Genomic DNA, 86,515 nt, shown 5'->3' with positions numbered 1-86,515 from the left:
TTGGACTCGTCAATATGTCCCGTTGGAAGTACTCCGCTCGTATGGGAAATAGTGTGTGTACAACATGCTCAAAACAAAAAAGAACAGCTGGAATCCCTTATTTTCAAGGGTTCCAGCTGTTTCTCAATTTTTGAAGTGTCAAAGTCGGGATTATACTATATCCCGGGACCTTTGCGGAAAGGGAGGACAAAGAGGGGACATGGGGAATTTTATGCTCAGGTTCAGTCAATATTAAGAAGTTTTTAGTATGCTAGAGAAAGATTGCACATCTCCGGGATTTCTTTGGGCTGAATTTTCGCCAAGGGGAAATTCATGTATAATATGGAGAGAAGAATGGCGTGAAAAAGGATGAAACTCATGAATAAAAAGAAAAAAGGCTTCAACCGGTACACCGGATTGCTGTTGGTGATGATCCTCATCTTCAGTCTCCTCATCAACCAAATGGTCAATCTCCAGGTGATCCACGGAGAAGAGTATGCCCTCCGGGCCAATACGGAATTCATCGTGAACATTGACAATCCAGCTCCCCGAGGAGAGATTCTGGACACCAAGGGCCTGGTTTTGGCCACCTCCGTCCAGAGCTATGATCTGATCTATGTGGATACCACGGAGTCCCGGAAGGTGATTTACTCCACCATTGACAAGGTAAAGCAGCTTCTGACGGAATCCGGTCAGGAGATTACCTTCGAATTCAGTCTCCAGACGGAGCCTTTCCGCTTTGAGTTTGGCTCCGATGACCCCGAATTTATCCGCAAAAGTGAACTGCGGTGGAAGAAAGACCGGGGAATCAATGATTTCCTTTTCCGCAAGATTATGCAGAAAGAAACGGGAAAAGACAAGATCAGCGAGCTCAACGAAGCGGAGACTGACCGCCTGGATGAGCTGATTCTGGCCTTCACCCCGGAAGAAACCTACATGTATCTTATGGATTTCTATGATCTCTATGATGCATTCATGCCCACAAAAGAAGAAAAAGCTGTTTATGCGAAGATGAGCGGGGAAGAAATTTACCAGGAACTTCTGAAAAAGTTCACCCCAGACCAGATTCATTCTTATCTGGTTATCCGGGACAGCATCAAGATGGAGAGCTACTCCGGATCCAAAGCGGTGACTTTGGTCACCAACATGAGCGAGAAAGCAGCCTTCACCTTCTTGCAGCAGCTGAGTTTTCTCCCAGGCATCGACGTGAAGACGAATCCCATCCGCCTGTACCCCTATCAGACGCTGGCTTCCCATGTCATCGGGTATCTCAATCCCATTCCGGCGGGATCCCAGACCTACTATGAGGAACGGGGCTATGATCTGTCCACGGACTTTATTGGGGTATCGGGCATTGAAGCAGCCTATGAGGACACGCTAAAGGGACGAAAGGGCAGTCAGACCGTCCGCGTGGACAAGAATGGCCGTGTGGTCAGTGAGCTTTTCGAACTGGATTCCTATCCGGGCAATACCGTGAAGCTGACCTTGGATGCGGGGATTCAGAATGCTGCGGAGCAGGCCCTGAAGGATATCATCATCGATCTTTCCACCGTCAACACCAAGCACCGGGTGGCCGGTTACAATCAGGATTCTTCCAATGCCACCCGCGGAGCCGTGGTGGTGCAGAATGTAAATACCGGAGAAATTCTGGGCATGGCCAGCTATCCCAACTATGACCCCAACATTTTCGCCGTCCCTGGGCGCCTGAGCACAGAGATGTACAATGCCTATTTCAATCCCGATTATCGGGCCTATGCCGAAGAGCTCATCAAGAAAACCGGCATCAGCGCCACCCCGGAGGATCTCTTCCGGTTCAATGCCGATGGAACGGTGACGGATTTCAACGATATCTATGCCAAACCCTTCTTTAACTATGCCACCCAGGGTCTTACCCCACCGGGATCCACCTTTAAACCGGTGACAGCGGTGGCTGCTCTGGAAATGGGCGTGGTGACCAAGGATACGGTGATCCGGGACACGGGGGCTTACAGCAATCCCAATACGGGAACCCCGGTGACCAATGAAGGACAGGCCGTATACGGAAACACCAATCTGGCCAAGGCCATCGCCAAATCCTCCAACGTCTATTTCGCCGATATGGGCTACCGGATCTACAGCGCCGGCGGGCTGAACAGCCTGGCGGAGTGGTCCTGGAAGCTGGGCATGGGTTACGATCCTTCGGAATCCGCCCACAGCACTACAGGAATCGAAATTGGCGAGAATATTTTCGGCAATGTGTATAATCATGGAACAAAGGTTGCCCTCACCCAACGACTCTTTCTCTTTGACCTGGTGGATTTCCTGCAAAAAGGAAAGTCCCGATCGGGGTCTTCCTTCCATCCCCTCAACATCGGAAAGGACAATGCCGATGAAGAGGCTGTGGCCCTGGCCAAGGAAGCCATCAAGGAGGAAGTGCGAAAAGGATTTGCCCTGAGTCTGGAGGATGCCAATGTCATGATCCGAAAGGATTTTTACACGGTAAAGTCCAATCTCACGAAGCTTTTCCAGGATTATCTCAATCTCCTGCCTGCGGAAGAAAAGGCTGCGGCAGCACCGGCTTCCTTTTATGCGGATCAGGTGTCGGCCAAGATCGTTTATGACCAGACCAGTGAACTCATCAGCCCCAGAAACGTCATCAACGCTGCCCTGGGACAGGGCGACAACCAGGTGACCCTGCTCCAGATGGCCAATGCCCTGGCCACCATCGCCAATGGGGGAACCCGTTATAAGACGACGCTCATTAAAGAGATTCTGGATCAGGAAGGCCAGGTTGTCTTTAAGAACGAGCCCCAGGTGATGGAGGAGACCGGAATCAAGCCCGGCACGGTCAGTGCCATTCTGGAAGGACTCCATGACATTACGAAGCCCGGCGGAACCGCCTACAGCATTTTCAAGGATTTCCCCATTTCCAATGGCGGTAAAACCGGAACGGCCACCTTCCGGGAAGACCAGGAAACCGTGGGCAGAGCGGCCTTTGGTATTTATACCGCCGTGGCGCCCATTGAAAATCCGGAAATTTCCGTGGCGGTGATCGTCTACGATGCCACCCGTGGATCCTTTGTGGCTCCTGTGGCCCTGGCGGTCTTTGAGGAGTATTTCAAAGACCGGCTGGCTGCGGAGTATCCGACCTATCAGCGCAAGTACAATTATGCACTGCCCCAGGCCATTTCGGCCTACGGCAGCGAACCGGAAACTCCGGCAGAAAGCGCGCCTAATACGATCATTGGGCAGGTCAGCACGCCTTAGAACGAAAAAATGCGGAGTCTCCCGGGAGGGAGCTCCGCATTTTGATTAGGGCTGAGGAAGAAGCACTGGCCGCAAATCTCCTTTTTGGGAGGCCTCCAGGGCAAGACGGGCAAAAGTTTTAAAATCTTCCGAAGAAGTGGTGGCGCCGGTGATGAGATCCACCTGGTCAACGTCCTGGGATTTCAGGAGATCCGCTTCCAGCAGGGCCAGATACTCCTCGGGTTTTGTTCCGGTCACTGCAGCCATGGCTTCATTATAGGCCGGATTTTCCGATTTTACCGTGCCCTGGGCTTCTCCGCTTCCCCAGTAGTCAAAGTTCACCTTGGCGATCTTCCCGTCTTTTACGGTCAGCTCCAGAAAGGCTGTCCATCCTGTGGCATCCGGTTCTTCATAGGCAACGGAAAACGTCCCGTCGGATAGAGGAGCAGCAGTTTTTGGGGCACATCCGGCGAAAAGCAGGGCAGGGATGAAGAGAACGGGAATCCAGCGGTGCATGTTCAAGATCAATTCCTCCAGTGTTGTTTCAGGATCAGTCATAAAATCATCATAGCGCATAAATGTATTTTATGCAATTTAATATTTTCTTTCCGCTGGAAGGCCGAGAGAAGGGGAAGGAAACCGAGAATCCTGCAGTGGGAAACTTTAAAAGTTATGGAATTCACAAACTTAGGCCCGCTGCATTCAAATGCCTGGAGGAATCTGGTATAATGAATATTCGAGATGGTTATTCATCCAATGTCCTAGGGAAGGGAACAGATTATGAAGATTAAGAAATGGGATATTATCATCATCAGCCTATTTGTGCTGATTTCCTTTATTCCTGCTGCGGTTTTTGCGTTTCAGGAACAGCGGCAAACCAGCGGACTCTATGCGGAGATTAAAGTCCAGGGCGAGGTTTTCCAGACGGTGAAGCTCACGGGGCACACCGGCCGTGAGGAGATCCGCATCGAGACGAAACTGGGCGTCAATATTGTGGAAGTGGTGGATGAGAAGATCGGCATGTACGAAGCGGACTGCCCGGATCAGATCTGCTACAGTCCTGAATTTGTGAGCAAACCCGGCGAAACCATTGTTTGTCTTCCTCATCGGGTAGTGGTGGAGGTCAAGGGGGAAGCCCCGGACAAAGACGGCACGGATATCATTGCCTATGGAGGAGAAATCCATGACCACGAGTAAGACAACAAAAATGATTTTCATTGCCCTCATCGTGGTCATCCTCCGGGTCGCGCTGGCCACCATGTTCGGAGGAACCTTGTCTTCCTTCATGTTCAGCCTCAGCGGAGGCATTCTCAGCCTGGTCATGATGTTTCTGGTGAAAACCCTTCTGAAGGACAAAGTCAGCATCATCGGGATCAGTGGAGCAGGGGCCGTAAGTCATAACATCGGTCAGCTCCTGGTGGCTTCTTATATTGTGCGGAATTTTTCGGTGATGCTCTATCTTCCTGTGATGACGTTCATCGGCATCGGCACCGGAATCTTCATCGGCATTGCGGCCAACTACATTATTGGGCACATGTCGAAGATCAAAACGGTGCAGAAAATCAGCCTGCTGAAGGATGAAAAAACCTTCCGGTAAAAAAGTGGAAGAAATTAAATATAAATTTTTTGTGAATGATTGACAGCTATACGCTGTGGTGATATTATAAAAAGTTATGCGTTTGACACGTTCTGAAAATTCCTGTATAATGGGAAATGGAAGAAGGTGTTTAGATGGAATACAAAAACATTACCGACATCCGGAATGAAATCCAGCAGAATGTTGGACGGGATGTCAACCTGAAAGCCAACATGGGGAGACGGAAAATGTACGAAAGCTCCGGCACCATTGAAAAAGTCTATCCCAGTATTTTTGTGGTTCGGCTGGACAACGATACCAAGGGCTGCGTATCCTTCAGCTACTCGGATGTGCTGACTAAAACTGTCATGATCTCATACAAGAATTAGTATGTACAGTACCGGTTTTCCGGTACTTTATTTTTTTGTGGTCATTCCCGCCGGTTTTTGTCATAATGAGAAGATAAAGAAGAAAAGTAGGTGACGATATGCGGCTGGAAGCCCATGCGAAAATTAATCTGTCTCTGGATATTGTGGGCAAGCGGGAGGACGGCTACCATCTCCTGTCCATGGTCATGCAGTCTGTGGAGCTCCACGACATCATCGAGCTCCTTCCGCTGCCGGAAGGGATTGTGCTGGAATGTGACAAGGAGTATGTCCCCCTGGATGAACGAAATATTGCCTATAAGGCGGCGAGACTGATTCAGGAGACCTGCGGGGTGAAGGAAGGGGTAAAAATCCGCATCACCAAGAGAATCCCTGTGGCGGCGGGGCTGGCAGGGGGAAGTGCCGATGCCGCAGCGGTGCTGAAGGGGATGAACACCCTCTTTTCCCTGGGGCGCTCGGAAGAGGAGCTCATGGCCCTGGGGCTGAAGATCGGGGCGGATGTGCCCTTTTGCCTTCGAGGAGGCACCTGTCTTTGCGAAGGCATAGGGGAAAAGGTAACGAGCCTGAAGCCCTTTAACGACTATATCGTGCTCTTGGTGAAACCGCCCTTTGGGGTCTCCACCAAGGATGCCTATGGAAGCTTTGATCTCAGTCTCATCAAAAAGCATGTGGAAACCGACAAGCTCATGGCGGCCATGGAAAGCGGAGATCTGAAGAACATGGGCTATGCCATGCGAAACCTCTTGGAGAACGTGGTGCTCCGGAAGCATCCCATGCTGAAGAATTTGAAGCAGACCCTCCTTCGCTATGGGGCAGAGGTATCCCTCATGAGCGGCAGTGGACCCACGGTGTATGGAATCTTCACGGATCTCCAAGCCGCGCAGAACGCCGCCAAGGCCTTGGATAAAAACGGAAATGAAGTGATCCTCACCCGTACTATGGCATAAGAAAATGACCAGGAAACCCATGGGTATCCTGGTCATTGTTATAATTGCGATTATGAAATGGAAGAGATTTTCGCCAGTTCTCCCAGATGCCCCGTGTCTTTCTCGTCGATGAGCTGACGGCAGAGGAGGTAGATATCCTGCGAGGCCTTGGGCTTGCCGTTTTGCAGCGAGCGCTCCCGAAGGTTCTGAAGGTCTTCTTCGCTGGAAAGCAGGGCTTCGATTTTTTCTGCGCAGTTTTCCCCGGTGCCCAAATCCAGGGCAAGGCCATGGCGTAAGAGGTAATCCGCATTCTGCAGCTCGTGGCCAGGAATGGCGGAATAGATGGCTAAAGGAGTCCCCATGATGAAACTTTCTGTGAGGGTCAGCCCACCGGGTTTGGTGATGAGGAGATCTGTTATTTTGAGAATATCATTCATCCGGTCCGAATAATGGAGGGGAACAATGTTTTTTTCCTCATCGAAGGAGAGTTCCAGGATTTTATCATAAAGCTTCCGGTTGCTTCCCGTGAGTACCAGCACCTGGAAGTCCAGGGGGATGGAAACCACTTCGTGGAGAATGTCGACAATATTTCCGAGACCTAAGCTGCCGCCCATGATGGTGATGGTCTTCTTCGCTTCCAGCCCCAGATCCGTATAGATCTGCTCCTTGGGCCTTGTCTTAAGAAAACTCTGGGATATGGGAATTCCATAGGGAAATACCGTCTCGGCACTGCGGCCCCGAAGCACCAGCTCCCGGATCATATCCGAGTTGGACACCACATAGGCATCCACATTCCGGTGAACCCAGAAGGCGTGGGAGGCATAATCCGTCATGACCACCAGGGAGGACTTCTGCCAGCCAAACTTCTTCCGAAGAATGGACAGGATTTGTGCGGTGAAAGCGTGGGTGGCGATGAGGATATCCGGATCGAACTCCAAAATCTTAGGATACAGCTGTTTGGTCAGATAATCATTGACCATGGCGCTGGATTTGGCGAACTTGCCCTCGTCATCGGAATGTTTGTAGATGTACTGGAAGAAGGAGGGGTAGTACCGAATGCTCTTCAAATAAGTCCCCACCACCAGTTTGTCCAGGAAGGGATTGATGTACTTTATGGTATCGATGATCTGAACATCCGAATCCGGTTCATTCACCAGAATGGACTCTTTGATGGCTTCTGCAGCCCGCTTGTGGCCGCCGCCTGTGGAAACGGACAGAATTAAAGCTTTCATATTACACCTCAATCAGGATCTCAGATAATTATACCATGTCCTCCCGGATATCCCAAAGAATAACCCTCATTGGCATCCGGGGGATCCCCTGGATTGCTGGGGTGAGGATTGGACCACGTATGAAATTAGTTTATAATGAAATTATTAAGATGCTGTTAAAAAAGGCCTGCTGATTCTTAAGATATGTTGATATTGAGACGGCGCATGAAGGAGGAGCACGATGCATAAAGTGAAAATCGAGATTTCCAGCAATCGAATCGATGAACCGCCCATCGAGGTGGTGTATTTCGGATCCATGGAAGAAAAAGAAGAAAATGCCCTCATCCGGTACAGTGAGAGTGAACTCACCGGGATGGAAGGGGTTTTCACGGAGCTCCTCATCCGCGGGGATCATCTGGAAATTGTCCGCACGGGAAAAGTGGAGGCGCGGATGGTGTTCAAAGAAAAGGTTCAGGACCGATTTCTCTATGCCATGGAAATGGGAACCCTCAACATGGTGCTGAAGACCGACAAGCTCCATATTCACCGCACGGGCGGGGGTTATGCCATTGAGATCCGCTACCAGCTGGAGATCGGCGGAAATCCTCCGGAAGGCAATGACATGAAAATTCGGATCACCCGAAACTAAAAAAACTCCAAAAAAGAAAAAAATAATAGTAGCACACCACGCTGAAATGTGCTATTATTACTCGTATATTATTTTATTCAATAGTTACCCTATTTTATTTTATGGGGGTAATTCTCATTATAACAAATGAGCGGGCATTGTCAACACTTTTTTTGGAGGTTCAGCGATGAAAAATACAAAATACATTTTTGTTACCGGTGGCGTCGTCTCTTCTCTCGGTAAAGGCATTACAGCAGCCTCCCTGGGCAGGCTTTTGAAAAATCGGGGACTTCAGGTTTCCATTCAGAAGTTTGATCCTTATCTTAATGTGGATCCCGGTACCATGAGTCCCTATCAGCACGGGGAAGTCTTCGTCACCGATGACGGCACGGAGACGGATCTGGATCTGGGTCACTACGAGCGCTTCATTGACGAGAATCTGTCGGAAAGCAGCAATGTTACCACGGGAAAGATCTACTGGAGCGTCATCAGCAAAGAGCGAAAAGGCGAGTATCTGGGCGGCACGGTTCAGGTTATTCCTCATATCACCAATGAGATCAAGGATCGGATTTCCCGGGTTTCCCGCGAGAAGGACGTGGATGTGGTCATAACCGAAATCGGCGGCACCGTGGGTGATATTGAGTCGCTGCCTTTTCTAGAGGCGATCCGCCAGATCAAGTATGATGTGGGGACAGAGAATGTGCTCTTCATCCATGTCACTTTAGTGCCCTATCTGGGGAAAGCCGGGGAGCTGAAGACCAAACCCACCCAGCACTCCGTCAAGGAGCTGCGCAGCATCGGTATTCAGCCGGATCTCATCGTCTGCCGCTCCGAGAAGGAACTCTCCCAGGATTTGAAGAACAAGATTGGGCTTTTCTGCAACGTGGAAGGTCGGGCCGTATTCCAGAATCTGGATGCGGAAACCCTATATGAGGTTCCGCTGATGCTCCATGAGGAGGGTCTGGATACCTATGTCTGCGAGAAGCTGAAGCTGGACTGCAAGGACGTGGACAACCGCGAATGGACGACTATGGTACACCGGATGAAGAATCTGACGAAGAGTGTCACCATCGCGTTGGTGGGAAAATACACGGAGCTTCATGATGCTTATCTTTCTGTGGTGGAAGCTCTGGGCCACGGCGGCCTGGCTCACGATGCCCAGGTGTCGATCAAATGGGTCAATGCCATGGAAGTGACGGATGACAATGTGGAAGAAGCCCTGTCCGATGTGGATGGAATCCTTGTCCCCGGCGGTTTCGGCACCCGGGGTATCGAAGGAAAGATTGCGGCTATTGGCTATGCCCGAACCCACGATGTGCCCTTCCTGGGCATCTGCCTGGGGATGCAGACGGCGGTCATTGAGTTTGCCCGACATGTTCTGGGCATGGCGGAGGCCAACAGTTCCGAGTTTGCACCAGAGTCTCCCTTCCCCGTCATTGATCTCATGGCGGAGCAGAAGGATGTGGAGGATCTGGGCGGAACCATGCGGCTGGGACTCTACCCGGCGGAGCTGAAGGAAGGAACCTGGGCCAGAGAAGCCTACGGCACTGCCCGCATCGAAGAGCGTCACCGTCATCGCTATGAGTTCAACAATCGGTTCATGAAGGATTTTGAAGCCCACGGCATGGTCTTCTCCGGAATCAATCCGGACAAGCATCTGGTGGAAATCATTGAAATCCCGGGAAAGCGCTGGTTTGTGGCCACCCAGTTCCATCCGGAGCTGAAGAGCCGTCCCAATCGGCCTCATCCTTTATTCGCCGGACTCATTGGTGCAGCCTTGAAGAAATAACCTAGAAATTTGAAATGAAGAAGAAGCCTTTCGGGGCTTCTTTCCTTTTCGGTTACTTTTGAATACGTCACGGAAAGTTCCAAAACATCAGCAACTAAAAACCGCTATTTGCTTTTCCGAAGAAAAGCAAATAGCGGTTTTTTAAGCCGGTAGATAGAGAACCGGAGTTTTCTGCTCCAAAGATGAAGGCACCTGGAGGATGCGCTGATTGGTGGAACCTCGCCAGAGCAGGTCCAGGGTTCGCTTTTCCTGGATGAAGCGACCGTCCACCAGAAGGTCCAGTTCCAGGAGAAGATCCAGAGCGGAGGGGACTCTGGTGAGGAGTTCCTCAAAGGTATAGCCGGTGTAGGCCATGAGGGAGAAGTCCGGCCGGGAACCGAACTCCTTCCGGATTCTGTTGGCTAATAGGGCCAGTTCTTTAGCCTGGAGAAAGGGTTCTCCACCGCTGAAGGTTACGCCGTCCAGGAGAGGGTTCTCCCGGATGAGGGAGAGGAGAGCTTCCTCATCCAGCCAGGTTCCGCCCTGAAGGTCATGGGTTTCGGGGTTGTGGCAGCCAGGACAGGCATGGGGACAGCCTTGGGTGAAGAGCACCAGCCGGAGCCCTTCTCCGTCGACGATGGAATCCTCTGTGATTCCGGCGATGCGGATCCCCATGGCTAGTTCCTTTCGCCGTGGACCACCCGGTCCCGGACCTCGCTGAGCTTGGCGTTGTTGAACCGGTCCAGGTTACCCACCAGGTACCCGGTGATGCGCCGGATTCGGACAAAGGGATGCTCTTCTTCCGTGCGTCCGCACTGGGGGCAGGTGTCACCGATGATGCCCACATAGGAGCACAGGGGATCCTGATCCACGGGATGATTGACGGAGCCGTAGCCGATGCCCGATTCCTTCATGTGTCGGATGATCTTCATGAAGGCCTTGGGGTTCTTGGAGGTATCGCCATCCAGTTCCACGTAGGTAATGTGGCCGGCATTGGTCAGTTCATGGTATGGAGCTTCCAGACCAATCTTCTTGAAGGCGCTGAGGGAGTAGCCCACGGGGACATGGAAGCTGTTGGTGTAGTATTCCTTGTCTGTGATGCCGGGAAGAGTGCCGAACTGCTTTCGGTCCAGGCGGACAAATCGCCCAGCCAGGCCTTCCGCCGGGGTGGCGATGAGGGAGAAGTTCAGCTGATGTTTGGCAGTTTCTTCCTCCATCCGCTGACGCATGCGGCGGATGATGGCAAGGCCCAGTTCCTGGGCTTTGGGGTCTTCGCCGTGATGGACACCCAGGAGCGCAGTGAGGGTTTCTGCCAGACCGATGAAGCCCATGGAGAGGGTGCCATGCTTCAGCACCTCTTCCAGCGTATCCTCCGGAGACAAGGTTTGGCTTCCCGTCCAGACGCCCTGGCCCATGAGGAAGGGGAAGTTCTTCACTTTCTTCGCCTTCTGGATCTGGAATCGGTCCAGGAGCTGACGCACCACAAGATCCATGGTTTCTTCCAGGGAGGACCAGAACCGGTCCAGGTTTCCTTCAGCCTGGATCGCCAGCCGGGGAAGGTTGACAGAGGTGAAGGAGAGGTTTCCGCGGCCGTAGGGGCTTTCGTTTCCGGGGTTCAGCACATCGGAGATGACACGGGTGCGGCAGCCCATATAGGAAATTTCCGTCTCCGGATGCCCGGGTTTGTAGTACTTGAGGTTAAAGGGGGCATCCTGGAAGGAGAAGTTGGGGAAAAGCCGTTTGGCACTGACGGCGCAGGCTTGTTCGAAGAGATCGAAGTTCGGCTCTCCGGGATTGTAGTTGATGCCTTCTTTGATGCGGAAGATATGGATGGGGAAAATGGGGGTTTCGTGGTTTCCCAGTCCTTTTTCCAGGGCCAAAAGCAGGTTCTTCACCACTAGGCGACCTTCGGCCGACGTGTCGGTACCGTAGTTCAGGGAGGAGAAGGGGACCTGGGCGCCCGCCCGGGAGTTCATGGTGTTTAGATTATGGATGAGGGCCTCCATGGCCTGGAAGGTGTTCCGGTCGGTTTCCCGCAGGGCTTCCTTCTGGGCAAAGGCCAAGGCCTGCTGGGCCACAGAGGCCGTTACGCCCAGGGTCAGCAGCTGGCTTTCGAGAGCTTCCTCATACTTCTTCTCCCCGGCCATGGAAAGGACGTGGCCCTTCTTTGTTAGGTCCTGGTGTAGGGTCTTCAGATCAGGGAGGTTCACTTCCGGTGCCGTGAGTGCCAGGGCCTTTTCCAGGTTGGTCAGAAAGAGCCGTACATAGGTTTTTGCCACTCCCTGGGCCATGGCGTAATCGAAGTTAGGGATGCTCTGACCGCCGTGCTGGTCATTCTGGTTGGACTGAATGGCGATGCAGGCCAGGGCGCTGTAGCTCATGATATCCTGAGGTTCCCGGAGGTAGCCGTGGCCCGTGGAAAATCCTCCCTTGAAGAGCTGGATGAGATCGATCTGGGTGCAGGTGGTGGTGAAGTTGTAGAAGTCCAGATCATGGATATGGATGAGTCCATCTCGGTGAGCCCGGGACTGGTCTTTCGGAAGAACAAAGAGCTCGGTGAAGGCCTTGGAGCCCTCGGAGCCGTATTTCAGCATGGTGCCCATGGCTGTATTTCCGTCCACGTTGGCGTTTTCTCGCTTCAGATCCGCATTCTTGGCGTCCTCGAAGGTGATTTTCTCATAGATCTTCATGAGGGAAGAGTCCATGACCCGGCGCTCGCTGCGGTGGTTGCGGTAGAGGATGTAGGCTTTGGCCACTTTATAGTCCCCGTTTTCCTGCAGGATCAGTTCCACCTGATCCTGGATTTCCTCCACGCCGGGCACGTCTTCATTTTTTGCGGCGAGGGCCCCATAGACCTCATCGGCCATGCGGCTAAGTCGCTCGGGGTCCACAGCGGTGCCCGTGCCTAAGAAGGCTTTGCCCATGGCAGAAACGATCTTCTCGTGGTTATAGGACACGATGCGTCCATCTCTTTTGCGAACTTTTCGGATTTCCCCAATTCTTGCTTCCATACGATTACCTCCAAAATAATAGTGGGAACCCACGTCATGACGGGCCCCACCTTGGGTGCCAGCCCCATGCGACGTGAGGCGGTGCGATGATCCGGACCAACGACCTGGCTCGAGCTTTCGCTCCTACAGTGGCGGCACCGCACAGGATTTTGACCTGTTTCCATGGTTCCCGGATTTCTATATCTTGTGTTATTTCTTTCTCATCATACTACATGTTGTGTTGCGTGTAAATCATCAGGGGTGTTTTTTTAGAGAATAAATTCTTCGGGCAGGAGAATCTCCACCTGCTGTCCCCGAAGTTCTAGAAGTCCGTCCCGTTCCATATTTGTCAGTTCCCGGGAAACCGAAGGACGGGCCACTTTGATGATTTCTGCAATCTCGGTTTTTTTATGCCGCAGGGTAAAGCGGGGGCTTTCGGCCAGATCCATCTCCCGGGACAGATAGATCATGAGGCGGGAGCGGACATCATTGTGGGAGAGAATCTTGATCTTGTTCTTCAGCACCAGAATATGTCGGGATAAAAATGCCAGATAGTTGTGGTTGAAGGTGGGATTCTCTCGCAGCATCCGAGTGAGCTGCTCAAAAGGAATGAAGAGCACCGTGGAAGGGGTCAGGGTGAGGAGGGTGAAAGGGTACAGGGGATGGGGAGTGAAGAGGAGGGGGGCGCCGAAACAGTCTCCATGACGGAACACATTGATGGTCAGGGCATCACCGCTTCGATCGTACTGTTGGATATGGAGCTTTCCCTCCAGTACAACGCCCAGGGTGCTGCAGGGATCATTTTCCTGAACCACCAGGGTGTCCTTTTCGTAGACTTCCAGGGTGCAGGAGGAGAGATCCACCAGCTCCCTGATTTCCTCTTCGGTCATCTGCTGGAAAAGCGCATTTTTTCGTAACTGGCTCATTGGAATGTTCATGGTTACCTCAAATTAAACAGAAGGGGGAAGACACTGCATTTCTGTTTCATTATACTCAAGATTACTCCCCGGGGAAATGGGTTTTTCCAAGAACAGGTCAAAGACCCGGGGAGGGATAATCCTGGTGAGCTTAGGCCTATCCTGGCTTTTATCACGGGGGAGTATTTATTGTCTGTGTTTTTTTCTCGCAGGATTTTTAGAAAGTGTAACAGAGGTTACAGTTTTTTGTGGGGCAGGACTGCTATACTGACAGAGTCATTAATTCAGAGAAGAAAGGTAGGATATAAATATGTCTAAGACCATGGAACCGGCAATGTTTTGCTATCAGTGTCAGGAAGCCAGCCGAGGAACCGGATGCGAGATCATCGGCGTCTGCGGAAAGAATCCGGAAGTGGCCAAGCTCCAGGATCTCCTCATCTATACCCTGAAGGGCATCGCCCAGGCTGTGGTAAGAGGAGCTGTGGAGGTCAAGGCTCGCCAGGAGATGAACCATGAGGTGATCAACGCCCTCTTCATGACCATCACCAACGCAAACTTCGACGATGGCGCTTTGGAGGCGCAGATTCGGAAGATGCTGAGCTTCCGAGATGGTCTCACCGCGGAGCTTGCCGGCGTGAAGCTTTCCGATGCCGCCACCTTCACCGTGACGGACAAAGAGTCCATGCTGAAAAAAGCTGCCTCCGTGGGGGTTCTCGCCACGGCCAATGAAGATATCCGCTCCCTTCGAGAGCTGATTCTCTACGGACTGAAGGGAATGGCAGCCTATGCCCACCATGCGCTGAATATCGGACTGGAGGAAGAGTCCCTCTATGTCCACACCTATGAGGCACTGGCTGCCATGCTGGACAACACCCTGGGGGCAGACGAGCTGGTGGCCCTTACCCTGAAGACCGGAGAAGTGGGCGTCACCGCCATGGCCATGCTGGACAAGGCCAACACCTCCAGATTTGGAAATCCGGAAATCACCGAAGTGAACATCGGTGTGCGAAATAATCCCGCCATTTTGATCTCCGGGCATGATCTGACGGATCTCATGCAGCTTCTGGAGCAGACCGAAGGCACCGGCGTGGATGTCTACACCCACAGCGAAATGCTTCCGGCCCACTACTACCCGGCTTTCAAAAAGTTTACACACTTTGTGGGCAACTACGGCAATGCCTGGTGGAAACAGGTGGAAGAGTTTGAAAGCTTCCGTGGACCCGTTCTCTTCACCACCAACTGTCTGGTTCCCCCCAGAAATGAAGCGCTGAAGAGCCGCATCTTTACCACCGGAGCCTCAGGGTTCCCCGGATGCACCCACATCGAAGGGGATGAAAACGGCAAGAAGGATTTCTCGGCCATCATCGCCCTGGCCAAGACCTTGGAAGCTCCCCAGGAAATCGAAACGGGAAAGATCGTGGGCGGCTTTGCCCATGCCCAGGTCCTAGCCCTGGCCGATCAGGTGGTGGAAGCCGTGAAGACCGGCGCCATTAAGAAGTTTGTCGTCATGGCCGGCTGCGATGGCCGCATGAACAGCCGAAGCTACTACACGGAGTTTGCCCAGAATATGCCCCAGGATTCGGTGATTCTCACGGCCGGCTGCGCCAAGTACCGTTACAATAAGCTGAATCTCGGCGACATTGGCGGCATTCCCCGCGTTCTGGATGCAGGACAGTGCAATGACTCCTACTCCCTGGTGGTCATCGCTCTGAAGCTGAAGGAAGTCTTTGGCCTTGCGGATGTCAATGATCTCCCCATTGCCTACAATATTGCCTGGTACGAGCAAAAAGCCGTCATCGTGCTTCTGGCCCTCCTCTACCTGGGCGTCAAGAATATCCACCTGGGACCCACACTGCCGGCATTCCTTTCCCCCAACGTGGCCAACGTTCTGGTGGAAAAATTCGGCATCGGGACCATCGGAGAAGTGGACGAGGACATCAAGCTCTTCATGGCCTAAACGATTCACGATAAAGCAGATACCCCAGTTTTTGGGGTATCTTTTTTCATCACTGCCCAAAGTGGACCTTTTGTTGTATGATGGGGGAAGAGAAAAATGAGGTGTGAATACAGTGATCATATTAACCGCAGAAAATCTCGCCAAGAGCTTTGGCGAAAAGAAACTTTTTGAGGATGTGACCCTCACCATCGGCGATGGGGACAAAATTGGGATTATCGGCATCAACGGTACGGGGAAATCTACCCTGCTGAAAGTGCTGGCGGGGGTGGAACCTCCCGATGAGGGCCGGGTGCAGATTCCCAGCGGCATCCGGGTGGAAGTCCTGGCTCAGGAGCCGAAGTTCAATCCCGACCATACGGTGCTCATGCAGGTGTTCAGCGGCGACAATCCCTTGCTGAGAACCCTTCGGGCCTATGAAGAAGCCCTGAAGGAGACGGCGCAGCACCCGGAGGATCCAACGGTTCAGAAAAATCTTCTTCGCCTTTCCCAGGAGATGGATACGCTTCAGGCCTGGAACCTGGAAGCCGATGCCCGGCGGATCCTGACGAAACTGGGGATTACCGATTTTTCCAAAACCATGGGGGAACTTTCCGGGGGACAGCAAAAACGCGTGGCCATGGCCACGGCCCTCATCACCCCCAGTGACCTGCTTATTCTGGATGAGCCCACTAACCATATCGACAATGATACCGTGGCCTGGCTGGAAAAAGAGCTGGCCCAGCGCCGGGGTGCCCTTCTCATGGTGACCCATGACCGTTACTTCCTGGAGCGCGTGACTAACCGGATGCTGGAGATTCAGCGGGGACAGGTATATAGCTATGCGGTGAACTATTCCAAGTTTCTGGAGCTGAAGGCCCAGCGGGAGGAACTCCTGGAGCTGGCGGACAAAAAGCGAAAAAAGATCCTGGAGAAGGAGCTGGCCTGGATCCGCAAGGGGGCGAAAGCCCGCTCCACAAAGCAAAAGGCCCGCATTGACCGCTACGAGCGGCTGAAGGAGGAAGAGGGGCTCCAGGAAAAGAGTGAGCTGGAGATCAAAGCCCTGTCTTCCCGGCTGGGAAAGAAGGTCATGGATCTCGAACATCTGGAGAAGTCGTTCCCTGGGGAAGTGATTCTTAAAGACTTTAGCTATCAGGTGCAGAAGGATGACCGTATCGGCATCGTCGGCAGCAATGGCATGGGAAAGTCCACATTTCTGAAGATCCTGGCGGGGCTTTTGCCCCCAGACGGCGGGGTCCTCTCCGTGGGCGAAACGGTCCGCATCGGCTATCTCTCCCAGGAGTATGTCATTCCAGACGAAGGCATGCGGGTCATCGAGTTCATCCGGGAGGCAGCGGAAATCATCGAGACGGGAGAAGGGAAAGTTACGGCTTCGCAGATGCTGGAAACCTTCCTCTTTCCGCCCAGCGAGCAGTGGACCCCCATCCGGTCTTTGTCCGGCGGGGAGAAGCGGCGCCTCATGGTCCTTCGGATCCTCATGGAGAAACCCAATGTGCTGCTTCTGGATGAGCCCACCAATGATTTGGATATTGACACCTTGTCCATCCTGGAAGACTATCTGGAGGATTTCCCCGGGGCAGTGATCACCGTCTCCCATGACCGGTATTTCCTGGACCGGGTAGCGGAAAAGATTTTTGCCTTTGAAGGCGAGGGCAAGATTTCCATTTCCTTCGGGAACTATTCCGACTACGAGGAGCGAAAGAATCTCGAAGCGGAGCAGGAGGAAAGCGCCGGTAAAAAGACGGAAAAAAGTGAAGTTCCACCTCCCCGGGAAAAGGAAAAGAAACGGAAATTTTCCTTCAAAGAACAGCGGGAGTTTGATGGCATCGATGACCGCATTGCAGATCTGGAACGCCGAATCCAAGAGGTGGATGAAGCCCTCCAAACCCATGCCACGGATTTTCTCAAGCTGGAACAGCTGATGACGGAGAAAACGCTGCTGGAGAAGGAGCTGGAAGAAGCCATGGACCGCTGGACCTATCTGAATGAACTGGCCGAAGAGCTGGGCTTATTGTAGAGAGAAGGAAAACCTTCTCTTTTTTTATTCAGATTTTGGAGAAGAAAGGTTTAATTTTCGAAGAAAGGGACCTTGACAGCTATATCGGGAGGCGTTATAGTAAGTGTATCGGAAGCCGTTATAACGGAACTGGATGTATCGGAGGTGGAAATATGGCAAATACAGAAAATGTGGCGCTGACCGAGGGGGTCTATTATATTCTCTTGTCACTCCTGGAACCGCTCCATGGGTACGGGATCATGCAGAAGGTGGAGGGACTCAGCCAGGGAAGAGTGGTTCTGGCGGCAGGTACCCTCTATGGGGCCTTGAGCTCGCTGACGGAAAAAGGGTGGATTCAAGCGCTGGAGGAAAACTCCGGGCGAAAGAAGGAATACTGCATCACGGATGAGGGAAAAGAGAAAGTCCGGCGGGAGATTCAGCGCCTGGAGGAACTGCTGCATAACGGAAAAATGATGATGGGAGGGGACAATCATGACGCATAAAAAATATCGGGCATTTTTTGCCTGGGAACATGAGCGGGAGGAAAAGTGGCTGGATACCCAGTCGGATAAAGGGCTGCAGCTGATCCGGGGAGGGGGTATCTCCTATGTGTTTGAGGAAGGCACACCGGGAGAGTACGCTTACAAAATTCTCCTTCTCGATGAACTTCCCACCCACAGCAAAAGCCGGGATTTTCTCCGTTTCTTGGAGGAAACTGGGGTAGAAGTGGTGGGCTCCTATATGCGGTGGGTCTATCTTCGCCGCAGACGAGCCGAGGGACCTTTTGAAATCTACAGCGATGTGGACTCTAAAATCCTTCATCTGAAGAAGATCCGAACCCTGCTTTTGGGTCTCCTTCCCCTAGAAGCGGCGGCATTCCTCGGCAATGCCGGCATCGGACTCCATGGATCCCCGGGCAACTTCCTGCTGTCTCTTCTTTTAGGCTTCATCCTGGTCATGATCATCACCCATTCCCTGCAGATCACCGGAAAACTGAAAGACCTGGCTCAGGAACGGGTTATTCATGAATAGCGCACGAACAAACGAATAAAAGAACGCAAAAAAAAATGAGGATCGCGATGATCCTCATTTTTCAATGAAAAGTCCTACTCTTCAGTTTTGGTCGTCAGGTTGAACTTCTTGTTGAAGCGATCTACTCTACCACCAACATCAACAATCTTCTGCTTACCAGTGAAGAATGGATGGCACTGGGAGCATATTTCCACTTTCAGTTCGGGCTTGACGGATCCGGTTACGAATGTGTTTCCACATGCACACTTTACAACGGCATCGTCGTTGTACTTTGGATGTATGCCTTCTTTCATTTATTTCACCTCAATTTCATGGTTTTTTAACTACTCAATTCTATCATTACAAACCGCCACCGTCAAGAATAATATGGAATACCCGGGGGTGAGATGCTATAATTAGTAGGGATTATTGAAGTATAGGAGTAGGAACATGAGCAAATTATATTTTCGATACGGGGCAATGAATTCCGGAAAGTCCACCAACCTCATGCAGGTGGCATACAACTATGAGGAACGGGGCATGAAGGTGAAGATTTTCAAACCCCAGGTGGATGCCAAGGGCGGAACCAAGCTGGTTTCCCGGCTGGGGGTTGTCCGGGAAGCGGACTATGCTGTTCGGGAAGAGGATGATCTCTATGCCATTACGGAAAAATGGATTCAGCAGGAAGGGACCATTCACTGCATTCTTGTGGATGAGGTGCAGTTTCTCAAAGCCAAACATATCGATGAGCTCCTGAAAGTCGCCGTGACGCTGAAAGTGCCGGTGATCTGCTACGGTCTGCGGACGGACTTTCTCATGAACGGCTTTGAGGGCAGTGCAAGGCTTTTGCTCCTGGCCCACAGCATTGAAGAGCTCAAGACCATCTGCACCTGCGGACGAAAAGCCCTGCTCAACGGACGGAAGATCAATGGAGAATTTGTCTTCGAGGGAGCTCAGGTGGCCATTGATCTCGTGGATCAGGTGGAATATCAGTCCCTTTGCGCTGACTGCTACTTTAAGTATAAGAAAAAAGATGAAGAACGAAAACGAATGAATAAGGATTTGGTGAAGGCATGAAAGAAACGACCGTAGGCGGGCAGGCCGTCATTGAAGGGGTCATGATGCGGGGGAAAAAAGGAATTTCCACCGCCGTGCGAAACCCCTTGGGAGACATTGTGGTTCATCACGATGTCCTGACGCCCTTGTCCCAGCGGCATAAAGCGTATCGGCTTCCCCTGATCCGCGGGGCTGTGGCCCTGGTGGATTCGATGCGGATCGGGATCCGAAGCCTCAACTGGTCGGCTTCGGTCTTTGGTGCCGATGAGGAACCGACAAAACTGGAGAAGATGCTCCGGGATAAATTTGGCGAAAAAGGCGAAAAAATGGTGGAAACTCTGACCCTCCTGTTCAGTTTGGGACTCAGCATCCTCATTTTCTTTGTGCTGCCCACCCTGATTACCGGAGTGCTGAAAAATTACGGGCTGCCGCCTTTAGCCCTGAATACGGTGGAAGCCCTTCTTCGGCTGACGATTTTCATTGGATACCTCTATGGGATCAGCCAGCTGAAAGACATTTACCGGGTGTTCCAGTACCATGGCGCAGAGCATAAGGCCATCGTATGCTATGAAATGGACATGCCCCTCACGGTGGAAAATGTCAAGACCTGCTCCCGCTTCCATGAGCGCTGTGGAACCAACTTCATGTTCCTCGTCATGGCGGTGAGCATTCTGGTCTTTTCCTTCACCGGATGGTCTCACCCGCTTCTTCGGGTGGTGCTGAGGATTCTCCTTCTTCCGGTGATCTCGGGAATTACCTATGAGATTCTCCGCTGGCTGGGAAGGACCAAAGGGCCCATCCAGCGCGTGGTGGCCTATCCGGGGATGATGCTCCAAAGGCTCACCACCAAGGAGCCCCTGCCGGAGATGCTGGAGGTGTCCATCCGGGCACTGAAGGAAGCGGAAGGACTGATGGACGATGAAAATTAAAGCTGCCCTGGATGAAGCCAGTCTTCAGCTTCAGAAGGTTTCCGACACGGCCCGGCTGGATGCCCGGGTACTCATGAAAAATGTTCTGGGTCTGTCGGATTTGGAACTTCTCACCCGGTGGGAGGAAGAACTCTCCAAGGACGAGGAGCACCGTTTCCGGAACCTTTGGAAAGAGCGTCAGTCTGGGAAGCCCGTGGCCTATATTCTAGGCTTTAAAGAGTTCATGGGGATGACCTTTAGGGTCACAGAAAACACCCTGATTCCCCGGCCGGATTCCGAAATCGTCGTGGAGGAAGCCTTGAGGCTCATCCGGGAAAAGCACTACGAGACGGTGCTGGATCTTTGTTGCGGGTCTGGAGCCCTGGGGCTTTCCATCGCCCGAATCTTGGAATTTACAAATGTGACACTTTCTGATATAAATAAAGAAGCTCTAAAGGTCACGGGGGAAAATGCCCGGAACCTGGGGGTGGAAAGCCGGGTCCAGTGTGTGGAGTCTGATCTCTTTCTGCACCTTCCCCAGCGCTTTGACCTCATTATCAGCAATCCGCCGTACATCAGTGCCGCGGACATGGAAGAGCTGCCCCGTTCGGTGAAGGCCTTTGAGCCGGAACTGGCTCTTTACGGCGGCACGTCCGGGCTGGATTTTTACCAGAGCATCACCGCCAGCGCCCGGGAGCATCTCCAGGAGGGCGGAGCGGTGGTTTTCGAAATCGGATATGATCAACGCCACGAGGTGGAGAAAATGCTGACAAACCACGGATTTGGAGAAATAAAAACCATCAAAGACCTGTCCGGAAAGGACCGGGCAGTGAGTGCTGTCCTGCTTCCTGAAACTTAGCGTTCTGGTGGGATTTTTCAGGATCAAAAAAGCAAGGAGAGAAAAGAAATGCTGGAACGATTAGGATTTATCGAAGGAAAATATGAAGAACTCACCATGAGAATCAGTGACCCTGCGGTCATTGCCAATCAGGAAATGTGGCAGAAGCTGGTGAAGGAACATTCTGAGCTTCAGGTCATTGTGGGGAAATACCTGGAATACAAGAAGCTGAAGGAAGACCTTCAGGCCAATATGGATATGCTTCAGCTGGAAGACGATACCGAAATGCGCGAGATGATCAATGAGGATGTGCGCAGTATCAAGGCCCAAATGGAAAACATCGAGGCGGAGCTGCAGATCATGCTGCTGCCCAAGGATCCCAATGACGAAAAGAACGTATTTGTGGAAATCCGCGGCGGTGCCGGCGGCGATGAAGCAGCGCTCTTTGCCTATAATCTTTTCCGCATGTATTCCAAGTATGCGGAATCCCAGCGATGGAAAGTGGAAATCATGAGTCTCAATGAGACAGATATCGGCGGATTCAAGGAAGTGGTCTTCATGGTCAAGGGCCAGGGAGTTTATTCCAAGATGAAGTATGAGTCAGGGGTACACCGGGTGCAGCGCGTTCCGGATACGGAAAGCTCAGGACGGATCCATACCTCCACCGCCACGGTGGCTGTACTGCCCGAAGTGGATGAGGTGGATGTGGAAATCAACCCCAATGATTTGAGGATTGACGTGTACCGTTCCTCCGGAAACGGCGGACAGTCCGTCAATACTACGGACTCGGCGGTCCGGGTCACGCACTTGCCCAGCGGGCTGGTTGTGGCCGTGCAGGATGAGAAATCCCAGCTGAAAAACAAGGAAAAGGCCATCAAGATTCTCCGTTCCCGGCTGTATGAAATTGCAGAGCAGGAACGAAGCCAGAATATTGCCGATGAGCGAAAAAGCCAGGTGGGCACCGGGGACCGTTCGGAGCGAATCCGAACCTATAACTATCCCCAGGGCCGCGTGACGGACCATCGGATCAACCTCACCCTGTACAAGCTGGAATCCTTCCTCAATGGTGATCTGGACGAGATGTTCGATTCCCTCATCCGCTATGACCAGGCGGAAAAACTCAAAGCCATGGGTAACCGAAATAACTAGGGATTGGGGGGACAGTTTGTTAACTGTCCCCATTTTTGGAGAGAAAAATGGAGACGATCAAGGTACAGTTTACGGGTAGAATTGAAGAAGAAGCCATCCTACTGGCGGCAAAGTGTCTAAGGCAGGGAGGCCTCGTGGCCTTTCCCACGGAGACGGTCTATGGCCTGGGGGCGGATGCCCTGAACAAAGAGGCCGTGGCGGGAATATTCCGGGCGAAGGGAAGACCCCAGGATAATCCCCTGATCATCCATGTGGCGGATTGGAACCTGGAGCCCTATGTGACCCATGTGCCGGAAAAGGCCAAGGCCCTCATGGAGCGATTCTGGCCGGGACCCCTGACGGTGATCTTGCCCAAGACGTCCCTCGTCCCCGAGGAAACCAGCGCAGGGCTCTCCAGTGTGGGGGTCCGTATGCCTGCCAATGAAACGGCCCGCCGAATCATTGCAGCGCTGGGTCATCCCGTGGCGGCTCCATCGGCCAATCTTTCGGGAAAACCCAGTCCCACGAATTTTGACCGCTGTGTGGAGGATTTGGACGGGAAGGTGGATATGATTTTGGGCGATGGGCAAAGCATTGTGGGGCTGGAGTCCACCATCGTGGATTACAGCATCGATCCCCCCAGGCTCCTTCGGCCAGGTTTTGTCACCTATGAGGAGCTCCTGGAGGTGGATGGGCGAATCCTCTATGAGGAAGCCCTGACCCGGGTGGGGGAAAAAGAAGCACCCCGGGCACCGGGGATGAAGTACCGGCATTATGCACCCAAAGCGCCCTTAACGGTCATTGTGGGCAGTCCTGAAAAACGGGAAGAGGAAATGGAGCGCAGAATCACCGAGGCTGTGGAGCAGGGAAAACGCGTGGGCGTACTGGCCGCGCGGGAGCAGGAAGCAGCCTATGCCCTTAAAGGGGTAGAGTTTCAGTCCTACGGCAGCGCAAAGAATCCGGCGGAGATTGCCCGGAATCTCTTTGAAGCGCTGCGCCGTTTTGATGATTTAGAGGTGGAGCTGATCTATGCCGAAGGCATCGACGAATCCGGTGTGGGCCGGGCGGTGATGAACCGCCTGAAAAAGGCTGCAGGATACCGACTCATTGAGGTGTGAAATGAAAATTCTTTTTGTATGCACAGGAAATACTTGCCGAAGTCCCATGGCTGAGGTAATCTTTAATGAGACTTTTCACCAGGCCAAGGCAGAATCCCGAGGACTCTATATTCAGCGGGGAAGCCGCATCGCCAAAGAGGCTCAGCGGGTCTTAGCCCGGGAGTACGGGTATGTGGTGGACCGGGAAGCGGAAGAGCTCCTGGAGGTGGATGTGGCCGACGCCGACTACATCATCACCATGACAGAGGCCCAGAAGCGGGAACTGGTCCGGCGCTATGGCCATGAACGGATCCATACGCTGAAGGAAATTGCGGGGGAAAAGGGCGATGTGCCGGATCCCTACGGCATGGACGAGGATGAGTATGTGAAAACTTTCAGCGAGCTTCGGCGTCTCATCCAGAAAATCGAAGAATTTGAACAGTACAGGAGGTAGGACATGAAAATTGCACTGGGTTGTGATCACGGCGGATTGAACCTGAAGGAACTGATCCGGGAACACTTGGAGAAAAAGGGGATCGAGGTGAAAGACTTCGGTACCTACACCACCGCATCCTGCGATTATCCGGATATTTCGGAGAAGGTGGGCGTAGAGGTCCGGGATGGGCATTTCGATTTTGGAATCCTCATTTGCGGCACAGGCATCGGCATCGGCATTGCCGCCAACAAAATCCCAGGGGTGCGGGCAGCCCTGTGCCATGACACCTTCAGTGCCCACGCCACCCGTCAGCACAATAACGCCAACATCCTGACCATGGGAGAGCGCGTTGTGGGACCGTCTCTGGCCCTGGACATCGTGGATACGTTCCTCGGCGCTTCCTTTGAAGGGGGAAGACACCAGACACGCATTGACAAGATTACACAGTTGGAAGAAAAATATCAGCGATAATCCCTAAGGAGGAGAACAAATGAGCAGAGTAACAGAAATCAACCACCCATTAGTACTGCACAAGCTGGCCATTATCCGGGACAAGAACACCGGATCCAAAGAATTCCGTGAGGTCGTGGAAGAAATTTCTACCCTCATCGCCTATGAGGTCACCCGGGATCTGGCCATGGAAGATGTGGAGATTGAAACTCCCGTGGGCATTGCCAAGTGCAAAACCATCACCGGCAAGAAACTGGCCATCGTTCCCATCCTCCGCGCCGGCATCGGCATGGTGGACGGCATGCTGAAACTGGTTCCTGCTGCCAAGGTGGGCCATATCGGTCTCTATCGTGATGAGAGCACACTGCAGCCCGTGGAGTACTTCTGTAAGCTGCCGAAGGATATTGAGGAGCGCGATGTCATCGTGGTGGATCCTATGCTGGCCACCGGCGGATCGGCCATCGACGCCATCTCCATGCTGAAGAAGCAGGGAGCCAAGTCCATCAAGTTTGTGGGACTGGTGGCTGCACCGGAAGGCATTAAGGCCCTCACGACGAAACACCCCGATGTGGATATCTTCATCGCGGCCATCGATGAGAAGCTCAATGAGCACGGCTATATCGTTCCCGGTCTGGGCGATGCCGGCGACCGTTTGTTCGGAACCAAGTAAAGAAATTACGCCGCAGCTTCTGCTGCGGCGTTTCTTTGTTTAAAAAGTGGCAAAAAATGGCTGATGAAACGGGGGAAGTCCGGGGAGAACGGGTTCTTGGACCAGGGTTATCGATAAGAATATCACAAAAGGAGCGGTTTTCACCGCTCCTTTTCTTCGATCAGGGCACCTCTCAGAATAAGGAGAAAATGCTTTCGGGCCAGTTCCCGGATATTAAAGCGACCTTCATGGAGACACCAATGGAAGATGACCCCTCGGGCCGTCATGAAAAGCTGGTCCACCAGGTCATCGGAGCTTTCCATGAACTCGGGAGAAACCTTGACTTGACGCCGGCGAAGGATGGTTTTCAACACCTCCTGCATGGGGCGGTGGGGCATGACAAAGTATCGGTTGGATGTGGTATAAAGATGCTTGATAAAATTCAGATCCTGGGCGCTGACAAAGCTGATGTAGTAGTCCATATAGTCCAGGATGAGGGGAAGGGTCTCCTGGCCTTCCTGGTCCACCTGCTCGAAGCGGGTGAAGTCCATATCTGCCCGGCGGAAGTTCTCATAGATGATGGCTTCTTTGCTGTCAAAGTAGTTATAGAAGGAGCCCACGGAGACGCCGGCTTCCTTGCAGATGGAAGCAATGGTCACTTCGTCCAGGGATTTTTCGGTGAATTTGCGCAGGGCCACTTCATAGATCCGGTTTTTCGTCTCCAGGGACTGGAGCTGTCTTGAATTCAGTTTGTCACTCACGTTTTCCATGCCTCCTGTGTCTGTTCCTAGTCTCATTATACTCGAAGATTTCAAAGGATCAAAAACGATAAAAATTTCACAAAATATATTGATAATCTTCTAACAATATGGCATAATAAGTTCATTGGGTGAACGTATTCATTGAACGTGTTTACTAAAATTTAATCTTAGGGGGAAAATATGAAGAAGAGAGGAAAATTTCTGGCGGCAGCCTTAGCGGTGCTCCTCACCGTATCCTTGGCCGCATGTCAGAAGAAAGCAAACACCACACCAGAAACACCAGCCGAAAGCAGTATCTTCACACCCGGAACCTATGAGGGGAAAGCCAATGGATTCCATGGGGAGATCAAGCTCACCGTCACCGTGGATGCCACAAAAATTGTGGACATCAAGGCAGTACATACGGAAACCCAGGGCCTCGGCGACATGGCTGTGGAAGACCTCATTGCGCAAGCGAAGGAAAAAAGCTCACTGGCACTGGATCTCATGAGCGGAGCCACTTACTCGTCCAACGGTTTTATGGCCGCACTGGAAGATGCCCTGAAAAAAGCCGGTGCTGACATCGAGAAGCTGAAGGTCAAGGGCGAGGACGAGCAGTCCGCACAAAAGGACATCGTTTTGGATACCGAAGTGGCCATCATCGGAGCCGGTGGAGCCGGACTTGCCGCAGCCGTATCCGCCCATCAGAATGGCGCCAAAGTCGTCGTGGTGGAAAAGATGCCCAATGTGGGCGGCAATACCATCATCTCGGGTTCCGCCTACAATGCCGTGGATGAGAAACGTCAGTCCGCCATGGGCATTGAAGACTCCATTGAGAAGCACTACACTCAAACCTACGAGGGCGGAGACAAGCAGGGAGATCCCGCGCTGATCCGTGTCCTGGTGGAAAATGCCTATCCCACCATCGAGTGGCTGGAATCCCTGGGTATGAAGTTCAAGGATACCGTATTTACCGTTCTTGGCGGTCTCTGGCCGAGAGCCCATAAGCCCGTGGAACCCCTGGGCACCGGTTACATCAATACCTACATGAACTACATCAATCAGCATCAGGATGAAATCAAGATTCTGACGGAAACCGAAGCCAAAACCCTGATTCAGAACACCGAAGGTCGCGTCGTGGGCTTTGAGGCCCAGGGCAAGAATGGAAAAGTCACCGTCAATGCCTCTAAGGGTGTCATCATCGCCAGCGGCGGATTCGGGGCAAACATTGCCATGCGCGACAAGTACAACACTCTTTGGCCGACGCTGACCAACATCAAGACCACCAACCACAAGGGAGCCACGGGAGATGGTATCGTCATGGCGGAAGCCATCAATGCCGACATCATCCAGATGGAGAACATCCAGCTTCTTCCCATGGGTGATCCCATCACCGGAAGCCTCAGCGGAAACATTGAGCAGGGCGTGGAAAACCGTATATTCGTCAATGCCGCTGGTAACCGTTTTGTGGATGAAGGCGCTAGGCGAGATGTTATGACCAAGGCTCTCATGGCCCAGACCGACGCCATGATGTGGGTCATCGTGGATCAGCATTCCTATCCCACGGGAGATACTGTGAACAACTTCAACGAGTCCATCGATTCTCTGGTGGAGCAGGGCAGAGCCTATAAAGCAGATACCCTGGAAGACCTGGCCAAGCAGATCGGCGTGGATCCCCAGAACCTGGTGAAGGCTGTGGAAGCCTTCAATGCCTCTGTGGACAGCAAAGTGGATGAGTTCGGACGAACCCTCTTCAAAGATAAGCTGGATACCGCACCGTTCTATGCCGGTAAGCGTGTCCCCACGGTTCATCACACCATGGGCGGCATTAAGATCACCACGGAAACCCGTGTTGTGGACAAAAATGGCGTGGTCATCCCCGGACTCTTCGCCGCAGGCGAAGTCACCGGCGGAATTCACGGCACCAATCGTCTGGGCGGAAACGCACTGGCGGATGTAAATACCTTCGGACGTATTGCGGGAGCAACAGCAGCCAAAGGAAACTAGTATCCTTCCCTCATTTGTTTTACGGAAGCTTCCTGTGGAGGTGGTGAAAACCCCTCCCCAGGAAGCTTTTCCGATATGGAGAAACCTCGTTGTTGTCATCCAAAGAAAGCCTGATAAATATCGGGAATCAAAAAAAGTGCCTGGAATTGTCATCATTCCAGGCACATTTCATCGCATTAATAAATTATTTCAGGACATCCCCATAGGAAGGGTTTTTCTTGAATTCTGCAGCGGCGAAAGGGCACAGAGGAAGAATCTTTACGCCTTCTTTCCGGGCTTCTTCGACGAGCTTTTGAACCATCTGATTGCCGATTCTTTGTCCTTTATAAGAAGGGTCCACTTCCGTATGATCAGCGATCCACAGCGTGGGGGATGGGGAAAATGTGACTTCACCGATGACCTTTTGGTGATCATAGGCGACGACTCTTTTGTTCTCGAGCTCCATGACAAATTGAATCATACTAGCCTCCATGAGTTTATTTCAGTTTATACTTCAGGGCGCCTGAAGGGCAGGTATCAATGACCTCCTGAATATTGGCATGCTCTCCGGTTCCCAACATGATCCAGGGGCGTCGATTTACATTAAAAACTTCGCTGTTTCCTTTGACGCAGTTCCCGGCATGCTCACAGATCGAAGCATTCCAATAGACGGTAATATCAGCGTTCTCGTAAGCCTTGTAGCCTTTTTGGGTTAAGTTTTCTGTCGTTTGATTCATCTTTAGCCCTCCCTCGTTGCTTCATTCTTAGTATTAATTTACTATAGCACTAATTCGTACAATTGCAATGAGGTTAGAGGAAAGAGGATTTTCTACGACTATGTTTTAAGATAGTGTTGAAATTTGGGGATTTTAGAAAGGATCCATCAAATCCAATGATTTATCAATGCTGATGAAAAAAATCAAGCTTTCTGGATAATATATCTTACAATTTTGCTGATTTCTAACCATTTTTCATAGTCCGAATCTATCTCCATATCAGATTTGCAAAGGACTGCACTTCGATTAAAATCCTCATGCAGTCTAAGAATTTTTAACGCGTTTTTCAGTTTGTCATCCATGATATTTCGATGATGTTCAAAAATGCATGTAAGAACTTCCGACAATTTATCAAAATATTTTTGTTCTATCCATCGTGAATTATCATCACGATCCATGAACAAGGTAGAATCTTCTTCTGATGGACATAATCCAAAAGCAGCAGAGGTGTTTTTATTAATTCTGAAACTCAATAAACTTTAGAAATAGAATCATATAAATGCGATTGATAACTTTATGATATTAATTTTTCCATAAATGCGATAGTGCTAAGCAGGATGAAACCTCCGCAAACAAATGAGTTTAGAACTTTCCTCTTTCCTGTTACGGAGAATTAATGGTCAATTAGTCTAATAGCTGTAAACGATTTATATATTATCTATTGTATGATATAATGTGAAAGAGTATTATTTTTTTGGAGGTATATGCATGAAAATTAGACTGTGTATTTTATTGTTGTTTGTTTTGGGGATGTTTTATCAAGGAATTGAGGTAAAAGCTGATGATAAACTTCAGAATGATGGATATGAAAAATACAATGTCTCACCAAATGCATTGGAATTTTTACAAAACAAAGAGAAGGCTACTTTAATTATTGATTTATTTATATCAACAGAAGCTTATCAACCAAATTTGATTGGTATACACGATGAAGTTTAATAATAAACACAATGCAAACAAAGCATTGATAATAATATTAATACTAGTTTCGCTGCTTTCTTCAGTATCGTTATTTACCGTGCGGGCAAAGGTGAGGTGGATTGAGAAAGATTTGTACAGAGTTTATGTAGCAAGTTTGACTACAATGTTGGAGTCTAAAGATCCTGAACAGTCCATATCCTATGCCATTAGCTCATTAGATCTTTATTACTCTTCTAAATCATATTTCAAACTAACGACGGAAGAGATAAGCACTAGAGATTTTATGAGAAATTTATTGTTCGGGATTCAAACAATAAAAAGAAGGGATCTTGATGATACTTTCTTAAATGAAGATTGGAGTATAATATACAATGCTTTATACGAAAAAATAGAAGAAAAGGGTGTCTTTGATTATCGTGATCTCGCAAGTGTTTACGATGAACTGCGAAATGAGAATTTAAGGTTTTTATTTTCAAATTCGTTTTTTGGCCTTTAATATTCAAAGTCATTGCACTAGCCTATGGAGGGCTATCCTACGCAAAGTATCTGGAAGCAAGTAAGTTCAAATGGGATGTTTTTTGTGGAGGATTTTGTGGTATTCTAAAGGTGAAATAAACTTTCTTCAGCGCAAACAGAACAAGCTCATTTCTCTTGTCAAAGAAATGCAACTTGTTCGGGGGCTCGTATTCCGTTTTTGGGATGGCAGCTGTGCATCGTTAGTTTATTATAGGACACTTGGCCGCAAGGTCACATTTTCTGGATGGATGCGCACCAAACCCAGCTTTCGAACGATACCCGACAAAGTAACGGAGAGCTGATTAAAGGGCGCATCTTCTTTTTCATTTTCTATTCCACAACGCTTACTACTGTATCGAATTTTCTTCTTCAATTTAGATTGTGTGGATTCTTGATGCAATTTTAAAGAAAAAGCTTGAAATATAGCAGCCAAGACGATATACTAGATTTTGTCAGTTCAAATGCTGATGCTTGAAAGAAGAATCCGGAGGAGTACCCAAGTGGCCAAAGGGGGCAGACTGTAAATCTGTTGCAAGTTGCTTCAGTGGTTCGAATCCACTCTCCTCCACCATTTTTTCTTCAGAGCATCACCAAGATATTGACAAACAAAGTCGGCTGTTGTACTATGATATGGCAGTTGTACACAATAGGGAGGAGTACCCAAGTGGCCAAAGGGGGCAGACTGTAAATCTGTTGCAAGTTGCTTCAGTGGTTCGAATCCACTCTCCTCCACCATTTTTTCTTCAGAGCATCACCAAGATATTGACAAACAAAGTCGGCTGTTGTACTATGATATGGCAGTTGTACACAATAGGGAGGAGTACCCAAGTGGCCAAAGGGGGCAGACTGTAAATCTGTTGCAAGTTGCTTCAGTGGTTCGAATCCACTCTCCTCCACCAATAAAGACACAATTGTAATGATTGAGTCTTTTTTTATGGAAAAACTGAAAACTGAATACTCTTATCAAGAGAGGTGGAGGGAAAGGGCCCGATGAAACCCGGCAACCTGTAGCAATACGTGGTGCCAATTCCTGCGGCGGGAGCTGCAAGATAAGAGAGATGTGATTATTTGACACCTCTTCTTATCGTGAAGAGGTTTTTATTTTGCGTGTAATCAAGGAGGAAAGAAATGAGAAGACTTTTTACTTCAGAGTCGGTCACTGAGGGACATCCCGATAAGATTTGTGATCAGATCTCCGATGCCATACTGGACAGCATTCTGGCGGAGGACCCCATGGCCCGCGTGGCCTGTGAAACTGCAGTGACCACGGGTATGGTCATGGTGATGGGAGAGATTACCACCAGCTGCTATGTGGATATTCCCAAGGTGGTTCGCAAGACTGTCACAGAGATTGGTTATGTCCGAGCCAAGTACGGTTTCGATGCCCAGACCTGCGCAGTACTGACATCCATCGATGAGCAGTCTCCGGATATTGCCCAGGGTGTCAATGCTTCCCTGGAAACCCGTGAAGGGGACCATGATGCGCTGCTGCAGACTGGCGCTGGCGATCAGGGCATGATGTTTGGTTTTGCCACCAACGAGACGGAAGAATATATGCCCATGCCCATCAATCTGGCCCAGAAGCTGGCCCGAAGACTGGCAGAAGTGCGCAAGCAGCAGATTCTCACCTACCTGAGACCCGACGGCAAGACCCAGGTCACCGTGGAATACGACGAGAACGACCAGCCTTTGCGTGTGGATACCATTGTTGTCTCCACCCAGCACAGCTCCGAGGTCACCCAGGCGGAAATTCACCGCGACATCACGGAGCACGTGATTCAGGCCGTGATTCCGGAAGAGCTTATGGATGAAGCCACCAAAATCTACATCAACCCCACGGGCAAGTTCGAAGTGGGCGGACCCCAGGGAGACTCCGGTCTCACGGGCCGTAAGATCATCGTCGACACCTACGGCGGCTATGGCCGTCACGGCGGCGGCGCATTCTCCGGTAAGGATCCAACCAAGGTGGACCGTTCTGCGGCTTATGCTGCAAGATGGGTCGCCAAGAACCTGGTGGCTGCAGGAGCCGCAGACAAGCTGGAAATCCAGCTAAGCTATGCCATTGGCGTGGCAAAGCCCATCTCCATCGAAGTCTTCACCTTCGGCACCGAGAAGGTCTCCCATGACAAGATCATCGATATCGTGAAGAAGGTCTTCGATCTTCGTCCCGGAGCCATCATCCGGGATCTGGATCTGCGAAGACCCATCTATCGGCAGATTGCCGCCTATGGCCACTTCGGCCGAAATGATCTGGACCTTCCCTGGGAGCGTCTGGACAAGGTGGACATCATCAAGGAACTCTTGGGTTAAGCAAGAAATAAGGACGCGAAGGGGAAGTAAAATCCTCTTCGCGTCTTCTGATTTTCGAACATAAGTTGTTGATCAAAAGATGATATAATGAAGAAAAATCTGGGAGGGATCATCATGTATCAGCTGAAAGAAAACGCCCTAGTGGCGGTTGTGGATATGATTGAAGGGTTTATTAACTTTGGAGCGCTAGCTTCCCCGGATATTCAGGCCATTGTCTCCCCCATGGCGAAGTTTCTGGAAGAAGTAGAGGCGAGGACCGTCTTTCTGGTGGATTCCCATGACCCGGATTCCACGGAGTTCCAGGATTTTCCGCCCCACTGCATCACCGGCAGCGGGGAAGATCAGGTTATTGCGGAGCTTCAGCCCTTTGCCCAGCGGCAGTTTCGGAAAAACTCCGTCAATGCGTTTCAAGCCGAAGGGTTTCGCCGCTATCTGGAAGAAGAGGTCCCGGAGGTTTTGAACTACTACATCATCGGATGCTGCACGGATATCTGTGTGCTGAACCTGGCCCTTTCGTTAAAGACCCATCTCCATGAGCGGAATGCGAAAAAGGAAGTCTATGTCATCGAGGATCTGGTGGAAACCTTTGATCTGCCGGGGCATGACAAGAACGTGGAAGCCCAAGGGGCGCTCCGGATCCTCAAAACCAATGGCGTCAAAGTGATCTCCCTGGACAGCTTAAAGAAATAGGGGAGCAAAAAAAAGGACCTGTGCATGATGCGCAGGTCCTTCGTGATGTGGATGACTTTGTTAAGGCAGATCCACCAGCAGGATGAGATCGATGCTCTCATACCGGGGCGTATCAGTCTGGATGGTGGCGGAAAGATCCCGGACAATTACCTTGGCCTTGATGCCTTTATCCTCCACGAGGAAGGAGAGATCATCATAGCTTAAGACTTTCTTGCCGTCATTTTCGCCATAAGTGTCCAGGAAAGCCTGAAGCTCCTTGGCGATGGAGACTTCGAAGATGACCTGATCCTGATCCTTCAGCCGGATAATCTGGTCAGCGCTGCTTAAGGAAGCTTCGATTCCCGGTTTTTCTGAAGCAGCGGCCTGATAGGTGGCTAACGGGAAGTACAGATCATACCCGGCGATGTCGATGCCCTTATTGTTGGGCTCGGCATGGAGGTAGAGATAGCGCTGTCCCGGGAAGTAGTTGTCAGCGAAGGGGTCAAAGCCGAAGACTTTGTTAAAGTCCTGGAACTGGAAATCCTCCGGGAGATAACTCAGCTTTTCGAAGCCCCGCTCGGAGAAGTAGAGGACAATGCTGGAGATATCCCGCTTGTCGTCGGTGGAAACCTCTTTTCCGGGAACCACTTCTCCGGAAACCAGCATACTGTTCTTCTCCAAGAGCGCCGTGAGACGGGCGTTCTGGCTGTTGGCCGAGACATTGAAGGCGGAAAGGGGACCATACATGGAGAGCAACACAAAGACAGCCAGACTCATGGGGACGAAGGTATTCTTCAGCTGACGTCGTGCCACATAGTACCCCATGATGAGTGCTACCCAGATGCCCAGAAGCACTACAAAGTAGCGGGGCTCCGTGAAACCGTACTGGCGGATGCGGATGCCGATGGAGACAAACATCATGGCCAGAATGGGGAAGCTGATTCGCGGGAACCAGGTGCGGAAGAGCATCGCCACTTTATTCTCTTCCAGAATCGGGGTGATGAAGAAGATCACTGCGGCGGATAGGACGGAATACCAGAGAACAAGGTTGGATACCAGTCCCCGGGGCCAAACCTGAGTGAAGAGAATCTTGGCAAAATAGACATAAAGGATACCGGTATAAATGGTGATGAGGGGAATGACAATATAGAGCACCAGGACTTTCAGGCCTTTGGAGTATACGGAACCTTCAAAGGTTTCTTCCTCCTTGGGCAGTTTGGAGAGCAGCATAAGCATGCCGAAGACAAAGGCGGTAAAGAAGAAGACATACAGGTAGTACTTGGAGTCAATCTCCGCATCGAAAAGGGAATTGATGGTGAAGATGATGGCCGCGACACCCAGATAGAGAACCCCGGCATAGAGTACAGTGAGGAAGAAGCCAGAGAAGATGCGCATGACATACACTTCGTATTTTTCATTCCTGCGGATCTTCAGGGTGAAGAACACCGTCACCAGCAGGAAGAAAAGGGTGCCGGCATACCGCATGTAGTCCGTGGCATTCATGTCCTTCGTGAAGAAGAAGTAGTATGCGCCGAGAAGAACGGCATTGACGGGGATGAGAAGCAGTAAACCGCTGCCTCGCTTGGTGAAGCGCTCCACCAGATGTTTCAGGGAGACACTCAAGGGAAGACCTAACGCGAAGGTCATGCTGATCCGGGTGAGGGTTTCGTTCTCATAGTAGCCCCGGATATTCCGTTCGGAAAGGGTGATTAAAATGATCATGAGGGCGAAGGATAACAGCGCGGTAATGGGGTAACGGGCTGCACTTTCCCCGAGACCTGCGAATTGATCTTTGATTTTTCTGGTCAGTTTCATACGATGGGAGACGCCTTTTCGGCGTTCATCCCTTCACCTCCTCTATTGTGAATCGGTCGGGTCGGGGGGGAATGGAATATATCTTCTTTCTTCCATCATATTCTGAATTTCAAGAACAGGATATCTTTTCGGTAAAAATTCAGAATTCCTTAATAATGGGGAATTTCTGGGCTTGGATGGGCCTTGCCCATAAAAAAACGCCGGAGAACCTCCGGCGTCATGGGGGAGAAATTAGAGTTTTGGCTGACCTTTTACAAAGACCTGCTCCACCAGAAGATCGGAGGAGAGAATCACCAGATCCGCGTCATAATCCATGGCCAGCTTCCCGGTGGTCTTCTCGATGCCGATGAACTTGGCGCCATTCCAGGAGGCCATTTTCACCACATCCTGCAGGGGAAGGTCGGTGTTGTTGAAGACATTCTTCACCGCCTTGTCCATGGTGAGGATGGATCCGGCGAGGGCGCCGGATTCCAGACGGGCGGCGCCGTCTTTGGAGATGACCTTCTGTCCGCCCAGGGTATAATCGCCATCGGGCATACCGCAGGCCATCATGGCATCGGTGACCAGAAGCACCTTGTCGGCGGTTTTTTGCTTATAGGCAACGCGAAGAGAAGGATAGCTCACATGGATCCCGTCGGAGATGGTTTCCGTGGTGATGTCGGTGTCAAAGATTGCCCCCACCACACCGGGTTCCCGATGGGTGAAGGGAGTCATGGCGTTGAAGAGGTGAGTGGAGTGGTTGCAGCCGGCTTTGATCCCGGCCAGGGCCTCCGCATAGGTGGCCTTGGTGTGGCCGATGCTCACGTTGATGTTGTGGCGGCGAAGGTGGGGAATAAACGCTAAAGCACCCTCCACTTCAGGGGCCATGGTGATGTTTTTAATGAAATCCTGATGTTCGCCCACCATTTCCAGGAAGGCTTCCATTTCGGGCTTCCGGACATAGGCCGGGTTTTGTGCCCCAATGGCGCCGCTGCTGATGAAGGGACCTTCCAGGTGAACACCGGCGATGGAAGCGCCGGTGACTTTGCCCACGGCATCCTTGGCGGTTTCCACCGCATGGCGGATGTCCTTCAGGTCCAGGGTCATGGTGGTGGGGAGGAAGGTGGTGGTGCCGTGGCGGACGATGGTCCGGGAGATGGTCTCCAGGGCTTCAAAGGTACCTTCCATGGTATCCTTATTGCCGGCTCCATGGATGTGAATGTCGATGAATCCCGGGGAGAGATAACGGCCATGCCCTTCCACGATGTCATCGCCGGAATTAAAGTCAGGAGTAAAACTCACGATCTTCCCGTCCTTCACTTGAAGGGAGCCCTCCTCGATCCGGTCGGTGAAAATCAGTTTAAAATTACGAAATATCATCCTTGCACCTCATTTAATTACTCTGTGCTCAAAGCACCTTATACCTTATTATAACGCAAATTGCATCAAATTTTTTGAATCCCTTGTGAATATTCAGCAGAAGGGAGGCCATAATGGGATTATCCTGAAGTGTGGAAACCCCGGGCCTTTTCGATTATCATATAACTATGAGTAAACCGCTAGAGACGACCAAGGGAGTAGTTATGGAAATTATAGAAGGTGTGGTACGGGACATCATATTTCAGAATGAGGAGAATGCATTTTGCATCATGCGCATCGAGGATGACGAGGATGTGCATATTGCCCTCGGGACCTTTCCGTTCATTGCTGTGGGGCAAACCCTGCGGCTTCATGGGGACTGGACGACCCATGCCAGCTTTGGAAAGCAGTTTAAGTGCGTGAATTATGAGGAAGTGATGCCGGATTCCCTGAAGGGCATTGAAAAGTATTTAGCATCAGGCTCCATTTCAGGAATCGGTCCCATCACCGCCAAGAAGCTGGTGGATAAGTTCGGCCACGACATTTTTGACATCATCGAGAATCAGACGGAGCGGCTCATGGAGCTGGAAGGCATCGGGGAGAAAAAGGTGCGCCTCATTTACGATTCCTACATCAAGGGTCGGGAAGTGAAGAACATCATGGTGTTTCTCCAGAGCTACGGAGTTACGCCCAAGCAGGCGCTGAAGATCTACCGGGTATTTGGCAGCGATTCGGTCCGAAGGGTTCGGGAAAATCCCTATGTGCTTTCGGAGGAAGTGCCCAGCATCGGGTTCAAAACCGCGGACAGCATTGCCCGAAACCTGGGGATTGAAGCAGATTCACCCTTTCGCATCCAGAGCGGGATTAAGCATCTGATCCAGGAGTTCTGCACCCAGGGAAGCACCTATATGCCCAAGGATCTTTTGGTGGAGCGGGCAGGGATGACGCTGGAGGTGCCGGAGGAACTCATCATCGCCAATCTCACCCACTCCGTCATGGCCGGCAAGCTGGCCCTGGAGAAGGTGGGAGACCGGGAAGGCGTGTTCAGCCTGCCCTATCTCTATGCGGAAGTGGCTGTGACAAAGATGATCCTTTCGCTGGCCCTGGATGAGCTGGAACCCCTGAAGGTGGATGTGGAATCGGATATCCGGGAGTTCGAGGAGAAAAATCAGATTCAGTTCCATGAGAAGCAGATCGAAGCCATCAAAGGCGCCGTGAACCACGGCATTGAAATTATCACGGGCGGTCCGGGAACGGGGAAAACCACCATAATCAAATGCATTCTCCATATTTTCGAAAAATCAGGCATGAAGGTGCTCATGGGAGCGCCCACCGGACGGGCGGCCAAACGGATGTCCGAAGCCACCTTGCGGGAGGCGAAGACCATCCACCGTCTGCTGGATCTGGGGGTATCCTCCGAGGATGAAGAGGTGCTCTTCGATGAAGACAACACCTTAAGCTGTGACGCGGTCATCATCGATGAAGCCTCCATGATTGACATCATGCTCATGAACAATCTGCTCAAGGGGATCAAACCCAAGACCCGGCTGATTCTGGTGGGGGATGCAGATCAGCTTCCTTCGGTGGGGGCCGGCAGGGTTCTGGAAGATCTCATCGACTGCACCGCATTCAAGGTGGTGAAACTTGATTACATCTACCGTCAGGGAAAAGAATCCAACATCACCCTCAATGCTCATCGGATCAACACCGGGCAGATGCCCACCCTCAATGCCAAGGACAGTGATTTCTTCTTCATCACCGGGATGGACAATCAGGACACCTTGGAAAAGACTGTGGATCTGATCACAAACCGGCTCCCGAAGTTCCATGAGAAATGGGACCGGATCAAGGACTTTCAGGTTCTTTCACCCATGCGAAAGGGCGACCTGGGGGTGAACAATCTCAATGAAGTTCTCCAAAAAGCCCTGAATCCCAAAAGGAAAAAATACGGCTTCACGGATTTTCAGGTGGGCGATAAGGTCATGCAGACCAAAAACAACTATATGATCAAGTGGAAGAAAATCCAGCGGATCCATGGGGAGCCACCGGAAGGGCAGGGAATCTACAATGGCGACATCGGCTATGTGACGGCCATCAATGAAGAGGAACAGCAGGTTTCTGTACTCTTTGACGAAGATAAGATCGTGGATTTTGAATCCCAGGATCTGGATGATCTGGAGCTGGCTTACGCCGTCACCATCCATAAAAGTCAGGGCAGTGAGTTTAAAGTCGTCCTCATTCCACTCTTCATGGGGCCACCGCTCCTCATGAGCCGAAACCTCATCTACACCGGGGTGACCCGGGCCAAGGAGCTTCTGGTTCTGGTGGGGTCAAAAAAGGCCCTGGCCTACATGATTCAAAACACCCGGACCTATGAGCGATACACGTCCTTAAAATACCGGATCATGAACATTTTGGACAATCTCATCACATAGGGGGATAAACGATTGCTAAAAGAAAAGTTTGAACAGCTTGAGACCTGGTACGATCATTCCGTGGAAAAGACTATAAATATTAAGACTGTGCCTTACCGGGGTGTGGCCCCCTTTTTGGAACTGGTGGACAAGGTGCTGCGAGCCGGAGGAAAAGTGCTCTACATCACGGGGGAAGATAAAGAGAAGGTACTTCTGGTGGAAGAGCTTCGCGCCCGGGGGTGGGACTCCTTTTCCCTGCATCAGGAGTTTGAGATCCAGGAGGATGCAGCCCTGGTGGTGGTGGATTATCACCAGGCCACCCGCGTACGGGGAGCCTATGACCTGGCCATCTATGATGATGTGAATTCCTTCCCCATCCACAAGAAACCGGAGATGCAAACGCTCATTGGGCTCATCTACGGCCACTGCAAAAAAGTGCTGGCCTACTCCTTCGAAACAGTGTTCATGGGAGTGGAAGTGGTGGAGGTCCCCTTGGCAGAGCGCAGCGGGTTTGTGTCAGAGCCCCGGGTCATTGAAACCCGGCTCAATCTGGAGGAGTTTGTGCCCACTTCGGTCTACGAGTATCTGCTCTGGTTTGTCTATGAGAAGAAGAAGGTTCTCTTTCTCACGGAAAACAAGAAGGTCAAACGAAAGGTGGCCCGGTTTTTGAGCAAAATCGATGAAACCTTCAGTGCCTGCATCTATGATGTGGATGAAATCGGAACCCGGAAGATGGTTGAACTTTCTCAGGATGAAAGCAAACCCCATATCTTCATCACAGACGATTTGGACGATTATCTCGATGTGCCGGCCAATCTTGAAATCATCATCCATGGGGCCGATGCCCCCCGGTACAGTTATCGGGAACTGCTCTTCTTCTGCCTGCGCAGCGGATACTATGATGAACTCAATGGGGAGGTCATCATGCTTTGCCAGACCATTACCCGGGATATAGAACGGACCCGGGAGATGACGCGCTACTTTAACAAGGTGCTGTGGGAGCAGGGGTTTGAACAGTCTCCAACATAAAATCCTGGAGTTCTTCTTTCCCGAGCTCAGCTGCCCCTTGTGTCGTCGGTTCAGTGAGGGAATCTGCGGGGAGTGCCGGGGGAAACTTCCCTCTGCCCAGAGCGGGTCTCTGGAGACTTGTCCCCAGGGAACTGCTCTTTACCGTTATGAGGGAGGGGCCAAGGAACTCATTTCCCGGTATAAAAAGCATGGCGGATTCTCCGCCATGCGGGCCATGGTCCGCTGCATCGTGGAGAGAGAAGGGGAGACCCTTCGAAGCTTTGATGTTCTAACCTATGCGCCTTCCTCACCCAAATCACAAAAGCTGCTGGGGTTTGACCATGGGGCACTTTTTGCCCGGGAAGTGGGGATTCAGCTGAAGCTTCCCGTATGGTCCTGCTTTCGCCATGGAAAATTGGAGCAGAAAGCGCTGGATCGGGAAGAGCGGAAAGAGAATGCGAAAAACATTGCCCTCCTTCCGGAGGTGCAGCAGCAGCTAAAGGGAAAACGGCTGCTGATTCTGGACGATGTCCTGACCACCGGAGCTACGGTGGACCGCTGTGTGGCCCTCCTGGAGGAAGCAGGAGGGGAAGCGAAATACCTGACCTTTGCCAGGCATTGACAGGAGCTTTGCTTTGAAGAAATTCTGGATAGTTCTTGAACTTGAAGAGGAACCCCGCTATAATATTTCATGAAAGTTACGTTTGTAGTTGCTCGGGAGTTTTTCCCGATAGTCCATGCCAGTCGCAGGCAAAAGGATCCACGTAAGTCAGCCAAAGTGCTGTCAATCATGGTGCGGTTTAGATGTTAGTCCTGCCAGAAATGAGAGGGTTAGTAGTGAGAGGTTAATTCCGGGTAGCAAAAGCTCCAGCAGGCGAGTGTGGGGTCAAAGACTAGGTCAAGTAACTTTTAGCACGCAAGTGCAAATTAAGCAGCGTTAAGCTGCTTATTTTTTTACTTTTGATTCTACTTTGGTCCCCCTGGAAGAGGAGTAGAATTTTTTTCTTCGAGGGATGGGGGGGAACACGGGCATAGTTTCTTGGAGAATGAGTTCATTCGGTATTCTTTTTCAGGGTGCATAGGGTATAATGGAGGATATGGAGTAAAGTGCTCCTGGTATTGCAACACGTGAAATGGAGTTATTATGGATACTCTTCTGTTTTATTTTTTTATGTTCTATTCCATCCTGCCCAATATCTTTTTCCGCTATTTCTCCCGGAAGGTGAGAAAGAGACTGGATACCAAAGATAAATCCATCGCCATCACCTTTGATGACGGACCGGATCCCCGCTATACGCCATTGCTGCTGGATCTCCTGAAGAAGTATGACGTGAAATGTACATTTTTTGTTCTGGGGGAGAAGGCGAAATTGTACCCGGATCTGGTGAAGCGCATTGTCAGTGAAGGTCATACGGTGGGTCTCCATGCCAATAAGCATGTGGGAGCGATTTTTCGATCCTACAAGGCCACCAAAAAGGATTTTCAAAGTTCCCTCAGCGTGCTGAAGGAGCTGGGCATAACCGTCCGCTTTTATCGTCCGCCCTGGGGGCTGGTGAACATAACCTCCTCCAACTTCATTGAGAAGTATAAGTTTCAGCCGGTGCTGTGGTCTCTGCATGCCTCAGACTGGAGCAAGTTCAGTGATGTGGAGCATATCTTCACCGTATTGACGGAGAAAGTGAAACCGGGGGATATCATTCTCCTCCACGACGGCCGGGGAGCCAAGGATGCCCCCATGCGGACCATCGGGGCCTTGGAGACGGCATTGCCTAAACTGATTTCCCAAGGGTACAAGTTCGTGATTCCCGATGAAATCTATCGGGAACACCCGCACAAGGAGAGATAAGATGAATATACTGCATGACCTCGTGGCGTTCTATGACCGCAATATTGTCCGTCTTCAGGGGTGGAAACCCGTACCGGGAAGTGATATCGGCTTTTTGTACTTAGTGCCTTCCGTCTATAAGGGAAAACCCGTGACCATCAGTGATGGTACGGTGATCAAGAAGGGCGATAAGTTTTTCGAAATTCATATAATCAACACAAATTTACACATGCTGAATACCCACTATGGTAACCTGTTTGTCATGCTAAAGGATGAACTGATAAAAGTCGGGGAACTTCTGGAACAGGAGGGCTATGAGGACTATAAAGCAGTTCTGGGCATTACCCTGCTCTATCGGCTGGCGAAACGAGTGGGCTTCACGATTTTTGAGATTGAACCGGCATGGAAACGGTCAATGATCTCCTTTGGGGAGAATGTCCTTCGTTCCTCCCTGCGTAAAGGGAAAGAAGAGCGGAAGGACAAAAAGAAGCGCTACGCGAAAGAATGCTGGATCTCCCGGGATCAGATCATGAATCTGAAACACCAGGGTGGTGAAGAAGGGGAATCTTCCGTCTAGTCCATCGTTGACACCAATTTAAAGCCTCCTTCCTCCACTGGGGTTGAACCTCCGGTAGAGGAAGGAGACTTTTTTAGGTGAGTGGGGTGAAGGTGTGCTAGGAAATCATGAAAAAATAGTACAATAAGAGAATTGAAAAGGAAGTTTGTGCTATTTATATCGAAGTTTTTCCGGAAAAATACAAGGAGATAAACGACGGTTTTTTAGCGGGTCAGCGCAGAAAAGAATCGTTCCAGAAAAGGAACTCAATAAAAAAGAGTAAAGTATGACAAAAAAATGCTGTAATGGGAAAATTAATTTTATGCAGGTCTGTGCAAAAGATCGGAACAAATTATGACATGTAAACGACTAAAAAAGGAAATCTGTACTATGTTATCCGTAAGATTGAAGATAAAATATGTTCACTTACCATAAAAACAGATGAAGTGTCAAGACTTAACCTGTAAAAATGCAGTAATGCTGCGGAAAATTATTATTGACCAGGGATTAACAAATGCTGAAAGCTATTGTATAATAGGTCTGTAAGAAAAAAACAGATTGGTGATTTTAACCACATGTGTTATAAATCCATGAGGAGGCATACTAATGCAAAATGAATGGCAAGGTTTTGTTGCAGGTGACTGGCAAAACGAAATCAATGTAAGAGACTTCATCCAGAAGAACTACACCGAGTATACCGGTGACGATAAGTTCCTTCAGGGTCCCACAGAGAACACAAAGGCTGTCTGGAAGACCTCCAGCGAACTGATCATCAAGGAAATCAAGCAGGGTGTTCTTGGCGTAGATCAGGAGAACGTTGCAGGAATCAACAACTTCAAGCCGGGTTACATCGAGAAAGAGCATGAGACCATCGTAGGTCTGCAGACCGATGCCCCCCTCAAGAGAATCATCAACCCCTACGGCGGATTCCGTATGGTGGAGCAGTCTCTGGAAGCTTATGACCTCACTGCTTCCGATTCTATTCTGAAAGAATTCCCTAAGTACAGAAAGACCCATAACGAAGGCGTATTCCACGCTTACAATAAAGAAATGCGTGCAGCCAGAAGCGCAGGACTGCTCACGGGTCTTCCCGATGCTTATGGTCGCGGAAGAATCATCGGCGACTACAGAAGAATCGCCCTCTATGGTATTGACCGTCTGGTCGCAGAGAAGAAGAAAGATCTGGAAAATCTGAAGGGCGCTATGCTGGATGACCTCATCCGTAGCCGTGAAGAAGTTAACATGCAGATCGTTGCTCTTGGCGAAATCAAGAAGATGGCTGCCACCTACGGTGTGGACATCTCCGCTCCAGCCAAGAACGCTCAGGAAGCTGTTCAGTTCCTGTATTTCGGATACCTGGCTGCGGTTAAGGAAAACAACGGTGCCGCTATGTCCCTGGGCAGAACCAGCACCTTCCTGGACTGCTTCATTGAAAGAGACCTGCAGGCCGGCATCATCGACGAAGCCTTTGCACAGGAACTCATCGATCAGTTCGTCATCAAGCTGAGACTGGTTCGTCATCTGAGAACCCCCGAGTATGATGATCTCTTCGCCGGAGACCCCACCTGGGTCACCGAATCCATCGGAGGTGTGGGACTGGACGGCAGATCGCTGGTCACCAAATCATCTTTCCGATTCCTGCACACCCTGATCAACCTGGGCACTGCGCCTGAACCAAACATGACGGTTCTTTGGTCCCAGAGCCTTCCCGAGAACTTCAAGAAGTTCTGTGCGGATATGTCCATCAAGACAGACTCCATTCAGTACGAGAATGACGATGTCATGAGACCCACCTATGGAGACGACTATGCCATCGCCTGCTGCGTGTCTGCCATGACCATCGGAAAGCAGATGCAGTTCTTCGGCGCCCGATGCAACCTGGCCAAGTCCCTGCTGTACGCCATCAACGGCGGTGTGGATGAGAAGACCGGCAAGAAGGTCATCGCAGGCATTGAGCCCATCAATGACGAAGTTCTCGATTACGACAAGGTCCTGGCCAACTACATCAAGGTTCTGGAGTACGTGGCTGATCTCTATGTCAACACCATGAACATCATCCACTATATGCATGACAAGTACGCATACGAAGCAGGACAGCTGGCTCTCCACGACACCAATGTGGGCAGACTCATGGCCTTCGGTGTGGCTGGACTCTCCGTGGCTGCAGACTCCCTGTCCGCCATCAAGTTTGCCAAGGTTAAGGCACACCGCAATGAACTGGGAATCACCGATGACTTCATCATCGAAGGCGAGTTCCCCAAGTATGGCAATGATGATGACCGTGTTGACGACATCGCTGTCCATCTGGTACAGAAGTTCTCCGATGAGCTGAAGAAGCACCCCACCTACCGTGATGCCAAGCACACCCTTTCGGTTCTGACCATCACCTCCAACGTGGTGTACGGAAAGAAGACCGGTGCTACACCGGATGGAAGAAAGGCTGGCGAGCCTCTGGCTCCTGGTGCAAACCCCATGCACGGAAGAGATATGGAAGGCGCTCTGGCATCCCTGAACAGCGTTGCTAAGATTCCTTACTGCAACACCTGCGAAGACGGCGTTTCCAACACCTTCTCCATCGTTCCGGATGCCCTGGGCAAGTCCGAAACCGAGAGAATCAACAACCTCTCCGCTGTCCTTGACGGATACTTCGGCCAGGATGCCCATCACCTGAACGTGAATGTGCTGAACCGGGCTAAGCTGGAAGATGCCATGGAGCATCCCGAGAAGTACCCCACACTGACCATCCGTGTCTCCGGATATGCCGTTAACTTCAACCGTCTGTCCAGAGAACAGCAGATGGAAGTTATTTCCAGAACCTTCCACGAAACGATGTAATTCGTTCACATAAACCATAAAGGGGTGTAAAGACATTGAAGGGAAGAATTCATTCAATTGAAAGCATGGGACTGGTTGACGGACCCGGAATCCGCAGTGTTGTGTTTCTGCAGGGCTGCAAGCTTCGATGTCTTTACTGCCACAACCCCGACACTTGGCAGATGGGAGCAGGGGAACAGATGGAAGCTGCTGATCTTATGAAAAAAATCAAGCGCTATCGACCCTACTTCGAAAAATCAGGCGGAGGCGTCACCTTCTCCGGTGGAGAACCCCTCCTGCAGCCGGAATTTCTTCTGGAATGCCTGAAGCTGTCCAAGGATATGGGAATTCATACCACGCTGGATACAGCAGGGTACGGTTTTGGGGACTATGAGGAAATCTTGAGCTACACCGATCTGGTACTTTTTGATATCAAGCACGAGGACCCCAAGCAGTATCTCTTTGTCACCGGACAGAAGGAAGACAAGTCCAAGCGCTTCCTGGAAGCCTGTCAGCAGGCAGGTGTGAAAATGTGGATCCGCCACGTGGTGGTGCCAGGCATCACCGACGGGGAAGACCATATCCGCAGTCTGGCGGCAAAGATAAAAACCCTATCCCAGGTGGAAAAGGTAGAGCTTCTGCCCTACCACACCCTGGGTGAAAATAAATATGAGTCCATGAACATCAAGTATAAGCTGGAGGGCGTGGAGCCCATGAACCGGGAGCGTACGCGGGAATTATCGGATCTGCTTTTTGCCGAACTGGGAGAGGATTTCACTTCTGTCGGGAAAAAAGACGAGTTCGTTGCCCAGCGCATCGGCTAAACTCCAGACAAGACCAGGGGACCGAAAGCCTGAAACAGCGTTCGGTCCCCTTTTGATTGCACAAAAAGAGCTCCCCTTTGCCTTTTCCTAGGAGAAAAGGCAAGGGGGAGCTTGCTTTTGGCCCTGCGGATTCTTCTCAACGATCCCAGGTCAGTCTTGGGCTAGGTCGGGGAAGGCGCGGCTTCGCTCAAATTCGACCACGTCCTCGGGGGTGACGGTAAAGGCGGGATCCGGGTAAAACCTTCCATGGACTCCATCTAAAGCCCCTGGTTTCAGTTCCACGGCCATGAAGGCTTCAAAATTCTCGCCTTCCTCGGTGGTGATCCCAAAGGCAGAGGCATCCTTAAACCCAAACTGATGGTAGTAAAGGGGGCTGCCATAGAGGACAATGCCCTTGTACCCCAGGGCCCAGGCCAGGTCCATGGAGGTCTCGATGAGCTTTCGTCCCACTCCCCGTTTCTGATGCCGAGGGTGTACCGAAACCGGACCGAAGCAGAGGACGGTATGGTTATGGCCGTCTTCATCTTCCACCCGAGCCCGGGTGTAGAGAATCTGGCCGATGATTTCGTCATCCAGGGTCACCAAAAGATCCAGTTCAGGCACGAAGGCTTCACTCTGCCGAAGGCGGTGGGCGATGAGATGTTCCTCGCAGCCGGGCTTGTAGATATTGTAGAAGGCTTCCCGGATGAGGTTCTCCACCTGAAGGTAGTCTTCCTCTTCCTCATGTCGGATGATGATATCCATGTTCTGTATTTCTCCTTCATCAATAATGGGAAAGAAAAAGGACATCTCGGGGAGATGTCCTCTGGGTGTCTTACTCTTCGACCTCGAACTGGTCCTTACCAACGCCACACAGCGGGCAAACCCAATCCTCAGGTAGATCTTCGAAGCTTGTTCCTGGGGCGATTCCGTTGTCTTCATCGCCTACGGCGGGATCGTAAACATAGCCGCATACTAAGCAAACATAACTCTTCATCATATTCCCTCCTGTTATAATAGTGTTATAGCAAATCATAACCTACTCTGATTATAAGGTACCTCGGAGTCTCTTTCAATAGATTTTTAGACAATAAATATGTTAAAAAACCGCGTCATCCTGTATACTAGAGGCTTGAGAGGTGAATTTATGCAGAATGAAGAACCATTGAAGATCCCTAAGGATCATTTTTATAAGTTGCTCCTGACCATTGCCATTCCCATCATCATTCAGAATTTCCTGTCCTCCTCCCTGAACATGGTGGACAACCTGATGATCGGAAATTTGGGGGAAGAGGCCATCGCCGCTGTGGGGCAGGCCAATCAGCTCTTTTTCCTGTTCAATCTCATGTCTTTTGGACTGAACAGCGGGGGCGCCATCTTTTTCTCCCAGTCCCACGGCAGCAAGGATTATAAAATGTTTCGGAAATATTTCGGGATGACCTTCCTCCTGGGGACGGGGATTGCCCTCCTTTTTTCCCTCCTGGCTATTTTCGTGCCGGAGCGGATCATGGCCCTGTACTCCGATAATCCCCTGGTGCTTCAGGAGTCGGTGAACTACCTGCGCATCGTGGGCTTTTCCTATGTGCTGAACAACCTGTCCTTCACCATGATCTTCGCCCTCCGGGCTACAGGACAGGCCATGATCCCCATGGTGTCCAGCATTGTGGGTCTAAGCACGAATACCATCCTAAATTATGGCATGATCAACGGCAAACTGGGCTTTCCCCGGTGGGAAGTCCGCGGGGCGGCCCTGGCCACCCTCATTGCCCGGGTGCTGGAGTTTGCCATTCTCTTCTATGTGGTATTTATCAAAAGCAATATTCTCAATGCCCAGCTGAAGGAGCTCCTCTCCTTCAACCGGGAGAATCTGAAAAAGTACCTTCTCGTGGCTTCGCCGGTGATTCTCAATGAGACGTTCTGGTCTCTGGGCATCATGGTCTACAATTATTCCTATTCCAAACTCGGTGTATCTTCCTTTGCCGCCATCCAGATCCAGAACACCATCACCCAGCTGTTTTATGTATTCTCCTTCGGCATCTGTAATGCCGCAGCTATTATCACAGGAAATCAGATTGGCAAGGGAAACTTGGCGCTGGTGAAAGACTATGCCCGTCGGATCATCCGGCTCACGGTCATGGCGGGCCTCGTCACGGGAAGCCTTCTCTTTCTCTTGAAGGGCCCGATCCTTTCCCTCTACAGCCTGGAGGAAACCACTCGGGTGACCACGACGAAGCTTTTGACTTTAGTGTGTTTCATCGTGCCGGTGCGTTTTCTCAATGTGCTCTTTGTGGTGGGGCTCTTTCGCGGCGGCGGTGATACCCGCTACTCCCTCTTTGCGGAAGTGTCCAGCCTCTGGCTGGTGGGGGTGCCCATGGTCTCCCTGGCAGCCCTCTATTTCCGTCTTCCCGTGGAGTGGGTGCTCCTCACGAGCTTTGCCGAGGAGCTGGTGAAGTTCCTCCTCTGTTATCCCCGTTACAAATCCCAGAAATGGATTCGGCGGATCATTTAAATCAACAAGGGATGCCCTCGAAAATAGAGGACATCCCTTGTTTTATAGGTTATTTTAGTTCTGTTTTCCCAGTTCCTGGGCGAAGGTTTCCAGCATGGTGAGGCAAGAGTTGAGGGTTCGGTTCTCCCGATCAATGACCGGATTGAACTCCACAAAATCAATGCTGCCCACCAGCTTCGTGCCGAGAATGGCCCGGATGAGGTCCTGGCTCTCTTCGATGCCCAGGCCGTCTTCTACGGGAGTCCCGGTGCCGGGGACCAGAGTCTTGTCCAGGGAATCGATGTCGTAGGACAGATGCACATGCTGGACCTGGCTTTCTTTCAATGCCGAAAGGAGCTCCTGGATCACTGCAGCCATGCCTTTTTCCTTGATGTCCGTCATGCGCCAGATCTTAATACCCTGCTCGCGGATGATGACTTCTTCGCCCTCATCCACACTGCGAAGGCCCAGGATGTAGATGTTCTCGGGCTTCACTTTCTGTCCTTTTTCGTAGAGGGCGGTGAGGATCTCATCACCCAGGCCGGCGGAAGCGCCCAGGGGCATGCCGTGGATATTTCCGGATGGGGAGGTTTCTGTCACATTGAGATCCGCATGGGCGTCGATCCAGATGACGGCGAAATCCTCTTCCGTGGCTCCGTGGACTCCCGCCAGGGAACCCAGGCCCAGGGAATGATCCCCGCCCACGGTGAAGGGCAGACGTCCGTTTCGAAGCGCGTTTTCCACGGCCTTGGCCAGATGTTCATTGCCGGCGACGACCTGTTTGAGATATTTCATGGACGGATGAGTAGCATACTTCATTTCCGTCCCCACTTGTTCAACTTCTATATTCCCGCGATCATTCACATGATTTAAATTCTTTTCAAAGATCTCCACAAGACCATGGGCTCTCAGTTTGTCCGGACCTTGTTCAACTCCCGGTCTGTCGCAACCGTAGAACATGGGAAAACCGATCAGTTCTATTTTCATTTATACACCTCCATGTAAATTCAATCTATTATATCTCATAAGCCCCTTGAATACTATTCTTTCACGGATAAAATATTTATTCAAAAACCTGTATAAACCTACGAAAATCAAGGGTTTGCGCGGGGCTTCTCCCCAACGGAACGGGGCGAAAAGGGCACAAAATGCTCACGTTCTATTTCTAGGGAGTTCATGATCTCCTCGTATAATAAAAGCTCAATCTTGTTTCAAAGGAGGACATCATGAAACTCAAAAATGTAAAAATTTCAGTGGTGGGTGCCGGATTTGTGGGTTCCACCACCGCTTATGCCCTGATGCTCGGGGGAATCTGCGAAGAGCTGGTTCTCGTGGACCTGAATCAGAATAAAGCCGCCGGAGAGGCCATGGATCTTTCCCACGGCGCCGCCTTTGTCCGGCCGGTGAAAGTCACCGCCGGAACCTATGCCGACACGGCCGGATCCGACATTGTGGTCATTACGGCCGGTGCAGCCCAAAAACCTGGAGAGACCCGGCTGGATCTGGTCAACCGTAACATCAATATCTTTAAGTCCCTGATTCCGGAAGTGGTACGCTACAGTCCGGAATCCATCCTCCTCATTGTCTCCAATCCCGTGGACATCCTCTCCTATGTGGCCTATAAACTCTCTGGATTTCCCCCGGAGCGGGTCATCGGGTCAGGAACGGTCCTGGATACCTCCCGGTTCCGTACGCTTTTGGCCGAGCATCTCCACGTGGATGCCCGAAGCATCCACGGCTACATCATCGGGGAGCACGGGGATTCCGAAATCGCCGCCTGGTCCCTCACCAGCATTGCAGGGGTGAATATGGCGGAGTATGTGGGCATCACCCATCAGAATAAACCCGATCTGGACTTCATGACGAAGATTCCGGAAGGGGTAAAAAATGCGGCCTATGCCATGATCAGTACTAAGGGCTACACCAACTACGCCGTGGCCCTGGCGGTAAGGAGAATCTGTGAAGCCATCACCGGGGATGAACGGTCCATCCTTACCGTATCCTCCCTCCTTCAGGGAGAGTTTGGGCTGAAGGATCTCTATCTGGGCGTTCCTAGCATCGTGGGCAAGGAAGGCGTGATCCAGGTCCTGGAGGTGCCTCTGGCTGAGGATGAAATGGTACGTTTCATGGACTCGGCCCGGACCATGGAAGACGTACTTCGAAACTCCAGTTTGTAAACATGCAAATGCCGTGGAGCGCTTTTTCGCTCCACGGCATTTTTCTTAATTCAGGATCTTGACCTGGTTGATGATGGCGTCATCTTCCACTTCGATGGAATAGGCGAAGCTGCCCAGCGCCTGAAGTACTCCACCCAGGAAGGATTCCCGGAGGGTGTAGAAGAGTCCGTCATGAACTCCGGCTTCATTATAGTATTTGCCATGGACATCCCGGACGGCGTGCCAGACGAGGGTATCCTCGGAGGCTTCCACCAGCTGATTCACCTTATCGCAGGGCATACCATCCAAAAGCACGGTGGTGATGAACTGGTAGAGTTCCTGGGAAGAGTTCAGGGAAACGGAACCCGCGTAGCGCTGGCCCAGTTCCTGTCCAAAGGCAGCATAGGCCTCCTGGAGAGCTTCTTCTCCCTGGGATTCCAGAACCTTTTTCACCAATTGAGCGATGCGCTTCTCATTGGCCACCAGGTGACCTTCCAGCCAGCCGTGGATATTGTCCAGATCGATCTGCAGTTCCAGGCTTACCTCCTGGGAAGGGGCACCAAACCGTTCCATGGCCTGGGCGTGGGTATCTTCCAGGGAAAATGCCTTGACCAGATGGTTTTCCAGGGTTTCCTGAAGATGAATTCGGTTATATTGAACAAAGTGAATAGGGGCTAATTTTTCTTTCATATCTTCCTCCAGAATTAGGATTTCTGGAGTATTATACCTGACTTCCGTGAAGAAGAGTATGACTTCCGTCAAATTTCTGGGAAGAAAGCCGATTTTTTTACCGTTCTTTTTGGGATTCTAGAACCTCCCTATTTCCGGGGAAGCCTCTCCAGGAAAAGGCAAGCCCCTGGAAGAGTTCAACAGGTGCGCTACTTTGCGCAGTGCCAAAAGGCACCCGGGAGGAATTTCCGGGGAAGGGTGAAAAAAACGGGAAAATATTGTATACTGGCATGTATGAGTAATGGAAATAGGAAAAGGTGATAGGATGAGATTACGGAAAAAGTGGTGGGCTCGGCCGGAAATGGAGCAGGACAGCAAGGCGGTTTTTGAAGCCTGGACACAAAAGGGAAAATGGTCGGAGGTATTTGGCAATGATCAGCCCATCCATCTGGAACTGGGTTGCGGAAAAGGCCAGTTTGTGGCGAGAAAAGCCGAAGCCAACCCCAACATCAACTACGTGGCCATTGACCTCAAGGATGAGGTGCTGGTCTTTGCCCTTCGAAAGGCCAACGAGAAAGGCCTGACCAATGTTCGGTTTGTACCGCTCTTCATTGAGCGGGTGGAAGAAGTTTTTGGGACCGGTGAGGTCAGCAAAATCTACATCAACTTCTGCAATCCCTGGCCGAAGGCTTCCCATAACAAACGGCGTCTGACCCATCCGCGGTTCCTGACGAAGTATAAAACCTTCCTGAAACCCGGAGCGGAGATCTGGTTCAAGACCGATGACGATGAACTCTTCGAGCATTCCCTGGAGTACTTTGCGGAGGAAGGATTCACGGAGCTCTATCGAACCTTTGACCTCCATGAGAGCGGCTTTGAAGACAATGTGAAAACCGAGTATGAGGAAAAATTCAGCTCTTTCGGGGTGAAGATCAAGTTCGGTATCTTCCGTTTTGAAGGATAGGGGGAGGACCATGGACTACGAGGAAATCCAGGAAGATCTGGTCAAGTTTGTCCGAAATTATTACAGCGATTTCGAGGTGCTGCATTTGGATGTGCCCAAGGAGGAAGTGGAGCTCCGGTTCCACCTGAATGAGGAACAGCGCCAGCAGATCACGGTCTTTTTTGAAAACAATATTGAAGTCTTTCAGGGCTATACGGAGGAAACGCGCCGGGACCTTCTGGAAATCGACAGCGTAGCCATTCGGTTTGACGAGGATGGACTCTACTTCGGAAAGTCAGGCTATGACTATATTGCCTCCAATGCGGCGGCTTACTACCTCCTCACGGTTTATCTGGAGGATCTGGTGGAAGAGCTGCCCGTGAAGATGAAGGACTACAAGACCCATTATTTCTATAATTAGCGCGATTAAAAAGAGCTTTTCCGCCATAAGCTCTTTTTTTGCGCTCAAGAGTCATGGGCAAAAGGAAACCCCTCCCAAAGACTCCAAAGAGCGGGAGGGGAAATCGGGACATAGAGAAAAGGGTCAGGCCTTGACGGTCTTCGCCGCTTCTTCCAGAAGCCGGTCATAATTGGGTTCATGGCTGATTTCCGGCACATACTCCACATAAGTGATCCGGTTCGCCCCGTCGACCACAAACACTGCGGGGGCAAGAATTCCCAGCTCTTCCACATAGGTGCCCGTGATTTCGCCAAAGGTGCGGAATTTGCTGTCGGAGTAAAGGGTGATGTAGTCTCCAGCGTTGTCCTTGTTCCACTTTCTCAGGGTAAAGGGGAGATCCAGGGACACAGCGAGGACCGTCAGCTCGGGATGGCTCTCCAGCCGGTCGGTGAGGGTCAGAAGCTCCAGGGTGGAGGTGGATGCATCGGCAGAGGGCAGGGTCAGAATGACCTTTGGCCCACCCAGAGTCGCGCTCTCCACATCATTGAACTGCAGATCCGTCAGCATGAAATCCGGAAAAAGATCTCCGGCCTTTAAGGGCTGTCCGTAAAGATGCACTTCGTTTCCTTTAAAGGTAATGTTCATGAAATCACTCCTTTGCCATAAATCAGTCAAAAATCAGTCGGTATTTCTCTTCAAGGAACTCGGGGCTATAGGATTCCTTGGACTTGCGCAGTCCGGGAATCCCCATGTCCTGTTCGCGGTTGGTATAGAGGATGCCCTCGCCGAACTCATCCAATGCGGTTTTCGCGAGGAAGGCATAGAGTCCGCTGAATTTTTTCTCTGCCTTCTCGATATGGTTGAGGATCACCTGGTCACTCAGGATTTCCATCAGGGTGAAGGCTTGGCATTGGCCGTCGATGAAGACGGCGATGCCTTTGATGTTAAAGAATGCCGGATCAAGAAGGAGAGAGCGGATTCCTTCCAGTTCCTCCAGGAGGGCAGGATTCTGGTCGCTTTCATCATACCAGCGCCGTGCCAGCTGCAGGCATTCCTCCCGGCAGTCTTCCACGTAGCGGATGATATAGTCGTTGTTTCGGATAAAGTTGTTGTAATGGTTCTTCTTCCCGTGGAGCGCTTTTCCGCTGAGGGAGCGGAGCTTTTCCACCAGGTAGATATATTCGAAGTTATCCCGGTCAGGTACCGCGGTGAAGGAAAAGCCCAGATCCCGCAGCGCCTTTACTTGGCGCGGATCCGCATCCCGAAGGATGCGGGGAAGCCCCCGAGCGGTCATTTCGTCCAGAAGCTTCGTGCAGGCGGCTTTGAGATCACCTCCGGGGAGGACTAGAGGAGGCAGGGGAAGGGGATTTTCCCGTCCCTTCAAGAGATAGAGGGCCTCACCGTCTTCGTGGTACTTCAGGTTCTGGCTGTTCCGCCAGATATAGAGATTGGTGAAGCTGTAGGTGGAGGCCAGGAAGGGGTAGGGGGTGAGGTAGCGGTCGAAGACCGCTTTGCTTTCCTTATCCAGTGACGTAAAGTGCAAGTTGTTCACTCCTTAAGGGTCAGTTTCTTTGGAGGGGGAGAATTTCCACGTCCAAGGGACGGGAATAGAGGTAGCAGAAGGTTTCGTTAAGTTTCATGACTTCGTGGAGCTCAAAGCGAAGGGGATCATCGCTCTTAAAGACCAGTTTTACACATTCCGGCGTAACCTCCGCATGATCGAAAACCACAGTTTTCTTGTCGGACTTTAAGAGGTTCTCCGCCATGCTGACACAGATTCCCAAGTCGTATACCATGGCCAGGTCCATGCGGTTGATGATCTGCCCAAAAGCCAGAAGCGGGGTTTCCTTGGAAAATCCCTGATCAAAGGATGCGGTAAGGGCCGCCATGATCACTTCCCGGTGATCCAGTCCATTGAGCTCGGAGTTGGAGACAATATAGAAATTGTGCCGGTTGTGGTTGTAGAAACGTACAGAAAGGCCCACATCCCGGAGTTTGGCGCTGACTTTGAGGATTTCATCCAGGTTTTCCCAGGGGCGATGAACGCCCTTCAGGCCCTCATAAATCGCCTTGGTCAGCTGATAGCGTCTTTCGGCCTTTTCCTTGTCCACATTATGGCGGGAGAGGATGTTGTCAATGGAGCGATCCAGCATGTCCGGCATTTCCCCATAGGTTCGGGTGAGATAGCTGAAGAGGAACCCTTCCCGGATTCCCGCACCGCTGATGCGGATCTGCTGAATGCCGGTTTTTTTCAAGAGGGCATAGACGATGGCCAAGGCTCCCGGAAGGATATCCGCCCGGTCCTTGTCCAGTCCGTCGATGGTATAGCGCTGCTTTAACGATTTGGTCATGAAGTTGGTATACATGGCCTTGATGTCCAAATCCTGCATGGGGTATTCATGGATGATGCTGATGGGATATCGGCGCTTTTTCCGGTCGATTTTACTGATGGCCCGGGCGGAACCGCCCACGAAGATCAGATCTTCGAAGAGAAGATTGTGAAGCCAGGGGATTTTGTCGATTTCCGAGGAGAGGAGGGCATCCAGGGCCAGGTGGGCTTCTTGGGATACGATCTCTTCCAGATGGAATTTCGCAGTGAGCGTCAGGGTGCCCATGGGCAAAAGATAGGATTCCATGAGCTGCCCATCCTTCACCCAGGCCAGCTGAGTGGAGCCACCGGCAATGTCCACAATGAGGGAGTTCCGGATGCGCATGGCATTGATGATGGCGAGGTAATCCAGGCTCAGTTCTTCCTCGCTGGTGAGTTCAATGGCTTCCACCCCGGCTTCGGCCTGGAGGCGGAGGCGGATCTGCTCCTTATTGTCGATGCGGGCAAAGAACTCCGAAAGGATCACAAAGATTTTATCGGCGTTCAGCGATTCCGCAAATTCCCGAAAATTGCGGATGATGTTCACGAGCCGATCAATTTTGGGCTCGGGGATGAGATATTCTTCCATGGTATCCCTGCCGAGCTTCAGGGTTTCTTTATAAGACTCCAACAGCCGGTAGCTGCGGTCGTCATTGATTTGCCATAGGGCGAATCGGGTGGTGTTTCCGCCTACATAAATAAGTGCCAGATTCTCCATTTCATTCCCTCTTTTCCTGAGATTTCAGTCACCCTTATTATACACCAAATGGGCAAGGACAACAGGAAATTCCAGAGGCGGAGGGCTCCTTCCCCAGGGAAAGAGTGACCATAATTCCAGGAACATAAGGCCATCCAAGGGAAAGAAACAACGCAAGATCAGGCCGGTGTGGACTTGAACCTCGGGGTGTAGTAAAATAAATGGGAAAACAGGGGTGCTTCGCGAGGGAGCATCCGATACCTGGAGGAGGTAAAGCATTGGATTATAAAGATTTAATCGCCACCGGCATTTCCGGCGCTTTGGAAATCAGCAAGGAGGATGTCGAAAGGCTCCTTGAAATACCGCCAAGGGCGGAGATGGGGGACTACGCTTTTCCCTGCTTCCAATTGGCCAAAACCCTGAGAAAGGCCCCCAACAGCATTGCCACAGAGCTGAAAGAGAAGCTTCATCTGGATGCCGTGGAAAGAATTGAAGTCATGGGCCCCTATGTGAACTTCTTCCTGAATCAGCAGGCTTTTCTGAAGGATACGGTGGAAACCGTGCTCAGCCAGGGAGAAACCTATGGCACCACAGCCCTGGGGGAAAACAAGCGCATCATTGTGGAGTACTCATCGCCCAATATTGCCAAGCCCTTCCATGTGGGGCATCTTTTCACCACCGTCATCGGCAATTCCCTGAGTAAAATCTACGGGAAACAAGGCTATGAGGTGGTCCGGATCAATCATCTGGGCGATTGGGGAACGCAGTTTGGAAAACTCATCAGCGGCTACGAGCGCTGGGTGGATCTTACCAAGCTGGAAGAATCCCCCATTGAGGAGCTGAACCGGATTTACGTGAAGTTCCACGAGGAAGCGGAGCTGGATCCCTCCCTCAATGACGAGGCAAGAATGCACTTCAAGAATCTGGAGGATGGAAAACCCTACGAGGTGGAGCTGTGGAAGCAGTTCCGTGAGCTTTCCCTTCATGTGTTCAACCGCGTGTACGAGGAGCTAGGGGTGGAGTTTGATTCCTATGCGGGAGAAAGCTTCTATTCCGATAAAATGGATGCCGTGGTGGATCTTTTGAAGGACAAGGGGATCCTCACCGAAAGCAATGGAGCCCAGGTCGTCATGCTGGAGGACTTCAACATGCCGCCCACCATCATCAAGAAGGCCGACGGAGCCACCATCTATGCCACCCGTGATTTGGCGGCAGCCATTTTCCGAAAAGAAACCTATGATTTCCATAAAAATATTTACGTCGTGGGCACCCCCCAGGCTCTGCACTTCAAACAGGTCTTCAAGACCCTGGAGCTGGCCGGTTTTGACTGGGCCAAGGATTGTGTCCATGTGGGCTTTGGATTGGTGAAGTTCCCGGGCAAAATGATGTCCAGCCGAAAAGGCGATGTGGTGCTTCTGGATGATCTTCTCAAGGAAGCTGTGGAGACAGCCAAGCAGATCATCCTGGAAAAGAATCCCAATCTGGAGAACAAGGATGATACCGCCAAGAAGGTGGGCATAGGCGCCATCATCTTTACCTACCTCAAAAATTCCCGGGAAAAGGACATCATCTTCGACTGGAGTGAAATTCTTTCCTTCGACGGAGAAACCGGTCCCTATGTTCAGTACACCTATGCCCGAGGAAAGAGCATTTTGCGCAAGAATGAGGCGGTGAATGAGGCCGATCTCACGGTGCTGAGCTCTGCCGTGGAGTTTGAGCTGGCCAAAACCCTTGCAGGCTTTGAAGCGGCCATTGGGGCAGCGGCAGAAAAGTATGAGCCCTCCATCCTCACCCGGTATGTCATCCAGGTGGCGAAGGACTTCAATAAGTTCTACAACAACTGTCCCATCAATTCCGCAGAGCCTGCGGTGAAGAAGGCAAGACTCCTTCTGGTCCAGGCCACCACCGCGGTGATCAAGAATGCCCTGGCACTCCTGGGCATCGAAACCGTGGAAGAAATGTAAATTAACTGCCTCTTTGCGCTGCAAAGGGGCAGTTCCTCTATGGAGAAATTAGATCTTGGATGAGTTTTTTCGCAGCTTCCACTTTTGTCGGTTATCCCTTCATCAGCATGGGCGGTATGCCCGGGAGAATGATATGCGCAAAGTTACCCTGTGTCTTTTTATCTTCCTCCTCCTTTTGCTTCCCCTAACGGGCTGCACCGTCAATCAAAACATCTCCGACGAAGAGCGTCTGGTGGTGGAAAATTATCTGTCTCGGGTACTCCTTCAAGGAGAGGATGCCGGGGAAGTTTTTGCTGCCGTGAAGGTGCTTCACCGAGACGAACTCTCCGGAAAAATGGAGGTCTGGGCTCTGGTGGAAGGGGTGGCCATGACAAAAGAGGCCGAGATCAACCAGGGGGTGTCCCTTCCCGTTGTCCTCTGGACGGCTAAAGGGGATGCCGGATTCAGGGTCACAGGCCATGAGGTGCCTCGGGATGGGGCAGACTATGCCCAGGATCTGAAAACACTTTTCTCCCGGCGAATCCAGGGAACCCTTTCGTCTTTTTCCGAATCCAGGGAGCTGGAAATTCTCGAAAAGCGGATTCAGGACCGGATCTCCCGTCGGCAGCAACTCTCCATGGAGGAGCGTCAGGCGATCCTTTCCGCCTGGCAGTTTGTACAGCATCAGCCCTGGGAAGGAAAAGACCGCATTGACCCCATGCAAGTGGAATTTCGGGAGCTCTCGGCTATGCCGGGCATGGAGTACTGGGGGCAGGGAGAGACCTGGAGGCCTCTGGATGGGGATGATTTTGGCGTGGTCTTGGGGGACTCCTCCAGCCATCAGTTTGCCTTTGTCATTCTTGACGGGGTCACGAAAGAGGCTTTAGGCTTTATTCCCGTGGAGTAGCTTTTTTCAGGTTTTCAAAAAAGATCGTGGAGAATTCTTGCATTAATGCGGGTTCAGGGACTATAATAGGAGTATCTTCTCTGGGGCGATAACTCAGCTGGGAGAGTGCCACCGTCACATGGTGGAAGTCGCAGGTTCAAGTCCTGTTCGTCCTACCACGAGAAAATCCCGTTTGTCTTCCCGGACAGACGGGATTTTTATTTGATAATCCATAGGTTAGCCCGGCAGATGGAGCTCAACCGCTGTCTGTGACGGGGGCTTTGGGAAGACTTCCCTGGGATAAAGCAAAAACCGGCTCTTGCGAACCGGTTTTTGCTTTAGGAGAGAAATGGGTGAAACGAGAAAAGCAGCCCGGGGGCTGCTTTTGTGAATTTTAGAGATCGGTTTTCCAGAGTCCGTGGAGGTTACAGTATTCATAAACTGTTCCTTCCGAGACATCGGCAAACTCTGCCTTCGGCTCCATGCCGGGCTTCAGATGGACCACTTCCAGGCGATCTCCGGATTCCAGAGCGATCCATTCAATAAAATGGGCATCGAGCATGGGGTGGATCGTAGATCCCACCTGGACGTTCAGTTTTCCGTCTTCTCTTACCACGAAGGGTACATGCTTCTCTGTAGCGGCATCGGTGGTATTGGGCTCCAGTTTTTCCATTTCCTGACCGCAGCACACCAGTGTTCCGCCCCCCTTACGAATGAGCGCCACCAGATTTCCGCAGACTGCGCAACGATAAAACACAACATTAGCCATTTTTTTACCCCCTTGATTGATATTGCAGGTTTTCATCCCCGTATCGTTATTGTATATCAATGCCGGAAAATTGTATAGCGCATTAACAAAGAGTTCATGAGGGCACACCGGGGAAACCCAGAAAGATGTTCTCGGGCGTAGAGTCCTTGCCTCATTGACTTTAAGCTCGATCAATGACACCATGAAGAAAGAAAAGAAGAAGAGGGAATCCCCTCGAGGAGGACAGAATGAAGTTTGTATTTGGACGCCAGGACTGGAATACGCTGCGTCGGGGGCAGGAAAAATGCTATCTGCTCACCAACGAAAAAGGAGGATACAGCTGCCTTACCATGATCGGATCCAGCGCACGCCAGGAGCAGGTGCTTCTCATGGCTTCCGTCAAGGCCCCGAATAACTGGGTTCAGATGGTGAGCAATGTGGAGGAGCTGATCCATAGGGAGGGAAAGACGGTGTCTCTTCTTTCTCAGGAATATGTAGGCTATGCCCATAATCAGGAGGGCTTTCGCCATCTCCAGGGCTTTGAGGTAAATCCCTTCCCCCATTGGACCTATCAGGTTCAGGGATTTAGGCTGGAAAAAACCATTCTCCTGGCCCATGGGGGGAATCAGGTGGCCCTGGATTATGTTCTCCATAATGGTGGAGAGGAACCGGTGGTGGTGGATCTGAAACCCTGGCTGCGCATGACGCCCAAGGGGGAAATGCCCAAGATCGGGGAAAAAGGAAACGTCACGGTATCGGAAATCCATCGCCATGGCCAAAAACTCTATTTCGCCTGCGACGGGGAGCTCCTTTTAGAAGGAGAAACCTGGCAGGAGGATCTCTATTTCCAGGATGACGCCAAGGATGACCGGTCAGCGGTGGGGAAGGCTTTCTCCGACCACCGTTTCCGTTATCGCCTCGAAAAGGGCGAAACCCGCCGGGTATCCCTGATCTACAGCACGGAGCCCGTGACCGCATCCGTGGAAACCCTTCGCCGGGAGGAGCTTAAGCGGCAGAAAGACCTTCAGGACCAGGCTGGGATAACCTCCGCCTTAGGTCGGCAGCTGGTCCGGGCGGCGGACCAGTTTGTGGTGGACCGGGAATCCACCGGAGGGAAAACCATCATCGCGGGGTATCCCTTCTTCGGGGACTGGGGACGGGACACCATGATCGCTCTTCTGGGCTGCGGTATTGCCGCGGGACGAAAAGCAGACTGCGAAAGCATCTTCCGGACCTTCATGGCCTATGTCCACCAAGGGCTCATGCCGAATATGTTCCCTGAAGGGGACAAGCCGCCCATGTACAACACCGTGGACGCGTCGCTCCTCTTTATCTATGCCCTCCACGCCTACTATGAGGAGTTTAAGGATCTGGACTTCGTCCGGGAGGCCCTGCCCGTCATGGCAGAGATTCTGCACTGGTACCAGAAAGGCACGGACTTCCACATCCGCATGGATGAGGATGGGCTCCTGGAAGCCGGAGGGGGATTTGAGCAGGTGACCTGGATGGATGTGCGCATAGGCGATGTCCTGCCCACACCGAGGCACGGAAAACCAGTGGAGATCAATGCCTACTGGTATAACGCCCTCATGACCATGGCTCACTTTGAACGGCTACTGGAGGGGGAAGACCGGGCTAAGGATTATGAGAACCTGGCGGGCCGGGTGAAAAAAAGCTTCCTGGAAAAATTCTGGAATGGGGAAAAGGGCTGCCTATATGATGTGGTTTCGGGTAATCCCTATGATGCTCAGGTGAGACCCAATCAGATCTGGGCGGTATCCCTGCCCTTTGGCATGCTGGATCCCCAGCGGGAAAAACAAGTAGTTCGGAAGGTTTTTGAAGAGCTCTACACGCCCTATGGCCTTCGCTCCCTGTCGCCCAAGGATCCGGAGTTCAAACCCTTCTACGGCGGTTCCCTGTGGGATCGGGATACGGCATACCATCAGGGCACCGTGTGGGCATTTCCTTTGGGCGCCTATTATCTAGCCTACCTCAAGGTCCACGGGTTCACCGCAAAAGCGGCAGCGGCGGTGATGGCGGACCTCTCCATGCTGGAGGGGACGCTGCAGGAAGGCTGCATTGGACAGATTGCCGAAATCTTTGACGGGCTTGCGCCCACCGTATCCAAGGGGTGCTTTGCCCAGGCCTGGAGCGTGGGGGAACTTCTCCGAGCGCTGAAAGCTGCCGAAGAGATCCTTCGGAAGCAAACCGCCGAAGCCTTGGCGGAAAAAGAAGTCTGAAATCTCGTTTTTCCATTCGATGGTATAATGGACCTTTGAAGCCACCATGAAGAGACCAGAGGAGAATGATGAGTGAAACATAAAGAAATCCTGGAAATCAAAAAACGATACAAGAAAGATCAGTGCACCTTCAGCCGCGTCACCGGCTGCTACGTCAATGGCGAAAAGCAGATTGTAACCACTTATCGGGAGACGTTTCTCAACCTGGAGGAGTCGGAACTCCATAAGTATCTGGATATCGCCAAGAAAGTCCTGTCCGGAGCTTTAGGAAACAACCTCCTGGATTTGGAGTTTCACCGGGGAGAAGGCTACCATAATGAAAAACAGACCTTCCTCATGCAGCTGAAAAGCAGCGAACTGAAGGACGATGCCCTGCTGGAGGAGTTTTACCAGTCCGTTATCGCCCATTATGGGCATACGGGCAATTTTCTGATCCTCCTGTATCATGATGCCTATGACGTGATGAAACGCACCAGTGACAACCTGAAGCTGGATGAGTCGGAGGAAACCTATGCCTACGTGCTTTGCGCCATCTGTCCGGTGACCCTCTCCGAACCAGGGCTTCACTACAAGGATGAGGAAAAGAAAATGCGGGTGCGTGATCGGGACTGGATGGTGGAAGCCCCTGCCCAGGGATTCCTTTTCCCGGCGTTCACCGACCGCAGCAGCAATGTCCATGAAGTGCTGTACTACACGAAAAATCCCAAGGATCCCCAGCCGGAAATCATGGAAGAGGTGCTGGGCTGCGATTCCAAGCAGACCACAGCCCTGCAGCGAGAAATGCTTCACAGCGTCATCCAGGAAGTGGTAGGCTCGGAGGAGGAGGCGGAAAATCTCCTCCTGGAAGTCCAGGACAGCCTCCAGGGTTTCCTGGAGGAATACGAAACCACCCACGGCTCCGCGGAGGAAGAGCCTTTGGTGCTGACCCATGATCATTTCCAGGATCTTCTTTCCGATGCCGGCGCATCGGAAGAGACCGTGGAAAAGCTCGGGGAAATCTATGGCGAGTACTTTGGGAAGGAACTGCCCTTTGCTCAGCGCATGCTGGATCAGAAGCTGGTGAAAAAGCACGAGGAGCGGAAAAAAGAACAGGATCTTCGCCACCAGGTGGAGACCCTGCGAACGAAGCTGGAAGAAACGGCAGCGCTGAAGGAGGATCCGGCAGCGGAGTTCGCGGTGAACCTGCAGGTGAAGCCGGAAAAGGTGGCCCAGATCAAAGCCCAGATCATCGACGGGCAAAGGTGCATTGTCATCCCCCTCATGGAGGATGAGCAGGCCGCCGTCAATGGGGAGCCCAACCTTCTCTAGGGTGCAGTGGACCCCAATAAGTTTGAATAAACGCGAAAAACCATCCTTGCGGATGGTTTTTCATTTAGTAGCGATTTATGCCATGGGGATCAGGGCTTGGATTTGGTCAGAAATTCAATCTTCTGCCCTTGGCCGCCTTTTTGTTCGTCGTACACGGGACAGCTGGTGACACAGGAGTCACAGTTACAGCCGCCCTTGGCGGTTTTTCGGATTTTGCCGAAGAGAAAGTAGAGAGCGGCGCCCACAATGAGGAGCGTAATGGCGATTTCCATCTTGAGCCTCCTATAAGATAAGGGATCCTGCCTGATAAACCAGGAAGGAAACGATCCACGCTGCAGCGAAATAGAAGAGAGCACTGGAGAGGGCGAACTTGCCGCCGTATTCCTTCTTCAGGGTGGCGATGACCGCCACACAGGGGGTGTAAAGAAGGACAAAGACCAGGAAGCTCAAGGCGGTGAGTTGCGTAAACATGGTGGGAAGGATGGTGGTCAGCTCTGCGCCATAGATGACGCCCATGGTGGATAGCACCACTTCCTTGGCCAAGATGCCTGTGATGAGGGAGACAGCGGCTTCCCAGGTGCCAAAGCCCAGCGGGGCAAAGAGGGGAGCCAGGAACCGGCCGATGGTGGCCAGGAGGCTGTCGCCCATGGCGGAGATTCCGCCAAAGTTGAAGTTGGACAGGAACCACACCAGCACCGACAGGGAGAAGATGACCGTGGAAGCCTTCTTGATGAAGCCTTTGCCCTTGTCCAAGGTGCTCTTGGCCACTAAGGAGAAGGAAGGGACTTTATACTCCGGAAGCTCGATGATGAAGGGCTCTTCGTCCTTCTTGAAAAGGGTGTTTTTGAAGAGAAGGCCTACCAGCACCACCATGACCATTCCAGTGAAGTAGAGGCCCAGGACCACCAGTTCGGGATTCTTCGGGAAGAAGACCGAGCTGAAGAGGACAAACACCGGGAGTCGTGCGTTGCAGGAGACGAAGGGCGCCAGGAGGGCGGTGAGCTTTCGGTCTTTCTCGCTCTCCAGGGTCCGGGCGGACATGATGGCCGGAACCGTGCAGCCAAAGCCCATGAGCAGAGGAATGAAGGCTTTGCCGGAAAGGCCGATTCTGCGCATGAGGTTGTCCATGATGAGGGCGGCTCGGGCCATATATCCGGAATCTTCCAGAATGGAGATGCCGGCGAACATGGTCATGATGATGGGGAGAAACACCAGAATGGAGCCTACGCCACCGATGATGCCGTCCACGATGAGGGCCTGGAACCATTCGCTGGTCCCCGCCAGGAGCGATGAAGCTCCTCCCTGAATGCCGGGGAGAACCCAGCCGTCCAGAAGGTCCGCCAGGGGCTGACCCACCCAGGAGAAGGTCAGTTTGAAGACCAGGTAGATGAGTCCGATGAAGAGGGGATAAGCCAGGAAGGGGTTTAGCACCACTTTATCGATCTTTGCCGTCCAGGAGGAAGATTCCTTCACCACCTGGGACGACATTTCCAGGATACGTCCAATTTCCGCATAAGCGGTCTTTTCATCCTCATAGTGTCGAAGTTTCGGCGTGGGAAGGGCCCGTCGGTCCTTCAGCACGTCCAGGAGGTGATCGATGCCCTGACCTTTGGTGGCCAGAATGGGCACTACCCGGATCCCCAGCTCTTTTTCCAGCATCTTGGGGTCGATGGAGAGTCCCTTCATATCGGCCATGTCCAGCATGTTGAGGGCGATGACCACAGGAATTCCATACTGGAGGATCTGGGTGGTCAAGTAGAGATTGCGCTCCAGATTGGAGGCATCCACGATGTTGAGGATCAGATCGGGTTTCCCGTTCTCCAAAAAGTCCTTGGAGACTTTTTCCTCATTAGAAAAGGTATCTAATGCATAGATACCCGGAAGATCCGTAATTCGTATCTCTTTATGGCAGCCTTCTTTCTTTTCCACCGTCACGCCGGGCCAGTTGCCCACATACTGATTGGAACCCGTGAGGAGGTTGAAGAGGGTCGTTTTGCCCACATTGGGATTACCGATGAGTGCAATTTTGGTCATATTCTGGCCTCCACGCGGATGCTGCGGGCATCCTTTCGGCGGATGGCCAAATTGGAACCGCGGAAAGACAGCACGATGGGATCTCCTAAGGGAGCCTGACTGACCACTTCGATGGCGCAGCCCTCCGTACAGCCCAGCGCTGACAATCTTTTAACAAGTTTCTCGTCGCCAAATACCCCACTCACCGTGGCTTTTTCGCCGAGCTTCAAATCATTAACGCACATGATACACCGTCCTTATTGAAAGTCATTATCAATTACAGACCTATTATAATCTCTTGGGTTCTGTGCGTCAAGCCTTTGTGTGGAATGATATTATAATAACAAGGAGAAAAGATGCGGAAGGGGCCGAAGATACGGTATAATAGGAGGAGATATGGCAATGGGTATGCCTTTGCCATCACTTTTTCTACGGGGGAGTTCAGCATTGCGCCAAGCGGCTTTTGGGATATGGAGGTTTGACAATGGGGATCAAAGGGGTCATCTTTGACCTGGATGGAGTGCTGGTCCATACGGACCGCTATCATTATTTGGCCTGGAAGAGAATCCTTGCGGAGTACGGCAAGGAGTTCAGTCTGGAGGACAATGAGAAGATCAAGGGCGTAGCCCGCTCCCGATCTCTGGAAATTCTTCTGGAGATGAAGGATATTTCCATGAGCGAGGTGGAAAAGATCAGCGTTCTGCGGAAAAAGAACAACTGGTATCTGGAGTCCGTGAAGGATATCGACGAGGAGGATGTGCTCCCCGGGGTCCTGGATTTTCTGGAGCAGCTGAAATCCAACGGATACCGCACCGCCATTGCTTCCACCAGCGACAATGCCTACATCATTCTCGAACTGACGGGACTTCGAAAGTACTTTGATAATGTGGTGGACGGGTATAAAGTGAAATCGCCAAAGCCCAACCCGGAAGTCTATCTGGTGGGCGCTTTGGAAATGGACTTGGATCCTTCCGAATGCCTAGCCTTTGAAGACAGTCATGCTGGTGTTCTTTCGGCGAAACGCGCGGGCATGAAAGTCATCGCCGTCAGCGACAAGGAAATCCCGGAAGCGGACAAATGGATCACCAGTCTGGATGGGCTGGATCTGTCGATACTGACGATCTGAATCAAATCGAAAGGAGAGATTAGGGTGAGATCAGCAGCATTTTTTGATATTGACGGTACCCTCTACCGGGAAGTGTTCATGAAGGAGATTTTTAAGCGGATGATCCGCAGTGAAATCATCAAGGAAAACCAGTGGTATGTGCAGGTAAAACCCTACTACGATCAGTATGACCGAAGAATCGGTTCCTATGATGAGTATCTGATCAAAATGGCAGCCATCTACACGGAAGCCATCAAGGGCTTCCACCGCAGTGTCATCGAACATATTATCCACCACGTGGTGGAAGATAAGGGCATGCGCAACTATCTCTTCACCCGGAACCGGATCAAGTGGCACAAGGAACAAGACCACAAGGTCATCACCATTTCCGGAAGTCCTGCAGAACTGGTGAAGGAAATGGCTGCGCTGCATCATTTTGATGACTGGCGAGGATCCCTGTATCTCCTGGACGAGAAGGATCGATACACAGGGGAATGCATCCCCATGTGGGACAGCCGGTCCAAGCAGCGGGCAATTTTTGAGATGAAGGAAAAATACGATATCGATTTGGACTCCTCCTATGCCTACGGGGACACCGCCGGCGACTTCAGCATGTTCCAGCTGGTGGGCCATCCGGTGCTGGTGAATCCCACACGGGAACTCATCAACCTCGTGCTCAGTGACCCCGCCGTCCGGGCCAAGGCCGAAGTGGCCGTGGAACGCAAGGATGTCATTTACCATGTGCGGCTGGAGGATTTGGCCAATGACTTTGGAAAAGAGGGATAAGCTTGCTGATACATGATGTGTTGATCCCCGCGGAGCCGGTGAATCCGCGGAAAAGCCTCAAGATCAATCACCGGGAAATCATCGACAAGGCGATTTTTTTCGACCTGGAACACTACCTTTATAAAGAGCCCATCTGCATCGGGGTATTTGGAGCGGCCACCTACAGCCGGGAAAGCCAGGCCATCCACTCCACCCAGTATATGATTGAGAATCAGCGGGATGCCCGGGAGATTCTGAAAATGACGGAAAAGTACTTCCGGCTTCAGAAGGTCAATGGCATGGAGTACATCGTCACCTTCTCCGGAAACAATGACTTCATGGTGATCAACCATCTCTTTCATAAGTATGAGATCGACTTTAATTTCGAAGAGAACTTCATCCTGGTGGACCTGCAGAAGGAATACGAGCATCGCTTCCATCGGAATATCGGGCTGAAGAATCTGGAGCGACTTTTTCGCATCGAGCGGCAGGGGGAACTCATCTCCGGCATGACTCTGGCCAAGACCTTCTCCAAGATCATCAAGGATCGGGACTACATCGCCCGCATGCCCAGGGAAAAGATTCTGAAAATCCTCAATTACAATGAGCAGGATGTGGTGAACCTCTACAACATCATGAATCACTGGGAGGACATCGTCGAAGCGGATGTGGTGCTTCTGGAAGAAATCCTTCTGGAAGAAAAGCTGGTGAAGCTGGAGAAAAAGCGGCTTCAGGAAGAAGCCCGGCAAGAGGCCCTTCGGGAGAGCCTTCCCCAAGAGCATGATGACCAACCCCCAATTTGGGAATCCGCAGGTCTGTAAGCGGGACCGGCACGAAACCTGTACATCACGTACAGGTTTCGTGCCGTTTACCCGGTCTTTTTAAGCCCAGTCCATCCCCTTGGAAGGGAATGGCGACTGTTGGGGAAAGAGCGTTGCAACCGGGAGACAGGTGGCTTAAAATAAGGATAAGACGACCCAGAAGAAAGGAGCCGAAGGCATGGGATTTAATTTCAGAAAAAGTTTCAGAATTGGAAAACTGTTTCGGGTAAATATTGGAAAAAGCGGGGCCAGTGTATCCTTCGGGGGCAAGGGCTTCCGCCAGAGCATCAGCACCTCGGGCAATGCCCGCACGACTTTCAGCATACCCGGCACGGGGCTTAGCTACAGCAAAACCCTTTCGGCCAAAAAACTCCTGAAGAAGGAGTCCAACCGTCCGGTTTTCCAATCCGCCAAGGGAATCGATCCGGCGGGGGAAGTGAAAGCCTACCAGGAGGACATCGCCCTCATCACCAGTCTTCATCTCTATGAGGATTATCCCCGGGGCATCGACTGGAATGCCGTGAAAAGCGAAGAGGAACCCTTTAAAAAAGGTACCGACGGTCCCCAGGTCAAAGAAGCCAAAGCCCTGCTGGAGACTCAAAGGCCCGGACTCTTTCAGCGGGTCTTCGGAGGGGGAAAAGCGGTCATGGCGGAACTGGAAGCCAACCTGGAAGAGGCCAAGAAAGCCGATGAAGCCCTCTACAGTGCCTGGGAAAGCAACAAAGTGCTGGCGGAGAAAATCCTCGGACAGAACAAGGACAATTATTTGGAGGCCTTGGAGGAAGTCAAGCTCAGCGAAGAACTGGGAAACTACATCCGCAGCCTGAAGTTCACCTATACGGATGAAGACTCCCTCAAGGCGGACATGACCCTCAGTGTCACGGATTTCATTCCGGAGCAGTATAAAACCCTAACTCCCACGGGGAAACTCTCCGTGAAGGACTATACCAAAACCGACTACTATGAGATCGCCAGCCGTTTTGTCACGGGACTGGTTTTCCGCACGGCCCGGAACCTTTTCAATCTTCTGCCCATCGAAGATGTCCTCATCGAAGTATCGGAAATGGAGAAAAACAAATACAGCGGGCTGGAGGAGAAGGAGCGGATCCTGTCCATCCTCATTGACCGCAGTACGCTGGAGAAGATTGATTTTACCGAAGCCAACCCTTTCGAGGCCCTGACGAATTTCCGCCACGAGGTCAATTTTGTGAAAACCAAGGGGTTCACGAAGATCGAAAAGACCGTGCAGTAAGATGGCTGGATCTCTCCCACCCCAGGGAGAGGTCCGGTATTACTTTTTACATCCCTTTAATTTTCATTTAATCTTCGGATGTTAAAATGAGTTCATGGTTTTGGGATGAAGGCCTGGCCAAGATCCCAAAATCACACCGGCAATGAAAAATTGCGAAAAATGGAGTAGTTGCCCGGAAAACCCTGATCTTTATGAATTGGATGCAAAAATTGAACAATGGCCTCGAAAAAAATACCGATTAGGGGTATTTACAAATATCATCGACGATGATATTTTTATATCGTAGGCTTTAGCACTCAACAAGCGAGAGTGCTAACAAAGAGGTGAAATGCGATGGCAACAAGTATGGACCGACGAAAAATGGAGATCCTGAAAGCCATAGTGGTGGATTACATCACCACAGGCGAACCGGTGGGTTCCCGGACTTTGGAAAAGAAATATCAGCTGGGGGTAAGCTCCGCCACCATCCGCAATGAAATGGCGGATTTGGAAGAGCTGGGTTACCTGGATCAGCTGCATTCTTCTTCCGGTCGGATTCCTTCCGCCAAAGGCTATCGGATGTACATTGACCGGCTCATGACCCTGGATGCCTTAACCGTGGAAGAAGCGGAGTTCATCCGGGATAAGATCGTCACCATGGCCGCCACGGAGATCGACAAAATTATGAAGCAGACCGCCATGATGCTGTCGGAGCTCACCAACCTGGCGGTGGTGACCCGCAAGCCCAATATCAGTCAGGCCCACCTGAAGGCAATCCAGCTGATGATCGTGGAAAAGAACACGGTGCTGGCCGTCATCATGGCGGACAACGGCACCATCACCCATAAGGTGATCAAACTCAACGACACGCCGTCGCCGGAAGTGCTCCTGAACATCTGCAATCTGCTGAACCTCAAGCTGAAGGGGATGAATATCGAGGACATCAACCTCCATATCGTCAACTCCCTGAAGAATGACCTGGAGGGTTACGATGAGCTGTTTCTCTCCATACTCTCGGCCATCTACGAAAGTCTCACGGAGGAAGCTTCCGAAGACAAGTACTTTGTGGACGGAACGGCCAAAGTCCTGAATTATCCGGAGTTTGCCGATCTCAACAAAATGAAGGACTTTTTGAACCTTCTGGATCAGCCGGATCTTCTCTTCCATGATTTGGAAAAAGGGGAGAGGCAGGATCACGATGTGATCATCACCATCGGAGACGAGCTCACGCTTCCGGAGGCCAAAGATCTGACAATCATCACCACCCAGTACAAGGTCAACGACGAGAGCGTGGGAACCATTAATCTCATCGGTCCTCGGCGGCTGGATTATTCCAAAGTGGTGTCGATTATAAATAACGTGAAAAAAGAGCTGGGTAAAAAGCTCAACGAGGAGGATGGAAATGACGGAGGATAAGAATAAGAACCTGGAAGAACATCTGGCCGATGAGCCGATGAACCCGGAAACCGAAACGAGGGAAAATCCGGAAGCCCCTGAAGAAAATCCGCAAGGAACAGGAGAGGCCGAGGAGTTGAAGGGTGAGGACGTCATCGAGATGAAAGAAATGTTTAAGAAGAAAAAAGAGCTCCAGGACAGACTGAAGAAAGCTGAAAATGAGAACGCTGCGCTAAAGGACAGGCTCCAGAGGCTCAGCGCAGAATATGACAACTACCGGAAGAGAACCCAGAAGGAGAAGGAAGGGCTTTATGCCGACAGCATCAATGATGTGGTGAAGACGATTCTTCCCATCATGGACAGTCTGGAAGCTTCCCTTCAAGTGGAGCACGCCGATCTTCCCTCCATGCGAAAAGGCGTGGAAATGACCCTCGGGATTTTCCAGGATGCCCTGAAAAAACTGAAGGTGGAAGAAGTGTCCACCACCATACCCTTTAATCCCAATTTCCATGATGCCGTTATGCACGTGGATGACCCTGCCCTGGGGGAAAAGGAGATCGTTCAGGTCTTCATCAAGGGCTATCAGCGAGAAGACAAGATTATTCGATACAGCGTCGTGAAAGTCGCAAATTAGGAGGAATTGTAAAATGGCAAAAGTTATCGGTATTGATTTAGGAACCACGAACTCCGTTGTCGCCGTCATGGAAGGCGGAGACCCCGTCGTCATCACCAATGCGGAGGGCGCAAGAACCACCCCTTCCGTGGTCTCTTTCCTGGCCAACGGGGAAAGACTGGTGGGCCAGGTGGCCAAGCGTCAGGCCATCACCAACCCCGACAGAACCGTAGCATCGGCCAAGCGCCATATGGGAACCAACCACAAGTATGCCATCGACGGAAAAGACTACACTCCCCAGGAAATCTCCGCCATGGTGCTGGGCAAGCTGAAAGCAGATGCTGAGGCTTATCTGGGCGAAAAGGTCACCCAGGCCGTCATCACCGTGCCTGCATACTTCAATGACTCCCAGCGTCAGGCCACCAAGGATGCCGGAAAGATTGCCGGACTGGAAGTTCTGCGAATCATCAACGAGCCCACCGCCGCATCCCTGGCCTACGGCATGGACAAAACCGACGAAGCTCACAAGATCCTGGTCTTTGACCTGGGCGGCGGAACCTTCGACGTGTCCATCCTGGATCTGGGCGATGGCGTCTTCGAAGTCCTGTCCACCAATGGTAACACCCATCTGGGCGGCGACGACTTCGATGACCGCGTCATGAACTACATTGCCGACGAGTTCAAGAAGAACAATGGCATAGACCTGAGAACCGACAAGATGGCCCTGCAGCGTCTGAAGGAAGCTGCGGAGAAGGCCAAGATCGAGCTTTCCTCCTCCATGACCACGTCCATCAACCTGCCCTTCATCACCGCAGATGCCACAGGACCAAAGCACATCGACATGACCCTGACCCGCGCCAAGTTCAATGAACTCACCGGCGATCTGGTGAAGTCCACCATCGAGCCCATGAAGAAGGCGCTGTCCGATGCTGGTCTCACCATGAACGATATCGACAAGGTGATCCTGGTGGGCGGTTCCACAAGAATTCCTTCCGTGGTGGATGCCATCAAGGAGTTCACGGGAAAAGAGCCTTCCAAGGGCGTCAATGCCGATGAAGTGGTAGCCCTGGGTGCAGCCATTCAGGCAGGTGTGCTCACCGGCGAAGTGAAGGACATCCTTCTCTTGGACGTAACCCCGCTGACCCTGGGTCTGGAGACCTACGGCGGAGTGGCCACAGCCATCATCGAGCGCAACACCACCATCCCCACCCGAAAGAGCCAGATCTTCACCACCGCCGCTGACGGCCAGACCTCCGTGGAAGTCCACGTGGTTCAGGGCGAGCGTCAGATGGCTGCGGACAACAAGACCCTGGGAAGATTCACCCTGTCTGGCATTGCCCCAGCAAAGCGTGGAATCCCCCAGATCGAAGTTACCTTCGACATTGATGCCAACGGCATCGTGAAGGTCACTGCCGTGGACAAAGCCACCGGCAAGGAAGCCAACATCACCATCACTGCCTCTACCAACCTTTCCGATGATGAAATCGACAAGGCTGTCAAGGAAGCTGAACGCTTCGCCGAAGAAGACCGCAAGAAGAAGGCCGAAGTGGAAGCCCACAACAATGCAGATCAGGCCATCTACCAGACGGAGCAGACCCTGGAAGAGCTGAAGGATAAAATCGATGCTGCAGACAAGGCGCTGATCACGGAAAAGCTGGAAGCCCTGAAGAAGGTCAAGGACAGCAGCGATGTGGAAGAAGTGAAGAAAGCCACGGAAGAACTGACCAATGAGTTCTACAAGGTTTCTTCCAAGATCTACGAAGCCCAGGCCCAGAATGCTCAGGCAGGGGCACAGGCTGGTCCCCAGGACGACAATGTTGTGGATGCCGATTTTAAGGTTGAGGACGACAAGTAATCAAGGTATAATACAAGAGCTGATTAGGGATGGGCGCCAAAGCCCTTCCCTAATTAAGATTAGACGGCATTCCTGTGCCTGGTCTTAGGCATGGTAATCCATAGGTGGTGTGAGAATGGCAAAAAGAGACTTATATGAGGTCCTGGGACTTCAGAAGGGTGCCGACGAGAAAGAAATCAAAAGCGCCTTCCGGAAGCTGGCGATCAAGTACCACCCGGATAAGAACCCGGGGGACAAGGAAGCGGAAGAAAAGTTCAAAGAAATCAATGAAGCTTATCAGGTGCTCTCGGACCCGCAGAAAAAAGCCCAGTATGATCAGTTCGGAACAACGGACTTCAACGGTTATGGTCAGGGTGGCGGACAGTACAGTGCCCAAGACTTTGGCGATTTTGGCGATATTTTTGAAACCTTCTTCGGCGGCGGCTTCGGTGGCGGCGGTCAGCGCAGACGCACGGGTCCGCGCAGAGGGGCAGATCTGGAATACAAGCTGGATCTCACCTTTGAAGAAGCGGTATTCGGCGTTGAAAAGGAAATCAATATTACCCGCACGGAGGACTGTGAAGTCTGTGCCGGCAGCGGAGCGAAAAAAGGAACCCATCCGGAAACCTGTAAAACCTGTCACGGTTCGGGCACAGTCCGCGTTCAGCGACAGAGCCTCTTCGGCAACATGGTCCAGGAAATGGTGTGCAACACCTGCGGCGGTTCCGGCGAGATCATTACGGATCCCTGCGATAACTGCAAGGGAAAAGGACAGACCCGTCAGAGAAGAAAAATCACGGTCAAGGTTCCTGCCGGGGTGGATATGGGCAATGTGATGCCCCTTCGGGGCCAGGGCGACAAAGGCACCAAGGGCGGTCCCCAGGGGGATCTCCATATTGTGCTCAATGTGAAGCCCCACAAGTTCTTCATCCGCAAGAACAATGACATCTACGTGGATGCCCACATCAACATTGCCGAGGCAGCCCTGGGCAAAGAAATTGTGGTGCCCACCATCGACGGAGACGTATCCTATGAAGTTCCTTCGGGAACCCAGTCCGGTACGCTCTTCCGCCTCAAGGGCAAGGGCGTCCCGTTTGTGAATTCCCGAAGCGGCCAGCGCGGCGACCAGTTCGTCAACGTCATTGTGGACGTGCCCAAGAAGCTGAACGATGCCCAGAAGGAAGCTCTCTACCAGTTCCTGGAAGCCTCCGGTCAGATCGTGGGCAAGGAGCAGGAAGCGGAGAAGAAGGACGGGAAGAAGGACAAAAAGAAGTTCAACCTGTTCGGATAGCTAGCAAGAAAAAAAGATCATGCCTCGCATGATCTTTTTCGCTTGATTGGAGTTTAGTACTCTTCCAGTTCCAAGTGCTTGTGGCTGCCTTCCTCCATGGTGTTTCGGATGATGTTGGAGGCACCGAAGAAGGCGAAGAGGAGACCCAGGCCGATGTTTTTCCAGACTTCGCCCACATAGAAGAGTTCGCTGTCAAAGAGGGCCCGGGGAGCCACGGCGAAGGATTCCCAGGCGGTGAGGCCCAGTTCCGGAGACATGAGAAGTCCCAGGGCTACCTCCACCACGTTGGCAAGGATGATGGTGAGAACGAGGGAACCCAGAATAATGGGGGTCATGCCCTTGCCGATCTTGCCGCCGAAGGACTTGTAGCCGTGGTAGGCCAAGTACCCCATGGCAAAGCCCACTAAGGCCACCAGGAAGCCCAGATAGGAGATGACCACCCAGAGCACCCCGCCAAGGAGGGACCCCAGTAGGGCGCCCACAAGGCCTTTGACGTAGGATCCGCTGTGCACTTCCTGCTCCTTCACGGCAGCCAGGGTTTCCTGGACCTGCGCGATACACTCCGGACAGGCTTCTGCGCTGATCTGCCCAATGCGGTAGGCGGAAAAACGGCCTTCCTTGTTGCAGAGGTGACAGGAATTTTGGTACCCCTGGGCGGCGAGGGTGGAGGCGACATCGTCCAGTACCCCGCGAAGATACTCGGCGGTGGCTTTGGTGGTCATTTTCCGGTTCAGGGTCAGAATCAGAATATGGCCGTCTTCCATGCGATACACGAATTTGTGGGTTTTCCGCAGGGGTTCCAGAAAGGTCTGGAAATACTGGAAAGCCCCTTCATCGGGAAGATGAATTGAAGTGATGAGCGTATAAGTGCTGGATGCCGCATTGACTGAAAACCACAAACCATGGAACTCCCCCATGAGGGTATTGTCTTTGCTGCGGAAGGCGGGATCTTGAGAAAGAAGCTTCAGAACGGGATCTGCCATAGTAGTCCTCCGAATTTCGTATTTTGAATAAATGAGAACGGTTTACCCGATTGTTTTCATTATATCAAATCTCCCGATAAAGACGAGGAATTTTAAAAAGATTGATCTTGGCGAACAGTTCCTGGTGTCCCCAGAGCAACCTCCAAGCGTGAAGAGTTGGCAGGCGTGGACAGGGGAAGAGGACTTTTGATATAATCTACACACAAGATGAGAAGAATAGAGATCAAGGAGAGAAAAAGATGAGCAGTTGGAATGAAATAAAAATTATCCTGAATCCCGAGGATTTGGAATATATCCAGGGTGTGTTATATACCATGGACGTGAAGGGGGTATCCATTGAGGATCCCCAGGATATCCTTGGCCGGGAGCAGGGTCCCCTGACCTGGGATTTCGCCGATATCAATATTTTTGAGCAGGGGCGGGACAAGGCCGTGGTGAAGGCTTACTTCAACATCGGCACCGAGGTGGAGACGGTCATGGAAGAAATCCGGCAGAAGGTGGAGGAAGCCAAAGGCTTCGGTGTCCCCTTCGGCGACGTGGAAATTCTTTCCAAGGAAGTCAACGAGGCCGACTGGGCCAATGAATGGAAGAAGTACTACAAGCCCATCAAGGTGGGCGAGCGATTTGTCATCAAGCCTCTTTGGGAAGAATACACCGCCAAGGAAGGCGAGATCATTCTTCATATGGATCCGGGCATGGCCTTTGGCACCGGCACCCATGAAACCACCAGAATGTGTCTGGAAGCCGTGGAGGACTATATGCGGGCGGATACCACCGTCTTCGACATCGGTACGGGTTCCGGGATTCTCGCCATCGGCGCTTCGAAACTGGGCGCCAAGGAAGTGGTGGGTGTAGACCTGGATATCGTGGCTGTGGACTCCGCCAAGGAGAATGTGGGCCACAATGCCCTGGACAATGTGTCCATTCTCCACGGAAACCTCATGGATGTGGTGGAGGGCCAGGCGGATATCATCGTGGCGAACATCATTGCGGAAATTATTCTGGTGCTCCTTCCCGATGTGAAGCTCAAGCTGAAGGATCAGGGGGTCTTCATCTCCTCCGGAATCATCCGGGAAAAGGAAGCCATGGTGAAGGAAGCTCTCGCCAAGGAAGGCTTCTCGGTGCTGGAAACCCGTCACCAGGGCGAATGGGTCTGCATTGTGGCTGAGGTCAGCCATGCATAAGTTTTTCACCCCCCTCATTGAAGAGAACTGTGCCATCATTGAAGGGGATGATCATAAGCATCTTTCCCGGGTGCTGCGGGTCCGGGAAGGGGAGGAAGTCCTGATCAATGACCTCCGGGGCATGGACTTTCGCGGGAAAGTCCTGGAGATCGGGAAGACCCGCTCCGTGGTGGAGCTCCTGGAGCGCTCTTTAGTGAGCACGGAAAGTCCCGTGGAAGTCACTCTTTACCAGGGAATTCCCAAGGCGGGAAAGATGGACCTCATCGTCCAGAAGTGCACAGAGCTCGGCGTTACCCGTATTGTACCAGTGAAGACCCAGCGGGTGGTGGTCAACAGCACGGAGTTCAAGAAAATGGACCGGCTAAACCGCATCGCCCTGGAGGCGGCCAAACAGTCCAAGCGCAGCCGAATTCCCGTCATTGAGGAGCCCATGAGCTTTGAAAAAATGCTGGAGGAAATTCCACACCTGGATCTTTTCCTTGTTCCCTATGAAAACGCCGAAGAATTCGGATTTCACCGGCTGGTTCTAGATCAGCCGAAGGCCGCCTCCTGCGGCATCCTCATCGGTCCCGAGGGAGGATTTGAGGAAGCAGAGATCGAGGAACTCCGCCGCCGAGGCGCGCGGATCATCACCCTGGGTCAGCGGATTCTTCGCACCGAAACTGCAGGATTTACCGCATTGACCCTGGTGCAGACCTTTTACGGGGATATGGGAGGGAGTAGATAAATGAAAGTAGCTTTCCAAACCCTGGGCTGCCGGGTGAATGTCTATGATACGGAAGCCATGGCGGAAATGTTTGTCCAGGATGGATATACCCTCACGGATTTTGATTCCGTTGCCGATGTCTATGTCATCAACACCTGCACGGTGACCCATATGGGCGAGAAGAAATCCCGCCAGTACATCCACCGGGCCAAGCGGCAGAATCCCCAGGCCATTGTGGCCGTGGTGGGCTGCTTAGCCCAGGTGAGCAAGGACGAAGTCATGGCCATTGAAGGGGTGGATGTCATCGTGGGTTCCCGGGATAAACGCGATGTGGTGTTCCAGGTTAACCGGGCCATGGCTGAAGGAAAACAGATCGTGGCGGTCTCGGACAGCCTTCTGCTCAACCACAAGTTCGAGGATCTGGGCGTCACCGGGTACGAAGGAAAAACCCGGGCGTTTTTGAAGATCCAGGACGGGTGCAACCGCTTCTGCTCCTACTGCATTATTCCCTATGCCCGGGGCGGGATCTCCAGCAAGAATCCCCAGGTTCTCCTAAAGGAGATCGAAGCCTTGGCCGGGAATGGATACCGGGAAGTGATCCTCTCTGGCATCCATATCGCGTCCTATGGCCAGGAGCTGGCGGAAAAAATGGATCTTCTGGATCTCCTGGAGGCCGTGGAACAAATCCCGGGCATCGAACGGATCCGCATCGGCTCCATCGAGCCCATGTTTTTCCAGGGGGAAAGGCTGTCTCGGGTGCTGGCGCTGACGAAGCTTTGTCCCCATTTCCACCTGTCGCTGCAGTCCGGCTGTGATGCCACGCTGAAGCGCATGAACCGCCGCTACACCGCGGAGGAGTTTGCGGCAGTGGTGAAGGCGCTGCGGGAAGCCATTCCTGAAGTGTCCCTGACCACCGATGTCATCGTGGGCTTCCCCGGAGAAAGTGAAGGGGAGTTTGAGGAAACGGCTGCATTTTTGGAAAAGCTCCAGCTGACCCGGATCCATACCTTTAAATACAGTCCGCGAAAAGGAACACCGGCCTTCAACTTCCCCAATGAAGTGGAAAGTGCCGTGAAGGAAGACCGGAGCCGCCGGGTGATGATGATCAGCCGCCGGGGGGAAGAGAAATTCCTCGCCCGTCATGTGGGGCAGGTTCTGCCGGTCCTCTTCGAAGAAGGGAAAAACGGCGTCCATCTGGGCTATACCCCCAATTATCTCCAGGTGCGGGTCCCATCAGCGGTAAATCTTCAGGGGAAGATCCTGCCCACAAAGCTTACAGGCCTAAAGGGTGATGTGCTGCAGGGAGAAATCCTGGTGGATCTTGGGTTTAGCCAACCGTCATAAGTCCTTTTACGGAAAACTTCCCGGGAACTTGAAGAATTATCGGACTATTTTCGGAAAAATTGTGTATAATAGAACTGAATTCTAGAACCGGAAGGGGGGAGAAAAAAATGGATTGTTTATTCTGCCGAATTGTCCGTGGAGAAATTCCCTCCACAAAAGTTTATGAAGATGACGACCTATACGCCTTCCGGGACATCGATCCCAAAGCCCCCACCCATATCCTTCTGGTCCCCAAGGTTCATCATTCCTCGGTGAATGCCCTGGATGAGTCTTCAGCGGCCGTGGTGGCCAAGGCCTATGTGGTTCTGAAACAGCTGGCCGAGGCTGAAGGAATTGCCCAAAGCGGGTACCGCATTGTGGTCAACACCGGGAAGGATGGTGGCCAGTCTGTGGATCATCTGCATTTCCACTTGCTGGGGGGAAGAAGTTTGTCCTGGCCTCCAGGCTAAAAACATTGACTGATGATTGGTTTTGTACTATAATTATCAGTGTGTTATTTTGCCCTAAAGGCTGATATTTATATTTTTAACTAGCGGAGGGAGGGATAATGAATGTCAGAGATCAAGGTTGGAGAGAACGAATCTTTAGAGAATGCGCTCAGAAGATTTAAGAAGAAGTGTGCAAGAGCAGGTGTTCTTAGCGAAGTCAGGAAGAGAGAGCACTACGAGAAGCCAAGCGTTAAGCGCAAGAAGAAGTCAGAAGCTGCCAGAAAGAGAAAGTTCAAGTAGTACTTGCTTTAAGAAGGTGTAGTGATGACCATAAAAGAAAGACTTCAGGCCGATTGGAAAGAAGCCCTAAAAAGCAAGGATAAGCCGAAAGCCAGTGTATTAAGCATGGCAAAATCTGCGATTCTCTATGCGGAAAAGGAAGCGCGAGCCGATCTGACTGAGGAAACGATCATTGAAATTCTCGCCAGAGAAGTGAAAATGAGAAGAGACGCTGTAATCGAATTTGAAAAAGGCAACCGAAGCGACCTGGTTGACCAGGGAAACTTCGAAATAGAGACTTTACTCAGTTATCTACCAAAGCAGTTAAAAGAAGAAGAAATAATTGAATTGGTTGAGAATACAGCTAAGGAAATTGGTGCAAATAACATGAAAGACATGGGGAAACTCATGGCAGCGCTCAGACCGTTAATCACAGGAAAGGCCGACAATAAGCTCGTCAGTTCCCTGGTGAAGGATTATTTGACTAGATAAGATGAAGCTCATCCTGGTCCGTATGGATTAGGATGAGCATTTATTTTGCGTGAAAATCAGGATGTGAAATTAAGGTAGTGAGAAGTGGGGAAATCAGGGTATAATGAGAGAAAACAAATCTCCAGGCATGCGGATTCTGGGGAGAGGGAGTGAATTATGGAGACTTATCGCGCACTGATCCTCCGAAATGAAGATGGACAGGGGACGGCAGCCTATGAATCGGTGACGGCGAAACCCCTGGAGGAAGGGGAACTGCGGATCCAGGTACAATTTTCCGGGATCAACTATAAGGATCGTCTGGCCATGAATCCCAAAACTCGTGTGGTTCGCCAGTATCCCATGGTTCCGGGCATCGATTTTTCAGGCGTGGTCACGGAAACTCGGTCATCAAGATTTCTTGTTGGAGACCAGGTGTTTCTCACGGGCTTTGGCTTTGGCACCGACACCTGGGGCGGTTACCGCGAACAGGTGGAGGTCCATGAGTCCTTTGTCTGTAAAATCCCTTCAGCCATGACGGCGAAGGAAGCCATGATCCTGGGAACCGGGGGCCTGACGGCAGCCCTGTCTGTCCACGCCCTGGGCGAACTGAAGGCTCCGGCGAAAATTCTCGTCACGGGAGGCACTGGAGGTGTGGCTTCCCATGCCATACTGATCCTGAAGGCCCTGGGCCATCATGTCACGGCAGTGACGCGAAACCCAGCCCACGATGGGTATCTGCGCTCTCTGGGCGCCGACGAGGTCATATTGCACAGTACGCTCCTGGAACCCCGAAAACCCCTCTCCAAAGAGACTTGGGATGGGGTGGTGGATGCCGCGGGCGGAGAAGCCCTGGGCAATATTTTGACGGAGGTCCGCTACGGCGCCGTGGTGGCCGCTTCAGGAAATCTCGCAGGAGCAAGTTTCCAGTCCACGGTATTTCCCTTTATCCTCCGGGGTGTCACCCTGAAGGGCGTCGATTCGGTTCAAGCTCCCCGAGACCTCAAGGAGAAGCTGTTTGGCCTTCTCGCCACTTCCTGGAAATCGGCACAACTCGAGGAAACCCTGCGCCAGGAAGTCCCTTTTGGCAAGGTTTTGGAGGTACTCCAGAACGAACCCCAAGGAGCCGGAAAAGACCTGATTGTCTTTGAATGATCCGCGGCGGCAAAGGCCCTGGTGGCAATCCGGGGCAGACTTTGCTACACTGGAGTTAACAAATAGAGGGATTTTCCCATGGCGATGGCGAAAGGCCCTTGAGGAGAGATGAGATGAAAATCGATCGGAAAGCCTGGCTTAGAGGCGGTGTTATCGTCTTGTCCATGGTGGTGTCCTTTGGTGTACTGGTCACCAGTATCGTGAATAAAAAATATGATCTGGCCGCGGGCGATATCGCTCCGGTGGATTTTAAAGCCAATGTGGACCTGGTGGACGAAATGACCACCCAGGCCCTCATTGCCGATGCCGTGAACAATGTGCAGCGGCAGTACAAGCAGAATCCGGAAGTACGAAGGGCAGCCTTGAAGGAGAATAGTGATTTCTTCAATGGTATCATCAGTTCCCGCAATCCTCTGGTATCCACTTCAGAAATTGCCGGACTTTTGGCGGCGAAGGGCACCTACGGGATTACTCCGGAAGGGTATCTGGCCCTCCTGTCCATCGACAACAGCGATTTGCGCTACGCCATGAACATCATGAACAACAGCATCTCGAAGATTTATGATACGCCGCTGGAGGAAGATGATCCGCTGAAGCTGGAACAGTCCAAAACGCAAATCAGCGATGCCGTGGAAAGCATCAATTTTTCCGAGACGGCAAAAGAAGCGATGAAGAGTTTTGCTGTGGCGCTCATTAAACCGAACTATTCCTTTGATGAGGCGGCCACACTGCAGCTTCAGGAAGAAGCCCGGGACAGCGTGACCCCAGTGATCATCAAGAAGAACCAGACGATTGTCACCGAAGGGGAGCCCATCACCGCCAACCAGCTGGCGATTCTGGAAGAGCTGGGGTACCTCAATCGGAGCGGATTCAATGTATTTCCTTTCCTGGGACTGGCCGGAGTGGTTCTGTCCCTCCACGGCCTCATGGTCTATTACCTGCGAAGGTTTTACCGGCCCATCTATGACGATCTCAAACGGATGACCCTGATTTTTCTCCTCATCAGCACCACCCTCCTCATGACCCGGGTGCTGGTGATCATCAGTCCGTTTATTCTGCCCTATACGTTTCTGCCCATGCTCCTCACCATTCTGGTGAAGAAACGGGTGGGGCAGACCCTGGCCATGTTCACCGCCATTATGATGGCGGTAATCACCGGATTTAACGTCCAGGTCCTGATTCTCCTCATGCTCACTTCGGTGCTTAGCGTAATCTTCCTGAAGAAAGTGGAGGAGCGCAATGATATTATTCTTTCCAGCATCTCCATCGGTGCCGTAACCATGCTTCTTGCCCTGGGGATGGGGCTGCTCCTTTCCGCATCGGTGATGGATTCTCTTCAGAACGCCGTGTTCGCCGGAGTTGGCGTGCTGACTTCCGGAATTATGGTCATTGGGGTACTTCCCATCATTGAGAATACCTTCAATGTGGTGACGGAAATCAAGCTCCTGGAACTGGCCAATCCCAATAATCCTTTGTTGAAGCGGCTACAGATGGAAGCCCCGGGCACGTATCATCACAGCATCATGGTGGGCAATCTGGCAGAAGCGGCAGCGGAGGAGCTTCATGCCAACAGCATCCTGCTTCGGGTGTCCGCTTATTACCATGACATCGGAAAGCTTTCCCGACCCCAGTTCTTCAAGGAAAATCAGATTGGCTCCAAGAACCCCCATGATGAGATTTCTCCGAATCTTTCCACCCTGATTATTCTCAACCATGTAAAAATCGGGCTGGAGATGGCGGAAAAAGCCAAGCTGCCCGAGGAGATCAAGGATATGATTGCCCAGCACCACGGGACCACCTTGGTGAAGTACTTTTATCTGACCATGAAGAACAATACGGAGGATCACTCTTCCATCAAGGAAGAAGACTTCCGGTATCCCGGACCCAAGCCCAAATCCCGGGAAGCCGGGATCATGATGCTGGCAGACAGCGTGGAAGCTGCAGTGCGCAGCATCACAGAACCCACCGCCGGGAAAGTGGAAGCCATGGTCTACAAGATTTTTAAAGACAAACTGGAGGATGGCCAGCTGGATGAATGCGACATCACCTTCAGCGAAGTAGCCAAAATCCGGCTGAGCTTCCTGAAGACCCTGGGCTCCATTTATCATGAACGGATCGAGTATCCGGAAGACAAACGCAAAAAACTGCTAAAGTAGGATGGGTGTATAAGAATGATCATTATCGAAAACGAGCAAACCATCGTGGAAATGGAGGCCGGGTTGGAAGAAGCCATCCGGGAAACCATTGAAGCTTCCCTATTAGACCAGGGGGTACAGTATGAGGCCGAAGTCAGTGTTCTCCTGGTGGACAATGAGGCCATCCGGGAAATCAATCGGGATACCCGGAATCTGGATGCGGTCACCGACGTCCTGTCCTTCCCCATGATTGACTATGAACCCGGGCTTACCTATACGGACCTCTACCGGGACTATGATTTCGGGGATCAGTATTTTGACGGGGATGCGCTGCTTCTGGGGGACATTGTGATTTCCCTGGAACGGGCCCTGGAACAAAGTGAAGAGTATGCCCATTCCCTGAAGCGGGAGGTATGCTATCTCACGGTTCATTCTGTGCTTCATCTTCTGGGCTACGACCATATGGAAGTAGAAGACAAGGCCAAAATGCGGGATGTGGAGGAGCGGATTCTGGGGAAGCTGGCCATTACGCGGGATTAGGAAGGTGGAAGGATGAATTTTAAAGGTCTCATCGACAGTTTCAATTATGCCATATCCGGGTTCATCTATGCGGTCCGAACCCAGCGAAACATGAAGATCCATATGGTGGCCGCCATCGGGGTCATCATCTTTTCCCTGTTCACGGACATCACAAAGCCGGAGCTTCTGGTGCTGTGCATCGCCATCACCATGGTCATGTCCGCTGAACTTTTCAACACCGCCATTGAAAGCGCCATTGACGCCACCACCAACCATTACCACCCCTTGGCTAAGATCGCCAAGAACACGGCGGCCGCTGCGGTGCTCCTGACGACGATCAACGCCGTGATCGTGGGCTATTTCATCTTCTGGAATGAGATTACCACCTTCACCTACCGGGGGGTTCAGCTGGTGAAACACGCCAGTCCGTATCTGGTTTTGGTGGTGCTGGTCATCGTTTCCTTATCGGTGATCCTCACCAAGGCTGTGGTGGGGGAGGGAACGCCTCTAAAGGGCGGTATGCCTTCCGGCCATGCAGCAGTTGCCTTTAGCCTCGCCACCATCATCAGCTATTTGTCCGATTCCACCATCGCCATCACCCTGAGCTACCTCATGGCGATCATCGTCGCCCAGTCTCGGGTGGATTCCAAAGTCCACTCGGTGAAGGAAGTATTCGTGGGCGGACTTTTAGGCTTTCTCATTACGATTCTCGTTTTTCGGATTTTCGGATTTTAACGAAAAATCATCAGTACGGCCCCCTTCCTCGAAGGGGGATTTGATGTCTTTAAACAATAATGTAAGCGAGGGAAAAGAATGTATAAAGAATTGATTGAAGCTGCACTGACTGCCCGGGAAAACGCCTATGTACCCTATTCACAGTTCAAGGTCGGCTCTGCGGTGCTCACGGAAGACGGTCAGATCATCTCCGGATGCAACATCGAGAATGCTTCCTATGGGGCCACCAACTGCGCAGAACGGACAGCCATCTTCAATGCTGTCTCCCAGGGACACCGCCATATCAAAGCGCTGGCCGTGGTGGGGGACACCAGCACCTTTACCTATCCTTGCGGCATCTGCCGCCAGGTCATGGTGGAATTCGCACTGAACAAAGATATCCCGATCATCATTGTGAAAAACAGCGAGGAGTACCTCGTGAAGACCCTGGAAGACATTCTTCCGGGGGCGTTTACCAAATCGGATCTGGATGCACATAAGGGAGAGAAAAATGTTTAAATCAGGTTTTGTTACCGTCGTTGGACGGCCGAATGTGGGAAAATCCACATTCATCAATCATCTCATGGGCGAGAAATTGTCCATCGTATCCAACAAGCCCCAGACTACCCGAAAGAATCTCAATGCCATATATACGGATGACGAGGCACAGATTATCTTTGTGGACACCCCGGGCATCCATAAGGCCCAGAACAAGCTGGGCGAGTACATGGTCAGCGTGGCCAAGGAAAGTCTGAATCAGGTGGATCTTGTCATCTTCATCACCACCGCCAGCGGGGCAGTTCACCCGGGGGATGTGAAGATCATGGAAGAGCTGAAGGAACTGAAAACCCCCATCTTCCTCCTCGTCAACAAAATCGACGAGTTTGACCAGGACAAAGTGGCCAAGACCCTGGAAGCTTACGGGCAGATGGTGGATTTCAAGGAAATCTTCCCCATTTCTGCACTGAAGGGAAAGAACACCGAAAATCTTCTGAACCTGATGAAAAGCTACCTTCCGGAAGGGCCGCTGTATTATCCGGCGGACATGGTGGCCGATGTCCATCTTCGGTTCATGGTGGCGGAGTCCATCCGGGAGAAGGCGCTGAAGCTCCTTCAGCAGGAAATTCCCCACGGCATAGCCGTGGAAGTCACCTCCATGAAGGAGAAGGACAACGGAAACTGGACCATCGAAGCGGATATTATCTGTGAGAAGGACTCCCATAAGGGGATTATCATCGGCAAAGGGGGCCAGACGCTGAAAAAGATCGGAATTTGGGCCCGGGAAGATATGGAAAAATACCTGGATGGCAAAGTGGAGCTGAAGACGTTTGTCAAGGTTCGCAAAGAGTGGAGGGATAATCCGAATCTCCTGAAGGAACTGGGCTACAAGGATTAATGCAGGAAAAAGTTAAGGGTGTCGTTCTGAAAACCATGGACTACAAGGAGAAAGACAAGCTCATGTGGATTTTCACCGAGCAGCTGGGAAAGCTTTCGGTCATCTGCAAAGGTGTGCGCTCCCCCAAAAGTCGGTATCAGTCCCTGGTTCGGCCCCTGCTTTTCGGGGAGTTTCTTCTCTATCCAGGAAAGACCCTCTATATTCTGAATGAGGGGACACCCATCAACAGCTTCAAGGCCTTGACCCAATCCCTGGAAGCCTTGACCTACAGTTCCTACTATGTGGAGATGGCAGATATCGCCACCTCCGATCAGGATCCTAACCCACTGCTTTACCGGAATCTGGTCACCGCCCTTTATCTTCTGGAATCCGGGGCCGTGGACATGGAAGTCCTGACATTGGCCTATGAAGTGAAACTCATTGAGTCCACGGGTTTTCGCGTGAGCACGGACCTGGTGCCTTTTCCCGTTTCCAAGGCCGCGGAAAATGTCCTGGACTTCATCCGGCGGACGGACATGGCCAAGGTCCATGTGCTTAAAGTGGAAAAGGGTCTGCAGAAGGAGCTTTCGCAGCTGACAAGTTACATCATTCGGGAGAATTACCCCCGGAGACCCAAAAGTTTGGATCTGCTGAAATATATGTAATGGAGCGGATCAGCAAGATATCTTGAGGAGGAGGAAGTAGTCGTGGAAATGAACAGCGATCTTTTAACCAAGGTGGATGAACTGCGCAAACGAAAAAAAGTGAGTTATGAGGAAGCTAGGGAAGCTCTGCTCCAAAGCGGAGGAGACACGCTGGAGGCCCTCATCTATCTGGAGAACCTCCGGGAAGACCGCTTGGAGAACCTAAAGGAATCCTCGGTGGAGACACTGCAGTCCCTGAAGGATACTGGGACAGGTCAGGTGGAGTTTCAGTTCCGGGAAAAGAAGGTGGAAGCTCCAGTGCCCCTGGTCCTGGTGGGGACGTTGCTTCTCGCTCGAAAACCCAAGCTTTTGGGGTTTCTTGCTGCGGGACTGCTCTTTTCCGGCACCGACGTCCGCTTCCATAAAGGGGAGAAGACCGTGGAGCTGACGAAGCCCCTGCGGGACAAGTGTCAGGGGATGCTTCAGGATCTGGGCATCGACAAAGAAAAGATCGTCCAGAAAATCGACGGCCTGGGCGATAAGATTCACTTCAAGAAAGAGTTTTCGGAAGAGGATGATCTCAAGGGTTATTTTTCACCGGATATCTATTAAAATTCGATCTCCAAAGAAGACTTCCATATCCAAAAGGAGGTCTTTTTTTGCGGATTTATGCCGTTCTTTTTTAGCACAGTCTGAAGTCGTTTAACCCCCTTGTTTTACAACATAAGTTAATAATATGAAAATCCGATGAAATCATATACATTCCCGACTTTGACAGTTCAAAAATTGAGAAACAGCTGGAACCCTTGAAAATAGGGGATTCCAGCTGTTCTTTTTTGTTTTGAGCATGTTGTACACACACTATTTCCCATACGTTCGGAGCACTTCCAACGGGATATATTGACGAGTCCAATCTTTTCCCAGCAAGCGGTTGATCTGCAAAAAGTCTTCATTGCCAAACACTTCCCAGTAGCCTTTCTCCAAGGGGCGGCACTGCGCGCTGAGAAGTGCATTTTGGATTTTTTCCGGACTGAACACTCTCTGGAG

At 51.7% G+C, this 86,515-nt stretch carries 86 protein-coding genes, 4 tRNA genes and 2 riboswitches; of the genes, 65 read left to right on the top strand and 25 right to left on the bottom strand.

Features of this window, described 5'->3' with window-relative positions; all coding sequences use genetic code 11:
• Positions 1 to 357: 357 nt before the first annotated feature.
• Positions 358 to 3,225: a penicillin-binding transpeptidase domain-containing protein gene (locus tag KCG48_RS10255; protein ID WP_211802051.1), complete on the top strand. Its 2,868-nt coding sequence runs from the start codon at positions 358 to 360 to the stop codon at positions 3,223 to 3,225.
• Positions 3,226 to 3,270: 45 nt separating this feature from the next.
• Here the strand turns inward: KCG48_RS10255 and KCG48_RS10250 are convergent, their stop codons facing one another.
• Positions 3,271 to 3,720, bottom strand: coding sequence for an FMN-binding protein (locus KCG48_RS10250; RefSeq protein ID WP_230977099.1), 450 nt, complete (start codon positions 3,718 to 3,720; stop codon positions 3,271 to 3,273).
• Positions 3,721 to 3,984: 264 nt separating this feature from the next.
• Between KCG48_RS10250 and KCG48_RS10245 the strand changes: the two genes are divergently transcribed.
• The 4 genes from KCG48_RS10245 (at position 3,985) to ispE (ending at position 6,113) form a co-directional block, all read left to right on the top strand.
• Positions 3,985 to 4,401, top strand: a complete 417-nt coding sequence (locus KCG48_RS10245) for a NusG domain II-containing protein (protein WP_211802047.1) — start codon at positions 3,985 to 3,987, stop codon at positions 4,399 to 4,401.
• Positions 4,388 to 4,801, top strand: a complete 414-nt coding sequence (locus KCG48_RS10240; protein WP_230977096.1) for a Gx transporter family protein — start codon at positions 4,388 to 4,390, stop codon at positions 4,799 to 4,801. The genes KCG48_RS10245 and KCG48_RS10240 overlap by 14 nt, the downstream gene beginning before the upstream one ends.
• A 134-nt stretch (positions 4,802 to 4,935) precedes the next feature.
• Positions 4,936 to 5,169, top strand: a complete 234-nt coding sequence (locus tag KCG48_RS10235) for a Veg family protein (RefSeq protein WP_211802037.1) — start codon at positions 4,936 to 4,938, stop codon at positions 5,167 to 5,169.
• Between the two features lie 98 nt (positions 5,170 to 5,267).
• The gene (gene ispE, locus KCG48_RS10230; RefSeq protein WP_211802035.1) at positions 5,268 to 6,113 is read left to right on the top strand and encodes a 4-(cytidine 5'-diphospho)-2-C-methyl-D-erythritol kinase; all 846 of its coding nucleotides are present in this window, start codon (positions 5,268 to 5,270) and stop codon (positions 6,111 to 6,113) included.
• A 50-nt stretch (positions 6,114 to 6,163) separates the two neighbouring features.
• On the opposite strand, the gene KCG48_RS10225 is transcribed toward ispE, so the two are convergent.
• Positions 6,164 to 7,324: an MGDG synthase family glycosyltransferase gene (locus KCG48_RS10225; protein ID WP_211802034.1), complete on the bottom strand. Its 1,161-nt coding sequence runs from the start codon at positions 7,322 to 7,324 to the stop codon at positions 6,164 to 6,166.
• A 220-nt stretch (positions 7,325 to 7,544) separates the two neighbouring features.
• Here KCG48_RS10225 and KCG48_RS10220 point away from each other — a divergent pair, with 220 nt between their 5' ends.
• Together KCG48_RS10220 and KCG48_RS10215 are read left to right on the top strand one after the other, a co-directional pair.
• Positions 7,545 to 7,952 (top strand): DUF1934 domain-containing protein, encoded by a 408-nt coding sequence (locus KCG48_RS10220; protein WP_211802026.1) that lies wholly within the window; start codon positions 7,545 to 7,547, stop codon positions 7,950 to 7,952.
• 166 nt (positions 7,953 to 8,118) lie between these two features.
• Entirely contained in the window at positions 8,119 to 9,720 is a 1,602-nt protein-coding gene (locus KCG48_RS10215; RefSeq protein WP_211802024.1) for a CTP synthase, read from the top strand.
• A gap of 141 nt (positions 9,721 to 9,861) precedes the next feature.
• Here the strand turns inward: KCG48_RS10215 and nrdG are convergent, their stop codons facing one another.
• The 3 genes from nrdG to KCG48_RS10200 form a co-directional block, all read right to left on the bottom strand.
• Positions 9,862 to 10,374, bottom strand: coding sequence for an anaerobic ribonucleoside-triphosphate reductase activating protein (nrdG, locus tag KCG48_RS10210; protein ID WP_211802017.1), 513 nt, complete (start codon positions 10,372 to 10,374; stop codon positions 9,862 to 9,864).
• A gap of 2 nt (positions 10,375 to 10,376) precedes the next feature.
• Complete coding sequence (locus tag KCG48_RS10205; protein ID WP_211802015.1) at positions 10,377 to 12,710, bottom strand: anaerobic ribonucleoside triphosphate reductase; 2,334 nt, start codon at positions 12,708 to 12,710, stop codon at positions 10,377 to 10,379.
• A 55-nt stretch (positions 12,711 to 12,765) separates the two neighbouring features.
• Positions 12,766 to 12,899, bottom strand: a riboswitch (adenosylcobalamin (AdoCbl) riboswitch).
• Between the two features lie 59 nt (positions 12,900 to 12,958).
• Positions 12,959 to 13,627, bottom strand: coding sequence for a Crp/Fnr family transcriptional regulator (locus KCG48_RS10200; protein ID WP_211802013.1), 669 nt, complete (start codon positions 13,625 to 13,627; stop codon positions 12,959 to 12,961).
• A 301-nt stretch (positions 13,628 to 13,928) separates the two neighbouring features.
• Here KCG48_RS10200 and hcp point away from each other — a divergent pair, with 301 nt between their 5' ends.
• The 4 genes from hcp (at position 13,929) to KCG48_RS10180 (ending at position 18,588) form a co-directional block, all read left to right on the top strand.
• Positions 13,929 to 15,563, top strand: a complete 1,635-nt coding sequence (gene hcp / locus KCG48_RS10195) for a hydroxylamine reductase (protein ID WP_211802060.1) — start codon at positions 13,929 to 13,931, stop codon at positions 15,561 to 15,563.
• A 112-nt stretch (positions 15,564 to 15,675) separates the two neighbouring features.
• Positions 15,676 to 17,577 (top strand): ABC-F family ATP-binding cassette domain-containing protein, encoded by a 1,902-nt coding sequence (locus tag KCG48_RS10190; RefSeq protein WP_211802011.1) that lies wholly within the window; start codon positions 15,676 to 15,678, stop codon positions 17,575 to 17,577.
• A gap of 152 nt (positions 17,578 to 17,729) precedes the next feature.
• The gene (locus tag KCG48_RS10185; protein WP_211802009.1) at positions 17,730 to 18,059 is read left to right on the top strand and encodes a PadR family transcriptional regulator; all 330 of its coding nucleotides are present in this window, start codon (positions 17,730 to 17,732) and stop codon (positions 18,057 to 18,059) included.
• Positions 18,049 to 18,588, top strand: coding sequence for a DUF2812 domain-containing protein (locus tag KCG48_RS10180; RefSeq protein WP_211802008.1), 540 nt, complete (start codon positions 18,049 to 18,051; stop codon positions 18,586 to 18,588). The genes KCG48_RS10185 and KCG48_RS10180 overlap by 11 nt, the downstream gene beginning before the upstream one ends.
• Before the next feature lie 74 nt (positions 18,589 to 18,662).
• Here KCG48_RS10180 and rpmE read toward each other — a convergent pair whose 3' ends face one another.
• Positions 18,663 to 18,881 carry a 50S ribosomal protein L31 gene (rpmE, locus tag KCG48_RS10175; RefSeq protein WP_211802006.1) on the bottom strand — a complete coding sequence of 73 codons (219 nt, stop codon included), beginning with the start codon at positions 18,879 to 18,881 and terminating at the stop codon, positions 18,663 to 18,665.
• Positions 18,882 to 19,017: 136 nt separating this feature from the next.
• On the opposite strand from rpmE, the gene KCG48_RS10170 reads away from it, so the two are divergent.
• From KCG48_RS10170 to upp, 8 genes are read left to right on the top strand one after another with little or no spacing between them, the layout of a single operon-like run.
• The gene (locus KCG48_RS10170) at positions 19,018 to 19,644 is read left to right on the top strand and encodes a thymidine kinase (RefSeq protein ID WP_211802004.1); all 627 of its coding nucleotides are present in this window, start codon (positions 19,018 to 19,020) and stop codon (positions 19,642 to 19,644) included.
• A complete protein-coding gene (locus KCG48_RS10165) occupies positions 19,641 to 20,552 on the top strand; it encodes a DUF1385 domain-containing protein (protein ID WP_211802002.1) in 912 nt (303 codons plus the stop codon). The genes KCG48_RS10170 and KCG48_RS10165 overlap by 4 nt, the downstream gene beginning before the upstream one ends.
• Positions 20,542 to 21,390 (top strand): peptide chain release factor N(5)-glutamine methyltransferase, encoded by an 849-nt coding sequence (gene prmC / locus KCG48_RS10160; protein ID WP_211802000.1) that lies wholly within the window; start codon positions 20,542 to 20,544, stop codon positions 21,388 to 21,390. Before KCG48_RS10165 ends, prmC begins: the two co-directional genes overlap by 11 nt.
• Positions 21,391 to 21,438: 48 nt before the next feature.
• Positions 21,439 to 22,518, top strand: a complete 1,080-nt coding sequence (gene prfA, locus KCG48_RS10155; protein ID WP_211801998.1) for a peptide chain release factor 1 — start codon at positions 21,439 to 21,441, stop codon at positions 22,516 to 22,518.
• A 47-nt stretch (positions 22,519 to 22,565) separates the two neighbouring features.
• Entirely contained in the window at positions 22,566 to 23,615 is a 1,050-nt protein-coding gene (locus KCG48_RS10150) for an L-threonylcarbamoyladenylate synthase (protein ID WP_211801996.1), read from the top strand.
• A 1-nt stretch (position 23,616) separates the two neighbouring features.
• Positions 23,617 to 24,048 carry an arsenate reductase/protein-tyrosine-phosphatase family protein gene (locus tag KCG48_RS10145; RefSeq protein WP_269142439.1) on the top strand — a complete coding sequence of 144 codons (432 nt, stop codon included), beginning with the start codon at positions 23,617 to 23,619 and terminating at the stop codon, positions 24,046 to 24,048.
• Between the two features lie 3 nt (positions 24,049 to 24,051).
• Positions 24,052 to 24,501 (top strand): ribose 5-phosphate isomerase B, encoded by a 450-nt coding sequence (rpiB, locus tag KCG48_RS10140; RefSeq protein ID WP_211801992.1) that lies wholly within the window; start codon positions 24,052 to 24,054, stop codon positions 24,499 to 24,501.
• A gap of 19 nt (positions 24,502 to 24,520) precedes the next feature.
• Complete coding sequence (gene upp / locus KCG48_RS10135) at positions 24,521 to 25,150, top strand: uracil phosphoribosyltransferase (RefSeq protein WP_211801990.1); 630 nt, start codon at positions 24,521 to 24,523, stop codon at positions 25,148 to 25,150.
• Between the two features lie 140 nt (positions 25,151 to 25,290).
• On the opposite strand, the gene KCG48_RS10130 is transcribed toward upp, so the two are convergent.
• Positions 25,291 to 25,890: a TetR/AcrR family transcriptional regulator gene (locus KCG48_RS10130; RefSeq protein ID WP_211801988.1), complete on the bottom strand. Its 600-nt coding sequence runs from the start codon at positions 25,888 to 25,890 to the stop codon at positions 25,291 to 25,293.
• Positions 25,891 to 26,070: 180 nt separating this feature from the next.
• Between KCG48_RS10130 and KCG48_RS10125 the strand changes: the two genes are divergently transcribed.
• The gene (locus KCG48_RS10125; RefSeq protein ID WP_211801979.1) at positions 26,071 to 27,876 is read left to right on the top strand and encodes a flavocytochrome c; all 1,806 of its coding nucleotides are present in this window, start codon (positions 26,071 to 26,073) and stop codon (positions 27,874 to 27,876) included.
• Between the two features lie 184 nt (positions 27,877 to 28,060).
• Here the strand turns inward: KCG48_RS10125 and KCG48_RS10120 are convergent, their stop codons facing one another.
• Together KCG48_RS10120 and KCG48_RS10115 are read right to left on the bottom strand one after the other, a co-directional pair.
• A complete protein-coding gene (locus tag KCG48_RS10120) occupies positions 28,061 to 28,336 on the bottom strand; it encodes a GNAT family N-acetyltransferase (RefSeq protein ID WP_211801978.1) in 276 nt (91 codons plus the stop codon).
• Between the two features lie 16 nt (positions 28,337 to 28,352).
• On the bottom strand, positions 28,353 to 28,592 hold the full coding sequence (locus tag KCG48_RS10115) for a (4Fe-4S)-binding protein (protein ID WP_211801976.1): 240 nt from the start codon (positions 28,590 to 28,592) through the stop codon (positions 28,353 to 28,355).
• 747 nt (positions 28,593 to 29,339) lie between these two features.
• Here KCG48_RS10115 and KCG48_RS10110 point away from each other — a divergent pair.
• A complete protein-coding gene (locus KCG48_RS10110) occupies positions 29,340 to 29,570 on the top strand; it encodes a hypothetical protein (RefSeq protein WP_211801974.1) in 231 nt (76 codons plus the stop codon).
• A complete protein-coding gene (locus KCG48_RS10105) occupies positions 29,560 to 30,048 on the top strand; it encodes a hypothetical protein (protein ID WP_211801973.1) in 489 nt (162 codons plus the stop codon). Before KCG48_RS10110 ends, KCG48_RS10105 begins: the two co-directional genes overlap by 11 nt.
• Positions 30,049 to 30,276: 228 nt before the next feature.
• On the opposite strand, the gene KCG48_RS10100 is transcribed toward KCG48_RS10105, so the two are convergent.
• A complete protein-coding gene (locus KCG48_RS10100) occupies positions 30,277 to 30,468 on the bottom strand; it encodes a hypothetical protein (protein ID WP_211801971.1) in 192 nt (63 codons plus the stop codon).
• Positions 30,469 to 30,554: 86 nt separating this feature from the next.
• On the opposite strand from KCG48_RS10100, the gene KCG48_RS10095 reads away from it, so the two are divergent.
• The 5 genes from KCG48_RS10095 (at position 30,555) to KCG48_RS10075 (ending at position 33,068) form a co-directional block, all read left to right on the top strand.
• Positions 30,555 to 30,639: transfer RNA gene (locus KCG48_RS10095), tRNA-Tyr, on the top strand.
• Positions 30,640 to 30,718: 79 nt separating this feature from the next.
• Positions 30,719 to 30,803 (top strand) — tRNA-Tyr (locus KCG48_RS10090).
• 79 nt (positions 30,804 to 30,882) lie between these two features.
• Positions 30,883 to 30,967: transfer RNA gene (locus KCG48_RS10085), tRNA-Tyr, on the top strand.
• 58 nt (positions 30,968 to 31,025) lie between these two features.
• Positions 31,026 to 31,124, top strand: a riboswitch (SAM riboswitch).
• Between the two features lie 72 nt (positions 31,125 to 31,196).
• Positions 31,197 to 32,378, top strand: a complete 1,182-nt coding sequence (gene metK / locus KCG48_RS10080) for a methionine adenosyltransferase (RefSeq protein ID WP_211801969.1) — start codon at positions 31,197 to 31,199, stop codon at positions 32,376 to 32,378.
• Positions 32,379 to 32,492: 114 nt separating this feature from the next.
• Complete coding sequence (locus KCG48_RS10075) at positions 32,493 to 33,068, top strand: cysteine hydrolase family protein (RefSeq protein WP_211801967.1); 576 nt, start codon at positions 32,493 to 32,495, stop codon at positions 33,066 to 33,068.
• Between the two features lie 60 nt (positions 33,069 to 33,128).
• On the opposite strand, the gene KCG48_RS10070 is transcribed toward KCG48_RS10075, so the two are convergent.
• Both KCG48_RS10070 and nagA read right to left on the bottom strand, forming a co-directional pair.
• A complete protein-coding gene (locus tag KCG48_RS10070) occupies positions 33,129 to 34,862 on the bottom strand; it encodes a DUF4153 domain-containing protein (RefSeq protein WP_211801965.1) in 1,734 nt (577 codons plus the stop codon).
• Positions 34,863 to 35,093: 231 nt separating this feature from the next.
• Positions 35,094 to 36,221 carry an N-acetylglucosamine-6-phosphate deacetylase gene (gene nagA, locus KCG48_RS10065; protein ID WP_211801958.1) on the bottom strand — a complete coding sequence of 376 codons (1,128 nt, stop codon included), beginning with the start codon at positions 36,219 to 36,221 and terminating at the stop codon, positions 35,094 to 35,096.
• A 203-nt stretch (positions 36,222 to 36,424) separates the two neighbouring features.
• On the opposite strand from nagA, the gene recD2 reads away from it, so the two are divergent.
• The 7 genes from recD2 (at position 36,425) to pflA (ending at position 45,641) form a co-directional block, all read left to right on the top strand.
• Positions 36,425 to 38,635 (top strand): SF1B family DNA helicase RecD2, encoded by a 2,211-nt coding sequence (gene recD2, locus KCG48_RS10060; protein ID WP_211801952.1) that lies wholly within the window; start codon positions 36,425 to 36,427, stop codon positions 38,633 to 38,635.
• A 12-nt stretch (positions 38,636 to 38,647) separates the two neighbouring features.
• Positions 38,648 to 39,643, top strand: a complete 996-nt coding sequence (locus tag KCG48_RS10055; RefSeq protein WP_211801938.1) for a DEAD/DEAH box helicase family protein — start codon at positions 38,648 to 38,650, stop codon at positions 39,641 to 39,643.
• The gene (locus KCG48_RS10050; RefSeq protein WP_211801936.1) at positions 39,624 to 40,244 is read left to right on the top strand and encodes a ComF family protein; all 621 of its coding nucleotides are present in this window, start codon (positions 39,624 to 39,626) and stop codon (positions 40,242 to 40,244) included. The genes KCG48_RS10055 and KCG48_RS10050 overlap by 20 nt, the downstream gene beginning before the upstream one ends.
• 549 nt (positions 40,245 to 40,793) lie before the next feature.
• On the top strand, positions 40,794 to 41,468 hold the full coding sequence (locus KCG48_RS10045) for a polysaccharide deacetylase family protein (RefSeq protein ID WP_230977093.1): 675 nt from the start codon (positions 40,794 to 40,796) through the stop codon (positions 41,466 to 41,468).
• 1 nt (position 41,469) lies between these two features.
• Complete coding sequence (locus tag KCG48_RS10040; protein WP_211801932.1) at positions 41,470 to 42,024, top strand: YkoP family protein; 555 nt, start codon at positions 41,470 to 41,472, stop codon at positions 42,022 to 42,024.
• A gap of 585 nt (positions 42,025 to 42,609) precedes the next feature.
• Entirely contained in the window at positions 42,610 to 44,838 is a 2,229-nt protein-coding gene (gene pflB / locus KCG48_RS10035) for a formate C-acetyltransferase (RefSeq protein WP_211801930.1), read from the top strand.
• 35 nt (positions 44,839 to 44,873) lie between these two features.
• Positions 44,874 to 45,641 (top strand): pyruvate formate-lyase-activating protein, encoded by a 768-nt coding sequence (pflA, locus tag KCG48_RS10030; RefSeq protein ID WP_269142437.1) that lies wholly within the window; start codon positions 44,874 to 44,876, stop codon positions 45,639 to 45,641.
• Between the two features lie 150 nt (positions 45,642 to 45,791).
• Here pflA and KCG48_RS10025 read toward each other — a convergent pair whose 3' ends face one another.
• Entirely contained in the window at positions 45,792 to 46,385 is a 594-nt protein-coding gene (locus KCG48_RS10025) for a GNAT family N-acetyltransferase (RefSeq protein WP_211801926.1), read from the bottom strand.
• Positions 46,386 to 46,455: 70 nt separating this feature from the next.
• The gene (rd, locus tag KCG48_RS10020) at positions 46,456 to 46,617 is read right to left on the bottom strand and encodes a rubredoxin (protein WP_207598402.1); all 162 of its coding nucleotides are present in this window, start codon (positions 46,615 to 46,617) and stop codon (positions 46,456 to 46,458) included.
• A 150-nt stretch (positions 46,618 to 46,767) separates the two neighbouring features.
• Here rd and KCG48_RS10015 point away from each other — a divergent pair, with 150 nt between their 5' ends.
• The gene (locus KCG48_RS10015; protein WP_211801924.1) at positions 46,768 to 48,129 is read left to right on the top strand and encodes an MATE family efflux transporter; all 1,362 of its coding nucleotides are present in this window, start codon (positions 46,768 to 46,770) and stop codon (positions 48,127 to 48,129) included.
• Positions 48,130 to 48,183: 54 nt separating this feature from the next.
• Here KCG48_RS10015 and rocF read toward each other — a convergent pair whose 3' ends face one another.
• On the bottom strand, positions 48,184 to 49,095 hold the full coding sequence (rocF, locus tag KCG48_RS10010; RefSeq protein ID WP_211801922.1) for an arginase: 912 nt from the start codon (positions 49,093 to 49,095) through the stop codon (positions 48,184 to 48,186).
• A 239-nt stretch (positions 49,096 to 49,334) separates the two neighbouring features.
• Here rocF and KCG48_RS10005 point away from each other — a divergent pair, with 239 nt between their 5' ends.
• On the top strand, positions 49,335 to 50,285 hold the full coding sequence (locus KCG48_RS10005; RefSeq protein WP_211801919.1) for an L-lactate dehydrogenase: 951 nt from the start codon (positions 49,335 to 49,337) through the stop codon (positions 50,283 to 50,285).
• A 45-nt stretch (positions 50,286 to 50,330) separates the two neighbouring features.
• On the opposite strand, the gene KCG48_RS10000 is transcribed toward KCG48_RS10005, so the two are convergent.
• Positions 50,331 to 50,954 carry a hypothetical protein gene (locus KCG48_RS10000; protein ID WP_211801911.1) on the bottom strand — a complete coding sequence of 208 codons (624 nt, stop codon included), beginning with the start codon at positions 50,952 to 50,954 and terminating at the stop codon, positions 50,331 to 50,333.
• A gap of 304 nt (positions 50,955 to 51,258) precedes the next feature.
• Between KCG48_RS10000 and trmB the strand changes: the two genes are divergently transcribed.
• Both trmB and KCG48_RS09990 read left to right on the top strand, forming a co-directional pair.
• Positions 51,259 to 51,897 carry a tRNA (guanosine(46)-N7)-methyltransferase TrmB gene (trmB, locus tag KCG48_RS09995; protein ID WP_211801909.1) on the top strand — a complete coding sequence of 213 codons (639 nt, stop codon included), beginning with the start codon at positions 51,259 to 51,261 and terminating at the stop codon, positions 51,895 to 51,897.
• A 10-nt stretch (positions 51,898 to 51,907) separates the two neighbouring features.
• A complete protein-coding gene (locus KCG48_RS09990) occupies positions 51,908 to 52,297 on the top strand; it encodes a hypothetical protein (RefSeq protein WP_211801901.1) in 390 nt (129 codons plus the stop codon).
• Positions 52,298 to 52,420: 123 nt separating this feature from the next.
• Here the strand turns inward: KCG48_RS09990 and KCG48_RS09985 are convergent, their stop codons facing one another.
• Genes KCG48_RS09985 through KCG48_RS09975 form a run of 3 tightly spaced genes read right to left on the bottom strand, consistent with a single transcriptional unit; the run spans position 52,421 to position 55,362 of the window.
• Entirely contained in the window at positions 52,421 to 52,921 is a 501-nt protein-coding gene (locus KCG48_RS09985; RefSeq protein ID WP_211801899.1) for a redoxin domain-containing protein, read from the bottom strand.
• A 22-nt stretch (positions 52,922 to 52,943) separates the two neighbouring features.
• Complete coding sequence (locus tag KCG48_RS09980; protein ID WP_211801897.1) at positions 52,944 to 53,819, bottom strand: DUF2156 domain-containing protein; 876 nt, start codon at positions 53,817 to 53,819, stop codon at positions 52,944 to 52,946.
• Positions 53,820 to 53,838: 19 nt separating this feature from the next.
• Positions 53,839 to 55,362: a Ppx/GppA phosphatase family protein gene (locus tag KCG48_RS09975; protein WP_211801896.1), complete on the bottom strand. Its 1,524-nt coding sequence runs from the start codon at positions 55,360 to 55,362 to the stop codon at positions 53,839 to 53,841.
• Between the two features lie 257 nt (positions 55,363 to 55,619).
• On the opposite strand from KCG48_RS09975, the gene argS reads away from it, so the two are divergent.
• From argS to KCG48_RS09960, 3 genes are all read left to right on the top strand, one after another.
• Positions 55,620 to 57,305 carry an arginine--tRNA ligase gene (argS, locus tag KCG48_RS09970; RefSeq protein WP_211801894.1) on the top strand — a complete coding sequence of 562 codons (1,686 nt, stop codon included), beginning with the start codon at positions 55,620 to 55,622 and terminating at the stop codon, positions 57,303 to 57,305.
• A 55-nt stretch (positions 57,306 to 57,360) separates the two neighbouring features.
• On the top strand, positions 57,361 to 58,191 hold the full coding sequence (locus tag KCG48_RS09965; RefSeq protein WP_211801892.1) for a hypothetical protein: 831 nt from the start codon (positions 57,361 to 57,363) through the stop codon (positions 58,189 to 58,191).
• 82 nt (positions 58,192 to 58,273) lie between these two features.
• Positions 58,274 to 58,349, top strand: a tRNA-Val gene (locus KCG48_RS09960).
• Between the two features lie 215 nt (positions 58,350 to 58,564).
• Here KCG48_RS09960 and KCG48_RS09955 read toward each other — a convergent pair.
• Entirely contained in the window at positions 58,565 to 58,939 is a 375-nt protein-coding gene (locus KCG48_RS09955; protein WP_211801890.1) for a desulfoferrodoxin family protein, read from the bottom strand.
• Positions 58,940 to 59,166: 227 nt separating this feature from the next.
• Here KCG48_RS09955 and KCG48_RS09950 point away from each other — a divergent pair, with 227 nt between their 5' ends.
• Together KCG48_RS09950 and KCG48_RS09945 are read left to right on the top strand one after the other, a co-directional pair.
• The gene (locus KCG48_RS09950) at positions 59,167 to 61,158 is read left to right on the top strand and encodes an amylo-alpha-1,6-glucosidase (protein WP_211801888.1); all 1,992 of its coding nucleotides are present in this window, start codon (positions 59,167 to 59,169) and stop codon (positions 61,156 to 61,158) included.
• A 72-nt stretch (positions 61,159 to 61,230) separates the two neighbouring features.
• Positions 61,231 to 62,466, top strand: coding sequence for a DUF4317 domain-containing protein (locus KCG48_RS09945; RefSeq protein WP_211801886.1), 1,236 nt, complete (start codon positions 61,231 to 61,233; stop codon positions 62,464 to 62,466).
• 89 nt (positions 62,467 to 62,555) lie between these two features.
• Here the strand turns inward: KCG48_RS09945 and KCG48_RS09940 are convergent, their stop codons facing one another.
• Genes KCG48_RS09940 through KCG48_RS09930 form a run of 3 tightly spaced genes read right to left on the bottom strand, consistent with a single transcriptional unit; the run spans position 62,556 to position 64,724 of the window.
• The gene (locus KCG48_RS09940; RefSeq protein ID WP_211801884.1) at positions 62,556 to 62,738 is read right to left on the bottom strand and encodes a FeoB-associated Cys-rich membrane protein; all 183 of its coding nucleotides are present in this window, start codon (positions 62,736 to 62,738) and stop codon (positions 62,556 to 62,558) included.
• 10 nt (positions 62,739 to 62,748) lie between these two features.
• The gene (feoB, locus tag KCG48_RS09935; RefSeq protein ID WP_211801882.1) at positions 62,749 to 64,500 is read right to left on the bottom strand and encodes a ferrous iron transport protein B; all 1,752 of its coding nucleotides are present in this window, start codon (positions 64,498 to 64,500) and stop codon (positions 62,749 to 62,751) included.
• Positions 64,497 to 64,724: a FeoA family protein gene (locus tag KCG48_RS09930; protein ID WP_211801880.1), complete on the bottom strand. Its 228-nt coding sequence runs from the start codon at positions 64,722 to 64,724 to the stop codon at positions 64,497 to 64,499. Before KCG48_RS09930 ends, feoB begins: the two co-directional genes overlap by 4 nt.
• A gap of 239 nt (positions 64,725 to 64,963) precedes the next feature.
• On the opposite strand from KCG48_RS09930, the gene pgmB reads away from it, so the two are divergent.
• The 8 genes from pgmB (at position 64,964) to dnaJ (ending at position 73,534) form a co-directional block, all read left to right on the top strand.
• Positions 64,964 to 65,605: a beta-phosphoglucomutase gene (gene pgmB / locus KCG48_RS09925; protein WP_211801878.1), complete on the top strand. Its 642-nt coding sequence runs from the start codon at positions 64,964 to 64,966 to the stop codon at positions 65,603 to 65,605.
• Positions 65,606 to 65,629: 24 nt separating this feature from the next.
• Complete coding sequence (locus tag KCG48_RS09920) at positions 65,630 to 66,370, top strand: HAD family hydrolase (protein WP_211801876.1); 741 nt, start codon at positions 65,630 to 65,632, stop codon at positions 66,368 to 66,370.
• 2 nt (positions 66,371 to 66,372) lie between these two features.
• A complete protein-coding gene (locus KCG48_RS09915) occupies positions 66,373 to 67,170 on the top strand; it encodes a ribonuclease H-like domain-containing protein (protein ID WP_211801874.1) in 798 nt (265 codons plus the stop codon).
• Between the two features lie 178 nt (positions 67,171 to 67,348).
• The gene (locus KCG48_RS09910) at positions 67,349 to 68,422 is read left to right on the top strand and encodes a DUF4236 domain-containing protein (protein ID WP_211801872.1); all 1,074 of its coding nucleotides are present in this window, start codon (positions 67,349 to 67,351) and stop codon (positions 68,420 to 68,422) included.
• Between the two features lie 333 nt (positions 68,423 to 68,755).
• Positions 68,756 to 69,817 carry a heat-inducible transcriptional repressor HrcA gene (gene hrcA, locus KCG48_RS09905; protein ID WP_211801870.1) on the top strand — a complete coding sequence of 354 codons (1,062 nt, stop codon included), beginning with the start codon at positions 68,756 to 68,758 and terminating at the stop codon, positions 69,815 to 69,817.
• Positions 69,804 to 70,430 carry a nucleotide exchange factor GrpE gene (gene grpE / locus KCG48_RS09900; RefSeq protein ID WP_230977092.1) on the top strand — a complete coding sequence of 209 codons (627 nt, stop codon included), beginning with the start codon at positions 69,804 to 69,806 and terminating at the stop codon, positions 70,428 to 70,430. Before hrcA ends, grpE begins: the two co-directional genes overlap by 14 nt.
• Positions 70,431 to 70,443: 13 nt before the next feature.
• Complete coding sequence (gene dnaK / locus KCG48_RS09895) at positions 70,444 to 72,264, top strand: molecular chaperone DnaK (RefSeq protein WP_211801866.1); 1,821 nt, start codon at positions 70,444 to 70,446, stop codon at positions 72,262 to 72,264.
• A 115-nt stretch (positions 72,265 to 72,379) separates the two neighbouring features.
• Positions 72,380 to 73,534 carry a molecular chaperone DnaJ gene (dnaJ, locus tag KCG48_RS09890; protein WP_211801865.1) on the top strand — a complete coding sequence of 385 codons (1,155 nt, stop codon included), beginning with the start codon at positions 72,380 to 72,382 and terminating at the stop codon, positions 73,532 to 73,534.
• Positions 73,535 to 73,587: 53 nt separating this feature from the next.
• On the opposite strand, the gene KCG48_RS09885 is transcribed toward dnaJ, so the two are convergent.
• Positions 73,588 to 74,517: a hypothetical protein gene (locus KCG48_RS09885; protein WP_211801863.1), complete on the bottom strand. Its 930-nt coding sequence runs from the start codon at positions 74,515 to 74,517 to the stop codon at positions 73,588 to 73,590.
• A 239-nt stretch (positions 74,518 to 74,756) separates the two neighbouring features.
• Between KCG48_RS09885 and prmA the strand changes: the two genes are divergently transcribed.
• The 14 genes from prmA to KCG48_RS09815 all read left to right on the top strand — a co-directional run bounded on the left by prmA (position 74,757) and on the right by KCG48_RS09815 (position 86,080).
• On the top strand, positions 74,757 to 75,701 hold the full coding sequence (gene prmA / locus KCG48_RS09880; protein WP_211801861.1) for a 50S ribosomal protein L11 methyltransferase: 945 nt from the start codon (positions 74,757 to 74,759) through the stop codon (positions 75,699 to 75,701).
• The gene (locus KCG48_RS09875) at positions 75,694 to 76,428 is read left to right on the top strand and encodes an RsmE family RNA methyltransferase (protein WP_211801859.1); all 735 of its coding nucleotides are present in this window, start codon (positions 75,694 to 75,696) and stop codon (positions 76,426 to 76,428) included. Before prmA ends, KCG48_RS09875 begins: the two co-directional genes overlap by 8 nt.
• Positions 76,429 to 77,751: a tRNA (N(6)-L-threonylcarbamoyladenosine(37)-C(2))-methylthiotransferase MtaB gene (gene mtaB / locus KCG48_RS09870; RefSeq protein ID WP_211801858.1), complete on the top strand. Its 1,323-nt coding sequence runs from the start codon at positions 76,429 to 76,431 to the stop codon at positions 77,749 to 77,751.
• 107 nt (positions 77,752 to 77,858) lie between these two features.
• Positions 77,859 to 78,200 carry a histidine triad nucleotide-binding protein gene (locus tag KCG48_RS09865; protein WP_211801853.1) on the top strand — a complete coding sequence of 114 codons (342 nt, stop codon included), beginning with the start codon at positions 77,859 to 77,861 and terminating at the stop codon, positions 78,198 to 78,200.
• Between the two features lie 102 nt (positions 78,201 to 78,302).
• Positions 78,303 to 78,479, top strand: a complete 177-nt coding sequence (rpsU, locus tag KCG48_RS09860; protein WP_010292600.1) for a 30S ribosomal protein S21 — start codon at positions 78,303 to 78,305, stop codon at positions 78,477 to 78,479.
• A gap of 24 nt (positions 78,480 to 78,503) precedes the next feature.
• The gene (locus KCG48_RS09855) at positions 78,504 to 78,950 is read left to right on the top strand and encodes a GatB/YqeY domain-containing protein (protein WP_230977091.1); all 447 of its coding nucleotides are present in this window, start codon (positions 78,504 to 78,506) and stop codon (positions 78,948 to 78,950) included.
• Positions 78,951 to 79,106: 156 nt separating this feature from the next.
• On the top strand, positions 79,107 to 80,081 hold the full coding sequence (locus KCG48_RS09850; RefSeq protein WP_211801849.1) for an acrylyl-CoA reductase family protein: 975 nt from the start codon (positions 79,107 to 79,109) through the stop codon (positions 80,079 to 80,081).
• Positions 80,082 to 80,194: 113 nt separating this feature from the next.
• A complete protein-coding gene (locus tag KCG48_RS09845; protein ID WP_211801848.1) occupies positions 80,195 to 82,237 on the top strand; it encodes an HD family phosphohydrolase in 2,043 nt (680 codons plus the stop codon).
• A 15-nt stretch (positions 82,238 to 82,252) separates the two neighbouring features.
• Positions 82,253 to 82,756: an rRNA maturation RNase YbeY gene (ybeY, locus tag KCG48_RS09840; RefSeq protein ID WP_211801846.1), complete on the top strand. Its 504-nt coding sequence runs from the start codon at positions 82,253 to 82,255 to the stop codon at positions 82,754 to 82,756.
• Between the two features lie 12 nt (positions 82,757 to 82,768).
• Positions 82,769 to 83,470, top strand: a complete 702-nt coding sequence (locus tag KCG48_RS09835; protein ID WP_211801838.1) for a diacylglycerol kinase — start codon at positions 82,769 to 82,771, stop codon at positions 83,468 to 83,470.
• Between the two features lie 78 nt (positions 83,471 to 83,548).
• A complete protein-coding gene (locus tag KCG48_RS09830; protein ID WP_211801836.1) occupies positions 83,549 to 83,968 on the top strand; it encodes a cytidine deaminase in 420 nt (139 codons plus the stop codon).
• Positions 83,961 to 84,845, top strand: coding sequence for a GTPase Era (era, locus tag KCG48_RS09825; RefSeq protein WP_211801834.1), 885 nt, complete (start codon positions 83,961 to 83,963; stop codon positions 84,843 to 84,845). The genes KCG48_RS09830 and era overlap by 8 nt, the downstream gene beginning before the upstream one ends.
• Positions 84,845 to 85,489 (top strand): DNA repair protein RecO, encoded by a 645-nt coding sequence (gene recO / locus KCG48_RS09820; protein WP_211801831.1) that lies wholly within the window; start codon positions 84,845 to 84,847, stop codon positions 85,487 to 85,489. The genes era and recO overlap by 1 nt, the downstream gene beginning before the upstream one ends.
• 42 nt (positions 85,490 to 85,531) lie before the next feature.
• A complete protein-coding gene (locus KCG48_RS09815) occupies positions 85,532 to 86,080 on the top strand; it encodes a UBA domain-containing protein (protein WP_211801829.1) in 549 nt (182 codons plus the stop codon).
• A gap of 249 nt (positions 86,081 to 86,329) precedes the next feature.
• Here KCG48_RS09815 and KCG48_RS09810 read toward each other — a convergent pair.
• On the bottom strand, positions 86,330 to 86,515 hold a 186-nt coding region (locus KCG48_RS09810; protein ID WP_211801827.1), incomplete at its 5' end, for a hypothetical protein.

This window comes from Proteiniclasticum sediminis, from assembly GCF_018128025.1.
Taxonomy (GTDB): Bacteria; Bacillota; Clostridia; order Clostridiales; family Clostridiaceae; genus Proteiniclasticum; species Proteiniclasticum sediminis.
This window is presented reverse-complemented; position numbering and strand designations above follow the sequence as displayed.

What these genes read in the sequence shown, in the direction of transcription:
- KCG48_RS10255 (WP_211802051.1), top strand. Translation starts at nt 358, where the DNA reads ATGAATAAAAAGAAAAAAGGCTTCAACCGGTACACCGGATTGCTGTTG.
- KCG48_RS10250 (WP_230977099.1), bottom strand. Translation starts at nt 3,720, where the DNA reads ATGCACCGCTGGATTCCCGTTCTCTTCATCCCTGCCCTGCTTTTCGCC.
- KCG48_RS10245 (WP_211802047.1), top strand. Translation starts at nt 3,985, where the DNA reads ATGAAGATTAAGAAATGGGATATTATCATCATCAGCCTATTTGTGCTG.
- KCG48_RS10240 (WP_230977096.1), top strand. Translation starts at nt 4,388, where the DNA reads ATGACCACGAGTAAGACAACAAAAATGATTTTCATTGCCCTCATCGTG.
- KCG48_RS10235 (WP_211802037.1), top strand. Translation starts at nt 4,936, where the DNA reads ATGGAATACAAAAACATTACCGACATCCGGAATGAAATCCAGCAGAAT.
- ispE (WP_211802035.1), top strand. Translation starts at nt 5,268, where the DNA reads ATGCGGCTGGAAGCCCATGCGAAAATTAATCTGTCTCTGGATATTGTG.
- KCG48_RS10225 (WP_211802034.1), bottom strand. Translation starts at nt 7,324, where the DNA reads ATGAAAGCTTTAATTCTGTCCGTTTCCACAGGCGGCGGCCACAAGCGG.
- KCG48_RS10220 (WP_211802026.1), top strand. Translation starts at nt 7,545, where the DNA reads ATGCATAAAGTGAAAATCGAGATTTCCAGCAATCGAATCGATGAACCG.
- KCG48_RS10215 (WP_211802024.1), top strand. Translation starts at nt 8,119, where the DNA reads ATGAAAAATACAAAATACATTTTTGTTACCGGTGGCGTCGTCTCTTCT.
- nrdG (WP_211802017.1), bottom strand. Translation starts at nt 10,374, where the DNA reads ATGGGGATCCGCATCGCCGGAATCACAGAGGATTCCATCGTCGACGGA.
- KCG48_RS10205 (WP_211802015.1), bottom strand. Translation starts at nt 12,710, where the DNA reads ATGGAAGCAAGAATTGGGGAAATCCGAAAAGTTCGCAAAAGAGATGGA.
- KCG48_RS10200 (WP_211802013.1), bottom strand. Translation starts at nt 13,627, where the DNA reads ATGAACATTCCAATGAGCCAGTTACGAAAAAATGCGCTTTTCCAGCAG.
- hcp (WP_211802060.1), top strand. Translation starts at nt 13,929, where the DNA reads ATGGAACCGGCAATGTTTTGCTATCAGTGTCAGGAAGCCAGCCGAGGA.
- KCG48_RS10185 (WP_211802009.1), top strand. Translation starts at nt 17,730, where the DNA reads ATGGCAAATACAGAAAATGTGGCGCTGACCGAGGGGGTCTATTATATT.
- KCG48_RS10180 (WP_211802008.1), top strand. Translation starts at nt 18,049, where the DNA reads ATGACGCATAAAAAATATCGGGCATTTTTTGCCTGGGAACATGAGCGG.
- rpmE (WP_211802006.1), bottom strand. Translation starts at nt 18,881, where the DNA reads ATGAAAGAAGGCATACATCCAAAGTACAACGACGATGCCGTTGTAAAG.
- KCG48_RS10170 (WP_211802004.1), top strand. Translation starts at nt 19,018, where the DNA reads ATGAGCAAATTATATTTTCGATACGGGGCAATGAATTCCGGAAAGTCC.
- KCG48_RS10165 (WP_211802002.1), top strand. Translation starts at nt 19,641, where the DNA reads ATGAAAGAAACGACCGTAGGCGGGCAGGCCGTCATTGAAGGGGTCATG.
- prmC (WP_211802000.1), top strand. Translation starts at nt 20,542, where the DNA reads ATGAAAATTAAAGCTGCCCTGGATGAAGCCAGTCTTCAGCTTCAGAAG.
- prfA (WP_211801998.1), top strand. Translation starts at nt 21,439, where the DNA reads ATGCTGGAACGATTAGGATTTATCGAAGGAAAATATGAAGAACTCACC.
- KCG48_RS10150 (WP_211801996.1), top strand. Translation starts at nt 22,566, where the DNA reads ATGGAGACGATCAAGGTACAGTTTACGGGTAGAATTGAAGAAGAAGCC.
- KCG48_RS10145 (WP_269142439.1), top strand. Translation starts at nt 23,617, where the DNA reads ATGAAAATTCTTTTTGTATGCACAGGAAATACTTGCCGAAGTCCCATG.
- rpiB (WP_211801992.1), top strand. Translation starts at nt 24,052, where the DNA reads ATGAAAATTGCACTGGGTTGTGATCACGGCGGATTGAACCTGAAGGAA.
- upp (WP_211801990.1), top strand. Translation starts at nt 24,521, where the DNA reads ATGAGCAGAGTAACAGAAATCAACCACCCATTAGTACTGCACAAGCTG.
- KCG48_RS10125 (WP_211801979.1), top strand. Translation starts at nt 26,071, where the DNA reads ATGAAGAAGAGAGGAAAATTTCTGGCGGCAGCCTTAGCGGTGCTCCTC.
- KCG48_RS10120 (WP_211801978.1), bottom strand. Translation starts at nt 28,336, where the DNA reads ATGATTCAATTTGTCATGGAGCTCGAGAACAAAAGAGTCGTCGCCTAT.
- KCG48_RS10115 (WP_211801976.1), bottom strand. Translation starts at nt 28,592, where the DNA reads ATGAATCAAACGACAGAAAACTTAACCCAAAAAGGCTACAAGGCTTAC.
- KCG48_RS10110 (WP_211801974.1), top strand. Translation starts at nt 29,340, where the DNA reads ATGAAAATTAGACTGTGTATTTTATTGTTGTTTGTTTTGGGGATGTTT.
- KCG48_RS10105 (WP_211801973.1), top strand. Translation starts at nt 29,560, where the DNA reads ATGAAGTTTAATAATAAACACAATGCAAACAAAGCATTGATAATAATA.
- metK (WP_211801969.1), top strand. Translation starts at nt 31,197, where the DNA reads ATGAGAAGACTTTTTACTTCAGAGTCGGTCACTGAGGGACATCCCGAT.
- KCG48_RS10075 (WP_211801967.1), top strand. Translation starts at nt 32,493, where the DNA reads ATGTATCAGCTGAAAGAAAACGCCCTAGTGGCGGTTGTGGATATGATT.
- KCG48_RS10070 (WP_211801965.1), bottom strand. Translation starts at nt 34,862, where the DNA reads ATGAAACTGACCAGAAAAATCAAAGATCAATTCGCAGGTCTCGGGGAA.
- nagA (WP_211801958.1), bottom strand. Translation starts at nt 36,221, where the DNA reads ATGATATTTCGTAATTTTAAACTGATTTTCACCGACCGGATCGAGGAG.
- recD2 (WP_211801952.1), top strand. Translation starts at nt 36,425, where the DNA reads ATGGAAATTATAGAAGGTGTGGTACGGGACATCATATTTCAGAATGAG.
- KCG48_RS10045 (WP_230977093.1), top strand. Translation starts at nt 40,794, where the DNA reads ATGTTCTATTCCATCCTGCCCAATATCTTTTTCCGCTATTTCTCCCGG.
- KCG48_RS10040 (WP_211801932.1), top strand. Translation starts at nt 41,470, where the DNA reads ATGAATATACTGCATGACCTCGTGGCGTTCTATGACCGCAATATTGTC.
- pflB (WP_211801930.1), top strand. Translation starts at nt 42,610, where the DNA reads ATGCAAAATGAATGGCAAGGTTTTGTTGCAGGTGACTGGCAAAACGAA.
- KCG48_RS10025 (WP_211801926.1), bottom strand. Translation starts at nt 46,385, where the DNA reads ATGGATATCATCATCCGACATGAGGAAGAGGAAGACTACCTTCAGGTG.
- rd (WP_207598402.1), bottom strand. Translation starts at nt 46,617, where the DNA reads ATGAAGAGTTATGTTTGCTTAGTATGCGGCTATGTTTACGATCCCGCC.
- KCG48_RS10015 (WP_211801924.1), top strand. Translation starts at nt 46,768, where the DNA reads ATGCAGAATGAAGAACCATTGAAGATCCCTAAGGATCATTTTTATAAG.
- rocF (WP_211801922.1), bottom strand. Translation starts at nt 49,095, where the DNA reads ATGAAAATAGAACTGATCGGTTTTCCCATGTTCTACGGTTGCGACAGA.
- KCG48_RS10005 (WP_211801919.1), top strand. Translation starts at nt 49,335, where the DNA reads ATGAAACTCAAAAATGTAAAAATTTCAGTGGTGGGTGCCGGATTTGTG.
- KCG48_RS10000 (WP_211801911.1), bottom strand. Translation starts at nt 50,954, where the DNA reads ATGAAAGAAAAATTAGCCCCTATTCACTTTGTTCAATATAACCGAATT.
- trmB (WP_211801909.1), top strand. Translation starts at nt 51,259, where the DNA reads ATGAGATTACGGAAAAAGTGGTGGGCTCGGCCGGAAATGGAGCAGGAC.
- KCG48_RS09990 (WP_211801901.1), top strand. Translation starts at nt 51,908, where the DNA reads ATGGACTACGAGGAAATCCAGGAAGATCTGGTCAAGTTTGTCCGAAAT.
- KCG48_RS09985 (WP_211801899.1), bottom strand. Translation starts at nt 52,921, where the DNA reads ATGAACATTACCTTTAAAGGAAACGAAGTGCATCTTTACGGACAGCCC.
- KCG48_RS09975 (WP_211801896.1), bottom strand. Translation starts at nt 55,362, where the DNA reads ATGGAGAATCTGGCACTTATTTATGTAGGCGGAAACACCACCCGATTC.
- KCG48_RS09955 (WP_211801890.1), bottom strand. Translation starts at nt 58,939, where the DNA reads ATGGCTAATGTTGTGTTTTATCGTTGCGCAGTCTGCGGAAATCTGGTG.
- KCG48_RS09950 (WP_211801888.1), top strand. Translation starts at nt 59,167, where the DNA reads ATGAAGTTTGTATTTGGACGCCAGGACTGGAATACGCTGCGTCGGGGG.
- KCG48_RS09940 (WP_211801884.1), bottom strand. Translation starts at nt 62,738, where the DNA reads ATGGAAATCGCCATTACGCTCCTCATTGTGGGCGCCGCTCTCTACTTT.
- feoB (WP_211801882.1), bottom strand. Translation starts at nt 64,500, where the DNA reads ATGACCAAAATTGCACTCATCGGTAATCCCAATGTGGGCAAAACGACC.
- KCG48_RS09930 (WP_211801880.1), bottom strand. Translation starts at nt 64,724, where the DNA reads ATGTGCGTTAATGATTTGAAGCTCGGCGAAAAAGCCACGGTGAGTGGG.
- pgmB (WP_211801878.1), top strand. Translation starts at nt 64,964, where the DNA reads ATGGGGATCAAAGGGGTCATCTTTGACCTGGATGGAGTGCTGGTCCAT.
- KCG48_RS09910 (WP_211801872.1), top strand. Translation starts at nt 67,349, where the DNA reads ATGGGATTTAATTTCAGAAAAAGTTTCAGAATTGGAAAACTGTTTCGG.
- hrcA (WP_211801870.1), top strand. Translation starts at nt 68,756, where the DNA reads ATGGCAACAAGTATGGACCGACGAAAAATGGAGATCCTGAAAGCCATA.
- grpE (WP_230977092.1), top strand. Translation starts at nt 69,804, where the DNA reads ATGACGGAGGATAAGAATAAGAACCTGGAAGAACATCTGGCCGATGAG.
- dnaK (WP_211801866.1), top strand. Translation starts at nt 70,444, where the DNA reads ATGGCAAAAGTTATCGGTATTGATTTAGGAACCACGAACTCCGTTGTC.
- dnaJ (WP_211801865.1), top strand. Translation starts at nt 72,380, where the DNA reads ATGGCAAAAAGAGACTTATATGAGGTCCTGGGACTTCAGAAGGGTGCC.
- KCG48_RS09885 (WP_211801863.1), bottom strand. Translation starts at nt 74,517, where the DNA reads ATGGCAGATCCCGTTCTGAAGCTTCTTTCTCAAGATCCCGCCTTCCGC.
- prmA (WP_211801861.1), top strand. Translation starts at nt 74,757, where the DNA reads ATGAGCAGTTGGAATGAAATAAAAATTATCCTGAATCCCGAGGATTTG.
- KCG48_RS09875 (WP_211801859.1), top strand. Translation starts at nt 75,694, where the DNA reads ATGCATAAGTTTTTCACCCCCCTCATTGAAGAGAACTGTGCCATCATT.
- mtaB (WP_211801858.1), top strand. Translation starts at nt 76,429, where the DNA reads ATGAAAGTAGCTTTCCAAACCCTGGGCTGCCGGGTGAATGTCTATGAT.
- KCG48_RS09865 (WP_211801853.1), top strand. Translation starts at nt 77,859, where the DNA reads ATGGATTGTTTATTCTGCCGAATTGTCCGTGGAGAAATTCCCTCCACA.
- rpsU (WP_010292600.1), top strand. Translation starts at nt 78,303, where the DNA reads ATGTCAGAGATCAAGGTTGGAGAGAACGAATCTTTAGAGAATGCGCTC.
- KCG48_RS09855 (WP_230977091.1), top strand. Translation starts at nt 78,504, where the DNA reads ATGACCATAAAAGAAAGACTTCAGGCCGATTGGAAAGAAGCCCTAAAA.
- KCG48_RS09850 (WP_211801849.1), top strand. Translation starts at nt 79,107, where the DNA reads ATGGAGACTTATCGCGCACTGATCCTCCGAAATGAAGATGGACAGGGG.
- KCG48_RS09845 (WP_211801848.1), top strand. Translation starts at nt 80,195, where the DNA reads ATGAAAATCGATCGGAAAGCCTGGCTTAGAGGCGGTGTTATCGTCTTG.
- ybeY (WP_211801846.1), top strand. Translation starts at nt 82,253, where the DNA reads ATGATCATTATCGAAAACGAGCAAACCATCGTGGAAATGGAGGCCGGG.
- KCG48_RS09835 (WP_211801838.1), top strand. Translation starts at nt 82,769, where the DNA reads ATGAATTTTAAAGGTCTCATCGACAGTTTCAATTATGCCATATCCGGG.
- KCG48_RS09830 (WP_211801836.1), top strand. Translation starts at nt 83,549, where the DNA reads ATGTATAAAGAATTGATTGAAGCTGCACTGACTGCCCGGGAAAACGCC.
- era (WP_211801834.1), top strand. Translation starts at nt 83,961, where the DNA reads ATGTTTAAATCAGGTTTTGTTACCGTCGTTGGACGGCCGAATGTGGGA.
- recO (WP_211801831.1), top strand. Translation starts at nt 84,845, where the DNA reads ATGCAGGAAAAAGTTAAGGGTGTCGTTCTGAAAACCATGGACTACAAG.